Here is a 113322-nt window from a genome sequence, read left to right as displayed (position 1 = left end):
TGTTCTTCATCAGCATCGGGGTGAAACTGCCGTCGGCCTCGGTCAGCCCGACGGTGTTCACCACGGTTTGCCCCATCATCTCGTTGGGCTGGTGGGTGATCGTGAGGGTGGCGGGCTGGACGGGTGCCGGCGCCCCGGACGGATCGGTCAGCTCCACGCCGAACCGGTTGACGGTCCGTTCCGCGAGCAGCACGTCGACGGTGAACGTGCCGTCCGGGGACAGCGAAACCGGGACGGTCCGGTACGCGGGCCGCCGCTCCGGGTCGTTCAGCGCGATCCGGAACCGGCTCCAGTCCGCCTCGCCCTCGGTCGAACAACGGCCGGACACCGGCACCATCGGCAGGCTGGACGTCGCGGGGTAGGACAGTTTCAGCGAGTACTCACCGCGCTTGACCGGACGCTCGATCCGCGGCAGCGCGATCGTGCCGGCGTAGAGCGCCGCGCCGCGGGCGACCACCGTGCTCGGGTCCTGGCTGTGGTCGAGCGGAATCCCGAGCCCCTCGACCGGATCGGCCAGCAGCTCCCGCAGCCCTGGTGCCTGCGTCGGGCCACCGACGAGCAGCAGCCGGTCGATGTCCGGCGCGCGCAGGTTGGCCGAGTCCAGCGCGTCCCGGCACAGCTGGATCGCGCGCAGGTAGAACGGCTTGGCCAGCTGGTCCACCTCCTCCCGGCGCACGGTCACGTCGAGCATCTCGCTCTCGCCGTCACCGCGGTCGAGCATCACCATCACCTGGGTCTGCTCCTGCTGGGACAGCTCGATTTTCGCGGCCTCCGCGGCACTGCGCAGATGTGCGAAATGCCGTTGCCAGCGCGGGTTGTCCCGGGTGAAGTCGCGAAACCCGAGCTGGCGTTCGACCGCGGGCACGAGCAACCGATCGACCAGCATCCGGTCGATGTTCCGGCCGCCGAGGTGCGTGTCGCCGGCGTGGTGCAGCACGCTCAGCTCCTCCTCCACGGTGCTGACCACAGCCGAGTCGAACGTCCCGCCGCCGAGGTCGAACACCATCCAGTGGGCGCCCCGGCTCTCGTTCTGGAAGCCGAACGCGAAAGCCGCCGCGGTGGGTTCCTGCAGCAGCTGGCACGGTCCGGTGAAGCCGGCCAGCCGAGCCGCCTCCTGCGTGGCCTCGGTCTGGTTGAGCCGGAACGCGGCGGGCACCGTGATCACCGCTGCCTGCGGCGGCTCGTGGAGGGAGCGTCCGGTGTCTTCGCGCAACGCCTTCAGCACCTCGGCGGACAGCTCGACCGGGGTCATCGACACCCCCGCGGCGGGGAATTCACGGCGGGCGTCGGGCAGCCCCATCGCCTGCTTGAACTCGATCTGCACGTTGTCGGGATCGTTGTCGAGGCGGTCGAGCGCACCGCTGCCGACCACGAGCACGCCACGCTTGCGCATCCACACCGCCGACGGCGTGTAGTCGATCTGCTTGTGGTTCTTGACCACCGAGACCGCGCCGCCGTCGAGCACCGCGATCGCGCTGTTCGTGGTGCCGAGGTCGATGCCGAAGTCGATCGTGTCACGCATCCGTTTCCTCCCCTGCCTGCCCGGCCGGACGTCCCACGACGACCTGCCCCATCTGGATCCGCCGCTGCATCAGATAGACCGAGGGCCGGACCGTTTCCACCACCCGTTCCATGTCCAGCCCCGGTTGGTCCTGGAACAGCAGCACCTCCAGGGCCAGGCCGGTGTCGAACGGCGCACCGTCGTGGTCCTGTACTTCCACCCCGGCGTCGTGGAGCGCATCGTGGGACGCCCGCAGCAGCCGCCCCGCCTGGCGGGCCACCCGGTCCTGCGCGCCGTCGAGCCTGCGCCGTGCCTTCCACAGCGCGGTCGCCGCGGCCGCGAGGTCCGATTCGGACAGTTCCGGCCCGGTACGCTCCGGAACCGCTTGCCGTACGGCGGAAAGCTGCGCCAACAGGTCCCGCAGCCGGGCTCGGTCATCGGCGTGCAGGCCGGGTTCGGCGATCCGGAACTCCTTGTGGTACCGGCGTTGCCGGGCGTCGTTGCGCTGTTCGTTCACCGGTACTCCCGCTCGGTCGAGACGAAGGTGGCGGGCGCGACGATCAGCAGCACCACCGCGAGAACCACGACTACCCACGACGCCGGCGAACCGTGTGCCACGCCGAGGTACAAGACAGCGTCCACGCCGAGCAGCACCGGGAACCGCGGCCGCCCGGTGCGCGGATTTCCCGCCGCGCCAAGAGAAATCAACAAACCCGGCAGGCCGATCAGGAGAATCGGCAGCAGCGGCGAAATCAGCGTCACCGCGAGGAACGTGATCCCGGCGGCCACATGCACCAACGCGGCCAGCACCAGGGCGAGGGAGGCCTGCGGTTGCGCCGGGGCCGTCGAGCGATGCATGAGCGGCGCCGGGCGGCCCGGAGTCCCGTACCACGGTTTCTCAGCCAGGGCAGCACTTTCGTTGCGTTCCAGTGCTGCCAGGGTGTCCGGGTCCGTGGTCCAGCCGCGGCCCGCGGCGAACACCTCACGCAGCAGGTTCGCCGGTGCGTCCCCGTTCTCTCCGAGGGCGACGCCGATGTTGTTCGCCAGCACCGCCGCCGCCTCGCTGAACGCCGCGGTACGGCGGAACTCCTCGCGGGGAACGACTTCCTCGAGCCGGTCGAGCAGGGGCGGCAGCTCTTCCACGAGCCGGTCGGCCGCGGTCCTGGCCTGGTCGCCGTCCACCGCGGAACGCAGTCCTTTCAGCAGCTCCTCGACCTGCTGGTAGGTCCCGCCGGCCGCCTCCATACGGGCGTCCTCGACGACGTGTCGCGCGGCCCCGAACAGCGTCAGGTATTCGACGAACCGATCCGGTCTCGGCGAGGACGAGAGCAGCGAGACCAGTGGCGCCAGCAAGGCCTCGGGCAGCGCCGCACGTAATCCGTCCACGGAGGACTCATCAAGCCGGCGGTCACCGAGCTTGCCTGTCCGGTGCACCAGATGTGCCCGGAACGCACCGTTGCTCAGGGCGGCGTCCCAGCTGCGGGCAGCGTCGTGCCACAGCGGCGCGGGGTGGTCTTCGGTCCGTTCCGCTTCGGCGTCGAGTGCTCCGGCATACGCGGTCACCGCGTTGTCGTGCGCTCGATGCAGCTGCGCCGGGCAGCCGCAGTCCGAGGGTGGCCCCCAGGTCCAGAACAGCTCGTCCACGAACCGGTGCTCGGCGTTGCCGAGCGCGTCGAACGCCGCGCGCACCTCGTCGGCGGACGCGTCACCGGGCACGCCCGGCGGCCGGGCACCGCCGACTTCGAGTACCCCCAGCACCCGAAGCCGCCGCTCCCGCACCTCCCGCCGGGTCGCGGTCGCGGTGAGCCCGGTGATCCGGAACGGGTTGCGCCGGTACAGCTCGGGCGTGGAGATCGCCCGCAGGCGTGCCGCGGCGGCCCGGCCCCGGCCCTCGTTCTCACCCATGGCGGGGACCGTAGGCCGACCCACGCGGGAGGGGTCCCGATTTCGCGTCATACCCGCCCGGCTCGCACGTCTGACCAGCGTCGGGCCGCCCCGTACGGCCCCACGAGCGGAAACCGGAGCATCCGATGGCTGTGCGCACCAGAGCCGAAAACGAGGTCAGCGTGTGGCTGACCGGCGAGTTCGCGGGCAAGCTGCCCGCGCCCGTGGTCGAGGAGGTGGTCCGGGCGACCGGGCTCGCCCTCGACGGCCGGATCGTGCCGGACGAGGCCGGCGAACTGCTCTACCGGATGGCGCGCGCCCGGCTGCAGCGGCTTCTCGCCGGGTAACGTCGAGGGCGTGGACAGCAGCAGCCGGACGGTGGAGATCGTGGCGCTGCTCGTCTCGCCGGTACACGCCTTCGAGGGCCGCCCGGCGGACGGGCCGGCCCCGGAACCGGCCGGGACCGCGCGGGATCACGTGACCGTGCGCGCGGGCCTTGGCCTGGTCGGCGACCGGTACTTCAACCAGGCCGCGCACCGGCGGGCCGCGGTCACCGTGTTCGATGCCGCGGCGCTGGACCCGTTCGGCGCGCCCGATCCGCACCTGACCCGGCGCAACATCGTGCTGCGTGGCTTCCGGATCGACGAGCTGGCCGCGGGCCGCGACCGTCCGGGGGCGCTGTTCTCCCTGGACTCCGGCGACGGGCCGGTGCGGCTGCAGGCGTTCCGGCCGGCCAACCCGTGTGCCTGGATGGACGTGTCGGTGGGGCCCGGCGCGTTCCGCGGCCTGCGCGGGCGCGGCGGCGTGCGGTGCGGACCGCTGGACGACGGCGTGCTGCGGCTCGGCCCGGCCACGCTCACCGTGCACCGGTGACCAGGCCCGACCGCGGACTCACCCGTGGTCACCAGCTGCCGGTCAGGAGCCCGGCGGCACCCGGCTGCTCAGCGGTGCGGCATGCGTGCGCTCCGGGGGCCACCACACCTGTGCGGGCGGTGGCGGGACGTCGTCGTCGGGCAGCTCGAGCGCGTCGGCGCCGCTCTGCCAGCGGTTCCAGTGCGCGGAGCACAGCCCCCGCCACAGCGACGGTGCCACACACCCCTGCCGACGGCACCGCTGTGCCTGCTGCCCGCTGTCCATGACGCCCACGACTCCAAACAATCCTTGTGCAGCAAAGGAACGAGTTCGCTCAGCCTACTCCTGCCGGAGGCGCGCGCCACAGTGGCGAGGCATGCCACGCAGGGTCAGCGAACGACGCCGCACCGTGGTTCCGACCCTCCACTGAGGACTGTCAGTGGTGCGGGTGGTCCGGGTGACTCTCGTCGTACTCCCGCGCCGCGGTGCGCTGGGTACGGGTGCGGAGCAGGAGTTCGTCCGGTGATTCGTCCGTGTCGTTGAGCCCGAGCACCACGGCCCGGCGGATCTGCTCACGGTTGTCGCGCACGACGGCGGAGAAGAAGTCGTCGATGCGCGGGTCCGCCAGCACTTCCAGCAGCACCCGGAACGAGGTGTCCACGACCGTGCGCACGACCTCGTCGTGGAAGGGCAGCCGGCGCAGCTTGCCCAACTGCGGATCGGCGGCCAGCTTCTCGGTGATGATCGCACGCAGCTCGGCCTTGTTCTCGTCGAGTGATTTCGCGAGATTTTCCGGGTAGTTCCCGGTCTCCAGCACCTTCACCACCTCGTCGAGCACGGCGATGGTGACCGGTTTCTTGATGGCCTGCACGATCGGCTCGGACAGCTTGTCCACGAGCCGGTAGGTGAACTGCTCACCGACCGCGCGGTCGGCGGCCCGGCCGAGCCGCACCAGCAGCAGGATCACCGCGAGCACCTGGTGGTGCACGGTGAAACCGGGGTGTGCGACCGGGATCATCGCGAACACCTCGTACCACCTTCGGGCGAGGAAGGCCGCCCGCCAGCCCTGTTTGCGCCATCGCCACAGCAGTTCCAGGAGGAAAATCCCGCACACCACGCAGTCCGCGGTGTAAATCCACTGCGCGGCGTCCGGTGGCGGCGGTGCGATCAGGGTGTAGCCCAGCAGCCCGGCCGAAACCAGTGCGAGCGCGAGCAGTACCCAGTCGTCCGCCCGCACGTTGCCGGGCAGGATCCCGCTGTTGAGCTCCGCTCCGGTCCGGCGGCTGGTGGTCATCCCCGCTCCCTGGTCGCTACGCCCCCTGCCGGCCCCGATCATGACACGGACCGGCGCGCGCAACCGTGCGGAACCGCCGATGGCCGCTATCCGGCGGCGGCGTCCGACAGCTGCGGCGGACAGTCCCCACCGGGGGTGGTCAGCAGTTCGAAGTGCCACATTTCGTTGGCGTAGGCCTGGCAGAGGCCGTAATCCGCACCGTGCTGGATGAGCCAGTCGTCGGCCCGGGTCGGGCCCACGTCCACCGCCCGGCCGAACACGTGGGTGGATTTCTCCGGCGTGTTCACGTACTGCCTCGCCTCGGCGAGACTGCCGTACTTCGACACGCCCTCCTCCAGCAACCGCTGCTGGTAGGCCTTGCTGCGCCAGCCGGAGGTGATCCGGATGTCCACGTCGCGGTCGCGGGCGTCCTTCGCCGCCTGCTGCAAGGCGTTCCGCAACGCCGGATCGAGCTTCCCGACCGCCGGGTAGTCCGTGTCGGACGGCGTGAGCCGGACATCCGAGGGTATTCCGCCGTCCGCCGGGTTCTCGTCCGGATCGTCTCCGGACGAACATCCGGCCGGCAACACCGCGAGACAGGGCAGCACGACACCGGGCACCACGAGGAATTTCCGCACGAGAAGCACTTTCGCGCGGTGGTGTCGCCGGACGGTGTGCTGGACGTCCGCGGCAGGTAACAACTGTCCACGATCAGGTAACTGCCGGTCCGGCGAGCAGCGCCGCGCCCAGGTCGGTGGCGAAGTACAGCACCGACCGGCCGGTCCGCTCGCGCGCCACCAGCCCGGTTTCCCGCAGCACCCGCAGGTGCTGGGACACCGCGCTCGGGGTGACGTCGAGCGCGGCCGCGAGGTCACTGGTCGTCGCGGGGGAACGCAGTGCGGCCAGCAGCTCCGCCCTGGCCGGGCCCAGCAGCCGCGCCACCCAGTCGCCGGACGGCCGCGTGCTCGCCGTCCACAGTGCACCAATGCCGCGGGCCGGATAGCGGATCGTGGTCTGGGTGGCGGTGTGAGCCCGGACGAACACGTCCGGCGAGCCGAGTGCGACCGGCATCAGCACCAGCCCGCCCGGCCCCAGCCGGGCCCGCCGCGCCGGGCCACCCGCACGCACCAGCCGCCCGGGCTCCCAGCGCAGATCGGGGTGCAGATCGGCGAACAGCCGGGCGGCTCCACCCGCGGCCAGCCGCCGCGCCCGGTACCCGACGTCCGCGTCGAGCAACGCCCGGATCCGCTGCCACTGCGGCTCGACCACCCGCTCGTAGGCCACGCGCAGCTCGCCGGCCACGGTCTTCAACCCCGCAGCGGGTTTCTCGGCCAACGGCCGGGCCGCGGCGGGCAGCTCGTCACCGAACACCCGCCGAAGGCTCGCCCGCACCTGCCGCGCGCTGGTCCGGCGCAGTGCGGCCAGGTCGTCGTCCAGCGAAGCCGCCGGACCCACCGGCGCGGGCACCAGGAAGTTGGGCCAGCTCGGGCGCTCGGCGGCCAGCAGCGCCGAGGTCAGCGGCAGCTCACCCTGACTCAGCTGCCCGGCCGCCCAGCGCAGCCACCGCAGGTGCAGCACGTTCGGATTGCGCCCGTTGAGCTGCAGCAACGCGGCCACCGTCTCGGACAGTGGAGAGACCGCGAACCGGGTTTGCGCCAGCTCGCCGACCCCGAGTGCCACGGTGAGCGGCACCAGCGGTCACCCGAACAGTTCGGAGATCTCCGCCGCGGACTCGGCGTCGAGCTCGAACGACAGGGCTTCCCGGACCGCTTGCCATTGCGTTTCGCTGCTCGGCGAGACGATCGGAGCCGTGACTGCCGGATGCGCGCTCAGCCACGCCAGCGCCAGCCCCGCGACGCTGACCTCCCGCCGCCGGGCCAGCTCGCGCAGCCGCGTCACCCGCGCCAGGTTCTCCTCGGTGTGGGCGCCCGGGTAGAACTGGTCACCGGCGACGGCGATCCGGCTGCCCGGCTGCGGGGCGGCGCCGTCCAGGTAACGCTCGGACAGCACGCCGCCGGCCAGCGGCGAGAACGCCAGGTAGCCAAGGCCTTCGCTCCGGACCAGGGGCAGCAGCTCCGGCTCGTCGGCGCGGTTGAGCAGGCTGAAGCCGTTCTGCACGAACTCCGGACGCGGCAGCCCGGCGTCCGCCGCGGTCTTCAGCAGCGCCTCCAGCAGGCCGGCATCGACGTTGCACACGCCGAACGCGCGGATCAGGCCCGCCTCGCGTGCTTCGGCGAACGCGGTGAGCGTCTCTTCCGGCGGCGTGTCCGGGTCGGGAACGTGCGAGAGGTAGAGATCCACCCGGCCGAGCCGCTCGATGCTCTGGGCGAGCTGCCGCCGCAGATGCGCGCCGGACAGGTCCGAGGCCGGCTTGCCGTCCCGCGCGACGCCGCCGAACTTGGTCTGCACCAGCACATCGGAGGGCTCCCGCTGCGACAGCCACCGGCCGACGGCCACCTCGCTGTCGCCCTGTGCGTACACGTCGGCGGTGTCGACGACGCGAATCCCCAGCTCATAGGCTTCGTCGAGGCGCGCGAACCCCTGCTCTTCGGTGATGCCGAGCCCACGGGTCTGCGGCGCACCCCCGACCCCGCCGATGGAACCGGCGCCGAAGACGAACTGGCCGATTTCGATGCCCGTACCACCGAGCGGCATGCTCTTCATACCGCGACGCTACTCCCCGGCGAGCAGTTAGCGGCACGCTAAAACGTATCCGCTGCCCGCCCGGCCGTTCAGGATGCCCGGTATGCCCCGGCTTTCCCCGGCCTACCGGAAACTGTGGTGGGCAACCGGAATCTCCACCGTCGGCGACGGTGCCTTCACCGCGGCCGTACCGCTGCTCGCAGCCGCGCGCACGGACGATCCGCGGCTGGTTTCCGCGGTCGCTGCGGCGGCCTCCCTGCCCTGGCTGCTGCTCACCCTGCCTGCCGGGCAGTGGGCCGATCGACGCGACCGGGCGGGATTGATGGGGCGGGCGCAAGTGGTCCAGGCGGTGGTCGCCGCAGCCGTCGCGCTGGCCTGCGGGTACGCCGGAGTCGCCGTGCTCGCGCTCACCGCGTTCGCGCTGGGCGCCGGAGACGTCGTCTTCGGCACGGCAGCGCAGGCATTCCTGCCCGCGATCGTGCCGAAGCCGTTGCTGCACCGCGCGAACGGCGCATTGCAGACCGCAACGGTGGTCGGCGTCCAGTTCGCCGGGCCGCCACTGGGCAGTGCGTTGTTCGCGGCAGCGCCACCGCTGCCGTTCGGAGTGGACGCGGTCTCCTTCGCAGCATCCGCGGCACTGTTGTTTTCCCTTTCACGGCAACGCGAACCCCGTGCACCATCGCGTGCGCCGATCGGGGAAGGCGTTCGCTGGCTCGCCCGGCACCGGCTGTTGCGCACGCTGGCCCTGGTGGTCGGCGTCAACACTTTCTGCGGTCAGCTCGCCACCGCGACGCTGGTGCTGCTCGCGACCCGCGCCCTGCACGTCAGCCCGGCGGCCTACGGGCTGCTGCTCGCCGCCGCGGCAGTCGGGGCCCTGGCCGGCGGTCTGCTCAACGCCCGGGTGGTCCGGCTCCTCGGCGAGCGCCGCGCACTGGCCGGCACGCTCGCGGCGAACGCACTCGTGTTCACCGCACTCGGCTTCAGCCCGAACCCGTTCGTGCTCGGTGCCCTGCTCGCCGCCAACGGATTCGTGACGACCCTGTGGAACGTGATCACGGTGAGCCAGCGGCAGGAACTGGTGCCCGCCCCACTGCTGGGGCGAGTCACCAGCGTGTACCGGCTCCTCGGCCGCGGCCTGGTTCCGTTCGGCGCGCTGGCCGGCGGGTTGGTCGCCGAGACTTTCGGCCTGCGCGCGCCCTACCCGGTGGCCGGCGTGCTCCGTGTGATCGCGCTGCTGGCCGCGCTGCCGGTGCTCAGGCAATCAGGACGGCGGTGACCGATCACGGTTTCCGGCACGTACAGCTCCACAGTGGACTTGAGGTGGCTCAGACGAGCCGGGCCAGCAGCTCTTCGACGTCGGCGGCCAGCCCTTCCGCCGCCGCCTGCTGCCCGGACAGCTGGTGCAGCAGCGCGCGGTGGAACAGGCCGTCGAAGGTGGCGTAGGCGACCTCCGGCGACACCAGCGGCGGCTGTCCGGCGAACTCGGCGTAGCGCTCGACCACCCGCCACACCATGTCCTGGCGCTGCGCGTCGATGTCCAGCACATCGGCACGGAAAGAGTCCTCGAAAAGACTTTGGTTGCGCAGGTCGTACCACAGCCGGTGCATGGCCGCGTCCGAACGCAGCGTGCCTGCCATGGCCGCACCGAAGCCGCGCTTCAGCTCATCGGCCGAGCCCGCGTCCGCCACCACGTCGTCGTAACGGGTCACGCACACCTTCTCGAACTTGCGCACGGCGTAGGTGAGCAGCTCGACCTTGTCGGCGAAGTAGTAGTGCAGCACGCCGTGCGAGAAACCCGACTTCTGCGCGATCTCCCGCAGGCTCGTGCGGGCATAACCCAGGTCCGCCAGCGCTTGGAGAGCGGATTCGGCCAGCTGTTCCCGCCGCTGGGCGAACTTGTCCACAGCGCGGCGGGAGATGCGCTCCTTCGCCACGGTCATGTCCGTCATTCTATCGTGGCGTCGCTGTCCGGACTGCCGGTTGGGAAAGCGTTGACAGCGGCCCGGAAACCACTCGGCTCAGAACTGGCCGCCACCTGCGTGCAGGGTCTGCCCGGTGACCCAGCGTGCCGCGTCCGACACCAGGAATCCCACGATGCCGGCGATGTCGTCCGGTTCGCCGATGCGGCCGAGCGGAGTCTGGCGCGCGCTGTACTCGATTACGCCGGCCGGCCCATCCGCGACGAGTGCCTCCGTGCGAACAGCACCGGGCAGCACGCTGTTCACGGTGATGCCACGCGGGCCCAGCTCCTTCGCCAGTGCACGCACGAAATGGTCTCCGGCGGCCTTGCTCGCCCCGTAGATTCCCGTGCCGGCACGGGCCGTGACCACCACGCCGCTGGAGATCACCACGATCCGGCCACCGTCACGGACCCGTCGCGCGGCCTCCCGCAGGGTGGCGAACGCCGAACGCAGGTTGGTCGAGAAGACCAGGTCGAAATCCTCGTCGGTGGTGTCGGCCAGCGGGGCGAACCGAGCGACCCCGACGTTGGCCACGACCACGTCCAGACCATCGAATTCCCGCTCCGCGGCGTCGAAAAGCCCGCGCAGCTCGGCGTCGTCGGTGACGTCACCACGCAGCGCGACGGCCGCACCGCCGCCGGCGATGATCTCGCCGACGACCGCCCGCGCCGCGGCCTCGTCAGTGCGATAGTTGACCCCGACCGGCAGGCCGGCCGCCCCCAGCCGCTGCGCGATCGCGCGCCCGATCCCACGCGAACCTCCGGTGACCAGCGCACCCGCCATCGCAGTCTCCCTTCGCGGCGCGGACCGAGCCTAGTCGCCGAGACGCCGGGCACCCCTACGGACAAGGTGGTAACCCGGCCGGGTGAGCCAGCCGCTACCGTGGGCCCTTCGACCACCGGACGACGTACGCCGGCTTCGGCGTGGCAGAAAAAGGAGCCCCGATGCGTCGCAGCCCGATTGCCGGACCGATGCGTGCCGCGCAGGTGGTGCTCGTGGTGGTGTCCCTGCTGGTCCTCGGCGGCACCGGGTACGCGTGGTCGACCCTGCACGACCTGACCGACGGGCTGACCAGGGCCGACGTGATCGGCGCCGGCGAGAGCTCGCCGCTGGACGAACAGAACATCCTCCTCGTCGGGCTCGACACACGTACCGACGCACAGGGCAACCCACTGCCCGCCGACGTGCTCAAGCAGCTGCACGCGGGCGGAGCCGACGACGGCGGCGACACCACGGACACGATGATCGTGGTGCACCTTCCGGCCGGCGGCGGACAGGCCACCGCGATCTCCATCCCGCGTGATTCCTATGTGCGCGTCGCCGGGGACTACGGCAAGCACAAGATCAACTCCGCTTACACCTACGGCCAGACGGAGGCGAAGAACAGCCTGGGCGCGAAGGGCGAATCCGGTGCCCAGCTGGAAACCGACGCGGCGCAGGCGGGTGCGAAGACGGCCATCGAGACCGTGCAGGAGTTCACCGGGCTGACCATCACGCACTACGCGGCGGTGAACCTCGCCGGGTTCTACTCGGTGAGCCAGGCCGTGGGCGGCGTTCCGGTGTGTCTCACCGAGACGGTGCAGGACCCGTATTCGGGTGCGCACTTTCCCGCGGGCAACCAGACCGTTGCCGGGGCGAAGGCCCTGCAGTTCGTGCGTCAGCGGCACGGCCTGCCCAACGGCGACCTGGACCGGATCAAGCGGCAGCAGGCGTTCATGGCCAGTATGGCCAAGACGATCCTGTCCGCGGGCACGCTCGCCGATCCGGGCAAGCTGAACGACCTCATCGACGCGGTGAAGAAGGCCGTGGTGGTCGACGCGGACTGGGACATCCTCGGTTTCGCCCAGCAGCTGCACGGGATCAGCGCGGGCGCGATCCGGTTCGTCACCGTGCCGGTGGTCAACATCTCACTGAAGACCCCGTCCGACGGCGACGCGGTCGAGGTGGATCCCGACCAGGTACAGCAGTTCGTGCGCGAGCAGACCGGCGGAGCGCCGGAGTCCCAGCCGAATTCGCCGTCGTCGGGCTCGCGGGATCCGGCCCTGTCGTCCTATGTGGTCGACGTGCGCAACTCCTCGGGCGGCGACGGCCTCGCCGGCCGTGCAGCGGACAAGCTCTCGGCCGCCGGCTACGGCCGCGGCTCGGTGGACAACGGCACCACCCGCAAGTCCTCGATCGTCTACTACGGACACGCACAGCGCACCGCGGCCACGAAGATCGCCGACGCACTGGGCGGAATGCCGGTCGCCAGCGACAGTTCGCTGCCCGAGAACCACTTCCGCGTCTATCTCGGCAAGGACTACGAGGACGGCAGCGGAGGCAGCAACGGAGACGGCAGCGGAGAAAGCAGCGGCGACGACAGCGCGGTGCATCCGTCCGCGTTCACCGCCCCCGCACAGGCCCAGACCCCACCACCGATCACGGCCGGTGGAGTGACCTGCGTGAACTGAGCCTCTCGCGCATTCCCGCCGCCCCACCGCGGAAACGGAAACTGGACACGGCAACCGGCCCGAACAGCACGATCCGGCATGAGCACGGCACCGGCCAGGTCAACACGGGCCCCCGCGCGCCACAATCCCGTCCACGGACCACAGCCGACCCACGCACCACCCACCCGCCCGGCCCGCGCACGGGCCACAGCCGACCCCACGGCACGGACAACCCGGCCCGCGCACCCACAGCCCCTCCGCGCGTACGACCAGCCGGGCCGAGCACCCCCACCCCGCGCACCACACTTCAGCCCCGCGCACGACAACGGGGGCCGGTCCGAGTGGACCGGCCCCCGAGGGTGTGTCGTCAGTGGATCAGGCGTTGCCCCGGCGGCGGCGCACCACCAGCAGCATCGCCCCGCCCGCGATCACCAGTGCGGCGCCGATGCCGATCGGCAGTGCGGCGTTCACGCCGGTGTTCGCCAGCGGTGCCTGGCCCCCTGCCGGGGCCTGGCTGGACGGCGCCGGGGTGGTCGTGGCCGCGCCGGCCTCGGTCCAGGTGCCGGTCGCGTTCGCCTCGACCGCGGTCTTCTGCGACTCGGCGACGATCAGCGACTGGGTCGGGTGCTTGGCGTAGTCCTTGGACACGAACAGCCGTCCGGTCTGGACGTCACCGGCGGCCTTGATGGCGAGCTCGGCGGTGCCGGGCTTGGCGTCCTTGTCGACCTGCAGGTACAGCTTGGTGCCGTCCTTGACGTCCGCGGTCTTGACCTCGTTGCCGTCCTCGTCGACGAGCGTGACGCCCTCGGGCAGCTCGCTGCTGAGGTCGGTGACGGCACCGGTCGTGGAGACGGTGAACGGGCCGATCTTCTCGCCCGCGGTGCCGCTCGCCTTGGCCGGGGTGATGGTCAGCGCCGGCTTCGGCTGCTCGCCGATGCCGGTGTTGTCCTTGCCGGTCAGGTAGTCGTAGACGGCCAGGACGTCCGCGGCGTCGTCCGCCGAAGCCTTGCCCGCGAGCGGGTTGTCGCGGTCGAGGTCCTTGTCGTCACTGAAGTGCCACACCGCGGCCTGCGTCGCGGTGATCGCCTCGACGGTGGAAAGCCCGCCGTGCAGCTCGGTTCCCCCGCCGGTCACCGCCTTGGCGAGGCTGTCCGCGCCGGTCGTCGGGTAGCCGTGCTGCAGCACCCAGTTGACCTTGTCGTTGTTCTTGCGGAACGGCGACTTCGCGTCCGGGTAGTCGTCCCACGAGTGCTCGACGACCTCGTCCCCATTCTTCGTGCTGACCTCGATCTGCACGCAGTACATCTTGAGCAGGCTGCCGTCGGCGAGCTTGAGGTTGAACAACACCGTCCCGGTCGGCTCCGAGCCGCCGAGGTTGACCGTGTAGCCGGACTTGCCGCCCTGCACCACGGTGCCGGTGGCCGCTCCGTTCTGGGCCTGCGCGCCGGTGTCCGCACCGGCGGCGGGCGAGGTCACCATCAGCGCCGCGGACGCGGCCACCACCGCGAGCCCGCCACGCGCCACGATCGACCTGCTGTGCATGCTTTCTCCCATCCAGTCCCGAACCTCGAAACAACGGACCGCGTGAGATCACAGCTCCCCGATCACAACGGCCATGAATTCGGGTGAAGAATCCACCCAGTCAAGCGAGACCGGAGCATACACACAGCTCACATCGCCACCGTGAGTGGTCCCTCCAGTGCACTTTTGTACAACTTTCAGGTGACATTTAGGTAGGAGCACGAGTGGTGATTTGCCCGTTTTGCCCCGCTCTGCTGGTCCGTTCGCCGCAACCGGACGCGGGCGCGCGCCCATCCGCACAACAATTCGCAAACCACCCTGCGCCGCGCCCGTAGCCCGATAGTGTGACCCCCGGAAGTGGCCAACGACGGACACCCGGCACGGGGCGAAGGGAGCGCGGAAATGTCGCCGACCTTCGAGGACTCCGACCGGCAGCGCCTGCGGCGACTGGCGGACCTCCGGCCCGATCCGCGCGGCGACGAAGGCCGCTTCCCTCCACAGGAAGGCCCGCGGGACAGCTTCCCTCCACAGGAAGGCCCGCGGGACAGCTTCCCTCCACAGGAAGGTGCGCGGGGCAGCGCGCAGGGAAGAGTACACGCCAATCCGCGAGAGTGGCCCCATGCCATCCCGCCCATCACCACCCGGCTCGCGACCACCCAGCCCACAACCGCCCGGCCCACAACCACCCAGCCCACAACCACCCAGCCCACAACCGCCCAGCCCGCGACCAACCCGCCCGCGGCCGCGCCGGCAGGAGTGCCGCCACCGCGGGAGGACCAGTTCTCCGTCCTGCTCGTCGAGGACCGGCCGGCGGCGCGGGAAGCCGTTACGGCGCAGCTGATCCGGATGGGGGCGACCGTCGTCCGTACGGCCGCCACGGCGGTCGAGGCGCGGGCCGCCGAACCGTGCGACCTTGCCGTCGTCGATCTCGGGCTGGCCGACGGGGGCGCGAAGCTCATCGCCGACCTGCGCAGTCGCGGCTGGCCGCGCGTGGTCGTGCTGGCCGACGCCGGCGACGCTGCCGAGGTGCGCTCCGCGTTCCAGGCCGGCGCTCAGGCGTATCTGCTGAAATCCCCGGCGCCGCCCGGCCCGGCGCGCCGGAGCGGCACTCTCGTCGTCGGGGCCGACGGCGCACCGCACGAGCTGTCCGCACGGGAGATCGAGGTGCTCCAGCTCGCCGCGGACGGGCAGTCCAACAAGGAGATCGGCGAGGAGCTCTCACTGTCCGCGCTCACAGTCAAATCCCACTTGTCCCGCATCGGACGCCGCATCGGCACCGGCGACCGCGCCCAGATGGTCGCGCTGGCCATGCGGGCGCGGGTACTTCGCTGACCCGCGTTCAGCGGACCAGGTTCTCCAGTTCCTCGCCCGCGGCGAAGTGGCGGAGCTGCCGTTCGGCGAGCCGCTTGGCGCGTGGATAGAACGAGTCCGAGCCGCCGGCGACGTGCGGGGTGATGATCGCACCGCCCAGTGTCCACAAGGGATGATCTGCGGGCAACGGCTCCGGATCGGTGACGTCGAGCGCGGCACGCAACCGTCCGGCAGCCACCTCGGCGGTCAGGGCGGCGGTGTCGATCGCGGTGCCCCGTCCCACGTTCACCACCAGCGCGGAATCCGGCAGCGCGGCCAGCTCCGCGGCCCCCAGCAGACCCCGGGTCCGCGGGGCGTCGGGGAGCACGAGCACCACGATGTCCGCGGTCGGCAGAAGGCCGGGAAGCTCGGCGACGCCGTGCACCCCGGGGCGCGCGGTGCTCGCGACCGGCACCACTTCCGCCTCCCCCGCCAGCAGGTACCGCTCGATCGCCCGGCCGATGGAGCCGTAGCCGACGAGCAGCACCCTGGCATCGGCCAGCGACCGGGTGTGCGCCCGGTCCCAGTCGCCGGTCCGCTGCTGGGCGAACCAGCGCGGGAGGAACCGCTGCGCCGACAGCATCAGCGCGAGCGCGTGCTCGGCGACGCTGAGATCGTGCAGGCCACGCCCGCTGGCCAGCCGCACACCTTCCGGCAGCAGCGGGAGAATCTGCTCGTAACCGGCGGAAAGCGTCTGTACCGCGCGCAACGACGGGAGCTGCGGGAAGAGCCGCAACGGTGCCGCACCGCTGTCGTAGGGCAGCACGTAGAACTCGACCTGGTCCAGACCTTCCGGCGGGGTGCCGCGGCCGTCCCAGACCACCGGCGTCAGCTCGGCGGGCACGGACAGATCGGACCAGGGCACCAGAACACGGGTTGTCATACGCGCCTTTCCTACGGCTCGCCGGCGACCGCGGGCGGACGCGCGCGGCCCGTGCCATTGTGCGGCGGGTCAGGAACCGAGCTGCTGGTGGATCCAGGACCGGATCGAATCCACCCGCGCCGCGGTCTCCAGTCCGGGGTTCGGGCAGTCCGGACCGAAGTTCTCGACCGCGACGAGCACGTGACCGCCGTCGTCGCCGGGCACGAAGTAGGGCGAGCCCGAATCGTCCGGGCAGGGACTGTTCTCCACGGTGCGTTCGTGCACCGGTTCGAGGTCGAGTTCGTACTGGCGCACCGAATGCACCGAGAAGTCGCCGCGTTTGAGGTGGTCGGACTGCACGATCACCTTCGACGAGAGCGATCCCCAGCCGACGAACGTGGCCCGCTGCCCGGTCTTCGGCGGACCGTCGGGCAGCTGGAGCGGCTGGATGTCGGTGATCGGGCTGCTCAGCCGGGCCAGCGCGAGATCGCTGTAGGGCGACTGCCGGGTGTCCACGACCTCGACCACGTGCCCGTGCGGATCGGAGTCGGTCTGCTTCCCGATCGCCACCTTCATGTGGTAGTCCGGACGCCCGCTGCTGCGTTTGCCGTGCACGTCGTGGAAGCAGTGCCCGGCGGTGACGATCCAGTCGGTCGCGACGAGCGCGCCGCTGCACCCGCCGGTGCGCACACCGCCGCCTTCCTCCGGGATGTCGGTGGAGGAGAGCTTCGCACTGAACGGCGTGTCGGACACCGGCAGCGACTCCGACGATGCTTTCACCGACGGCGGCGGCGCGGACCCACCGGCCGCCGCTCCCCGGGTGACGACCGCGGCGGCCGCCTCCGGCGCAGCCCGCTGCACGCCGACGTAGGTGGCGGCACCCCCCGCCCCGGCGATCACGGCCACCACCATCGCGCCGAACCGAAAGCTCGCCCGCTGCGCGGAGAACGCCTTCACACCGACCACCCGCCCACGGTAGCGAAGTCGTTCACCCGAAAGGCCGAGTTAGGCAGATTAATCTCGCACCTTGGGTAATAAACCTGCCTGAATTGCCCCTTTACCGGGAAGAAGTCACCCGAAATTACACCAACGGTGCGGGCTTGGTTACTTCTCGTGCGCGTGTCCCAGCGCTTGCTCAGGCATGCGCCGGGACCCGCGGCCGGAGACTCTTGCCGGACAGGTACCGGCGCCGGTCGGTGACCAGGATCGAGACGAGCGTGCCGACGAGCAGCCACGCGACCAGTTCGGCGATCCCGGTACCGAGGCCGATGCCGTCGGTGGCCGCGGCCCGCAGTGCGAGCACGGCACCGTGCGTGGGCAGGTAGCCGGCGATCGTGTAGAGCGGGCCGGGCAGGGTGGACACGACGCCGGTCGCTCCGGCCAGCAGCAGCACGGCCAGTGAGGCGATCCGGCCGGCACGGCCGAAGATCGCCGTCGCGGCCTGGTTCAACGCGACGAACGCGGACGCGGCCAGCAGCGAGATCAGCAGGAAACCGACGCTTCCGGCGAACCCCGGTTTCACCACGGGCACGGCGATCGCGGTGATCGCGACCGCGGCCAGCCCGGCCGCGGTGGCACCCGGGATGGCCGCGCGGAGGATGATGCGCCAGGTCGGCTCGCGAGCCGTGAGCACCCCGTCCGGAACGGCCCTGGTGATGATGTAGGTGGCCAGCGCGAGCGCCCACAGGGCGAGCACCGCGAACAGGGTGAGCGCCAGGGTTCCGATCGGGGTGCTGTCGGTGGCGGCGGTGGTCGGGTCCGACGCGACCGTCTTCAGGTGCGCACGCTCGGCGTCGGTGTAGCTGGGCACCTGGCCCCGGCCCTTGTCGAGCTGGGTCGCGAGCTCCTGCGCGCCGTCGTCGACCTTCTTGGTCCCGGTGTCGAGCTGTCCGGCGCCGCTGGACAGCTCGCGCGCACCGGAATCGGCCTGTCGCACGCCTTGGTCCAGCTGACGTGCGCCGTCGGCGGCTTCGGCGATACCCGAAGCGAGCTCACCGGATTTGCCGGCGAGCTGCTCGTTGCCGTCGGCCACCTGGCGGGCTCCGTCGGCGAGAGCCTGGATCGAGTCGCGCGCCCGCACCGCGTTCGCCCGGACGCCGGCCTTGCCCTCATCGATCTTCCCGGCCTCCGCGGTGAACCGTTCCGCAGCCTCCCGGAGCTGACCGCAGAAAGACGACGAACCACCGTTGTCCACGCAGTCCTCGGCAAGCCGGCGGAACTGCCGCGCGGTATCCGCGGCGGAGGGCAACGCGTCGATCGCGGCGATGATCCGGTTCGCCAGCGGTACGACGGTGTCCGCCAGCTTTTCGTTGCCCTGCGCGACCTGGTCAGCGCCGTCGGCCAGCCGGCGGGTCAGCGCGGGAAGCTGCGCGGTGTCCCGTTCCGCCTGCGTCAACCCGGAGGACAGCTGACCGGAACCGCCGGCCAGCTGCCCAGTTCCCTCGGCGAGCTGCGCGGCGCCGGAGGCGAGCCGGCCGGTGGCGTCCTTCAGCTGCGCCGTACCGTCGGCGAGCTGCCCGGCACCGTCCGCGGCTTCGCCGACTTGCTTGTGGATCGTGGTGAACCCGACGTACACATTGTCCAGATAGGTCTCCACGACCTGCTGGCTCAACGTCCGCCGGGTGGCTTGCGCCACGCGTTCGGAAAGGTCGGGATCGCTGACCCCGGCCGCGTTCGAGGTCCGCACGTCCACCTGTGCTTTCCTTGCCGCGAGCGGTTTCCCGGTCGCGGCCGAGGTCGCCCGCGCGGAGAAGTCCGCCGGAATGGTCACGACCGCGGTGTAGCTGCCGTCGGCGAGCCCGGACGCCGCGTCTTCGGCGTCGGTGAGTGCCCAGGTGTAGGCGGAATCGTCGCTGTGGGTGAGGTATCCGGCGAGCTGGCGGCCCAGCGGCAGGGTCTGGCCGTTGACCTGCACCGGCTCGTCGTTGTTGACCACCGCGGCCTTCGCCGTGTCGTGGTTGGCCTCCGGCGTCCAGAACGCCCAGGTGAGCAGCCCCATCACGAGCAGCGGCACGGCGATCAGGCCGGCCCAGCTGCGCCAGGTCAGCGGTCCGGCGGCCAGTGCACGCGCGGAATTGGCGAATGGCTTGAGCATCAGGAGACCTCGGCGGGCTGAGTGGCGGTGAGGGGGTGCAGGCGCGTCGCCCCGGCGGGCAGCAGGTCCCGGACCCGCTCCGGGTCCTGGCAGGTCACCACGAAAGTCACAGGCTCGCCGGAGGCGCTGCGGCGCTCGGCGAGCAAGGCCCGTAGCCGGTCGCGGCTGTCGGGACGCAGTACGAGGTCGACGTCGTCGAGCACCACGAGCCGCGCCTCGCTCTCGAGTGCGGCAGCGACCTCCTCCGCGGCTGGACCGGTGTCCCGGCAGGCAACCACGGCCACGTCACGGCGCAACGCGTGCGCGTGCTGCGGCAGGACCCGGCCGAGCACCTTGAGGTCGCCGGAGAACTTCGTGACCCGCCCGGCGATCGTGTACAGCAGAGCGGTTTTTCCGGAAGCCCCGTGCAGCACGAGCACCCCGCCACGCGGCAGGCTCAGATCGACGCCGGTGAAGACCGCGCGGCCGCGGTCGTCGTCCAGCCGGAGGCCGCGGGCGCTCACCGCCTCGTCGGTCCCCGGCCAGTCGGCCAGGCGCAGCTCGTGCATGAGCGAATCGCCCTCGGCGTCGAACACCGGCAGCGTCCGGTCGAGCTTCGGCGGCAGCCCCCAGGCCCGGCGGCCCAGCAGCGCCAGCACCGCGGGCACCAGCGTCATCCGCACGATGAAGGCGTCCACGAACACCCCGACCGCGAGGCTGAACGCGATCGGCTGGATGGTGGCGCTGCCCTCCGGCACGAACGCGGCGAACACCGCGAACATGATCACCGCGGCCGCGACCACCACCCTGGACGCGGAGACGAACCCGGATTCGATGGCCTGGCGCGGATCACCGCGGTGCACGAAGTCCTCCCGGATCCGGGACACCAGGAACACCTCGTAGTCCATGGCAAGTCCGAAAAGGACACCCATGAGGATGATCGGCAGGAAGCTGATCACACTGCCGGTGTGGGTCACGTTCAGCGCGCCGGCGAGGTGTCCCTGCACGAACACGAACGACGTGGCGCCGAACGCGGCCGCCACCGACAGCAGGTAGCCCACGGTCGCCTTGATCGGCACCCAGATTGACCGGAACACCATGGCCAGCAGGATCAGCGAAAGCCCGACGACGAGGATTCCGAACGGCAGCAGCGCACTGCCCAGCTGCGCGGACACGTCGATGCCGACAGCGGTGATCCCGGTGACCGCGGTCTGCGTGCCGTACGCGTCGAGGAAGTGCTGCTCCTGCCCGCGCAGCAGGGCGACCAACTCGTCGGTCGCCTCGGAATCCGGTGGCGTCTCCGGGATGACCTGGATGATCCCGGTGTCGCCCTTGGGATTCGGCGTGGCCAGCGGCACCGAGGCGACACCGGGCAGCCCGCGGATCTCGTCCGCCATCCGGTTCACCAGCCCGATCGGATCGGTGCTGGTGATGATGTCCGCGGTGACGATGAGCGGGCCGTTGTAGCCGGGGCCGAAGTGCTCGCTCACGACGTCGTAGGTGTCCCGCGCCGTACTGCCGTGTTCCTCGGTTCCGTTGTCCGGCAACGCCAGCCGCAGTCCGGTGGCGGGGATCGCGCAGACCGCCAGCCCGACGACGACGAGCACCACGGTCACCAGCGGCGAGCGCGTCGCGGTGCGCACCCACCAGCGCGCGATCTGCGGCGGGGTGCGGCGGCGCTTCCCGCGCCGCGGCTTCCGCGGCCGCAACCGCTTGCCCGCGAACGACATCAGCGCGGGCACGAGGGTGATCGCGATGCCGACGGCGAGTGCGACGGCGACCGCGGCGGCGACCCCCATCGTGGTGAGGAACGGGATTCCGGCCACGGACAGGCCGAGCAACGCGATCACCACGGTGAGACCGGCGAAGATCACCGCGGATCCGGCGGTGGCCGTGGCGCGGGCGATCGACTCCTCGACCTCGAGCCCGTCCGCGAGCTGGTCGCGGTGCCGCGACAACAGGAACAGGGCGTAGTCGATGCCGACCGCGAGCCCGATCATCACCGCCAGCATCGGTGCGGTCGAGGAGATCGGGATGGCGATCGTGGCGAGATAGATCAGCCCGGCCGCCAGGCCGACACCGAGAATCGCGGTCCCCAGCGGCATCACCGCGGCGATCAGCGACCGGAACATCAGCAGCAGGACGACCAGGGCGATGAGCAGGCCGATTCCCTCGGTGGGGCTGAGTTTCGGCACCCGGTCGGAGAACGCGTCCCCGCCGGAGTGCACCTCCGCGCCGTCGCCGACGCGCGTGGCCAGATCGTGCGCGATCGCGCTGAGCTGTGTCCTGGTCTCCGGCTGGACGGCGGTGAGCTGGACCTTCAGCTGCACGGTGAGCAGCGCCGCGTGTCCGTCACCGGACACCGCGCCTTGCACGGTGCGGTCGAACGGGCTGACCACCGTGGCCACCTGGTCGAGCTTCCCGGCGCGGTCGGCCGCTTCCGCCACCGCCGCGCGCGCCCGGGGCGTGTCGACCTGACCCGGCACCACCAGCACCAGCTGCGCGGACGTGCCGCTCACCTCGGGGAAGACCCGGCCGAGGTGATCGAGCGCGTCCTGGGATTCCGAGCCGGGGATGGCGAACGTGTCGTCGGTGCCCTGGTTGACCAGCACCGCGGCCCCGCCGGCCGCGGCCAGCAGCACCACCCACAGCGCGAGCACCAGCACCCGGGCGCGAGCCGCGGCCCGGCCCAGCCGGTAGAGAAACGACGACACGAGCACTCCTGACCAGGTTGGATACGCGGTGTATCGTAATGCAGTACGTATCCTATGGGCAGTGCATCGCGTCACTCCTCCGGGTGGAAGGCGAAAGTAAGGTGAACGCCATGGCGATCAGCGAGGCGGAGCTGGCCGGTCCGCGGCGGCCGTCCCGGCGGCGGGCGGAGACCCGGCGCAGGGTGATCGAGGCGGCCTACGACGTGTTCGCCGAGCTGGGCATCCGGGACGCGCCGGTCGAGCTGATCTGCGAGCGCGCCGGGTTCACCCGTGGCGCGTTCTACTCGAATTTCGCCAGCAAGGAAGAGCTGTTCCTGGCCCTGTACGAAATCCGCATGCGGGAGCGGGCGCAGCGGCTGCGGGAAGCCGTCGAGCAGACCGTCCGCACAGCCGACCGGGATTCGCCGGGCGTGGTCGACCGGGTCCTGCGCGACGTCGGCATGCTGTTCATGGAGTCGCTGACCGCGGACGTGACGTGGTACCTGCTCAACCTCGAGTTCCGCGCCCAGGCACTGCGGCAGCCGGAACTGCGCGCCCCGACCGCCGCCGCCGAGCGCCGGTTCCACGACGCGCTCACCGACATCCTGCAGACCATGCTGGACCGGCTGGACCTCCGCCTGGGCCTCGACCCCCGCAACGCGATCGTCACCATCGTGGCTCTCTACGAAACCACGCTGGAGCGCGCGATCCTGGACGATCGCCCCGGCCACGTGGACACCAGCTACCTGACCGAGGTACTGCCCCGGCTCTTCACGTCCATGATCGCCACGGACCACCGGTGACGCGCTGCGCCAGGACTTACGGAAGCTCCGCGTGGCCGGCCGGGTCCGGACCGCGGGTTCCGGGCTCGGCCGTCCGGGATGGCGTGGCTGCCCAGCTGGCGAGGAGTTTGAGCCGGTCTTCGGATGCGGTGCCGGGTTCGGCGGTGTAGGTGATCAGGTCGTGCACGGCCCGGCCGGACAGCGGTAGGTCGAGGGACTGGAAGGTCAGTTCCAGGTGCCCGACCTCGGGGTGCCGGAGCCGTTTGATGCCGTCGTGGCGGAGCAGGACGTCGTGCGCGGCCCACTGCTCGCGGAACTCGGGGCTGAGCGTGCACAGCTCACCGATCAGTTCGCGCAGCGCCCGGTCGCGGGACTCGCGCGCGGCCTCGGCGCGCAGCAGCGCGGCTGTGGCGTTGCCGGCGGCGTCCCAATCGACGAAGAAGTCCCGCGCGCCGGGGTCGAGGAAGATGTAGCGGGCGACGTTGGGACGGCCGCGTCGGTCGACGGTGGCGCTGTCGAACATCGGCGCGTACAGGGCTCGGGCCAGGGAGTTGCCGGCGACGACGTCCGTGCGGCCGTTGCGCACGAACGCCGAGGACATCGTCATCGAGTCGAGCAGCCACTGGACCCGGGGCGGCACCTCGACGTCCCGGCGACGCGAGGGCCTGCGGCTCGCGGACCGCGACGATCGGGCCAGGTCGAACAAGTACGTGCGTTCGTCGTCGTCCAGCCGCAGGGCGCGGGCGACCGCATCGAGGACGTCTTCGGACACGCCGCCGATGTGCCCCTTCTCCAGCCGCGTGTACCACTCCGTGCTCACGCCGGCGAGGACAGCGACCTCCTCGCGCCGCAGTCCGGCGACCCGGCGACGGGCACTGGTCGGCAGCCCGACCTGCGCCGGGGTGATCCTGGCGCGCCGGCTGGCAAGGAAGTCCCGGATTTCACCTCGGTTTCCGGGCTGCTGGTCCATGTCGTTCACGGTAGCCGCTGGTCACGACACGAGGGGGGTTGCGTTCATACCCCCCATGAACGCGACCTTCTCCGGTGGCGGCCGGCGCGGTCTGCTGGGGATCGAAGGTCACGACGGAGAACGAAGGCAGGGAACATGACGAGCACGACGGGGACCACGCCGGCGGCGGCACTGGGCACGTGGGCCTGGGGAGACAGCGGCGAGGTGGGCGACGGCTATTTCGGCAGTCAGCTGACCGGCGCCGGCCTGCGAGAGATCGTCGAGAAGGCGCAGTCGAACGGATTCACGCTGTGGGACACCGCGGTGGTGTACGGCATGGGCCGCTCGGAGACGGTCCTCGCCCAAGCGCTGAAAGGCTACGCCCGCAGCGAGTACCAGCTGTCGACGAAGTTCACCCCGCAGATCGCGGGCGACGGCGATGATCCGGTCGCGGACATGCTGGAGCAGAGCCTCGACCGGCTGGGCACGGACTACGTGGATCTGTACTGGATCCACAATACCGCCGACGTGGCCCGGTGGACGCCGCGGCTCATTCCGCTGCTGCAGCGCGGCCGGATCAAACAGGTCGGCGTCTCGAACCACAACCTGGAGGAAATCGCGCTCGCCGATCAGATTCTCGGCGAGGCTGGCTTCCGGGTGGAGGCGGTCCAGAACCACTACAGCCTCCTGTACCGCAGCTCCGAGCGCGCAGGCATTCTCGAGCACTGCCGCGAGCACGACGTGCGGTTCTTCTCCTACATGGTCCTCGAACAGGGGGCGCTGACCGGCAGGTACCACCCGGACCGGCCGTTGCCGGAGGGCAGCAGCCGGGCGGCCGTGTACAACGACATCCTGCCCCAGCTGCAGGCACTGACGGACCGGATGGCGGCGATAGGCGAGGCCCGCGGCGCGTCCGCCGCCGGTGTCGCCACCGCCTGGGCCATCGCCAAGGGGACCACCCCGATCATCGGGGTCACGAAGGCGAGTCACCTCGACGGGCTGGTCCGGGCGCACGGCATCGAGCTCGCCGAAGAGGACATCGCGGAGCTGGAGGCGCTGGCGGACGCCGCGGGCGTCGACACGCGCGGCAGCTGGGAGCACGAGAGGTAGCAGCCGCCGGCGGGCCGGAGGAGACCGGCAGGAAGGAGTCCGCCGCGTCTGACGGCCGATCTCTCCCTCGGCCAGGTACGAAAATCGGTTGAACGACCTGCGCGGCGGTCCCCGGCCGCACGCATCGGCGGTCAGGGGTCGGCCAGCCGGCAGGATCGACGTCGAGCAGGGCGCCGCGACAGAGTTCGGCGGCTTCCCCGGCGGACAGGCCGAGCATCCGGAGCAGGTCTTCGGTCACCTGGTCGATGGCAGCCGCGGCATCGCGACCGGGCAGGCTGCCCAGGCACAGCATCGCGCCCGCCACGGTGACCATGGCCGGCCCCGGGTCGCGCACGGTGAACCGGCCTGCCTCGACCGCGGCCTCGATGTCGCGGCCGGCCCGCGGCCCGAGTTCGCCTGCGTCAGCCCGTTGTTCAGCAAGTACCCGGCTCAGCTCGGGCCGGAGCCGGTGCAGGCGCCCGCTCAGCCGGAAGCTCTGCGCGAACGCGTGCGCCGGATCGGCCAGTCCGCGGTCAGCTCGTCGAGCAGCGCGCCGTAGCGGTCCAGCGCGTCCTCCACCGCGGCCCGGTAGAGCTGTTCCTTGTTCTCGAACAGGTTGCCGAAGGATCCCAGCCCGACGTCGGGCCGCCTGGGTGATATCGAGGATCGCGACGTTCGTGGAGCCCTTGGCGATGCACGCTTGCGCCGCACCCAGCAGCGCCGCGCGGGGGCGCCCTCGCCGCTCCAGCCACCTGCTCAGCCATCCCCCATCCCTTGACTGACGTTCAGATCGTAACTGATGATATCGTCATGTTCAGAGGAAGTGCTGCCGCACCACGTCCGCCGATCGACTCCCACCGCCCTCGCGGCCTGCTGAAAGTTGCTGTGTCATGAGCATTTCCGTACTGCGCACCGCCGACGCCTGGTGGGTTGCCACCCCGTCCGGAGCGGCCGAGGTCGCCACCGGCGCCACGACCACCGCGCAGCTGCTGGCCGACCGGCCGGCGCTCGAAGCCGCGGCGGCGCGCGGCGGTGGCGTCCCGGTCGCGGACCTCGACCTGGTCTCGCCGGTCACCGCGCCGTGCCGGGTGGTCGCCCAGATGACCAACTACGCCTCCCACGTCGAGGACACCGGTGGCAATCCGGCGACCGTGCCGCTGACGTTCTTCCGCAAGACGTCCGGTTCGCTCAGCGGCCCGTACGAGGACGTCCTGCGGCCGGCACACGTACGGCTGCTGGACTACGAGGTGGAGATCGGGCTCGTCATCGGCCGGGAGATCCCGGCGGGCACGCAGCTGAGCGGGCTCGCCGGCCACGTCGCCGGCCTGGTGGTCACGAACGACATCTCCGCGCGTGACCTGCAGCTGCCGCAGACCCAGTTCTACGAAAGCAAGTCCTATCCGACGTTCACCCCGGCCGGGCCCGCGCTCGTGCTGCTGGACGGCGACGAGCTCGACCGGTTCCCCGACCTGCGCCTGCGGCTGAGCGTGAACGGCGAGATCCGCCAGGATCGGACCGCCGCCGACATGATCCACCCGCCCGCCAAGGCGTTGCGCGCGCTCACCCGCTTCCAGCGACTCGACCCCGGCGACCTCATACTGACCGGGACTCCGGCGGGCACGGCGCTGTCCGCCCCGCCGAAACCGGTGGAGCTGATCGGTTCGCTCCTGCCGCCCGCACTCAAGTGGAAGCTCTTTTTCCGGGGCCAGGCAAGGAATCCCCGTTACCTCAAGGACGGTGACGTCATCGAGACCACCGTGGCCACCGACGACGGCGCGATCGATCTGGGCACCCAGCGCACCGTGGTGCGGTGGGCACGATGACCGAGAACCTGCTCTGGCCGCGGTACGCCGGACCCACGGACCTCGCCGGGATCGAAGCCGTGCCACTGGCCGAACGCGGGCTCCCCGGGTCGACCTACGCCCTGCTGTCCAGGGCCGCGGCCACCTGGCCCGACCGGACGGCGATCACCACGCTGCCGGACGCCACACGCTGGCGCGAACCCGCGCACCGCAGGTTCGCCGGACTCCTCGGTGAAGTCCACCGGTACGCGAACCTGTTGCACGAACTCGGTATCCGCCGGGACGACGCGGTCGCGCTGATGTCACCCAACACCGCCGAGCTGGTGCCCGCGACCCTCGCCGCGCAGCTCGCCGGCATCGCGGCACCCCTGAACGGCGGGCTCTCCCGCCCGCACCTCACCGACCTGCTGCGACTCGCGGGCGCGCGCATCCTCATCACCGCCGGTCCCGAGTTGTCCCCCGAGATCTGGGAAACCGCGCACGACCTCGCCCGGGACGGACACCTCGACACCGTGCTGGTACTCCGGCCCACCGGAACCACCGGCGCACCGGCGGAGCTGCCGGCCGTAGCCGGCGTACGGATCGGCTATCTCGGTGAGCTGGCGGCCGGGCAGGACCCGTCCGTTTTCCACGGTGTGCCACCACAGTCCGGCGATCTGGCGGCGTTCTTCCACACCGGCGGCACCACCGGCGCCCCGAAGCTGGCCGCCAACTCCCTGCTCGACGAGGAGTCCGTGCTTTTCGCGGCGCTGCCGCTGTTCCACGTCAACGCACTGATCGTCACTGTTCTCGCGCCGCTGTTCAAAGGCCAGGGCGCGGTCTGGGCCGGCCCGCTGGGCTACCGCGACCTCGCGCTCTACGGACAGTTCTGGAAACTCGTCGAGCACTACCGGATTTCCGCGATGAGCGCGGTGCCGACCGTCTACTCCGTACTCGCCCAGTGCCCGGTCGACGCCGACCTCAGCAGCCTGCGCGTCGCCATGGTCGGAGCTTCTCCCCTACCCGCCGCCGTGCGGGAGAACTTCGAGAGCCACACCGGCATCACGCTCGTCGAGGGATACGGGCTGACCGAGGCGACCTGCGCCAGCGCCCGCGCCTTCCCCGATTCCCCGCGACCGGGCTCGGTCGGCCAGCGACTGCCCTACCAGCGGATGAAAGCCGTGCGGGTCCGGCCCGACGGCAGCTGGGAAGACCTTCCACCCGGCCAGGCGGGCATCCTCGTGATCAGCGGCCCCACCGTGTTCCCCGGCTACGTCACCGGTCACGGCGAGCACGGCCACGTCCTCGACGGGCTGGGCAAGCTTTCCGGCGGCTGGCTCGACACCGGCGACCTCGCGCACCTCGACCCGGACGGTTTCGTGTACCTGGCCGGCCGTGCGAAGGACCTCATCATCCGCGGTGGCCACAACATCGACCCCGCGCAGATCGAGGACGCCCTCCTCGCCCATCCCGAGGTCACGGGGGCCGGAGCGGTGGGGCGGCCGGACATCCACTCCGGAGAAGTGCCCGTCGCCTACGTCACGCTCGCGCCGGGCTCGTCGGTCACCGAACTGCAGCTGCGCGAGTGGGCGCGCGGCAAGGTGCCGGAATCCGCCGCCGCGCCGAAGACCGTGACCGTCCTCGACGCACTGCCGGTCACCGACGTCGGCAAACCGTACAAACCCGCGCTGCGGGCCGACGCGGCTCGCCGCGAACTCACCAAGGCACTGGCGGACGTGGCCGGCGTCGCCGCGATCGAGGTCGAGATCGACCGTGGCTCGGTTCTCGCGGTGGTGGAGACCGCGAGTGAGACCGGTGAATCGGCGGTGAAAACGATCCTGCGCCGCTACGCGATCGACTGGCGCGTGACGCGTACACCGTGACGCGATCGCGCGAGCTCCGAAATTGTCGTAGTGCCCGTTTACCCTGGTCACACAACCTGGCGAGGAGGTGGGCAATGCGGGAGGCGGTACTCGAGGCGGCGAGGTTCCTCGCCGCGGGAGCCACGACGGAGCTGCGGCTCGGCGACGTGGCCGACCATGTCGGCTACAGCCCGTTCCACCTGGCGCGCGCGTTCGAGCGGCAGGTTGGCATGCCGCCGGGGAAGTTCCTTGCCGCACAGCGGTTCCAGCTCGCCAAGCGGTTACTGCTGGAAAGCGACGAGAAGGTCGTGGACGTGTGCAACGCGGTGGGTTTCTGCGCGGCCGGCACGTTCACCACCCGGTTCACCGCGGCCGTCGGGATCGGTCCGCAGCAGTTCCGGATGCTGCCGAAGCTGCTCGGCGACCATCCGCCAAGGCCGGTCCACGTGCCGGGCCCGATCGCGGGCGGCGGCGTGGTCACCGGGCGGGCGTGGCTGAGCCCTGCCGCGGTCATGGCGCTCGACGGTGCGCCGGCGGTGTACGTCGGGCTGTTCCCCCGGCAGGCGGCACAGGGCGTCCCGGTCAGCGGCGCGCTGCTCGACGAGCGGCAGGAGTTCACGTTGGCCGGGGCCCCGCCCGGCAGTTACCGGCTGATGGCCTGCGCGCTGCCTGCCCGGGGCAGCCCGCGTGACCAGCTCGTCCCGCCGGTGCAGGTGGTCGGCGTGCACCCGGAGCCGGTGTGGATCCGGCCGCGCCCGGCCGCGCCACAGCGGCGGACGGTCCGGCTGGACCTCGCGCCACCGTGGACGCCGCCGGTGCTCGTGGCGCTGCCGCCCCTGGCGTCGGCGGAAGCGCAAGAACGGAGAAGAAGCCGGTGACCTGCGTGGCTAGGTTGACTCCCGGTGACACTGAACACGGGGAGTCATGATGTCCGGAGTACGGGTACTGGTCGGCACACGCAAGGGCGCGTTCGTCCTCACCTCCGACGGCGGCCGCGCCGAATGGCAGGTCGAGGGCCCGCACTTCGGTGGCTGGGAGGTCTACCACGTGGCCGGCTCGCCCGCCGATCCCGACCGGCTGTACGCCTCGCAGTCCACGTCGTGGTTCGGGCAGCTCATCCAGCGTTCCGACGACGGCGGCCGCACCTGGCACCAGGTCGACCACGACTTCGGCTACGAGGGCGGAGCGGGCGAGCACCTGTGGTACGACGGCACGCCGAAGCCGTGGGAGTTCACCCGGATCTGGCATCTGGAGCCCTCGCCCACCGACCCGGACACCGTGTACGCGGGCGCGCAGGACGCGGCGCTGTACCGCAGCACCGACGGCGGCAAGAGCTGGGGCGAGCTGACCGCGCTGCGCAAGCACACCTCCGGCCCGCGCTGGCAGCCCGGCGCGGGCGGGCTGTGCCTGCACACGATCATCCTCGACCCCCGTGATCCGGCGCGGATCTTCACCGCGATCTCCGCCGCCGGCGCGTTCCGCAGCGACGACAACGGGCAGTCGTGGCAGCCGATCAACCGCGGTCTGCGCTCCGAGGGCATCCCGGACCCGGCCGCCGAGGTCGGGCACTGCGTGCACCGGATCGCCCAGCACCCCGCGCGGCCGGACGTGCTGTTCATGCAGAAGCACTGGGACGTGATGCGTTCGGACGACGCCGGGGATTCGTGGCGGGAGATCAGCGGCAACCTGCCCAGCGATTTCGGCTTCCCGATCGCCGTGCACCCGCACGAACCGGAGACGATCTACGTGGTGCCGATCCACAGCGATTCGGAGCACTATCCGCCGGAGGGCAAGCTGCGGGTGTACCGCAGCCGCTCGGGCGGCGGGGAGTGGGAGGCGCTCACCACCGGGCTGCCGCAGCGCGACTGCTACGTGAACATCCTGCGTGACGCGATGGCCGTCGACTCCCTCGACGAGGCCGGGGTCTACTTCGGCACCACCGGCGGTCAGGTCTACGTGTCCCCCGATTCGGGCGAGCGCTGGACGCCGATCGTGCGAGACCTGCCCCCGGTCTACTCGGTCGAGGTGCAGACGCTGCGATGACCACCGTCCGCGTCAAGCTGCCCACCCACCTGCGCACGCTGGCCAAGGTCGGCGGGGAGGTCGAGCTGGCGGTCGGCGAGCCACCCACGCAACGCACGCTGCTCGACGCGCTGGAGCAGCGTTATCCGATGCTGCGCGGCACGGTGCGCGACACCGGCACCGGCAGGCGCCGCGCGTACGTCCGGTTCTTCGCCTGTGAGACCGACCTGTCGAACAGCTCCCCGGACGCCCCGTTGCCCACCGCCGTCACCACCGGCGCGGAGCCGTTCCTGATCGTCGGCGCGATGGCCGGCGGCTGAGAACCTTTGTGCCGAAGGGAATCCGCATGCCCGATCAGTCCACAGTGGAGCATGTCAACGCCACGCTGACCGTCGCCGCTTCCGCCACGTCGGTCTTCGCGATCCTGGCGGACCCGACGACCCACGCTGCGATCGACGGCACCGGCTGGGTGCAGCAGGCCCTCGACCCGGCACCGCTGACCGAGCCGGACCAGATCTTCCGGATGAACATGTACCACGCCAACCACCCGGACGGTGCCTACCGGACGATCAACCGGGTCGAGCTGTTCGACGCGCCGCAAATCATCAGCTGGCTACCAGGCTATGAAAAGGACGACGGCCAACTGGACTTCGGCGGCTGGAGCTGGCGCTACGACCTCGTACCCCACGACCCGGCCACAACCGAGGTCACGCTCACCTACGACTGGTCCGCAGTCCCGCAACCCATCCGGGAGTACCTCCGTTTCCCGCCGTTCTCCCCCGGCCACCTGACCGCCTCACTGCACCACTTGGCCGAACTCGCCACACGACCGCCCCAGCCCAGCACCTCCGGCCGGCCCGCGCTCCCGCGGTAACCCCCGGCGCGCACCTCAGTCACGTCTGCCTCGCCTACCGCCGCTGCTCCTCCGGCCTCTTCGGCGCGCGTGGTGCCCTGCTTGCCCCTCTTTCCCTCGGCACCGGGGAGCCAGCGGTAACACCCGCCACGCACCTCAACCAAGGCCGCTCACCCCCGCCGCTGCTGCGGCCTACCCGCGCTCCTGCCGCCGCTCTCGCCCCTCTTCTGCCGCTCGGCACCCGGAAGCCAGCGGTAACACCCGCTACGTACCTGACCCACGCCCGCCTGCCTCGCCTACCCCTCCTGCTCCCCGGGCCCTTGGCGCACCAGCTGCCCCGCTTGCCTCTCCGTCCCGGCAACCGACCTACGCAGCAAACTCCACTCCCCGGCAACACATTCACTCCCGCAACCCACCCGGCCGGACGCAGCTCCACCACGATGTCCCTCCACCACGACAACCCTCCGCCGCAGCAGACTTCCAGCCCAGTAATCCATCCACACAGCGGAACTTCCGGCCCGGCAACCACCCAGCCCACCACCCACCCGGCGCGCCGCCAACCCGCCAACCCGGCAACCCGGCAACCCGGCAACCCGGCAACCCGGCAACCCGGCAACCCGGCAACCCGGCCGAGGATCCGGCATCAGCGGCCGATCTGCCACCGTTGTTCCCCCGTCGGTCCCGTGTCGCGGTGGTGAAGCCGGGCGCTGGTTCAGCGGTGGCAGGTCGCGCCGCGGATGGCTTGCGGTTCGCTGTGGTAGACGGCCTGGCTGTCGGTCGCCTGTACCTCGAAGCAGTAGCGTCGGAGCGGGTCGACCGGGACCGTCAGGCTGTGTTGGCGCTGCGCGAGCACCGCGCGGTTCGGTTCGCCTTCGGGGGCGACGATCACCGCGTAGTCGACCGTGTCGGAACTGCTGGTCCAGGTGAGCGTGACCTGTTTGCCGTGATCGGCGGGCTGCTCCAGCCGGACGTCGACCGCCGGGGAAGCAGCCGCCGAGGACGGCGCGGGTGGGGGCGTCCGCGCCGTGGTGGTGAGGTCGTCGGAGCCTCCGCTGAGCACCATGGCCAGCCCCACCCCGACCACCGCCACCAGCACGATCCCCCCGACGACGAAGTCCGGCCGCACCCGCCGCCCGCCCCGCGTCTCCTGCGGGACGCGCTGGGTGCCCGGCTCCGCGGCCGCTCCGTCCGGCCCGGGCACCTCGGAACCCGCAGCTCCACTCCGCGGCGCACCAGGGAACTGTCCTTCCGGGGCCTGCGAGGCAGGAGTTCCGGGGTACTTCACCGCGTCCCACGCAGGCGAGTCCTCCGAAGCCCCGGCCCCCTCCGGCGCGCCATGCCCAGCGGAGTTCCCGGGATGCCCAGCCCCACCCCACGCACCCGAAGCGGGCTGTGGCCCCGCGTACCCCGGCCCCCGCGGCCCAGCGGGCAACTCCGCGACCGCCGACGCGGGCAGTGCGGCGGCCGGCGACACTTCCGCGAAGTCGCCCTCCGCGCCCAGCTCCGGGACTCCCTCCTCCGCCGCCAGCGCCGCGAAGTCGTCCGCCGCGCCCAACTCCGTGAAGTCGTCCGCCGCGCTCAGGTCCCCGAAGTCGTCGAAGGCCGCTTCTTCCGCTGCTGCCTGGGAATCCCCGGGAACAGGCCGAACGTCCGGCGACGCAGGCTCCGCCAGTGCCGGCGGCACAGCACCTACCGCCCCCGAAGCCGGTGGAACCGGATCCACGTGTCCCGGCGACTCGGAGGCCGCTGCCACAGACCCCGGTGGCAGCGAAACCGGCGCCCCGGACTCCTGCTGCGAACCCCCCGCCGATACAGATTCTGCGGACGCAGGCACTCGGGACACAGATTCCGCAGGCCCGGCTCCAGCGGACGCAGTCCCCACAGATCCGGACCCACCAGACGCGGCTTCTGCAGCCCCTGACCCCAGTCCGGTCTCCGGGGACGCCATCCCCGGAGCTTCGGAATCCGAGGAGGAAGCCCCTCCGAACACCGACCCCGGGCCCACTGACACCGAGTCCATCGGTCCCGGCGGCACCGCCCCCGGCCCCGCCAGCCCAGGCCCCGCCGGTCCCATCGCCCCGGGCCCCGCCAGCCCTATCGGCCCCGGCCCCACCGGAAGCCCCGCCCCCGCCGATCCCGGGGCGGACATGGCTGACGAAAGCCGGGCAATCATCTCGCCGAGGCGGGCGGCTACCCAGGCCGCGTCGGCGGGGCGGTGGGCCGGGTCCGGAGCCAGCAGGCGTCCGACCACTGTGGACAGTTCCACCGGTACGCCCGGTTCGTGGATGGCCGGTACCGGGGTGCGCAGCAGGCGCAGCACGCGTTCACCCACCGGTTCGCCCAGGTGGCTCGGCAGCGGGTGGCGGCCGGTCAGCACGACGTGCAGCAGGGCGCCCAGACCGTAGAGATCGCTGCGCTCGTCCAGGGTCTGGGTGCGCAGCGTCTCCGGCGCCAGATACTCCAGGGACTCCACCGGGTCGCGCGGGAACGCCTGGCGCAGCGCGATCCCGAAGTCCGCCAGCACCGGCTGGCCGGACGAGCGGAACAGCACGTTCGACGGCTTCACCCCGCCGTGTACCACGCCGGCGGCGTGGGCTCCGGCCAGCGCCGTGGCCACCGCGTGGCCCAGGACCACCGTGTCCATCGGTCCCAGGCGACCCACCCGGGACAGCAGGGCGGCCAGCGACTGCGGGCACAGCTCCATCCGCAGCGCGTGCCTGCCGTCGGGCAGCCGGTCGATGCCGTGCACCGGCAGCACCGAGCCCACTTCGCGAAGGCGACCGCGTTGCTTATCCACTGTGGACAGAGTGGAACGGTCGAACCGCGAGGGGAACACTTTGAGCGCCACCGGAAGACCGCGATGCAGTCCGGAGTAGACAGTGGCGACCGGACCGCTGCCGAGTGGGGTCCAGCCGCTGGAGGAGGCCACTGGGTTCTCCCGCCCCGCCGAATCGCCTCGCACGCCTGACCTCCGTGTCCGCTAGCTGCCGACCCCGTTCCACCAGCGTGGCCGGGCCCCCATCGTAGGAGAAGTCCGAGCCGTGCGCGGCCGTCCCGGCAGGTTGCTGCCGCCGCGGCACATCTGGCGAGAGGAAGACCCGCAATGCCCACCATCGGCCTCGTCCGGGTGACGGTGGCGGCACCGGCCCGCCGCGTCGATCTGACCCTGCCGGAACGGTCCCCGATCGCCGAGCTGCTGCCCGGCCTGCTCCAGCACGCCGGGGAACAGCTGGCCGACCAGGGGGTGGCCCACGGCGGCTGGGTGCTCCGCCGCGCGGACGGCACCACCCTCGACGGCGCCGGCACGCTGTCCTCGCACCACGTACTCGACGGCGAGGTGCTCAACCTCGTCCCGGCACGCACCGAATGGCCCGAACTCGAGTACGACGACCTGGTCGCCGCGATCGCGGCCGGAGCGGAACGAGCCGGCAGCGCGTGGGAACCGGCGCACACCCGCCGGGCCGGACTCGTCGCGGGAGGGGCGGCTGCGCTGCTGGCGCTCGTCGCGGTCCTCACCGCCGGGCCGCCGTGGCCCGGCCCGGCCGCCTGCGCGCTCGGTGGCGCCGCGCTGCTGCTCGTCGCGGGCGTCGCGCTGGCCCGGGCGGCGGGCGACGCCGGGGCGGGCGCGATCCTCGGCGCGATCGCGTTGCCGTTCGCCTTCGCCGGCGGAGGGTTGCTCTTCGCCGCCGACCGGTCGCTCACCGGGCTCGGTGCACCCCAGCTGATCGCGGCCGGGGCGGCTTTGCTGCTCGCGGCGGTGCTCGGCCTGCTCGGCGTCGTCGAACGTCCGGCTCTGTTCATCGCCGGCGCCACGACCGGGCTCCTGACCGTGCTCGGCGGCTGGCTGGCGACGATGGGCCAGATCGGCGGCACGGGAGCGGCCGCGATCGTCGCGGGCGCCGTGCTCGTCTTTTCCCCGCTGCTCGCCCCGCTGTCCATCCGCGCCGCACGGATGCCGATTCCGGTGCTGCCGCGAGGCACGGCCGACCTCCTGCGCGACGAGCCCCAGCCGCCGCGCGCCGCCGTGTACGCCACCGTCGTGCGCGCCGACGGTCTGCTCACCGGTCTCATCTGCGGGCTCGTCCTGACTGTCGTCCCGGCGAACTTCCTGCTGGTTCGCGACGGTGGAACCGCCGAGCTGGTGGTCACGGGGCTGCTCACCGCGGGGTTCACTCTGCGTGCCAGGTTGCACCCGGTGCTGGTGCAGCGAATCGCTCTGCTGGTCGCCGCCGGATCCGGTGCGGCCGCGTTGACGCTCGGGCCGCTTCTCGCTGCCGGACCGCTGCGAGCCGCTTACCCGGTCCTGTTGGGACTGTCCACAGTGATCGTTTTGGTCGGACTCCGTCACAGTACCCACGAGTCGAGTCCGCGGTGGGGCCGCTACGCCGAACTTCTGGAGGTCGCGGTCGTGCTGGCCGTGATCCCGGTGGTGTGTGCGGTACTCGGGCTGTACGGCTACCTGCGCGGGCTGGGAGGTTGACGTGGCCACCGCACGTGATCGGCTCCAAGCCCACCAATTCCTGCTGCAGCGCACGGTGTCCGCACTGGTGACCAGGGAAACCGACCCGGAACAGCCACCGTTCCGGCTTCCCTCAGGCGCGGCCGTCGGCGGGGTCGTGCTCGCAGTCATCGGTCTCGCCGCAGCCGGCGTGTACGGACTACTCTCCCCTGGTGGCGACCGCAGCTGGCAGGACGGCAAATCCGTGGTGGTGGAAAAGGAAACCGGGACCCGCTACGTCTACCTCAACGGCAAACTCGACCCAGTGGCGAACTACGCGTCCGCGCTGCTGGCTCTCGGCACACACGCGCCTACAGCGTCGGTGTCGGCCAATTCGCTCGCCGGCGTTCCGCGCGGCCCGCGGATCGGCATCCAGGACGCGCCGGACGCCCTTCCCGGCGCGGACCGCGTGCTCACCGGTGGCTGGACGCTGTGCTCCCAGCCCGGCACCGACCTCGCCGGCGCGAGCACCTACCGGTCGGCCTTGTTCACCGGCCACCAACCGCCCGGCGGAACTCCGCTCGGCGAGCGCGGACTGCTCGTGCGTACGCCGGAAAGTGGTGACGAATACCTGGTGTCCGGCGGGTACCGGCACCGGATCGCAGCCGAGGACGCGGTCACCGTCGGGCTGGCGCTGGGGTCGGCTCCAGTCAGCCGGGTCGGCGCCGCGGTCGTCGACGTGCTTCCCGAGGGCGCTCCGGTACTGCCGATCCCGGTGCCCGACGCGGGAAAGCCGTCGCAGGCGGTGCCCGGACGCCCGGACGTACTGGCCGGGCAGCTGCTCGCCCTGGAAAATCAGCACTACCTGGCGGAAAGTGGGCAGCTTCGACCGATTTCCCCACTGGAGTACGAGATCCAGCGCGCCTACCGCCCGACCACCGTGGCCTATGGCGGCGCGGAACCGTTCCCGGTACGGCTCAGCCCGATCGAGCTGAGCGGCGCGAAGGTCGCCGATCGCCCGGCGAAGTCCGGCCGGGACCTGCCCTCGGCGCGGCCGGAATTCGCCCCGGCCGTGGACGACCATGTCTGCCTGGCCTTCGACCCGGCGTCGTTCGTGCCCCGGGTGAGCGTGGACGCCGTCCTCCCCGAACCGGCGACGACCACCGCGGGCCGCACCACCGGCGGCGTCGCCCTGGCCGACCAGGTCGTGGTGCCGCCAGGGACGGCGGCGGTCGTCGAAGTCCTGGCGAGCGAACGCGCTCCGGCCGGCACCTACGCCGTGGTGACCGATCTGGGCCGGGCCTACCCGCTGGGCAGCGCGGACGTGCTGGGATATCTGGGATACACCGGGATCCGACCGGTCCGCATACCGGCCGCGCTGATGGCCCGGGTACCGCAGGGACCAGGACTGGACCACGACGCGGCGATGCGGCAGTGGTGACGGCGGACGCATGAACCACAACGGCGATGCGGCAGTGGTAACAGCAGGCGCGTGAACCACAACGGCGGCACGGCAATACTGACCGCAAACACGCGAACCACAACGACGACACCGCGAAGGTACCGCCGCTGTGGCATTCCGCAGGATTCCGCGCCCTGGCGGGAAAGAAGCGGCACCACCGGGCGGGCCGGTGGTGCCGCTGCGCATGTGCTCAGCGCGTGGGACGGCGTGGCCGGGTGGGCTGATCGAGTGCGCTCGCGCCCGATTCGTCTACCTGCCACAGGTCCTCTGCGAGAAATTCGACCTTGCCACCGTCGTCGGCACGGTCTCGGCGTGCCGTACGGGCCAGCGGGGCGAAGGCTGCCGGATCGGTCCGGCCAGATTTGCCGCGCAGTGCCGCGGGCAGGCCCGGCGGAGCGGTGCGGCGGGCACCTCGGCCGGCCGGTACGTGGTGCACTGCACCGGAACCCGGCGCTCCACCGCCACCGCCTGCCGCGCCGGCCAGCCCGGACATCGGCGTCATCGGCATGCCACCACCACTGCTGCCGCCGGGTGGGCGGGGCGGCGGGACCTCCTCGACCCTCGGGGCCTCGCCGCTGGTGGGCACGGTGGTCTGTTGTGTCACCGGGAACGCCGCCTGCGGGAGCTGTTTCGCACCGCCGCCCAGCTTCACCCCGGGCACGCCGCCGAACCCGCCGCCCAGCCCACCGATGCCGCCGAGCCCGGGCATCGGCATCGCGAGCCCGCCGGGCAGCGACGGCGCGGGACCGGCCGGCAGCGGCGGGAGGGTCGGTGGCGCGATCGGTGCCGGCGCGCTCCCCAGCCCGGACAACGACGGGTCGCCGCTGCCCGGATCCGGTACCAGTGACTCGTCCCCGGGCAGCTGGGTGTCCGAACCATCCGATGCGTCACCGCCCGATGCGTCATCACCCGACTCGCCACCGGACTGCTCGCCCTGGTCGCCACCCGCCTGATCACCGCCGGATGAGGAGCCACCGCCACTCGCGGAACCTCCCTGCTGACCACCGCCCGAAGAGCGACCACCAGACGAAGTGGTCGACGAACCGCCGCCGCCGAGCGGACCGCTCCAGTCGTTGCCCTTGGTGTTCCGGACGGCCTCGGTGGCGGTCCGGAACTGCTCGGCGAGCTGATCCAGCCGCTGCCCGCCCAGCTGCCCCAGCTGCTCCATGAACAGGGCCGCGACCAGCGGGTTCTGCTGCATCAACTGGGTCATCTGCTGGAACCACTGCCCGGTACTGGTGATCGCCCCGGAAAGCTGCCCGAGCGCCTGTACCGTCTGGTCGATCCCAGTCGTCCACGAGTCGATGTCCGCGCGGCTGCGTCCGCCGCGCTGCTGCAGCTGCCCGCCCGCCTCGTCGGTCCACTCCGGTTCGAGTGCCTTGAGGTGTTGTTGCAGCGACGACGAAGCGCCGGTGAGCTGGGTCTTCGCCTGCTTCCACATCTCGGCGGCCTGCTGCGCGACCCCGGCCAGCGGCGCGGTCGCTGCCATCATCTGTGCCTGCTGGGGGAACGCCGTCCCGCTGTAACTCATCGCGGAACCCCCGGTTTCACCGGCGAGAGGTCCCCCGCCTTCGCGATCGGGGACTTCCCGGACTGATCGGCCCGCAGATAGTCGTCAGCGGATGTGCGGGCGATCGAGGCGTACGCCCCGAAGCCCTTCTTGACGTTCTCGAGGAACTTCTGCACCTCCTGCGCGGACTGCTGCTCGGCCTGCGCGAACGCGGCACCCTCCGGCATACCGCCACTCGCGCCGGTCGCACCCGCACTGCCACCACCCAGTCCGCCCGTCGGGGGCTGGGGGTTGAACTTCATCATCGCATCGGTGATCCCGCTCAGTTCCTGTGCCATTTTCCGCCTCCTTACGAGAATCTCGGCACTACGGCTCACTCACGCGGCGGCAGCCAGGCCAGCTGGAGCAGCCGGGCCCCGTCGCGGCGAGTGATCAGCCTGCCGCGCCCGGGCGGCAGGGTCTCGGGTTTGAGCCCGCCGAACAGCGGGCCCTCCTCGCGATCGCCGGACAGCATCAGGCCCGGCGAACCGATGTCACGCACCCGCGCGAGGAACTGCTCGAACAACGCCCGCCCGGCGCCGCCGGTCCGGCGGGTCAGCACCACGTGCAGCCCGATGTCGCGTCCCTGGGCGAGGTAGTCCATGAGCGGCAGGAACGGGTTCTCCATCGCCGAGGCGACGAGGTCGTAGTCGTCGACGAGCACGAACAGTTCCGGCCCCTGCCACCAGCTGCGGGCCCGCAGTTGTTCCGGCGTCACGTCCGGGCCGGGCAGCCGATCGGCCATCGCGCGGGCCGCGTCGTTCATCAGCCGGGTGGTGGTGGCGAGATCGGTTCCGTAGCCGAGGAGATGGTCCTGGCCGACCTCCCCGAGCAGGCCACGACGGTGGTCCACGAGCAGGATCCGGGCCTGCCCGGGGAGGTAGGACTCGGTGATCCGCCGGGCCAGCGCGCGCAGGAACGCGGTCTTGCCGGAATCCGCGTCGCCGAGCAGCAGCAGATGCGCGTCCGCGGCGAAATCGAGCTGCACGGGTGCGAGGTCCTGTTCCGCGATGCCGATGGTGAGCTGGTGGGCGGCCGGATCGTCGCGCGGCGGCAACGCCTCGTAGACCAGTTTCGCCGGCAGCAGGCGGACATTCGGCGCGGGCTCGCCCTGCCACGCGGCACGCACCGCAGCGACCAAAGTGGACACTCCCGTCGGCAAGTCGTCGACGCTGTCGCGACCGTCCGCTCGCGGCAGCGCCATCAGCAACTGGTACCCACTGCTCGTGATACCCCGACCGGGCGAGTTCTCCGGCACGTTCAGCGCGCTCGTCCGGTCCACAGCGGTGTCGATGGGGTCGCCGAGCCGGAGTTCGATCCGGCTGCCGAACAGGTCACGCACATTGGGTCGCAAGTCGAAGGACCGTGAGCAGGTCGCGATGATGTGGACTCCGTAGGCGAGGCCGCGTGCGGCGATCGCGCCGACGACGTCCTCCAGGTCCTCGAAGTCCTTGCGCAGAGTGGACCAGCCGTCCACGACCAGGAACACGTCACCGTAGCGGTCGTCTTCGGGATGGAGTTGCCGGTAGGCCGCCATGCCGTCCACTTCGTCCTCGGCGAATCGACGCTCCCGGCCGGAGAGCACAGTGGACAGTTCGGCGACGGTCCGCCTCACCGCACCGACGTTCTGCCGGCCCGCGACCCCGCCGACATGCGGCAGCCCTCGCAGCGAGGACAGCGATCCGCCGCCGAAGTCCAGACAGTAGAACTGCACCTCGCGCGGAGTGTGCGTGAGGGACAGCGAAGTGATGATCGACCGGAGTGCGGTGCTCTTGCCCGACCGCGGCGCACCGGTGACGACCACATGCCCCGCCGCGGCGGAGAGGTCCAGCACCAGCGGGTCACGCCGTTGTTCCAGTGGCCGGTCGACGACACCTGCGACGACCTTCAACGAACCACGCAGATCTTGTTCTCCAGCTTGAAGTCCGCGTTCGACGTCCACTTCGGCCGTCCCTAGCAGACCGTCCAAAGTAGGTGGCTCAGCGAGTGGGGAAAGCCAGATCTGGTGAGCAGGAACGCCGCGGCCGGTGAACCGGTCGACCAGGATGTCCATTAGGCTTTCACCGATCGCCTCGTCCGGATCCTCCGCTGGAGGATCCTCGGGGACGTCGTCGGCCGGCGGCGCGACATAAGCGGTCGAATAGACCTGCATTCCGGGCAGCTCGACCGGCCCCTTCGCCGGCGGTGCAGCACCCGCGGTGTGCACTCCGGACACGTAGGCCGAGCGGAACCGGACCATCGGCTCGTCACCGAACTTCAGGAAGCCGTGTCCGGGCGCGCGTGGCAGCGTGAACGCGTCGGTCACGCCCAGCACGACCCTGCTGTCGATCTCGGAGAACGTGCGCAGCCCGATCCGATAGGACAGATGCGTGTCCAAGCCACGCAACCGGCCTTCCTCCAGCCGCTGCGACGCGAGCAGCAGGTGCACGCCGAGCGACCGGCCGACGCGTCCGATCTGGACGAACATGTCGATGAAGTCCGGCCGAGCGGACAGCAGCTCGCTGAACTCGTCACACACCACCAGCAGCGTCGGCACCTCGGGCAGCGGCGCTCCGGCGTTGCGAGCCTTTTCGTAGTCCCGCAACGAGGAGAAGTTCCCAGCCGCGCGCAGGAGTTCCTGCCGCCGGATCAGCTCGCCGTTGATCGCTTCCGTCATACGGTCGACCAGCGGCAGTTCCTCGGCGAGGTTCGTGATCACGGCACTGGTGTGCGGCAGCCTGTCGAGCCGGGTGAACGTCGCGCCGCCCTTGAAGTCGATCAGCGCGAAGTTCAGCGTGTTCGGCGGGTGCGTGATCGCCAGCGCGAGCACCAGTGTCCGCAGCAGCTCGCTCTTGCCGGATCCGGTCGCACCGATCAGCAACCCGTGCGGGCCCATGCCGTCCTGCGCGGACTCCTTGAGGTCCAGTTCGATCGGAGTGCCGTCCGGGCGGATGCCGAACCTCACCCGCAGCCGATCGCGGCTGGGCCGCGGCAGCCAGGTGTCGGCAGGATCGAAAGCAAACGGATCTCCCAACTCCAGCAGGCTCTCCAGGCCGAGCTCGGCGCTGAGCGGCTGTTCCCCGCGGCTGGCCGCGGTCAGCCGCAGTGGCGCCAGCTGCCGGGCCAGCGCCTCGGCGGCCGCGACTGGCAGCCGATCCGCTTGCCCCAGCACAGTTTCGGCCTCGCCGGTGTCGTTGGTCAGGGTGCCGTCCGGGCCGAGGTCGAGCACGAGGACGGTCGGCTCCGGCGTGCCCGGCGGCACCGTGGTGAGGTCGAGCAGCGTGACGCCCTCGACGCCGCCGAGGGTCATCAGGTGATCCGACCCGGCGAACGAACCGCCGTCCAGCACGACCACGAGATGCGGGCCGGACGCCCGGGCTGAGGACTGCGGATCGAACCGCGGACGGTTCGCGAGTACGTCCTCCAATAGCACTTCCAGCGTGGTGATCGAGTTCGCGACCAGGCGGAGCGGACCGAGTGCGTCGGTGCGCTCCGGATGCTGGGCGTGCGGCAGCCATTTGACCCAGTCCCATTCGGCCATCCGGTCCGGGCCGGCGCACACCGCGATGCGCACGTCGTCCGGGGGCTGCAGGACGGCCAGCTGGGCGAGCATCGCCCGCACCAGACCGGTCGCGCGCCGCTGGTCGCCGTCGAAGTGGATCCGGGCGAACCCGTCGACCGCGAGCGCGAGCGGCAGTCCGCCGATCGCCGAGTAGGTGGTGATGAACCGGCGCAAAGCCAGTGCCGACAACGGTTCCAGCTGCTCGAGCGGCTTCGTGTCCGGCGCCACGAGCGGTTTCGCCAGGCTCTGCCTGCCGAGGCCGATCCGGACCGCGCCGAAGTCCGCGTCACCGCGACGGCGCTCCCACAGCCGGTGACTCGCGGCGACCGACCACAGCGCGTCCGGCTCGGGATGCAGGTACCACAACGCTTCCCGTTGCCGGCGGGCCGTGCGCGCGACACGCATCCGGTGCTGGGCGAGCTCGCGCAGGTACCTCCGGCGCGCGTGGGCCATCTCGCGTTTGGACGCGCCGCCGCTGCCCAGGAACGACACCACGATCATCCCGGCGATGGCGACCCCGAAGAGCCCGAACACCACGTACCGGATCGTGCTGCTCGTTCCGTTCCCGCTGAACAGCAGCACCATCGCGGCCATCATGGCCACCATCGGCAGCACCATCAGCGCCTGCGTCCACCCTCGGCCGGGCGCGGCGGGCAGCTCGGGAGGCGCGTCCAGCACCAGCTCGCCCGAGGGCATTTCCGGTCCCGGGCGGCGCATCGGCCTGCGCACCACGACTGTCGCCACGACTGCCTCCTCCTGATGTCCTCCCGGCGATCATCACCGCCCGGCGGTTCACCGGGGCCGCGGTGGCAGGAAGAGGCCTCGCCGGACCGTGACCGGCGACGGTGGAGCTAGCTTCGGATCACGGGCCCGAGGCGCCCGTGTACCGACCCCGAAGGGAAACCGGGAAAGGAGCGAGCACCCATGCCGAATGGCGATCAGCTGCACGGTGTGACCGAGAGCCTGCAGCGCGGTGCGCAGATGGCCGGCACGGTGTCCACGAACATCCGGTCCCACCAGGCGACGCTGCGGCCGACCGTGGAAGCGCTCAAGGGCCAGTGGGAGGGCACCGCGCGGCCGGCGTTCGACGCCGCGCACGCCAACTGGGAGCAGGGCATCAACCGGCTCGTCGCGGCACTCGACCACCTGGGCGAGAACACCAAGTACTCGTCGAACACCTACGACATGGCCGACCAGGCCAGCGCGTCCGGCCTGCACGCGGCCGGCGGGATGTCCCCGTTCGGCGGCGCGCTCAACCCGGCAGGAGGATGACATGCTGATCAAGGGCGATTTCGGTCAGCTGGACCAGCTTTCGTCGCAGATCATGGCGACGGTCGGCAAGGTGCAGCAGGAGATGGACACCTGGCGCACCGCGTCCGGTGCCACCGCCAACGACTGGCTGGACCAGGCAGGCGGCCAGTTCACCGAGGTGAACCAGGCGTGGCAGCAGGTTTCCACCGCGCAGCAGGACATGCTGCAGGCGCTGCGTGGCGGCGTGGTCAAGGCCAACGGCGAGCTGCAGCAGGCACTCGCCTCCGCCAAGGCGCGGGTGGGCGGCGTCAGCATCTAGTCCACAGTGGATTCCCCGGGGCCCTTCGCCACCGCGCCACGGCGAAGGGCCCTTTCCGTGGCAGGAGAAGGTCATCAGCCCCGGACGGCCTTCGCCTGCGTGGACGATGGCCGTACTCCGTTCACGACGAGAAAGACAGGTAGCCACGATGAATCCGGTGACGGTCGACTGGCTGACGCTGATCCTGGTGCCCCTCGCCCTGGCGCTGTTCCTGCCCGCGTCGTTCAAGGCCCGAGCGGCACGGAAGAACGGCGAGCAGCCACCGACGTGGACCGCGGTCGCGCAGGCTTTCGGCATCGTGTTCCTGCTGATGATCGTGCTGCTGCAGGTAGTCGGGAACGGCTGAGCGCCCGTCCGGCCGGAGGATCACGTGACGACAGGCCGGATGACGCGCCCACCCGTCGCTACGGCCGCCGGCGCAGTCCCGCGAGGAGAACGGCCACCAGCCGGCGCGCGTCGTAACGCGCGTCTTCGGCACCGATGCAGAGGTTCCCGACGCCGCGCATGAGTTCGAGCGCGGCCAGGTCGGTCTCGATCTCGTTCGCCGCCACGGCCGCGTCGAGCAGTTCGGCGCACACCGGCACGAGCCGGTCGAGGAAGTAGGCGTGCAAGGCGTCGAAGCCGCCCTCGTCGGATTTCCACCGGCCGGCGAGCCCGTGCTTGGTGACGAGGAAGTCGACGAACCGGTCGATCCACGCGGTGAGCGCCACGTACGGGCTCGCGCTGTCCGCGAGCAGCACCGGCCCCGCCTCGGCGCAGGCTTCGACCTGGTGCCGGTAGACGGCGATGATCAGGTCCGCCCGCGTCGGGAAATGCCGGTAGACGGTGCCCATCCCCACCCCGGCCCGCGCGGCGATGTCCCGGACCGGCGCATCCACCCCACCCGCGACGAACACCGCGGCGGCCGCGTCGAGGAGGGTCTTCTCGTTCCGCCGGGCATCAGCACGCTTCGAACGGACAGGCGTGGTCCCGGACCTGGCCGCGGCCCCCTCGACCTGCCCGGAAGCGGCCGCGGCAGCACGATCGGAACGCTGCGCCGCGGCGCCCGGCTCCCCGGCAGCACCCGATTTCCGGACCGCGCCCGGCTTCCGCGCGGCGCCCGGCTCACCTGCGGCGCCCGATTTCCGGACTGCGCCCGGCTTCCGCGCGGCGCCCGGCTCACCTGCGGCGCCCGATTTCCGGACTGCGCCCGGCTTCCCACCCGCGTCTCCCGACTTCCGCGCGGCGCGCCGGGGGCGGGTGGTCCCCTTGCCGTCGTCGTGCATCACGTCGTTCCTTCCTGCCGGGGTTGCGAAGCGGAACATTGCTCCGTATCGTTGGCGGAGCAACGTTCCACTTCTCCATTCTGCCAGAGCCGGAGCCGCCGGACGAGGGCGTGGCCGAGACGACCGGCGAGGACCCCGCGGCAGCGGCCCGCGTGGGCGCATCGATCCACGCAAGAAAGGGAAAACCCATGCCCGACACCACTTTCGGCATCCTGACCGTCCCCTCCAACGTCAGCTACGACGATCTCCAGCGAGTCTGGCTGGAGGCCGACGCGATCCCGGAGATCGCGCACGCCTGGTTGTTCGACCACCTCATGCCGATCACCGGCGACCTCGAAGGACCGATCTTCGAGGGCTGGACCATGCTGTCCGCGCTCGCCGCGCGGACCAACCGGCTGCGCGTCGGGCTGCTCGTCACCAGCAACCGGATCCGCCCGCCCGCGCTGCTGGCCAAGATCGCCACCACCGTGGACATCGTGTCCGGCGGCAGGCTCGACTTCGGCATCGGCGTGGGCTCGCGGCCGGACGTTTCCTTCGCCCGTCGCGAGTACGAGGCGAACGGCCTGCCGTACCTGGAAACCCGCGACGCCGTGCAGCGGTTCGCCGAAGCCTGCACCGTGATCCGCAGGCTGTGGACCGAGGACGAGCCGTTCGACTTCGACGGCGAGCAGGTCCAGCTCACCGGTGCGTACAGCAATCCGAAGCCGGTGCAACGGCCGCATCCGCCGATCGTCGTCGGCGGACGGGCCTCCGCCACGCTGCGGGTGGCCGCGCAGCACGCGGACATCTGCAACATCGCCGGCGGCGACATGGACGACATCATGAGCCGCAACAAGCTGCTGGACCGCTACTGCACCGAAATCGGCCGCGACCCCGCGGAAATCACCCGCTCGATCCCGCTCCCGGTCTCCTACGACGACCCCGGCGCCACCCGGGCCTCGATCGGGGAAGCCATCGACGCCGGGATCCGCCACGTGATCCTGACGCTGCCCGATTCCTACCCGGCCGGGGTCGCGCAGTGGGTCGCCGACGAGCTGATCCGCCCGTCACGCTGACCGGAAACCCGCGCTGACCGGAAACCCGCACCGGTCAACCGCGGGTCAGCCGGAGCACCCCGCGGCCAGCGCGGGCGGCGGCCAGGACGAACTTCACGTCGTTGAGCTCGGCGAACTGACCCGCACTGGGCCCGGAGGTGAACTGCCCGCTGATGCCGGCGGACACGGTGAGCACGATCCCCTCCGGGCCCACGCTGTCCACCATCGCCGAACCCGACCCGTTGTACGTGGTGAACGGCACGCTGGTGCCCGCGGTCACCAGGATCTCGCAGGAACCGTCGCGGCAGGCGGACGTTTTCCGGCCGTCGGCGGCGGTCATCGGCTGCGAGGTCAGCGCCGGGCCGGCGGTCGTGGCCGGGCTGCTCGTGCTCGGCGTGGCCGGGGTGCTCGAGAACATCGAATGGAACGACGAGGACGGTGCGGGCAGCGTCACCGGCGGCGCGCTGGGCGGTTCCGGTGAGCAGCCCGCCAAGGCCGCCACCAGCAGTGCTCCGGCGAACCAGCGTTTCATGCTTCCTCCAGTGGGTCGATCAGGACTGCGGACGCTCCACCGCGGGCGGCGGGAACAGGAACATCTCCTCGGGTGGTTCCTCGCGTGCGACGGTGCGCGGGGTGGCCGCCGACCGCCCGGCCCGCCAGCGCCGGCGGCGTCCGCGAGTGGCGACCGCGGTGCCGAGAACGGCGAGCAGAATTGCCAGAACCAATGCAGCAGCAACGAGCTTCGCCGTCGAACCGGTCCGCGCCCACCACGCGTGCTCCCGTTCGGCGGCGACGTCGACGGCCTGCGGCGCCACCGCAGGAAGTACGGCGGGCGCGCCGGAAAGTCCTTCGGTCACCGCGCGGTACGGGTCGAGAATGCCTGCGCCGTAAGCAGGGCTGCCCGCGCCGCCGCGTGCGACGGCTGCGGTGGCAGTCAACCGCTGCGCCACCTGCTGCGCGTCCAGCGAGGGCCAAGCCGACCGTACGAGCGCGGCAGTGCCGGCGACGAACGGCGTGGCGAAACTGGTGCCCTCCCAGTAATCGTGCCCACCGGCGCGAGTCGCCGCGACCACGCTCTTGCCGGGCGCCATCACGTCGACATAGCCACCGATCTGCGAACTGTCGTCCCGTGCACCGGCGATGTCGATCGAGCCGACCCCCAGCACCCCGGGATAACCGGCCGGGAACGAGGCGGAACCGGCGAAGTCCTGCTGCCGGTTTCCCGCCGCCGCGACGATCAGTGCGTCCCGGGACTGTGCGTAACGGACCGCGTCCCGGATGGCGGGCAGATCGCGGTAACCCGACAGCGAAAGGTTGATCACCTTCGCACCCTGGTCGGCGGCGTAGCGGATGCCCTTGCCGACGGCCTCCGGGTCGATCGGCTGCGGTTCGCCACCGTCGTTCAGCGCACGGTCGGTGATCCGCACCGGCAGGATCCGCGCTCCCGGCGCGATTCCCGCGAACCCCACGCCTGCCACCGGATCGGCCGCGATGATTGAGGCGACCGCGGTGCCGTGGGACACGCAGTCGTAGTTGCCGGGCAGCGCACCGGCGTAGAAGAAATCCCTGCCTGGCAACACTTTGCCCGGCGCGCGCAGCTGCGGATGGTCCGAGTCGACGCCGGAGTCGACGACCGCGACGAGCACGCCGGAACCGGTGCTGCGCGGCCACACCCGTTTCGGATCGAACAGCTGCTGTGCCCACGGCTCCGGCACGATCACCGAATGCGCGGACTCCGCACTGGTACACGCGCCCGCGGGCGGCGCGGCATCAGCGAGCGGCGGCACCGACGCCAGCAAGGCCGGCACGAGCGCGAGCAGGGCGACGAATCGTTTCATGGTGCCGCCATGCTCCGCGTGCCACGGCCGCCGCGGGGGTCACTGGCCGGAAGCGGTCACCACCACCGGCACGGCACTAGCCGGGCAGAGTGTCGAGCATGACCAGGTCGGTCGGTACCAGCGTCGTGGACAGCACCAGCTCGCGCAGCAGGTTGTCGGTGAGGGCGTTGCCCACCGGCTCCCCGACCTCGTCGCGGACCAGCCCGTGCACCCCGCGTGCCGAAAGCCGCGCGCGGACCTCGGCCACCACGTGCTCGACCCGTTTGGCGCGCCAGTTGACCTCCGGCTGCAGGTCGGCGAGGATTTCCGCGGCATGCTGCCGGGAGATCGGCTGCGGGTTCGACTCGTGCAGCAGATAACGCTGCCCGAGCACCACGAGCACCAGCTGCTCCTCGGGACTCAGGTGCCAGCGTTTGCGCGGCTGGGTCTCCGCGTCGTGCTGTGCCGCGGGCTGACCGCCGTTCCAGCCCACCACGTACATCTCGAGCAGATGCTCACGGTCGCGTGACCCGCGCACGAACAGCGGGGTGTAGCCCTCCTGCAGCGGCACCGGATCCTCGTCCCGGAACAGCAGGCGCGTGCGTGGCAGGCGGATCGGCAGCCGTCCGGTGTTGCGGACCCACCACTGGCCGTCGAGATGGGTCAGGGTGCCGTGGGTGCGGCTGACCTGCAGGTCCGTCTCGCCCACGCAGACCTCGACGGCGGGGCGGTTGCGGCCGAACCGGATGGTGCGGCCTTCCGCGGGCCCGAGAACGAGCTTCCCGGACAACGACAACGCGACGACCGCGCCGGGAACGGCCCTGGGCACGCCACGGGCCAGGCTTTCGTGGTTCATGCCCACCTCCTCGGGGTCCTGCGCTGTGCTGCGGTCAGTCTTCCCGCGCCGCGCTGGGACCCCTCCCAGTACGCGCGGTCAGTGCGGCAGCCCGGCGGCGGCCGCGGCCGACAACCGGGTCGCGACGGGGCAGTACTCGTCGCCGGGCCGGTCACCCTTCACCGTGAGCACCATCAGGTCGACGACGGCACGCCACTGCCGGCTCTGCTGCGGCACGGTGACCGTGCAGCTGGTGCCCGAGTCGACGTCCCGCCGGACGTAGGCGGTGTGGCTGCCCAGCGGAGTCGGCTCCCCGCCGATCTTGTCCCCGGCGACGTGCTGGTCGTAACGGAGGTGGACCTGGGCCGCACCTTCCCCGCCGAACCACTTGCACGACCAGTTGCCGAAGTCGGGCTGCGCGGATCGCGGGTCGATCGCGGGCAGTTCGGCCAGCGCCCCGGCGTCCAGCAGGGCACAGGCGTCGAGCAGGGCCAGCGAATCCGCGGGGAAGGCGACCGACCGGCGCGGGAGCAGCCCCCCGCCGTCGGTGACGTGGTCGCGCACCACCTCCACCGCCGCGTCGGCGATGGTGCACAGGTTCGCCGGAGGATTGGGCATGCTCGCGGTGATCCGTACGGCGTACTCGCGATCGAGCACCATGCTGCGGTCGCATTCGTCACTGTCCGTGGGCTTCTCGACGATCACCTCGGCCGGTCCGCCCGGCACCTCGTTCGCCGAGCGGCTGACCAGCTGCACCTCGACGTCCACCGAGTCCTGGGCGCCGCTGTTGACCATGACGTCGCAGCGGTTGAAGTTCCCGCGGGTGCTCTGCAGCTCCGTCGGGCCGAACTGCTCCAGCACCTTCCGGTCGAGCAGCGCGCAGGGGTCGACCGTCCGCTCGTCGCCGACGAAGTCGGTGACCGACGCCGCTGCCTGGCTCGTTCCGGGCTGCGGCTGGTCCGTCCGGAGGAACACCGCGGCGCAGATGCCGGCGACCACCGCCGCGGCGGCGAGCGCCTGGTACCGCGGACGGCGCCAGAACGGGCGTCCGGTGACGACCGGCCGGACCACCGGGGAGGGCGCCGCCGCGGCACCGCCGAGTTCCCGGAGCTGCCCGTGCGCCTCCTCGGCGGTCGGCCGCTTCCGCGGCTCCAGCGCCAGCATCCGCGTCAGCAGCGGGGCGAGCGGGCCCGCGTGGGGTGACGGCAGCAGCTCGCCGCCGCCCACCCGCTTCAGCACCTCGCCCGGCGCGCCGGTGCCGAACGGCGAGGTGCCCTCGAGCGCGGCGAAGAGGGTCGCGCCGAGGGAGAACACGTCCGACGCCGTGGTCGCCGGCCGGCCGGCGACCACCTCGGGGGCGGCGTAGCCGGCGGTGCCGCTGAAGGACCCGTCGCCGGTCCACGTCACCTGCCGCCATACGGAGATGCCGAAATCGGTGAGCTGCGCGAAATCCTGGTCGTCGACGAGGATGTTGCCCGGCTTCACGTCCCGGTGCACGATGTTGCGGGCGTGCACGGCCGACAGCGCGGCCGCGATCTGCGCGCCGATCCGCGCCACCCGCCCGGCCGGCAGCGGCCCGCCCGCCGCCAGCACCTGGTCCAGACCGCGGGCAGGCGAGTACTCCATCACCAGCCAGCACTCGTCGTCGTCGACGGTGTCGAAGACCGAGATCACGTTCGGGTGGTGCACCCTCGCCGCGATCTCGGCCTCCTGCCGGAACTGCAGCCGGTCGGCCTGGCTGGCCAGCGCGTGCGGCCGTTTGAGGGCCACGGTCCGCTTCAGCTTCCGGTCGAACCCCGTCCAGACGATGCCACCGGTACCTGCCCCTCGAGCGTCCTCGAGCAGGTATCGGTCGCCGACGACGTCCCCCGTTCGCACACCGGGTAGTTTAGCGGTTTCGTCCCGCGCACACTATTGTCCGCGGCGACCGGGACACCTCGATCTCGTCCTACTCGTGGGAAACATCCAGATCGTAGATCTTCACCTCGCCGTAATTGCTGTCGCTGCAGGGCGAGGTCTTCTCACAGTTGGCCTGGGTGTAGGCCCCGGCCTTGAAGTAGGCGCCGCTGAACTTCTTCGAGAGCGTGGCCTTCAGGTCTCCGTTGTAGTAGGCCTTGATCTTTCCGTCGCTCACCACGAACTTCGCCTGGAACCGGGTACCCAGCTCGTAGTCGCTGGTCAGCAGCGTGTGCTTCTCGTCCTCGTCGGTGACGTAGAGCTTGCTGCCCTCCAGCCGGAACACCGAGAGGTCGTCGTCGCTGCCGTGGATCTGACCGGCGACGATGTTGGGCCGCCCCTCGGGAGCCGCGGTGATGGCCTCGTCGATCACCATGGTGTGCGTGCCCGAGGTCGAGGACCAGCTGGCCTCCTCCTTGCCCGAGTCGGTCATCTCCCGCAGTTCCGACCGCGGGTAGTCGGATCCGCTGGTGGTCACGCCGTTGACCGCGGCCCGGAACTGCACCGCCGTGCAGTCGTCGGTGGCGCGGAACCACGGGTCGACCGAATACGTCGCCAGCTCCGGCTGCTTGACGTTCTGCGGATGCTCCTTCTCGCCGATCGGCAGGCCGAGGTACCAGTTCTGGAGGTCCAGCACGTCGGCCGGATTGGCACAGTCGCTCCCGCCACCGCCTCCGTCGGCCCCGTTCACCCGCGCTTCGGTGATGCTTGTCCAGTCGTTCACCGTATTGCCGTAACCGACCACGCGAACGTAGCGCGCGGATTCGTCGGCGAAGTCGTAGTTCTCCAGCTGGGAAGTGCTGCCGCTGCTGTTCCGGCGGGGCACCGCGGTGGTCCACGAAGAACCGTCGCCGGAAAGCCGGACCTCGAAGCTCGTGGTCCGGGTGTCGCCCTGGTGCCAGGCGAGCGACACCGATCCGACGGTCTGCGCGGAGCCCAGGTCGAACTGGATCCACGCTCCGTCACCCTCGTCGGACCACCGGGTCTCCAGGTCGTCGTCCTGGGTGTTCGCCGGGACGTTGCCGTCGTCCCCGCCGGCCGTCACCGTCTCGATCTTCAACGGTGCCCCGGCGGCCAGCGCGGCGGTTCCGGAGAAGCCCACCAGTCCGGCCGTGAGCGCCACGGTCGCCACCGCGAGACAAGCTCTTTTCATCGTTCCTCACTTCTCGTTCCCACAACAGATTGCTCAGGAGTAGACGCGGACCCAGTCGACTTCGAAGACCGCGGGACGCAGGCCGCTCTCGCCGGTGAAGTTGTCGAGCTGGATGTTCAGGTGACCCGAGGGCATGTCCTGGATGTCGCCGCGGTCGGAACCGGCACCGCCGGACCGCCGGAACCACTCCTCGCCGTCGACGTAGCCGACCAGCCCGTCCTCGGTCCATTCGAACGCGAAGTTGTGCCAGTGGGTCATGTCGACCGGGCACTGCTCTTCGTGTTCCTTCTCGTCCGACGGGCTCTGCGGGTAGTGCAGGAACGCCTGCAGGCACTGCGCGCCGGGATCGGAGTACTCGACCCAGTCGTACTCGCCATCCTCGTGGCGGTTCTCCGAGGTCGGCCAGATCAGGTGCAGAACGTGGTACAGCTCGCCGGAACTTCCGGTGTTGCGCGAACGGGACCGGATCTCCCACCGGCCGTACCGGCGCTCCTCCTTCTGCCCCAGCCAGCCGGTGTCCCCGTCGGCCTCACCACGCATGGTCATGATGCCGTCGGCCACCGTGCTGTTCTTGGCGCACCGGCGGCCGTGGCCGCTGTGCCCCTCCCAGCACCCGGCAGTACCGCCCTCGTCGCCCTTGGGCACGTCCCACTTCTGCGGGTCCACCGGACCGGTGTAGCCGAACTCGTCCGAGATCGGCAGCGGGGTTCCCCAGCCGTAGCGCACCGCCGCCTGGGTCCGGTCGTCTCCCGGTTGCTCCGAGCCGGCGCCCTGCACGGCCGTTTCGGTGATGCTGGTCCAGTCGTTGCCGGTGTTGCCGTGCCCGACAACGCGCAGGTAGCGGCCGGTTCCGTCGGGGAAGTCGTAGGTCTGCGGCTCGAGGGTGCTGCCGCTGGAAACCTCTCCGCGCAGCACGGTGGTCCAGGACGAAGCGTCCGCGGACAGCTGCACGTCGAACGTGTTGCGCCTGGTGTCCCCCTGGTGCCAGGCGATGGCGACCGACCCGACGGTCTGCGCGGAGCCGAGGTCGTACTGGATCCATACCCCGTCACCTTCGGCCGACCAGCGGGTGCCGAGGTCGCCGTCGATGGTGTTGGCCGCGACGTTGCCATCGTCGTCGCTGGCTGTCACCGCGCTGACCGGCAGTGGTGGTTCCGCCGCCGCGGCGGTTCCGGAGACCCCCGTCAGGCCGGCCGAGAGAAGCACGGCCGCCAGGCCGCAAAACACTCGCCGCAGGTACATGTGTTCCCTCCTTGGTCTCCGGCACTGTGCCGTCGCGCAAGTGGGACCGGTCCCACCTGCGCGACGCACACAAGCGCCGGTCCGCTCGGGAACGCGGGGCGGCGGATCAGTGCCGCCGGTGATGGTGTTCTTCAGCGCGGCTGCGGTACCGGGCGCAGGCTGCCGATTTCGAACGCGGCCCGCAGCCGGACACGCAACGGCGCTCCGGACAGTCCTTTGTGGATCGCTTGTACCGCGGTCCAGGCCTGGTCGACCGCCGCGCCGTCGGTCGCCGCACCCGACCACAGTGCGACATCCACCTGCCGCGCCAGCCACTCCAGCCCTTCTCTGACCGAACTGTCCACTGTAGATGGGATGAGTGCAGCGAGATCACGCACGGTCGCGCCGGGTGGTACGGCCACACCGCGTGCGCGCAAGAGATCCCGCGCTTCCCGCCACGCCGCGACGACCCCGTCCGCGCCGGTTCGCCGGCGTCGGCGAGCCGTGCGAACCTTTCGCAGCAACGGGATCGCAAGCACCAGTAGCACCAGCACCCCGGCCAGCCCGACGAGCAGCCACAAAAGCGCGATCGGCAGCCACGAGCCGGTGGCCCCGTCCTCCGCCGCGGCCGTATCGTCCTTCGGTACGTCCGGATCGTGCAGCTGCGGCGGAGGCGGCAACGCGGCCCGCGCCTGCGCGGTCACCTGCGCCAGCCGGCCCGCGGCCTGGCCGGAACCGTTCGCGGCGGTCCGTGCCGGATCCAGCGGCACCCAGCCGGCGCCCGCGACGGCCACCTCCGGCCAGGCGAACACGTCACCATTGTGGACGGTCCCGGAAGTCGCGCCCGGAGCCCGGAAACCGACCGCGAGCCGGGCCGGGATGCCGGTGATCCTGGCCAGCGCGACGTACGCCGCGGCGAACTGCTCACTGGTACCGGCTTTCGTGCCGAACAGGAACGTGCGCAGCTGCGCCCAGCCGCTGCCGGTGGGCAGCGCGGGCCCGTTCGCGAGCCGGTAGTTCTCGCTGAGGTAACGCTCGAGCTGCAACGCGGAACGGAACGACGGACGCAGGCCGCCGGTCGCCTTGCCGGCCAGGTCCGCCACTCCGGCAGGGACCTGACCGAGGCCGCCGGTCACCGCGTCCGGATCGATCCCGGCGTCCACGAGGGCACCGGGAACGCGCGGCTCCCGCCAGCCGAGGTCGTAGCTGACCGGACCGCTGCGGCCGGGCAGCAGAAGCACCCCGGTGCCCGGGTCGACCAGCGGCGCGATGCCGGTCACCGACGCCGGTTCGGGCTGGCTCGGCAACCACGGGCCGTCGGTCGAGGCGGGCACGGTGATCCGCGCGTGCTGGGCCGCCTCGCCGAGCGAGGCACCGAGACGCCGGTAGCCGTCTTCGGCCCGCCAGGTGACGCCGTCGAAGTCGTCGAGCACGGCCATCCGCCAGCGATCGACCTGGGTGGCCCCGGAATAGCTGAACACCGGGGTGGCCGGATGCGTGAGCCGCTCCGCGATCTGGTCGAGCGGATCGTCAACGCGCAGCGGCGGCAGCGGCGCGGCTTCGTGGTGCAGCGCGGCCGGCGGCTGGGTGCCTTGGTCGAATGCCGTGAGCCCCACCGAAACGACCACCGCCAGCACCACCATCGGCACCAGCAGCACCGGACGGCTGCCCTGGCCACGGGTCACCAGCAGAAGCGCTCCGGCCACGAGGACGTAGGCGAGCCCGGCAGCCGTGGCCACCGCACCGGACAGCGCGACGTAGGCCTGGCTCAACCCCGCGACCGCGAGCCCCGGCACCAGCGCCACCGCCGGGCGGCGCAGCAGTTCCACACCCAGCACCGATGCGAACAGCACAGCCAGCGGCACGAACAGCAGTAGTTCCGGATCCGGCCGCGCGGGCCAGGTCGACTGCAGGGTCAGCTGCCAGGACTGCGTGACACCGTCGAGCAGGCCGCCCGCCAGCTGCGCTGTGAAGCCGAATTCCAGCACTCCCAGCGCGAGCAGCCCGACGACGAGGGCGAGCACCGGCCGCCACGGCGCGAGCGCACTCGCCCGGGTACACAGCTCGGCGACCGCGAAGCACACGACCAGCACCACGACGATCGGCAACGCGAGCGCACCGGCGCCGAAGACCGGCGTGAACAACAGCCCGGCAAGGCCGGTGGCGAGCAGCACGAGCGCGGTCGCGGACCGTCTCGTCCATTGTGGACTCATCGGGTGATCGCGTTCCACCGGCGGGCCGCCTCGGCGGCGTCAGCGGCAGGAAGCACCGTCGCGCCGGGGATCCCGGCGAGCGGGCCGGCTTCGCCGAGCACGAACACGGTGACCGGCGAGTACCGGCCGCGCAGCGCGGCCAGCGCGGCCCGGTCCGCGAGCCCGGCGCCAGCGGTGACCACGGCCAGTCCGCCGACCCCGGAGCGGAGCAGTTCGTCAGGCACTAACGCGGCGCCACCGGAGGGCGCCACCTCGCACAGCGCGTCGAGCAGCCGACGCGACGCGACGGTGCCGCCGCCGGTGTCCACGTCGAGCCCGCCCGGGGTGACCAGCCGCACCGGCTGATCGGCCCCCGCCGCGGCGGCGACCAATGAGGCGGCGAGGTCCACCGCCTCTTCCAGCAGCGGCCCGGTCAGCCGGGTGTCCAGCACGGTCGTGAACCGCGGCTGGTCCGGATCGACGTAGTCGCGAACCATCAGCTGCCCGGTCCGCGCGGTCGCTTTCCAGTGCAGGTGCCGGACTTCGTCACCGGGCACGTACTCGCGCACCTCACGCAGGTCGAACGAACCGCGCAACCGTTCGTCGACCGCCGCGCCCTCGTGGTGGTGCCGGGGCCTGCCGCCCTCGGGCACCCGCAGCACGTGGACGCGCGGATACACCCACAACGTCGCGGTTTCCCCGGTGGTGAGCCGGCGGTTTCCGAGCCCGAGCGGATCACCGCGGTCGAGCGTGAGCGGGCCGACCTGGTGCCTGCCCCGCCGGGTCGTCGGGAGTTCGTAGTGGTGCACGGCTTCCGCGTTCGGCGGCAACGCGCGCACCCGGACGGCCTGGCCGGCGGGGCCGATGGTGTCCACCGCGCTGAACGCGGCCTGCCTGCGTCCGGTCGGATTGTGCACGCGCAACCGCGCGAACGCCGGACGGCCGCGCTCGACCCGGTCCGGATACACCTCACGGGCGACCGCGACCCGCGGCCGCCGCCCGGTCACCGCGACCGCCGAGACGAGCACCCCGGCCCCCGCACCGGCAATGGCGAGGAAGAACGGAAACCCGGCGACCTGCCCGAGCACGAACAGCCCGACCGTGGCCACCAGGACGCCGACACCCCGCCCGGTCGGCCGGAGCACCGAGTCCCCGGCACCCAGCTTGGGCGGCCGCGGTGCTGAACTTCCGGCATCACGCCGAGTCAGCCGCGGAGCCGAGTCCCCGGCGCCACCCTTCGACGGCCCCGCCGGTCCGGCTACCGAACCTCCGGCACCGCGCCCGGACGGTCCCGCGACCGAACCCCCGGCGTCACGCTCCGCCGGCCCGGGCATCAGGCTCCCGCTCCGCTCGCGGCCGGGGCCGGGGTCGCGTTCAGGACCTCGTCGACGACGGTCGCCGGGTTGCGGTCGTGCAGTTCCGCGTCGGTGGTGAGGATCAGCCGGTGCGCCAGTACCGGGTGGGCGACCTCCTTGACGTCGTCCGGGGTCACGAACGCGCGGCCGTAGGTGGCCGCAAGCGCTTGCGCGGCGCGGATCAGCGCGATGCTGCCCCGTGGGCTGGCGCCGTAGCGCAAGGCGGCGTGCTCGCGGGTCGCGGCGGCGAGCCGGGCGGCGTACTCGCAGACCGCGCGGTCGACGTGCGCCGAACGGACCTGGGTGATCGTCTGCTGCACCGTCGGCAGATCGACCACCGGCGACAGCTCGTCCGGGCCGACGCCGGCACACTCGCCCATGATCACCATGACCTCGCTGGCCAGATCCGGGTACCCCACCTCCAGCCGCATCAGGAAGCGGTCCAGCTGGGCCTCGGGCAGCCGGTAGGTCCCGGCCATCTCGATCGGGTTCTGCGTGGCCACGACCAGGAACGGACGCGGCACCTCGTGCCGCACCGCGTCCACCGTCACCGTCCGCTCGGCCATCACCTCCAGCAGCGCGGACTGCGTTTTCGGGGTGCCGCGGTTGATCTCGTCGGCGACCACGATGTTCGCGAAGATCCCGCCGGGGTGGAACTCGAATCGTTCGGCGTGCTGGTGGTAGACCGGCACGCCGGTGATGTCACCGGGCAGCAGGTCCGGGGTGAACTGGATGCGGTTCCACGAACCGCCGATACTGCGTGCGAGGCAGCGGGCCAGCGTCGTCTTGCCGACGCCCGGCACGTCCTCGACGAGCAGGTGCCCCTCGGCGAACAGCGCGGCGATCGCGAGCCGCACCACCTGAGGCTTGCCACGCAGGACACTGTGGACATTCGCCGCGATGCGCTCGTAGACGGTGCCGGGCGGCAGTGCTGGGGTCATCGGCTCATTTCCAGGTGATGTGGTTGGACTCGACGCTGGTGCCGTCCGGGGCGGTCACGGTCACCCAGACCGTCTGGCCCGGCTGGTCGTAGTCGAGTTCGGTGTAGGTGACCGAGCCGTCGGCGCCGGTGGTGGCGTGCTCGGTCTCGACATTGGTGTTGCTGTCCGAGCTGAGCCGGATCGAAAGCCGGCTGTTCGGCGGGAAACCGGTGACCGTCACGTTCACCCGGTAACAGTTCTCGTCGCAGTTGCTGGTGGAAGTCGGCTCGCCTTGGGCGATCTTGACGTCCTGCGCCGGAATCCGGACGCTCTTCGAACTCGCCGCGCCGTCGAGGGTGTTCCCGTCCGGCGTCTTGGTCACCGCGCGCACGGTGAAGGTGTAGGACTTCCCCGCACTGAGCCCGGAGTAGGACGTGCTGGTCCCGGAAACGTTCTTGGTACCGAGGCCAGTGGCGGAAACCTCGTAGCGCACCAGTGTCCCGCCGCCGAGTTCCGGACGGCTCCAGGAAAGCGACACCCCGCTGCCACTGCGGGTCGCGGTCAGCGACGGCGCGGACGCCGCTGCGGCCGGAGTCGCCGACGCGGACGCTCCCGGCCCGGTGCCCGCCCGGTTCACCGCGACGACCGTGAACGTGTAGCGAGTTCCGTTGGTGAGCCCGGAAACCGTGGTCTTGCGGGTGCCGCCGCCCACGGTCTTCGAGCCGCCGGCCCAGCTGATCCGGTAGGACGTCACGGTGGCGCGGTTGCTCGCCGCGGCACCCCAGCCGACCGTCGCCGAACCGGAAGCTCCGGTGGCCGACACTCCCGGTGGCGCGCCCGGTGGACTCGCCGGCACCGCGGGTGGCGAAGACGGCGGGTTCTTCTCCGGCGGGGGTTTCTGGCTCCGTGCCCGGGGATCAGGGCCGGAGTCGTTGCTCGCGTCACGATCCGGCGCGGGCTGCCCCGTGCCGCGTTCCGCCGAGGGCGGCAGCGCGTCCGGCTGCGGTGGTGCGGCCTGGTCCGGCGCGGGCTGGTCCGGCTTCCCGCTCGGGGGCGGAACCACCGGGACGTCGGTGACCTTGCCGTCCTTGCCGACCACCAGCACGTGCGTGCCCTGGCCGCCGTCGACGTACACGCGCGAGTCCTCGCCGCGGGTCAGCCGGGCCGTGCCGGCGCCGGGCGGGATCGGCTTCGCGTCGGACTGTTTGCCACTCGCGTCGAAGGTGAGCAGTGTGTGCGAAATACGGTCGACGAGTGCGACGACCGAGCCGCCTGCCACCGGCCCGTCGTACTGCCCGGCGGGCAGCGCCACGGTGACCGGCTTGGCCGGTTTCGCCGCGGGATCGACCAGGTAGAGCCGGTTCGTCTGCGGATCGAGCAGCGGCACGCGCCCGGAAACGTCGTTGGCCGCCGCCCGCAGTTCCTTCGACTTCGGCAGGCCCATCGGCACCGCGGCACCGAGCGCGCCGTCTTCGACGCGGTGCACGGTGCCGTCGGTGGTGTCGACGAAATACGGCTGGTCGGCGACCAGGGTGAGCTCGCCGGTGTGCCCGGGCGGGAGCACGACCGGACAGGAGGAAACGCGGTCCGCGCCATGGTCGAGCCGGCAGAGCAGCCCGGAACCGGTGCGGAACAACCAGAGCGTGCCGTCCGCGGTGGCGACCGGGGTGCCGACCGGACCACCCGCGGACATCGTCGCGGGCGGTTCGCCGAGCCGCACGATCTGACCCGCCTGGCGGTACACCAGGTACGGTCCGCCCGCGGTCTCCACCCCGACCGGGATCTCGTCCGACGGCGGCCGGATCGCCGGACCGGCGCTCAGGTCCGACTTCCCGAACCGGGTGATCCGCTGGTCGCCCACCACGTAACCACTGGTGTCGCCCTGCACCACCTGGCTGTCCTGGTCGCCGGGCACCGCCGCCTGCGCGTCGATCGCCGAGGTGCCGCCGTCGAGGTGGAAGGCCGCCTGCAGCACGGAGTTGTAGACCCAGTGCCCACCGGGGACCACCCGCATCCCCGGCAGCGGCTTGGCCGCCCCGGTGACCGCCGCGGTCAACGCCGCGGCCGCGAGCACCACGATCGCCACCACCGGCAGCCGGCCTCGCCAGGCTCCGCCGCGCCGAGTGTTCTCGCTCACAGCGTCGGAGACTAGCCGACCCTCCCGGGACTGGTCCCGGGGTTGGCCACAAGGGGCCACTCCCGGTCCGTGGCGTGGTCAGGGACCTTGGAGACGGTCGCGCGCGGAGAGTCAGCTGCGGTTGGTGGCGACGGGGAGGGTCAGCTCGAAGATCGCCCCGCCCTCGTCGGCGTTGTACACCGCCAGCGTGCCGCCGTGGGCCTCGGCCACCCACCGCACGATCGACAGGCCCAGCCCGGTGGAACCGCTGCCGCTGGTGAAGCGGTCGAGGGTGCCGCCCGCGACTTCGTCGGCCACACCAGGACCGTGGTCGGCGACGGTGACCCGGCCGCCCGCGACGGTGATGTGCACGATCGCCGGCTGTCCGGGCTGGCGGCCGTAGCGCAGGGCGTTGTCGAGGAGGTTGCCGATCGCCCGCTGCACCAGCCCGGGATCGACGTGGACGAGTGACGGCGCCGCGGTCACCGTGACGCTGGCGCCTCCGGACGGGGTGTCCTCGGCGAGCCCGGTGACCAGCTGGTCCAGCCAGACCGGTTGGGTCGCCAGCTCGTCCACGCCCGCAGCGAGCCGGGCCCGCACCAGCAGGCTGTCGATGATCCCGCCCATCCGCGCGGCGAGACCGACGGTGCGGGGCAGCAGTTCGGTGCTCTGTTCGGGATTCCGCAGGGACGCCTCGGCCAGCGCACGCAGCGCGGCGACCGGCGTGCGCAGGTCGTGCGCGGTCTCGGCGAGCAGGATTTCCTGCTGTTCCAGTGCCGCGGCGGCGGGCCGGATCGCGCGGCCCGCGATGAAGTGCCCGGCCAGCCCGAGCGCACCGATCAGCACCAGGCAGCTGCCGAACACGATGAGCGTGTAGCGCAGGTGGTCTTCGTAGGCGGGTTCGGCGTCGGTGACCGCGACGACCGCGCCGATGAACTGGCCGGAGGTGCTGCGCACCGGTTCGGCCCGCATCCGCAGCCGCCGGTCGCCGGCCCCGCGGAACTGCCCGTACTCCACCTTTCCGCTGCGCGCGGCCTGCTCCGCGAAACCACCGAGCACCGGAACCTCGACCGGCACGCACCGCTGCGCGCTCGAATACGCCGGGAACTGCCCGGAAGCGCCGGGCAACACGAAGAACTGCGGGCATTGGTCGTTGAGCTCGTCGCGGGAGACGAAGCCGGTTACCAGCGTGCCGCTGGAGGCGTCGTACTGCAGCAGCCGGGCGACCACGGCGGTCACCCGCTGCAGGTCCGCGTCCAGCTGTCGTTCGCCCTGCTGGTCGTCGTCGCTGATCAGCAGCCAGGCGAACACGATCAGGCCGACCGCGTTGATCCCGGTGAACACGAGAGTGAGCAGCCGGCGCAGGCGACGCAGCCGCCCCGCCGCGGTCCGCTTCACGACGCCGGTTCCGCGAAGCCGAGACGGTAACCGTGTCCGCGCACGGCGTGGATCAGGTTCGGCTCCCGCAGCTTGCGCCGCAGCCGTTTCACCACCGCATCGACCACATTGGACATCGGATCGGCGCTTTCGTCCCAGCAGTGCTCGATCAGGTCGGTCCGCGAGACCGCTTGCCCGGGCCGGACGGCGAGGTGTTCCAGCACCGAGAACTCCCTTCCGGACAAGGTGAGCAGCACGCCCGCACGCCGGGTTTCGCGGCGGGCGCAGTCGATTTCGAGGTCCGCGAAGCGCAGCACCGCCGGACGGCTGCCGCCCGGCCGGCACAGCGACCGTACCCGCGCGGTCAGCTCCGCCATCGAGAACGGCTTGACCACGTAGTCGTCGCCACCGTGGGTGAACCCGTCGACCCGGTCCGCGGCGCGGTCGCGGGCGGTCAGGAACAGCACCCGCGCATCCCATCCGGCCAGCCGGCGCCGGCGCACGTAGTCGAGCGCGTCGCCGTCGGGCAGCATCCGGTCGAACACCACGCAGGCGAAGCCGCCGCGGCGCAGCTCGGCGTCGGCCCCTGCCAGGTCACCGGCCCCGGTGACCTCGAAACCGGCGGCCACCAGTTCCGCCCGCACCGCCGCCCGCAGGTTCCGGTCGTCCTCGACCAGGAGTACTCGCACCGGCTGCCTCATGTCATCGAAACCTCATGTTCGAAGTGATCGTATTCCGCTCACGGTGGATCCACCGGCGACGACGAGGAGGTGGCTGGATGACGTTCCCCGGATCGGACCGAGCGGAGTGCCCGTACCCTAGCGCGCCCGCTCCCGCGAATCACTCGTTCACGGCGACGTGGCCACAACCGGCCAGCTCCGGTGCGGAGGTGCACTGTGGACGGTCGTGACCAGGCAGGAGCGGTGCTACGGCAAGCCCCGGCGCCGCGGGCCGCGAGGACTCCGGTGCTCGTCGTCTCGGCGGCGGCCACCGCGGTTCCGGCAGGTGCCAGGACGCCCCCTTTCGCCGTGCCGGCCCCGCCTCACGTGCTGCCGGCGCCCCCGCAAGCGGCACCGGTGGCGCAGAGCAAACCGGTCCCCTCCGCCGTACGGATCGAGCTGCCTCAGGTCGTCTGCTGGCAGCTGTCCGTGGTGGCCGTGCTCGCGACGCTCGGCCGGCCGTGGCCGGTGCTCACCGCGGCCGCGGCCGGCGCCGCCGTCCTGCTGGCGCTGACCGCGGTCCGCGTCCACGGCAGCTGGCTGTACGAACTCGCCGGGCTCGGCTCTCGTTTCCTCGTGCGGCACCGGCGGCACGAGCTGCCGGACTCGGCGGCGAAGGCACGCACGCTGATCAGGCTGTTGCTGCCCGGTTCGGAGTTCCGGCCACTGGAGACCGCGCAGGGCAGCACGGCGGCGATCAGCCACGCGCACGGCCTGACCGCGTTGCTCGTCCCGGGAAAGCCGGTCGACCCGCGCACGTTCCCGATGCCGGCCGAGCTGCTGCCGCCGTCGAACGACGACGACCCCGAATTCGCCGTACAGGTGGCCTTTCACGCCGGGACACGGCCGGGCTCGCCGGTCCGGACCTGGCTGGCCGCAGGCGCGGTCCGCTCCGCCGACGTACCGGGTGACGCCGAACTGGAACTCGCGCTGCGCAACGCGTTGCGCAGAATCCGGCGAGCGCTGGCGCGGGCGGGCGTTCCCGCCGATCCGCCCCCACCGGACACGGTGTCCGCCGCGCTCACCGCGCTCGCGCACGTGACCGGTGGCCGCAACGAACTGCGGGAGGACTGGCGGTTCTGGCGCACCGGACCGGTTTCCCAGGCCTGTTTCACCCTGGACGGCTGGGGCACGCCGGCCGATCCGGTCGCCGCCGGCCTCACCGCCGGCCTGCTCGCACCGATCACCGGGATCACCGGGGTCGCCGTGTCGCTGACGCTGGCCGCCCGGACCGGTGGCGACCGTTCCGCGATCCTGCGTCTCGCCGCCACCACCGAGGCCGCCGTCGATGCGGCTGCGGATCGGCTCGCCCGTTTTCTCGTCCCCGCCGGAGTCCGGCTTTCCCGCCTCGACGGCGGTCACTTCCCCGCAGTGGCCGCGTCCCTGCCCATCGGAGGTTTTTCGCGATGACGCTCGCATTCGACCAGCCCCGCCCGCTTTCCGGCACGCCGGCGGTCGCCGTCGCCGACCTGCTTTCCCGTGCCAGCATCGAGGTGCTCGTGATGAGCACCCAGTCCGTCCACGGCCCGGATCCGATCGGCCTGGTCCGGCCCGGTGATCAGGACAACCTGCGCCGTGGCGTGCGGTACCGCGTGCTCGCCCCGGACGCCGCGCGGACCGCTCCGCGGCTGGCCACCCGGCTCGCCGCGCTGACCCTGGCCGGTGCCTCGACCCGGACCATCCCGCGGGTGCCGCTGGACGCGCTGGTCGTCGACGGCACCGCGGTGGTGCTGCCCGCCGGGATCACCGGTGTGGCGGCGTTCCACCTGCCCGGCGTCGTCACCTCGGTGGTGGAACTGTTCGAACGGGTCTGGCCGACCGCGGTGCCGTTGCAGACGGCCGCCGAAGGCGCCGACAGCGACCTGCGCGAACGAGAGCTGCTGAAGCTGCTTTCGGCGGGCTACACCGACGCGGCGGCCGCGGTGAAGCTGGGCATTTCGGTACGGACGGTCCGGCGGACGGTCGCCGACCTGATGAACCGTCTCGGCGCGCGCAGCCGCTTCCAGGCCGGCGCCAAGGCCGCCGACCGCGGCTGGCTGAACGAGCAGGCCAGCTGATCTCCGGTGCTGCCAGGCCACTTCTGCCACTGCGCACGACGGGGTCGTGACCCGCGCTACGCTCGGTGGCCGTGCGGGTACTACTCACCGAGGACAACGCCGATCTGCTGCTCGCGGTCAGCACGTCGCTGCGTGGAGCCGGCCTCGCCGTCGACACCGCTGCCGACCTGCCGGCCGCGGATCTGGCGCTGACGGTCAACTCCTACGACTGCGCGGTCTTCGACCGGATGCTGCCCGCCGGTGACGCACTGGAGTTCGTGGAGGACCGCCGCCGCGCGGGCTGGCCGGTGCCGGTGTTGTTCCTGACCGCCCGCGCCGCCCCTGCCGACGTGGTGACCGGCCTCGGGGTCGGCGACGACTACCTGGTCAAACCGTTCGAGATGGCCGAACTGGTCGGCCGCGTGCTCAGCCTGTGCCGGCGCGCCCCGTCGCCGTCCGCGCCGACCGTGCTGCGGTGCGGCGACCTGGAACTCGACCCTGGCCGCCACGAGGTACGGCGGGCGGGAGCGCTGCTCACCCTGACCCGCATCGAGTTCGCGGTGCTGGAGCTGCTGATGCGATACCAGCCGCGTCCGGTCGAGCGGCGCGTGCTGCTCCGGCAGGTGTGGGACGAGCAGGTCGATCCCTCGTCCAACGTCCTGGAGGTGCAGATCCGCCAGCTGCGCCGCAAGCTCCGGGTCCCGCCGATGATCCACACCGCACGCGGGACCGGGTACTGGATCGAACCGGCCTGACCCTCCGTTCGGTGTCTCCCGCCGCCCCTTCCACGGCCGCGATCTCCGGCCCGGCACGCCGTTGATCATGCTTTTCATCGGGATTTCATCGCCTCCTCCTACGGTCGGCGCCGAGCCGGTGACCGGCCGGCACGACGGCGCGAAGGTGGGGGTATGACCGACGGGGGAACGGTGATCGACGCGGCCTCGGCCGGGGTGGAAGGTCTGGCCGGGGCCGCGTTGAGCGGGCTCGGCCAGGCCGGGCCGGTGGGTGAGCTGGCGCGGCCGGTGGTGACCGCGCTGCGCAACGTGTGGGAGGGCTACTTCGGCGCCCCGGTGCCCGAAGGCGGGACCAACTGGAGTGCCTACACCCACGATCAGCTGTACCGGATGCTGTGGGACAGCGCCGATGTCGGCGACGTCAGCACGGTCGCCGCGGAATGGCAGCGCCACGGTTCGGGAATGCGGGAGCACTCCGATTCCCTGCGTGCCGAACAGGGTTCTCTGCGGGAGAGCTGGAGCGGGCCGGCCGCCGACCGGGCTTCCGGGCGGCTGGGCACGATGGGCGAGCACAGCTCCGGCGTCGGCGACCGCGCGAGCACCGTCGGGCACGCCACGCAGCAGGCCGGTGACGCGCTCGCGGTCGCCCGCAACACCATGCCGCCGCCGCCGGGTGATCCGACCGGGGGCGCGGTCGCCGCGGCGTCGGCCGGGGCCGGTGCGGGTGCGGTGATCGGCGGGGTACTCGGGGCCGGTGCCGGTGGCATCGGCGCCGCGCCGGGTGCGCTGATGGGCGCCGCGATCGGCGCGGTCGCCGGCGGCGGAGCCAGCCTGTTCCTCGCCAACGTCGCGGCCGCCGAACGCAAAGCCGAAGCGGTGCACGTGATGGAGCGCTACGAAACCAGCCTGCACGACAGTTCGCACGCGATCGACCCGGCCGCGGGTGGTTCGGCCGTGTCCGGGGCGGACGATGCGACGACAGCGGCCGGCTACGCCGGTCCCACCGGCGGCGGACTGTCCGGTGGCGGGGCCCCGTGGTCGGCGCTGACCACCGCCGCACCGGTCGGGTCGGGACTGTCCGCGGGACTGCGTTCCGCGCTGGGCATGGAAGGCGCGCTCCTGGCCCGTAACGCGGCGATGGCCGAGATGGCGGCGGCCCGCGCGGCGTCCGGCAACGGCATGATGCCCGGCTCCCGCGGTGGCGCGCGCGAGGAGGAGGAAGAGGTGCACCAGAACAAGATGCCGGTGCTCGACCAGCCGCTGCTCGCCCCGGACGAACTGACCAGCAGGCCGGTGATCGGGCTGTGAACGACAGGAGTTTCCGATGAGCGGGCACGAAGTCACCCCGGACGCGCTGTCGCGGCAGGCCGCCGCGCTGGCCCGGCTCGGCGAGCAGACCGGGGGTCTCGCCGATTCGGCCGGCCGGCTGGCCGACCGGCTCCCGCAGCTCGGCACCGCACCGCCCGCCCTGCATCTGGCGCAACGACTGCGCGCGGCGGCGGGCGAGGCCGGGCTGACCGGTGAGATCGGGGCAGCGAACACCCGGATCACCGGCTTCCACGAGGCCCTGCGCGCCGGTGCCCGGCAGTACCAGGAACGCGAATCCGACATTCAGGAGCAGTTCCGGGACCTGCGGCGGAGCGCGGAATGACGGCCACCCTGCCCTCGTTCGTCCACTTCGGACTTGTGGAAGCGGACCTGCTGGCCACCCACGCAGGCGGCAGCTGGCCGTTCCCACTGCGGGTACCGTCCTACGGCCGGATCGACGGCGAACGAGAGATCCTGTTCGGAGTCGCCGGGCAGGCCCTGCAGGCGCGCGACCTCGCCGACGACGCCGGTCCCGCCGGGCTGGCCGTCGAGGTGGCGATCGCACTGCGTGAATGCCGCGGCGTGGTCGATGTCGTGCACAGCGGGGAAAACGGCCGCACCGCGGTCGCGGCACTGATCTACCGGCAGTCCGCGTTGATCTGCCGGCAGCGGCTGGACGAAGGCGAACCCGGCACCCTGGAAGTGCGTCAGGTACCGGAAACCACGCTGGTCGAGGCGCTGGTCGCCGAAATCCCGCAGCTGGAGGCCGCGCGCACGTTGCCGATCACGGTGCCCGCGGCCGCGGTCGACGCCGCGATGCAGCTCACCGAGAACGACGAGGACGACGCGAGCCGCGTCCGCCGGCTGCGCGATCTCGTCCACGACCACGGCGGCGACTCGGCCGCCCTCGACCAGCTCGTCGGCCTGCTGCTCCCGGTGTCCGGCCACGGGCAGCTCGGCGCGACCCGCGACGGGCGCACTCGGACAGGGCCCGCGCTGTCCTGGCTGGACGGTCCGCGCGGCCGGGTGCGGGTCAACCGGCCCGGCGACGGCTGGCTCAGCGTGAATCCGCTGCGTCCGGCCGAACTTCGGTTCGCACTCGGCGAGCTGGCGACGATCACCCGGCGCCCGCGATGACCGCGACGCACCCACGATCCGGAAGGACTGCCATGCGCACCGACCCCGTCGACCCGGCCGAATGGCTGGCCGGCTACGACCGCACGCTCGCCCGTGCCGCGGCGAACGCGCGCGCGGCGAGCGAAAGCCTGCGGGAGGCCGGCGGACGCGCGGCGTCCCCGCGCGGCGAGGTGGAGGTCGAGGTCGGCCCCAGCGGCACGCTGACCGGCCTGCGGCTCAGCCCCGGCGCCCGCGCACTCGAGGCCGAGGCGCTCGCGCGGCTCATCCTCGCCACCGTGCAGGACGCACACCGCGAAGCCGCCGCACGGGTCGTGGACATCATGAGCGAGTACGTCGGCGACGGCCCGGCACTGCAGCTGGTGCGGGACAACCTCCCGGCCGAGCCGGACGCCGCCCCCTCGCGCCGCGACGACGACTACTTCGCCGACGTGGCGGGGGTCATCCGGTGACCGGCGAGTTCGGCGTCGACCCCGGGCAGCTGCGCCGGCACGCGGGCACCGTCGGCGCGTTGGCCGACCGGCTGTCGGTGGTCTCCCGCAGCGGTCCGGGCGAGCTCGGCGACCAGGCGCTCGGCACGTTCGTGCAGTTCCTCACCGCCGGCCTGCAGTCCGCCGCGGGCCGGGTCGGCGAAGCGATGACCCATGCTTCGTCCACTGTGGACAAGGTCAGTGCGAACCTGGCCAGTGCCGCGGACCACTACGAGGAACGCGACCGGCAGAACACGATTTCGCTGCCGCGGGAGGACCGGCGATGACCAGCCCCGGACAACTGCTCACCGACCTGCGCTCGACCACCCGGGCGGTGCAGAACCAGGACTGGGTGTCGGCCGGTCTCGGCGGCGCGAGCACCGCGCTGGACCTGCTCGGCGCAACCTCGGATCCGCTGTCGGCACTGACGTCCGCCGGATTCGGCATGATCACCGAACTGGTGCGGTTCCTCGACGAGCCCCTGCAGCAGGTGCAGGGCGACCCGGACGCGGTCTCCTCGCACGCACAGGCCCTCGGCGACAGCGGGGGCCAGGCCGCCACGGTCGCCGACGACTACCGTCAGTCCGCCGGCCCGGAAACGTCGGAATGGTCGGGTTCCGCCGCGTCGGGCTACCGCGACACCAGTTCGCAGCACGCCGACTGCGTCGAGGCAGTCGGCGAGGCGAGCACCGCCGTGGCGAGCGCGGTGTCCGAAGCGGGCAAGGTCGTGGGGAAGGCGCAGCAGGAGGTCGGCGGGCTCATCTCGGAGGCCGTTGGGCGGATCATCACGCTGATGACGCAGGCACTGGCCGCCGCGCAGGCCACGTTCGGCGCGAGCGTCGCCGCGGCCATCCCGCAGGCGGTCGAGATCGCGACCGAGTACGGGCAGAAGATCTCGCAGAAACTCGGCGTGCTGCTGGCGGATTCGCAGAACCTGATGCAGCTGATGAACTCGGTCCTGCACGGGGTGGAAGCGGTCACGAACCTGATGACCCAGCTGAGCGAAGGCAACTCGACCAGCGCGGCCGACCCGGGCACCTCCGGCACAGGCGATCCGGCGACTGGCACCACCGGTTACCCGGTCTCGGGCGCCTCGGGAGACAGCACTTCCGGCGACAGCAGCCCGGGCAGCGCGGCGCCGGGAGCTGCCACCTCGGGCACTGTCACGCCAGGCACCGTCGCGCCGGACAGCGCCACGTCCGGCGGCGCCACATCGGGCAGCGTCGCGCCGGGCACCGCAACATCGGGCAGCGTCACGCCGGGCACCGCCACGTCCGGCACCGCCACCCCAGGCACCGCCGCACCGGGCACCGCGACCTTTGGTGACAGCAACTCGGGTGCCACCACTTCGGCGACCGCCACGCCGGGCAACGCAACGTCCGGCAGCGCCACCTCCGCCACCGCCACTTCCGGCACCGCTATCTCGGGCGACGCCACCCCAGCCAGCGCCACCGCAGCCAACCCCATCCCGACCAGCGCCACCGCAGGCGACGGCACTCCCGGCGCCGTGCCTCCCGGGCAGGACACCCCGCCCGAGGCGCCCGAGACGGCCGGCGATTCCGGCGCGGCCGAGGGCTCCGGGCCGAGAATCACCGTGTCGCTCGAGGTCAGTGTGCCTGGCTCGAGCTGAGCGTCACCCGCAGTTCGCGGTCCAGGGCGGGGCCGGGTTCGACGTCGAGGTCGGAGCGCAGGCGGTCGCGGACACGGTGGTACACCGCCAGCGCGTCCGCCCGCCGTCCGGCCGCGCGCAGGGCGCGCATCAGCAGCGCCGCCAACGGTTCCCGGTGCGGGTGCACGGCCAGGAACGCGGACAGCTCGGCGACCACGTCGTCCACCCGGCCCAGCCGCACCTGTGCGCTGGCCTTGTCCTGCAGCAGGGCCAGCCGCCGCTCGGTCAGCCGCATCCGTTCCCCCTCGGCGAACGGGCCGGGCAGCCCGGCGAGCGGTTCGCCCTGGAACAGGGCCAGTGCGGCGTCGGCCGCGGCCACCGCGGCCGGCAGGTCACCCGCCCGCACGGCCTGCTCCGTCTCCGCGGCCCGGGTCTCGAAATCCGTGCTGTCCAAGCGAATCCGGGCGCCGTCGAACCGGTAGGCCCCGCGGTCACTGGCGATCACCGAATCCTCGGTACGCTCCCCGCCCGCCCGCAGGCACTTTCGCAGCCGGTGCACGTAGACCGGCACCACCCGGCCGCCGGTGCCGGGCGGTTCCAGCCCCCACACGTCGTCGAGCAGTTCACCGGCCCGCACCGGCACTCCCGGCCGCAGCAGCAAGGCGGCGAGCAACGCCTGCTGCCGCACCGGTCCGAGGTCCAGGATCCGGTCCCCGCGCCAGGCCCGCAGCGGACCGAGCACGCTGAACCGCAACCCGGGATCCGCCCACTCCACGTCGGCCGGTTCGGCGACCGAAGCACCGCGACCGGGGGTGACGAGCCCGTGGTCGAAGGCGTACACGATCGCTGCCGCACGGTCCCGCAGGCGCAGCTTCACGCCCACGCGCCGCAGCTCACCGTCCACAGTGGCCTCGGGAATCCCCAGCGCGTGCGCGGTCTCGGCGTCGGTCAACCCGCGCCCCACCAACGCGAGCAGCTCCGTTTCGCGTGCCGTGAGCAGTCCGGGCGGCGGGCGATCCCCCGCCGTCGCCCGGTAGGTGGTGAGCACCCGTCCGGTCACCGCCGGGTCGAGCCACGCTTCCCCCGCGGCCACCGCGCGTACCGCCCGGATCAGATCTTCGGCGGGAGAATCCTTGAGCACGTAACCGTTCGCGCCCGCCCGCAGTACCCCGGCGAGCAGTTCGTCGTCGTCGAAAGTGGTCAACGCCAGCACCGGTGGCCGCGGCCCGTCCGCACGCAGCCGCCGGGTCGCCTCGATCCCGTCCACCTGCTTCATCCGCAGGTCCATCACCACCACGTCGACCGTGCCGGCGGCGGCCAGCGCCTCCGGCACGCCGGACCCGTCACAGCACTCGCCTGCCACCTCGAACCCGTCGCGGGCGCGCAGGATCCGCCGCAGCCCGGACCGCACGAGTTCCTGATCGTCGACGAGCAGCACCCGCACCGCCGTCACGAAACGACCTCGGCCGGCAGCGGCACGGTGACGTCCACGAGCCAGTCCGGCCCCTCCGGCCCGACCCGCAGCACGGCACCCAGCTGCTCGGCCCGCGCGGCCATCCCGGCCAGACCCGACCCGCCGGACTGGCGGGTGCCACCGCAGCGTCTGTTGCGGACGGTCAGCCGGGCCGCTCCGGCCTCGATCCGCAACCGCACCGACGCGGTCTCCGCCGGCGCGTGCTTGACGACGTTGGCCAGCGATTCCTGGGCGATGCGGTAGAGCCCCAGCCCCGCCGCGGATGCGACCGCGTGCACGTCCCCCTCCAGTTCGTAGTACGCGTCCAGTCCGGCGGCACGCGTGTCCGCCACGAGATCCGCGATGTCGACGGTGCCCGGCAACGATCTCGTGCCCGCGGAATCCCGCGACAGCAACCCCACGGTGCGCCGGATCTCGGCCATCGCGCCGCGGCCGACCCGCTCCGCTTCGGCGAGCGCCTCGACTGCCTCGTCCACGTCCCGGTCGGTGCGCAGACCGTGCCGCGCGCCGGTGACGTGCAACAGGGTGATGCTCAGCGAATGCGCGACGATGTCGTGCACCTCGCGCGCGATCCGCTGCCGTTCGGCCAGCATCGCCTGCTCCCGCACCGCGTCCTGCTTGCCCCGTTCGGCATCCAGCGCCCGCACGTACCAGCGGAGCATGAACCCGGCGCACAGCCCCAGCAGCACCGCGAGCGTGTAGACCGGAAATCCGACCAGCCCGACCGTCGCCGCGGCCACCGCGAGCACCCCGACCCCGGCCGCGGTGACCACGAAGGCGAGCCCGGCGGAGGCGATCGCGGAGACCTCCGCGGACAGCACGGCGAGCGGCATCGGCGCGAAGTCCGGGACGACCGGGAAGGCGAGCAGGACCCCCACCCCGGCGAGCACGGCGAGCGACTTCAGCCAGGACGGCGCGATCCGGCCGGTCAGCAGGAACAGCAGCGAGCCGCCCTGCATGAGCACGAACGCCGCGATCAGCACCGGCACCGGCTGCGCGGTGCGCTGCCCGATCGCGACCGCGAGCCCGATCAGCGCGAAGGTGTTCGTGCCGAGCGGAACCCACCAGGGCACCGTGATCCCGGAGCGCGAGAGGGCGTCGTTCAGCCGGCCCGCCACCCGGTCGCGCACCTTCCCCCACACCGGTCCAGCCTAGGAAACCCTGGCCGCGACCGCCATCACTGTCCGATTCGCGGACCCGGTACGCCTACCATGCCGCCATGGCTTCCAGTGGCTCCTACAACCGGCGGGAACGCCCGGCCAAACCCGCGCTGAGCCGGGAGGGCATCGTCGCGGCGGCGCTCGAAGTGGTGCGCCACGAGGGCGTGGAACGGGTCACCATGCGGCGGCTGGCCAAGGAACTGGACACCGGGCCCGCCTCGCTCTACGTCTACGTCAGCGACGCCGAGGAGCTGCACGCCGCGGTGCTCGACGAGCTGCTCGGCGAAGTCTCCACGGTCTCGCTCCCCGGCGCCGACTGGCGGACGAGGTTGTGGACGCTGACCTCGGCCTACCGGGACGTGCTCTACGCGCACCCCGGCCTTGCCCGGGTCGCGCTGGTGACCAGGCTGAGCGGGCCGCACTACCTGCGGATCGCCGACGCCGTACTCGGCCTGCTCACCGAAGGCGGTGTGCCGCCCGGCCCGGCCGCGTGGACGGTCGACCTGCTGCTCCTGGTCAGCACGGCGACCGCGGTGGAACACGGCACCCGCCGGAACCGGCCCGGTTCGGAGGCCGAGCAGGACGCACTGGCGCAGGCGCTGCGCTCGCTCAGCCCGGAAAGCCATCCGCACATCGCCGCGACCGGTGCGCACCTGCTGTCCGGCAGCGGCACCGACCGCGCCCAGTGGGCACTGGACACCCTGCTCAACGGCGCCCGCGCCACCCCGCTGCCTCCCGGCGCCTGACCCCGGAAAGCGGGAAAGGCCTCCTCCGGGGATTCCCCGGAGGAGGCCTTTCCGTACTCGGGCACGCGGAGCGTGCCGGCGATCAGACCAGGTCGAACCGGTCGGCGTTCATCACCTTGTGCCACGCGGCCACGAAGTCACGCACGAACTTCTCCTTCGCGTCGTCACTCGCGTAGACCTCGGCGACGGCACGCAGCTCGGAGTTCGACCCGAAGAGCAGGTCGACCCGCGAACCGGTCCACTTGACCTCGCCGGTGGCGCGGTCGCGGCCCTCGAAGGTCTCGCCCTCCCCGTCGACCGGCTTCCACTCCGTGCCCTGGTCGAGCAGGTTGGCGAAGAAGTCGTTGGTCAGCTGACCCGGGGTGGCGGTGAACACGCCCTCGGCCGACTGCCGGTGGTTGGCACCCAGCACCCGCAGGCCACCGACCAGCACGGTCATCTCCGGCGCGGTCAGGTTCAGCAGGTTGGCCCGGTCCACCAGCAGGTACTCCGCGGGCAGCCGGCCCGCCTTGCCGCGGTAGTTGCGGAACCCGTCGACGGCCGGCTCCAGCGGCGCGAACGAGTCGGCGTCGGTCTGCTCCTGCGAGGCGTCGGTGCGCCCGGCCGAGAACGGCACCTGCACCGTGACCCCGGCGTCCTTGGCGGCCTTCTCGACCGCGGCCACGCCGCCGAGCACGATCAGGTCGGCCAGCGAAACCTTCTTGCCGCCGGTCTGCGCACCGTTGAAGGCCTCTTGGATACCCTCCAGCGTGCGCAGCACCTGCGCGAGGGTCTCCGGCTCGTTGGCCTCCCAGCCGCGCTGCGGCTCGAGCCGGATGCGCGCACCGTTCGCACCACCGCGCTTGTCACTGCCGCGGAAGCTCGAGGCGGACGACCATGCGGTGGAGACGAGCTGTGCCACCGAAAGACCGGAGTCGAGGATCTTCGCCTTGAGGTCCGCAACGTCCGCGTCACCGATCAGCTCGTGGTCGACGGCGGGCACGCGGTCCTGCCAGATCAGCTCCTCCTGCGGCACCTGCGGGCCCAGGTAACGCTGGATCGGGCCCATGTCGCGGTGGGTGAGCTTGAACCAGGCGCGGGCGAAGGCGTCCGCGAACTCGTCCGGGTTCTCGTAGAACCGCCGCGAGATCGGCCCGTAGACCGGGTCGAAACGCAGCGCCAGGTCACTGGTCAGCATGCTCGGCGAGCGGTTGAGCTTGCCGTCCTCCGGGTCCGGCACGGTGTTGCGTGCCTTGCCGTCCTTCGGGGTCCACTGGTTGGCGCCCGCCGGGCTCTTGGTCAGCTCCCATTCGTACTCGAACAGGTTGTGGAAGAACCAGTTGCTCCACTGCGCCGGGGTGGGCGTCCAGGTGACCTCCAGCCCGGAGCCGATGGTGTCCCGGCCCTTGCCGCTGCCGAAGTTGCTCTTCCAGCCCAGCCCCTGGTCCTCCAGCGGCGCGGCCTCGGGCTCGGGCCCCTTGTGCGATTCCGGTGCCGCACCGTGGGTCTTGCCGAAGGTGTGCCCGCCGGCGATCAGCGCGACGGTCTCCTCGTCGTTCATCGCCATCCGGCCGAAGGTCTCCCGGATGTCGCGGGCCGAGGCCAGCGGGTCCGGGTTTCCGTTGGGACCCTCGGGGTTGACGTAGATCAGGCCCATCTGGACGGCCGCGAGCGGCTTCTCCAGGTCCCGGTCACCGGTGTAGCGCTCGTCGCCCAGCCAGGTGCGCTCCGGGCCCCAGTACACGTCCTCGTCCGGCTCCCACACGTCCGCGCGGCCGCCGGCGAAACCGAAGGTCGTGAAGCCCATCGTCTCCAGCGCGCGGTTGCCGGTGAAGATCATCAGATCGGCCCACGAGATCTTGCGGCCGTACTTCTTCTTGACCGGCCACAGCAGACGGCGCGCCTTGTCCAGGTTCACGTTGTCCGGCCAGCTGTTCAGCGGCGCGAACCGCTGCATGCCCGCACCGGCCCCGCCGCGGCCGTCCTCGATCCGGTAGGTACCGGCGCTGTGCCAGGCCATCCGGATCATCAGCGGCCCGTAGTGGCCGAAGTCGGCGGGCCACCAGTCCTGCGAGGTCCTCAGCAGCGCGTCCACGTCGCGGGCCAGCTCGTCCAGGTCGAGGGAGAGGAATTCCTTGGCGTAGTCGTAGCCGGGATCCGTCGGGTCCGAGGCCGGGCCGTGCTTGCGCAGGATCTTCAGGTTCAGCTGATTCGGCCACCACTCCTGGTTGCTGCCGCCCTCGGTCGGGTGGCCGAACCGGCCGACCCGGACCGGGCAACCGCCCGCGCTGTCTTCGTTAACCTCGGCAAGTACCGAGTCAGGGGTGTCAGACACTGCAATCCTTCCGGGAATCAGAGATGGAGCTCAGAAGCAGAGGTGGTGGAACAGGCCGGGCACCGTCCCCAGTAGACGACCTCGGCCTCGTCGATGACGAATCCGCCGGCGTCGGACGGGGTCAGGCAGGGCGCCGGGCCGACCGCGCAGTCGACGTCGGCGATGGCACCGCACGAACGACACACGACGTGGTGGTGATTGTCCCCGACCCTGGCCTCGTACCGGGCGAGGGAGCCGGACGGCTGGATGCGCCGCAGCAGCCCCGCGCCGGTCAGTGCGCGCAGCACGTCGTAGACGGCCTGGTGCGAGACCTCACCGAGGTCCGCGCGCACGACGCCGATGATGGAGTCGGTGTCGGCATGCGAATGCCCGTGCACCGCGGCGAGCACGGCCACCCGGGGACGCGTCACCCGCAGCGCTGCCCCGCGCAGCATCCGCTCGAAGTCCGTCGTCGTCGGCACACCCCGAAGTGTGCCGGATTTTCTGGAATGAATCAAGATTGGCACCCGATCGGGAGTTCCCGCCGCCGGCTCCGGCTCCCGGCTCACCTCCTGGCGGTCGCGTACCCGGGTGGTGGCGCTACGGTGGGGGCCCGCACGAGACGCACGACACACCCGAGGTGACGCCAGATGTCCGAGGCCGTCGAATCACCCAGCTCGCACCCGGTCGGGGTCGACATCAACCGGGCGAGCATCGCCCGGGTCTACGACGCGGCTCTGAACGGGACGAACAACTACGAGATCGACCGCCGGGTGCTCGACCAGGTCGCCCAGGTCGCGCCCGAGGTGAACGACCTGGCCTGGTCGAACCGCAACTTCCTGATCCGCGCCTGCCGCTTCCTCGCCACCCAGGGCCGGGTCACCCAGTACCTCGACTGCGGTTCCGGGCTGCCCACCGCGGAGAACACCCACCAGGTCGTGCAGCGCATCATCCCGGAGGCCCGGGTGCTGTACGTGGACAACGATCCGGTGGTACTCGCGCACGGGCGCGCACTGCTGGAGGAGAACGAGCACACGAAGTTCATCGAGTCGGACATCTTCAAGCCCGAGCAGGTGCTGGGGCACGAGACCACGCGCGAGTTCCTCGACTGGACCCAGCCGATCGCGCTGCTGCACAACGGAACACTGCACCACTACCTCGGTGATGACTACGCCGCGCTGATGCAGACCTATGTGGACGCGCTGCCGTCCGGTTCCTTCGTGGTGGTGGCCCACTTCTCCGACCCGCAGACGCCCGAGCACAGCGAGATCGCGCGGCGGATGGAGGACAAGTTCACGCACAGCCCGATGGGCAGCGGCGTGTTCCGCACGCACGAGCAGATCAAGACCATGTTCGGCGGCACCGACCTGGTCGACCCCGGCCTGGTCCTGTGCGACGACTGGTGGCCGGACGGCCCGCGCTACCAGCCGCTGAACCAGGTCCAGGAATGCATTTCCGGCGGAGTCGGGCGAAAGGCCTGACTCCTGCGGCGACAGCGTCGCCGGGGCGCCGCTTCCGGGGGCGCTGCTGCCGGGACACTTCTTCCGGGGGTACAGCTTCCGGGGCGCTGTCGCCGGGCTTCGGAAGTCCACTTCGGACAGTGACTTCTCGTCCGGCGACGGCCCGCTCCTCGCCGACCGGCCCGTCACCGGTGGCGGCGGGACCGGCCTGGTTTCGGGGCGCCGCGGCGGCGGGACGGTTCACGGGTGGGCTTCGCCGGCGTGCGGGCGGGTGTGCCGCCCTTGGCCTTCGCCTCCTGCTGTCCGCGGGTGCTGTTCACCGTGCGGCCGCGGACGATTCCGATGAACTGCTCCACCAGCGCGCTCGTCTCCCCCTCCGGCCAGGACAGCGCGACGCATGACTGCGGCGCGTCGGTGAGAGTCCGGTACGTGAGGTCGCGGCGGTGGTGCAGCCGCGCGAGGGACTGCGGCACCACGAGCAGGCCGACCCCGGCCGCGACCAGTTCGATCGCGTCGCCGGTGGTGGCCGGGCGTTCGCGCGCCGGAAGGCCCGGTGGGCGCCCGGGTGGGGTGGGCCAGTCGAACGGGTCGTCGAGCGGATGCAGCACCACGTCGTCGGCGAGGTCCACACCGGACACCTCGTCCGCCGCGGCGATCAGGTGGTCCTTCGGGGCCACGACCACCGTGGTCTCGGTGTAGAGCGGGATCGCGTGCAGGCCGTCCCGGTCACCGGGCAACCTCAGCAACGCCGCGTCGGCACGGTCCTCGCGCACCGCGTCCGCGGCCTCGGCGGCCGACACCGCGACCAGCTCCAGCGACACCCGCGGCTCGCGTTCGCCCCAGATCCGGACCCATTTCGCGGGCGTCGCCCCGGGCACGTAGGCGAGCCGGAACGCCGGCGGCCGCTCCGCTGAAGTCACCAGGCCAGGCTACCCGCGCCGGCCCCGATTACCCTGGCGGGCATGACGTCGCAGAAGAGCTCCCAGACGATGAAACCGGCCACCGCGGCCAAGAAGCTGGGCGTCTACCTCGAAGCCACCCCCGCCGAGTTCCGCGCGGGCGTGGTCTCCCGCGACGAGCTGAACGCCCTGCAGACCGATCCACCGGAGTGGTTGCGCGAACTGCGCCGCACCGGACCGCATCCGCGTCCGGTCGTCGCGGCCAAACTGGGCGTCTCGATCGGCGGACTCGCCCGTGGCGGGATCACCGAGCCACTCACCACCGAGCAGATCGACGCGCTGAAGGCCGAGGAACCGGACTGGCTGCGCCACGAACGGGCCACGCAAGCCGAGGTCCGCCGGGAGGCCGCCCGGCTGAAGGCGCGCGAGACCGAGGGCTGAGCGACCGCTACGCTCGGTGCACCAGCCGCCACCAGAGCATCGCCGAACAGCCAGGGAGGCACCGCGCATGTCGTCGAACGCAGATCCGAACGCGCCCGTCGGAGTCGACCCGGACCGGGCGAGCGTCGCGCGGATCTACGACTACGCCCTCGGCGGTACCACGAACTACGAGGTGGACCGGCAGACCTTCGGTGAGCTCACCCAGGTGATGCCGGACCTGGCCGACGCCATCCGGGAGAACCGGGCGTTCCTGATCCGGCTCACCCGCTTCCTGGCCACGCACGCGCGGATGACCCAGTACCTCGACTGCGGTTCCGGCCTGCCCACCGCGGAGAACGTGCACCACGTGGTGCAGCGGCTGCAGCCGGAGTCGAAGGTCGTCTACGTCGACAACGACCCGGTGGTGAGCGCGCACGGGCGCGCGCTGCTGGAGGACAACGACCGGACCCGCTACATCGAGGGTGACATCTTCGCGCCGGCGAGCATCCTCGAGCACGACGTCGTCCGCACGCACCTGGACTGGGAGCAGCCGATCGCGCTGCTGTTCATCGCCACGCTGCACCACCACAAGGGCGACCGGCACCGGCCGGCCGAGATCATGCGCAGCTACCTCGACGCGCTGCCCTCGGGCTCGTACGTGGCCATCTCGCACTTCCTCGACCCGGGTCCGGACGGCGACGCCGACGCCGTGCACGCGCTGGAGGAGGCCATCGCCAGCGGCTCGCTCGGCGGCGCCACCGCGCGCACCCGGGAGGAAATCCTGGAAATGGTCGACGGGCTGGAGATCATCGAACCCGGACTGGTGGAACTGCGCGACTGGTGGTCCGACGGCCCGCAGCTCGCACCGCCGAACACCGCGCAGCGGATCATGGCCGGGGTCGTCGCGCGCAAACCCTGAGACGCGCCGATCGGGCACGTGTCATTCATCGGCGGAGCTGGAGGAGTGCTCGTGCGGAAGACCTGGGTGACGGCGTTCGCGGTGGCGGTGGTGACCGCGGCCGCGCTGCCGGCGGTGGCCGCTGCTTCCCCGGAAACTCCGGCATGGGGCGACTGTCCGGCCGACGTGGCCAAGCCCGGCCTCGAATGCGGCACCCTGCAGGTGCCGCTGGACTACCGGAACCCGGGCGGAACGCAGATCGACCTCACCATTTCCCGGGTGGCCAGCACGAAACCGGCCGCGCGGCGCGGGGTACTGCTGACCAATCCCGGCGGGCCGGGTGACGGCGGGCTGAACTTCCCGGCTCTCCTGCGGGACAACGGGTTGCCGCAGAGCGTGCTGGACAGCTACGACGTGATCGGGTTCGATCCCCGTGGCGTCGGCCACAGCACCCCGGTGACCTGCGACCTGCGGCCGGACCAGCCGCAGCCCATCACGCCGCCGTATGCGCACAACCGCGCGGAAGTGGTGGAGCAGGCCGACTACTCGAAGACCGTCGCAGAGCAGTGCGCCGCGGCGAAGACCGGGCCGATGCTGCCGTACGTGACGACTGCCAACACCGCGCGCGACATGGACCGCATCCGGATGGCGCTGGGCGAACCGAAGATCTCCTACTACGGCGCCTCGTACGGCACCTACCTCGGTTCCGTGTACACCACGATGTTCCCGGAGCGCAGCGACCGGATCGTGCTGGACAGCAACATGGGTCCCGGCGGCTACGACAGCACCGGCATCCGGCTGATCGCCCGCGGAATGCAGGACCGCTTCCCCGATTTCGCGAAGTTCGCCGCGGCGGACCCCGAGAAGTACCAGCTCGGCAGCACCGCGGCACAGGTGACGGCGAAGTTCTACGAGCTGGTCGACCGGCTGGACCGGACCCCGGTGCAGGGGTTCGACGGGGCGACGCTGCGGCTGTACACGCTTTTCGTGCTCTACACCAACGACCAGTTCCCGACTCTGGCCGAGACGTGGCACGCACTCGACACCGGCCGGCCGCCGCCGGCCGCGGGCGCGGCCGCCGCGGAAGCCGGCGACAACAACTTCGCTTCGCACTTCGCCGTGCTGTGCGCGGATTCCCGCTGGCCGAAATCGATCGAGACCTACCAGCGGCACGTCGTGCTCGACCGGGCCCGGTACCCGATGCTCGGCGGCGCCACGGCCAACGTCACGCCGTGCGCGTTCTGGCCGACGGCCCCGATCGAACCGCCGGTGCGCATCGGCGACCGGGGTCCGTCGAACGTGCTGATGGTGCAGAACCTGCGCGACCCGGGCACGCCGGTGTCCGGTGCCCGGCAGCTGCGCCGGGCCTTCGGCGACCGCGCCCGGATGGTGACTGTCGACCAGGGCGGCCACGGCGTCTACGTCTTCGCCCCGAACAAGTGCGGGAACGACGCCGTGACCGACTACCTGGCCACCGGGAAACGTCCGGCGCACGACCGGTTCTGCGCTGCCGAGCCGGCGCCCGCACCCGGTTCGAGCGCGTCGCGGCAGGCAGCGCTACCCCTGGGCTGAGCGGGCAGCCGGTGGCCTGCGCTCCCCGCGCAGCATGGACCGGACGGCGCCGGCCGGGTCGGCGGGCAGCCGTTGCGCACGCCAGGCGACGAAACCGTCCGGCCGCACGAGCACCGCGCCGTCGGCCCCGGTGCCGGACAGTTCGGTGAACCCGGCGATCTGCCGCACGTCGAGCTGGTCGGCGGCGGCCTGCCAGCCGGCGCCACCCGAACCGGTCAGCAATGTCCAGCCGGCACCGACGAGGTCCAAGGTGGACACTTCGCCATCGTCGAGCCACCGGTGCGGCAGGCGGGCACCGACGCACGTCTGGTTCCGCAGGATGTCCACCGCGTCGTCCCCCTCGGCCGGATAACGGTAGAAGAGCATGCCGCGCAGGTAGTCCTCGGCCAGGCGGGCGTACAGCTGCTGCACGTCCTCATGAGACTGGTACCCGCGGTGCACGCGGTGGGACAGTGCCAGCGACGCCTCCGCGGCAGCCCGTCGCTCCGGCTCGTAACTGTCCACAAGCGACTCACCGGCCGTCCCCCGCAGCACCTCGGCCAGCTTCCAGGCGAGGTTGTGCCCGTCCTGGATCCCGGTGTTCATGCCGAGCCCGCCGGCGGAACTCTGCACGTGTGCGGCGTCGCCGGCGAGGAAGGCCCGGCCGCGACGGAACGATCCGGCCATCCCGATCGCCGCTTCCCACGCGTTGCACTCGAGCAGCTCGATCGGCACCGGCTTGCCGATCGCCTGGTGCAGCAGGTGAATGGTCCGCTCCGGCGAAAGCACGGTCCGCTCGGCGGATTTTCCGGGGTAGTCCATCAGATGCGAGGACCAGCGGTCACCACCTTTCGCGAAGAGTGTGCAGTAGACGTGTTCGTTGCGGATGAAACAGGCGTGCGTCGAGGATTCCGGAAGCAGCTCGTGGAGATCGGCCCGGAAGAAGGCCGTGTTCAGCCGCGCCGCGACCTGCCGGTCCGCGACGGGGATACCGAGCAGGTCCCGGACCCGGCTGCGCGCGCCGTCGGCTCCGATCAGGTACCGGCAGACCAGAGTCCCGGCATCGGCCGTCTCGACCCGCACCTCGTCCGCGCCGAGGGCGACGTCGACCACTTCGGTGGCCAGCCGCACCCGGCCGCCGCGCTGGCGAACCTGCTCGAGTGCGAGCTGCTGCACCTCGCACTGGGTCGTCGTCCGCCGGATCCCGATCGGACTGCATTCGGCCAGCAGCCGCGCGTACCGCTCGGGCAGCGCCGCGGCCTGGCGCACCGCGCCGATCGCACTGTCCTTGACCACCGACCGGAACGGCGCCGGGCCGTCCCAGCACCGCCGGTCCAGTTCGGCGCCGAGACCGATCGAGCGGAACAGTTCCAGCGTGCGCACGCTCGTTCCGGCACGCGGTGCGGCGGCGAGCGAATCCCGCTTCTCCAGCACCGTCACCCGCACGCCCCGGTCGGCGAGGAACAGGGCGGTCGACAAGCCGACCGGGCCGGCTCCGACCACGATCACTTCACTGGTTTCTCCGATCATGGCGGCCACAGTGCACGCTCAAGCCGGCTTGAGTGCAATCTGCGACGCTGACGCCATGGACTACTCGATCAGCGAGGTGGCCCGGCGCTTCGGAATCGCCGTCTCCGCCCTGCGGTACTACGACCAGGTCGGCGTGCTGCGGCCAGCCGGACGCCGGGGCACCGTCCGGACCTACGGCCGCGACGAACTGCGCAGGCTGGCCCTCATCCGGCTCCTGCACCGCGACGGCATGATGAGCCTGGCCGACACCGCGGCCACGCTCACCGAGCACCCGGCGCAGGACCGTTCCGCGACCCGGCAGGTGATCGAAGGGTCACTGGCCGCGATGCAGGAGCAGATTCGCCGGCTGCGGGACGCCCAGCAGGTCCTCGACCACCTGCTCACCTGCCCGCAGGACAACCCCGTGCGCGACTGCCGCTATCTGCAGGCCCAGCTCGAGCAGACGGTCGAAACGGCGCTGACCGGCGAACCGCCGGATGCCGGGAGCACGCTCACTCCGTGACGTCGTCGCCTCGCGGCCGGACCCGCGAGGCGAGCGCACGGTTCAGCGGTACGTCCAGGTTCCCGTCGACCAGCTCGCCGCGCAGACGGTTCGTGGTCTTCCAGCCGTCGAGCGCTCGGTCCGGGTCGGTCGCGGCCACCGCGAGCAGCAGTGCGTCCAGGATCAGCAGGTGGCCGAGCAGGGTACTCGGCAGCATGTCCTCAGTGGACGGTGCGACCAGCACGGTGTCCACGCGGTCGGCGAAGTGACTTGCCAGCACCTCGGTGACCAGCACGATCGGACAGCCGGCCCGTTTCGCCTCACTGATGGCCACGTCGTGCTCGCGGACGTGGCGCAGCGGGGCGATGAGCACCAGCGCCGAACCGGGGCCGAGCCTGCCGAGTTCGTCGGCGAAGTTGTAGCCGGTCTGGCCGGTGGCGCTGGCTACCCAGCCGATCCGGCGTAGTCCCAGCGACAGCGAATCGGCCAGCGGCAGAGCGGATCCGTAGCCGACGATCAGCGTGTGCGCGGCGTCGGCGACGATGCGCGCCGCCGTCTCGAACGCCTCGGTCGGCACCGTCGCGGGCAGGGCACGGGCCAGCTGCACGGCGTCCAGGCACATCTTCGCCAGGAGCCGACTGCTGTCGTCGGACTGGGTCAGGTGCTCGGCCAGCGTCTGCTCCGGATCGCGGACCGGGTTCACCGTCGCCGCTGCCGCGCGACGCAACTCGCCCAAACCGCTGTAGCCGAGCTGTTTGACGGTCCGGATCACGGTCGCGTCACTGACTTCCGCACGCCGCGCGATTTCCTGCGCGGAGAACACCGAGGCCTCCGACGGGTGCAGCGCGAAGAAGTCGGCCACGCGAAGTCCACCGGCGCCCAGCTGGTCCCGGACCTGGGCGATCCGCTTCGTCAACGAGGTCTCCATCTAGTCACCACTAGACTTTCGCGAGTTCATGAAGTACACACTACATCACCCGACTGCGGAGGTGGTGTGATGCGGCGGAGGAGATGGCCGATCGCGTGGTTGCTTTGCCTGATACCGGCACTGGCCGGCTGCGGACTGAGTTCGACGGGCACCGCGGATCCCGCGTTGCTGGAACGTCCGCACGGACGGTGCGACCCCGCGCTGGCCAAGACCTTGCCCGCGCCGATCCGCCAGCGTGGCTCGTTCCTGGTCGCGATGTCGCCGCACACCCCGCCGATGGCCTACCACGCCGAGGACAACGTGACCATCGTCGGCCTCGACCGGGACATGAGCCAGGCCATCGCGGACGTGTTCTGCGTGCGTGCGGATCCGGTTCCGACCAGCCTGGATGCCATCGTGCCGGGACTGGCCGCCGGACGCTACGACATGGTGCTCGCCTCGCTCAGCCCCACCGAGGAGCGGCGGAAGAAGGCCGATTTCGTCACCTACTACAACGGCGGGCAGGGTTTTCTCACCCGCAGCACGATGAAGGACCCGCTCAAGTCCTATGTGGACCTGTGTGACCGGGACGTCGGCGTGGTGATCGGTTCGGTCCAGCAGGGTCAGCTGGACCAGGCCGCGGGCACCTGCGCGAAGGCCGGCCTGCCGGACTGGCGGCTGAGCCTCTTCCCGGACGGCACCGCGGCCGTGCTCGCTCTGCGCAGTGAACGGATCGGCGTGCTCTACTTCTCGATCTCGCTCACGCAGTACGTGGCCAGCCGCCAGCCGGACCTGTTCCGGCTGGCCGGCAAGTACAAGCGAGCCCTCGTCGCGGCCGGATTCGCCAAGCATTCGCCGCTGACCGGGCCGGTGCACCAGGCCGTCCAGCGGCTCATGGACGACGGCACCTACCAGCGGATCCTGCGGAAATGGGGCCTCGAGGAAAACGACCTCGCCACCACGGAAATCCTGAACGGAAGGTAGTGATGACGGTTTCCGATCACCTGGCCGAGCAGGGGCGCACCGACCTGCCGTCCCGGATCCTGACCAGAAAACGCTACGGCAACGCGGTGGCCGGCGTCATCGTCGCGCTGCTCGTCGCACTCCTGCTCACCTCGGCGTTCACCAACGACAACTTCTCCTGGCCCGCCTTCGGGCACTACCTGTTCAGCCCGGCGATCCTGGCCGGGCTCGGCCGGACGGTCGAACTGGCGGTGATCGCGATGGCGCTGTCGATCGTCGTGGGCGTCGTGCTGGCCATTCTGCGGCAGTCTTCGAGCAAGGTGCTCAACGCGGTTTCCGGCGCCTACATCTGGGTGTTCCGTGCGACGCCGCTGCTCGTGCTGCTGCTCCTGCTGTACAACTTCGCCGCGCTCTACCCCCGGCTGTCGCTCGGCGTTCCGCTCGGCCCGGACCTGTTCAGTGTGGAAACGAACTCGGTGATCACCGTGGCAGGCGCGGCGATCATCGGACTCACCCTGCACGAAGCGGCCTACTGCGCGGAAATCTTCCGGGCCGGGCTGATCTCGGTCGAACACGGGCAGCGGGAGGCCGCCGAGGCGCTGGGCATGTCGAGCCGGCTGTCGCTGCGCCGGATCGTGCTGCCGCAGGCGATGCGGGCCATCGTGCCGCCGCTGACCAACCAGTTCGTGAACGTGGTGAAGACGACCTCGATCGTCAGTGTGATCTCCATGCCGGAACTGCTCTACAGCGCGCAGATCATCTACGCGCGCACCTACGAGACCATTCCGCTGCTGCTGGTCGTCACGTTCTGGTATCTCGTGCTGACCGCGGTGCTGACGGTCGGCCAGCACTACGTGGAGCGGCATTTCAACCGTGGTCGCCAAGGGGTTCCGGCGTTGAAGGAGAGGCGATGAGTGATCCTGCCGTCGAGATCCGCGGGGTGCGGAAGAGTTACGGCTCCCTCGACGTCCTGCACGGAGTCGATCTGGTGGTCGAGCCGGGCGAGGTGGTCTGCCTGATCGGCCCGTCCGGTTCCGGCAAGAGCACCCTGCTGCGGTGCATCAACCACCTGGAGAAGATCCAGGGCGGGATGATCCTGGTGGACGGGGAACTGGTCGGCTACCGCCGTTCCGGGCCCGATCTCGTGGAGACCACGCACCGGGAGACCTGCCGTGCCCGCAGGCACATCGGCATGGTCTTCCAGAGTTTCAACCTGTTCCACCACCTCACCGTGCTGCAGAACCTCGTCGAAGCACCGATCCACGTCCAGGGCACGGCGAAGGGCGAGGCGCTCGCCCACGCGAGAGCGATGCTCGAACGGGTCGGGCTCGCCGACAAACACGCGAACTACCCGGCACAGCTGTCCGGCGGGCAGCAGCAGCGGGTCGCGATCGCGCGGGCACTGTGCATGCGGCCGAAGCTGATGCTGTTCGACGAGCCGACGAGCGCGCTGGATCCGGAACTCGTCGGCGAGGTGCTCGAAGTGCTGCGCGATCTGGCCGGCCAGGCGATGACCATGCTCGTGGTCACGCACGAGATCGGGTTCGCGCGCCAGGTCGCGGACCGGGTGGTGTTCATGGACCAGGGCCGGATCGTCGAACAGGGGCCGGCGGGGCAGGTGCTCGACGCTCCGGGCCACGAACGCACACGCCGTTTTCTGGACCGAGTCGGTTGACCGCGAACCGGCCGAAAAGAAAGGGAACACTGATGCAGTCCGTCGAGTACATCGTCGTCGGCGGCGGTGTGGTGGGCACCGCCACCGCCTGGCACCTCGCCTCACGGGGCGCGGAGGTCACCCTGCTGGAGGCCCGCGAACTCGCCTCCGGCGCCTCCGGCGGGCCGGGCCGCCGCGGCGTCCGCGCCGGCGGGCGGGACCTGCGGGAACTGCCGCTGGCCCGCCGGGCGCTCGAGCTGTGGCCCGAGCTGGACACGCTGCTCGGCGCGCCGACCGGCTACCACCGCAATGGCCTGCTCAGCCTCTACGACGTGGAGATCGCCGGGGTCAGCGGATGGCAGAGCCTGCCGGCCCGGCAACAGGCGCAGCGCGCAGCGGGTATCCCGTGCGAGATCGTCGACCGGGGCAGGCTGGAGGCGATGCAGCCCGGCATCGCCGAGGGTGTCCGGCACGCGCTGCACACCCCGGACGACGGCACCGCGGATCACCCCGCCACGACGAGGGCTTTCGGTGCGGCGGCACGGAAACTCGGCGCTGCCGTGCACGAGCACACCGGGGTGGCCGGGCTCGTCCCCGGAGAGGACGGTTCGGTCACGCTGGAGCTGACCACCGGCGAGCGGATGCGGGCCACCCGCGGCGTGGTCCTCGCCGCGAACCGGTCGACCCCACGGCTGCTGCGTGAATCGATCGGGGTTTCCCTGCCCTTGTGGGAAAAGGCGACGCAGGTGACGTTCGTCCGCCCGCCGTCCGGATTCGGGCTGAACCACCAGATCGGCCACACCCGGCGATCGCTGTCGGTGAAGATGACCGACGAGGGCTCGGTGATGCTCTCCGGCGGCCGGCCCGGGAGCTGGGACCCCGTCACCGGCGTCGGTACGGTCGATCCGGACGTGCTGCGCACTACGCTGGCCGACCTGGCCGCGACGCTGCCGGAGCTGGACGGCGCGGAGGTACTCGCCGTCGACAACAACCGGGCGGACACCAGCACCATCGACCTGATCCCGGTGATCGACAAGGCGCCCGGCCTGGATTCGGTGTTCGTCGGAACCGGCTGGAGCGGCCACGGGTTCGCCCTCGCCCCGGCAGTGGCCGAGGCCTTCGCCAGCTGGGCGCTGGATGGGAAACGCCCGGAGACGCTACGGCCGTTCACCTTCGACCGGCTGGGCGCGGTGGTACCGAGCTGAGCCTGCGGGGCCCGCGCCCGCGAGTCCCCGGCCGCGGCGCGGGTCCTCCCCCGGCTACTCAACCGATCTCGGTCAGCAGGGCCCGCATCTCGCCCTCTTCCCGTTCCTGCACTCCGAGGTATCCGGACTCCCGGATGGTCTCCAGCGCGTCGGTGAGCAGTCGTCGCGCGGGTTCGGTGCGGCCGGACCGGTACAGCGCACGGGCGAGCGCGTGGCTGCCGGAGATCTCGCCCCAGCGGTCACCGAGCTCGTGCCACCGGTCGACGGCGTCGCCGAGGTGCCGGACGGCCTCCTCGACCTGTCCGGCACGCAGGCACGACTGGCCGACCTCCCGCAGTCCGTGGGCCAGCATGTGTTCGGCACCGGTGTCCTGCAGCAGCTCGACGCACCGCAACCCGAGTTCGATCGCCTCGTCGTGCCGGCCGAGCCGGGACAGCACCGAGCCGAGGCCGTCCGCGACCGACGCCTCGACGAACCGGCTGTGCTGCTCCCTGGCGATCGCCAGCGCGTCTTCCAGCAACGGCAGCGCGTCCAGTTCCCAGCCGATCATCAGGTACGCCACCGCGAGATTCACCGCGACCGCCTCGTCACGGCGGTCCAGCTTTCCCAGGAGGTCGACCGCGCCACGGTGCCACGTCACGGATTCCTCAGCCCGGCCGAGAAAATGACACAGCACGCCGAAGTCGTTGCACAGCCGCCCTTCGGCGAGCCGGTCCCCGATCCGCCTGGCTACGGGCAGCCCGGTCGCGAGGACCCGCTCCCATTCCGCCCACCGGCTCATGCAGTGGCACAACGCGCCGAGCGCGGTGGCAAGGCGGGCGGCCTGCTCGTCGAGTCCGTACGCCGCGGCCAGTTCCAGTACGTCGGCCAGCGCAGGCAGCTCGCGCCCCGCCCAGGTGATCGCCTCGTGGTAATCGAGCAGCCGCGGGGCCGGCCGGTCCGGATCGGGCGGTCCGGGGTCGATCGGCCCCAGCCCCGGCGCCAGCAGCTCCCGCGCGACGACCGTGGCACGCAGATACCACGCCACCAGCCGCCGGACGGCCTCGCCGCGGGTTTCGGCCGACTCGTCCCGCTCAGCGCATTCCGCGGCGTAGATGCGAAGCAGGTCGTGGAACCGGTAACGGTCCCGCGCGAGCTGTTCCAGCAGATGCCGGCGCACCAGGCCTTCCAGCTGGCGGCGGGCCGCGGGCACCGGCAGGCCGAGCAGCGCGGCCGCGTCCGCGGCGCCCAGCTCCACCGCCGGGTGCAGGCCGAGCAGCCGGAACGCGTGCGCCTCCTCCGGCTTCAGTGTGTGATACGACCAGGAGAACACCGTGCGCACGACCGAGAACTCATCGTCTGCAGTGGACAGTGCGTCCAGCCGCTCCGGCACCACCCGCAGCTGCGCCACCAGATCGGCCAGCTCGCAGTGCTCGCCGCCGAGGATCCGCTCCGCCGCGATCCGCAACGCCAGCGGCAGGTGTCCACAGTGGATCGCCAGCTCCTCGGCCAGCTCCGGTTCGGCGTCCACCCGCGCCGCACCGAGCACTCCCCGCAGCAGCCGCAGGGATTCGGCCGGTCGCAGCACGTCGAGACTGAGCCGGCCGGCGCCGTTGCGGGCGACCAGCCCGGCCAGCCGGTTTCGGCTGGTGACCAGGGCGAGGCAGCCCGTCGAACCGGGCAGCAGCGGCCGGACCTGCTCCGCGCTCACCGCGTTGTCCAGCACCACGAGCATCCGGCGCCCGGCCAGCAGCGAGCGGTACAGCGCGGCCTGCGCCCCGACGTCGCCGCTGATCACCTCCGCGTCCGCGCCCAGGCTCCGCAGCAGCTGGGCGAGCGCGGCCTCCGGGGTGATCGGCGAGTGCCGCGGATCGAATCCCCGCAGATCCAGGAACAGCTGACCGTCCGGAAAGGACTCCGCGACCTCGTGCGCCACGTGCACGGCGAGCGCGGTCTTGCCGACCCCGGCGCAACCGTCGATCGCCGAGATGACCACCGATCCGCCGGAAGCGCCGGCGGACGTGCTCTCGCACAGCTCGCGCAGCCGTCGCGCCTCGTCCTCGCGCCCGACGAACTCCGCGATCCCGTGCGGCAGCTGGGCGGGCACCACGCGGATGGGCCCGGGAGTCGTGGCCGGCGCCGCGGACTCGCCGGTGAGCACGCGTTCGTGCATCCGCCGCAGCGCCGGACCCGGCTCGATGCCCAGCTCGTCGACGAGCTGGCCCCGGATGCCCTGGTACACCCGCAGCGCCTCGGCCTGGCGTCCGGTGCGGGAGAGGGCGAGCATCAGCAGTTCGTGCAGCCGCTCGTGCAGCGGGTTCTCCGCGGTCAGCGCGGACAGCGCGGTGGCGGCGTGACCGGCCCCGCCGGTTTCCAGCAACGCGGCGCACCGCAGCTCCTCCACGTCCAGCTTCAGCAGGGCGAGCCGGGAGCGTTCCGCCTCGGCGAACGGGCCGGTGGCCCCGGCCAGCGGTGGCCCACTCCATTCACGCAGCGCGGCATCGCACTGTGCCCGGGCCCCCACGAAGTCGCCGGCGGCCGACCGGCGCCGCGCTTGGCCTTCGGCCGCCTCGAAACGGCACGCGTCGATCGCGTCGGCGGGCAGCCGCAGTGCGTACCCGGCTCGTGTCCCGGTCAGCACCCGGGGTGCGGAACCGCGGGCGCGCCTGGGTTCGAGTGCCTTACGCAACGCGGAAACGTAGGTGTACACGATGCCTTCGGCGGTCTTGGGCGCCGTCTCACCCCACAGGCCGTCGATCAGCTCGTCGAGCCGGACCGTCGTACCGGTACGCAACGCGAGCAGGGCGAACAGCGAGCGCCGGCCCGCCGGCCCCAGGTCGATTTCGGTCTCGCCGTCGCGTACCCGAACGGGACCCAGCAGGCTGACAGCCATTCTCATGGTCACCACAATGGTTTTCCGGGTCTACGCGAAATCCGCGTTCGGCGAAGCGGAGCACATACTTCAATGAGGACCGGCACGGCGCGCGATCTTCCCCGAAACAACACTGATCGCGCAAGAGTGTCCACCTAAGTGCACATTTGAGCGCATGCCGAAACCCGTTTCCGGCGTGCGGGCCAATACGTGAACGCAATTCAGCTATGCCCCCTCCGCGGCACGCGCAAGTGACGCCACGTCACGTGTGCGACCCGAACAATGTCATGCGCAACCGATGACGTCCTCGCACTGGCCGGACGCGCCGGCACGCGGTGAGATCTGGACATGACCTCGAAACACTCGCGTACCGTCGCGTCGGCCTCCGCGGCACTCGTCGTCGCACTGACCGCCGCGCTCACCGGCTCCACCGCGGTGGCACAGGCCGCGACCGGTGATCCGGTGACCCACGAGGAAAACGACTACGTTCCCGAAGGCGGAGCCTGGACCGAGCACTACTTCCCCTCCTCGGACGGATCCTCGGTGGAGCTGCACGCCGACGTCCTGTTGCCGGCGAACCTGCCCGAGGGCCGGAAGGTGCCGGTCATCATGTCCGCCGGTCCCTACTTCGGGCACTCCGGGCAGGAGGGGCCGGAGGGCCGCGAACACACCGGCCCCTCGGACCGGTTCACCGACCTCGTCGAAGGCGGCCGCCTGTTCGACCGTGGCTACGCCTTCGTCATGGTCGACGTGCGCGGCTACGGCGGCTCGACCGGCTGTCCCGACTTCGCCGGCCCCGGCGAGCAGGCCGACATCGAGGCCGCGATCGACTGGGCCGCGAGCCAGCCGTGGTCGACCGGCTCGGTGGGCATGTACGGCAAGTCCTACGACGCGATCACCGGCCTGGCCGCCAACGACCTGAAGCAGGACGCGCTCAAGGCCGTCGTCGCCCAGGAACCCATGTGGGACCTGTACCGCAACATCCGCTCGAACGGGGTGCCGCGCTCGACGATGGTCAACGTGCCCAACACCTACAACAGCATCGCCGCGTTGCCGCAGCTGCCGGACGACGACGCCCATTACCGGGAGAACGCCGGATACGAGAAGACGCATCCGGAATGCGCCGTGCAGAATCTGCTCGGCTACCAGACCGCCGATCCGGATTCGCAGTACTGGAAAGACCGCGATCTGGCCGAACGCGCGAAGGGCACCGACACCCCGCTGCTGTTCACCCAGGGTCTGCTCGAATGGAACACCGAACCCGAGGCGGTCCAGGAGTACCTCGACAACCACCAGGGGCCGGAGCGCGGATGGCTGGGTCCCTGGGACCACGTGCGCGGTAACGACCGGGTCGAGGACGGCCGCCTTGCCATGGGCCGCGAAGGCTGGTTCGAGGAGACGATGTCGTTCTACGACCGGTACTTGAAGGGCATCGAGCCGTCCGTGCGATACCCGGCATACTCCATTCAGGACAGCACCGGCAAGTGGCGAGCCCAGGACACCTGGCCGGGCGCGGCCCGCACGTCCGACGTCCGGCTCGGTGGCGGGTCCTATGTGGACGACGGCGGCGAGAGCGGAACCAGGACCGGCACCAGTTTCTTCCAGTGGTCACAGCCGGCCGGTAAGCCGGTCAGGGTCACTGCCACTCCGCGGATCTCCTTCGACGCCAAGGGTTACGGGAACGTCATGACCAAGCTGTACGACGTCGCCCCGGACGGGACCGCGGTGCTGTTCAACGAGCAGGTGTCCACGCTGAAACCGGGCGAGGTCGCCTTCGACCTCAAGTCGAGCGACTGGACGCTGGCTGCGGGCCACTCACTGGCCGTGGAGATCGGCACCATCCCGCCCACCGCGGGCGACTGGCTCGACACCCCGTCCCGGGAGAAGATCACCGTGTCCGACGCACGGTTGCGGCTGGCGCTGGACGATCCCGCCGACGACACCCCCACCGCGGGCGAGCGGGCGCCGTACCTGGACACCTACCTGCAGGGCTACACCAGCAAGCTGACCGTCGGCACCCCGACGTTCACCCTGCCCGGCCAGTGACCACCGCACCACCGACGCACCACCGGGCGCCCGCGTGACCGGTCGCGGACAACGACCGATGGCCGGACGAGCTGCTCGCTCGTCCGGCCATCCGGCGCCGGTTTCACGCCGTGACCGACGCGACGACCCGCTGGATCTCTTCCACCGCCACCGCGGGCTCGTCGAGGTAGATGTAGTGCCCGCTCTTCGCCGCGGTGCTCAGCGTGCTGCGGCTGGACAGCCCGAGCCACTTCTTCGCGCCGTCCGACCACGCCTGCTCGAGCGCGGGACCGTACTGCGGGATCGCGGCGAGGTACTGCTGCCCGTGCTGGATCACCGCCACCGGGATGTCCCCGGCCGAGCGGACCTCCCCGTCCTTGGTCGCGAGCTGCTCCGGGTTCTGCCCGCCCAGCATGGCCAGGGTCTGGTCACGCAGCTGCGCGGCGTCCCCGGTGGCGTTCTGCGGGATCAGCCTGGTGAGGTCGGCGGCCTGGACCGGCGAGGTCGCGTCCATCAGCACGACCCCCTTGACCCGGTCCTGGTGCTCGGGGGCGTAGCGGCCGGCGAACAGCCCGCCGAGGGAGTGCCCGGCCAGCACGACCGGGGCGTCGCCGGCGACCTGGTCGATGACCGAGGTCAGGACCTCGCCGCTGGTCTCCATCGTCTGCGGCCCGCTCGGCTGGTCGCTGGTGCCTGCGCCGAGCCGGTCGTAGGAGCAGACGCGGTTCTTCTCGCTCAGGGTCCGCTGGAAGCCGGCCATCTTGTCCAGCCCGTCGCCACCACCGTGCAGCAGCATGATCACCGGTGCACCGGGCTTCGCCTCGCCCGAACAGGACACGTGCACCGACCGGTCCCCGACCTTGATCTTCGTGTCGCCGGTCAGCGGCGCGTGCTCCGTCCGCGGCGCCTCGCTGCCGACGCTCACCGGAGCGTCCGCCATCGCATCGTCCTCGTCGTCACACGCGGCGAGCCCGGCACCCGCCACAGCGCAGCACAGCACCGCCACCGTGGCCCTGACCATGCGGTTCATGATTCTCCTTCCGATTCCACGACCCGGCGCCGCGGCTGAGGAGAAACCTACGGATCCGGGAGCGGGGAATCGTCACCTTGCGGAGCGCACCTGTCCGTAGCTCCCACGGGGGACACGGATCGCGCCCGCGGCCCGAAGGCGGGACCGGTCCCACCCGAGGACGTACACACTGGAGCAATGACTGAGCCGACCCGGCGTCCGAAGCGTCCTCCGGTGCTGATCGCCGCGCTGGTGGCTCTGCCACTGGCCGCCCTGCTGTTCGGGATGACCGCGACGAACCTCGGCGGTCCCGGCGGGGCGAACGCGAGCCTCCCGTCAGCGACCGTGCTGATCTCCCTGCTGGCGATCCGCTTCAACTGGGCTCGCGTGGCGGCACTGGTCGCTCTGGCCATCCTGACCGTCGAATGGCTGCCGGGTGCGGTCCACCACCTCGACGACGAGAGAACGAGCCAAGCCGCGACCTACGTCCTGATCGGCACCGTGCTCTTCGTGGCGGGTGCCGTTCTGGCCTTCCTGACCCCGTCGAACCAGTACTACCGACAGGCCGCGCGCTGGCGAAACAGCCGGAAGCAACGACTCAGCTGACCAGCCGGGATCACGGGGTAGGCGCGAACGTCGGCAGGGCGAGGGCCGAATGCGCCGGCCGTCCCTCCGCGGGCGGTATGGCACGGAGATTGCGCAGCCGGTCGTTGCGCAACTCCAGTGCGCGTGCGGTGGTCGGGAAGAGCTTGGCACCGCCTTCGCCGACCAGGCCCTGATTGACGGCCACGAAGTCACGGGTCCCCTCTTCGTAGGCAGCGAATCCTGCGATATGACCACGATCGGCCAGCGAACCGGCCAGCATGTACGCGCCGACGAGCGCGAGGCTGGTGCCCTGTCCGGTGAGGAACGACGGCGCGTACGCGGCGTCGCCCACCAGCGCGACCCTGCCCTCGGACCAGCGGGGCATGCGGATCTGGCTGACCCCGTCGAAGAACAGGTCGTCCGCATCGCGCAGGGCGGCCAGCATTCCCGGCACCTCCCATCCCGCGTCGGCGAAGACCTCGGTGACCAGATCGCGTTGCGCCGCCGGGTCACGAAACGCCTCGACCGGCGGTTCCGGCCGCGCGAAGTTCAGGAAGGCGTGCACCTCGTCGTCGTCCCCCACGGCGTAGAGAGCCGCGGCCCGGCCCGGGGTGTTCCACATGACGGTCTCGTGGGAGAGCCCGAAGGTGTTGCGCATGGTGAAGACGGCGAAGCAGTAGCCGAGGTACCGATGGAACTGCTCTTCGGGACCGAACAGCATCTCTCTGGTACGGGAGTGCATTCCGTCCGCGCCGAACACCATGTCGAACGTGCGTCGGCCGCCGCCGCGGAAGGTGACGTCGACTCCGTGACCGGATTGGTCGAGGGTGTCGATGGAGTCGTCGAACAGGAACTCGACGTTGTCACGGACCGCCGTGTAGAGCGCGTTGGTCAGATCTCCACGCCGGACCTCCAGGTCCTGCCCCTCGACCCCGCCGGTGACGGAGTGCGGGTGGACCGAGGCCACCTCGCTGCCGTCCCCGTGCAGGAACGTCAGCCGGCGCAGGTCGATGTGCGCGTCCCGCAGTTCGGTCAGGATCCCCATCCGCCGGACGACCTCGAGCGCGGTGCCGCGCACGTCGATGGGGTAGCCACCGCTGCGGACCGCGCCGGACTTCTCCACCACTGTGACCGCGTATCCGTAGCGGTTGAGCCAGAACGCGAGGGCCGGGCCCGCGATACTGGCCCCGGAGATCAGGACCGTGCGCTTGCGCGTGGTGCTGGTTTCCGGCTGATCGATGCGAGTCATTGCGGTACTCCTTTGCCCATGGTGCGGGTGGCGAGCAGGGCCAGCGCCGTGACGACGCCGGCGATGATGAGACCGGTGACGTAGGCCGATTCGGCCGGAACGTCTGTCCCGGAAGGGGTTCCGGCGGCGAGGAGGGCACCGCCGAGCAGCCCGCCGACGGCCATTCCCAGCACGCGGGTCACCAGGATCGTGCTGGTGGCGATGCCGGTTTCGTTCGAGGGAACGGAGGTCGCGATGCTGGTCGTCATCGCCGTGATGCACAGGCCGTTGGCCAGTGCGACCAGTGCCTTGCCGACGACGAGGTGCCAGGCCTCGGAGTGCACGAACGCCATGGCGACCAGTGCCACCACCATGATGACGACCCCGGTGGTGGCCACGGCACGCGAGCCGGAACGGCGCTCCCACATCCCGCCGACCGGACCGGCCAGCGTCGCGGCCACCGTCCCCGGCAGCAGGAAGACGCCGATTTCGGTGGCACTGGCCCCGAAACCGTATCCGTCACCGGAAACACCCCACAGCTGCGGAACGAGGAAGACCGCCATCGAGGTGCCGATGCAGATCACGAACGTGAGCACACACGACTTCCACATCATCGGCCGTGCCAGCATGCGCAGGTCGATCATCGGTGCGGCGGCACGGCGCTCGACGGCGACCCATCCGGCGACGAGTGCGGCCAGGAGCACGACGAGACCGACGAGCAACAGCGGCTGCGAGGCGAGGTCGGGCGCCAGCGAGAGCAGGAGCATCAGCGTGATCAGCGCTGCACTCAGGAGAACCAGCCCGAGCCAGTCGACGCCGGAGGCCTCCGACCGGTCCGGCACATCGTGGGGCACCAGCCGGTGCACGAGAACGACGGCCACGATGACCACGATCGTCGGCAGCGCGAACATCCAGTGCCGGGACAGTCCTTCCGCCACCGGCCCGGCCAGCAGCATCCCCGCCATCCCGCCGCCGACGAACAGCCCGCTGACCACCCCGATGGCCACCTTCGACTGGTGCGCCGGAAGGTGTTTGCGCACCACGATGAACGACAGCGGCAGCGCGCCCACCATCGCGCCCTGCAGTATCTGGCCGGCCAGGAGAACCGGCAGGCTCGGCGCCAGCGCGGACACCAGTCCGCCGATCGCGACCACCGTCATCAGCCGGGTCAGGATTCGTTTCCCGCCGTAGCGGTCGCCGAACTTGCCCGCGATCGGGGTGACGAGCGCGCCGGTGATGGGGATGAGGATGGTGAGCAGCGCCCCTTCGGCCGGACTCATGTCCAGTTCCCGTTGCAGGAGCGGAAGAGTCGGTGACAGCACCGACTCGAGGGCACCGCTGGCGACGGCCAGCATGCCGAGTGCCCCGACAGCGGCCTTCCCGACACGGACCGGGCGAGCCGTGTTCGTGGTCATGAGCGTCCTTCCGGTGATCCAGAGTGCGTGACAGGACGCGCATTGCGTCGCCGCGGGAACGGGCGGACGCGCGCCGGAGGTGACTCAGTGCGGGTGTTGCGCAGCCTCATGTTCCGTCCCTTCGCGCTCTTCTCGTGCTGACGAGGTGAAGAGTGCAGGGACGGCCGGGCGTGCGGCGTCATACCGGGGAGCCAATGTGGACGTACTACCCCGGTAGGGGATGGGCGGTTCTATTCGCCCGGGGTCACCAGCCCCGATTCGTAGGCGAAGACGACTGCCTGGGCGCGGTCGCGCAGGTCGATCTTGGTCAGAACCCGGCTGACGTGCGTTTTCACCGTCTGCTCTGCCAGCACCAGGGCCTGTGCGATCTCCGCGTTGGACTGGCCGCGGGCGACCAGGCCGAGGACCTCGGTCTCGCGTTCGGTCAGGTTCTTCAGCCGCAGCGCGGGTTTGCCGCGGGAGACGGGACGTTGCCGGGCGAAGTCCGCGATCAGGCGGCGCGTCACCGAAGGTGCGAGCAGCGCGTCGCCCGATGCCACGACGCGGACCGCCGCGATGAGGTCGGCCGGCGGCGCGTCCTTGAGCAGGAAACCGCTGGCGCCCGCCCGCAGCGCTTCGTAGACGTAGTCGTCGACGTCGAACGTGGTGAGCATCAGGACCCGCGGCTGGTGCGACACACCCGGCGACGGTGCGAACAGCCGGCGCGTGGCCTCGAGGCCGTCCATTTCGGGCATGCGGACGTCCATCAGCACGACGTCGGGACGGGTGCGCCGGCTCAGCTCGACGCCCTGCGCACCGTCGGGAGCCTCGCCCACCACGTCGATGTCGCTCTGGGCGGACAGGAGTGCGGCGAAGCCGGCCCGCACCATGGCCTGGTCGTCAACGATGATGACGCGCGTCGTCACGTGCGGTCCCTTTCGGTCAGGGGTAGGTGCGCGGCCACCCGGAAGCCGCCGTCCGGCAGTGGTCCCGCGTCGAGGGTCCCGCCGACGAGACGCACCCGCTCGCGCATGCCGACGAGGCCGTGTCCGGTGCCGCTCACCTCGAGCGGCACGGCGGGCGGCACCGGCGGCGAGTCGTTGACGACCAGGACGACGAGCTGCTCGCCGTCGTCCGACACCGACAGCGACACCCGCGTCGGGGCACCCGGTGCGTGCCGCACGACGTTCGCGAGGGCCTCCTGGACGATGCGATACGCGGAGAGCCCGACCGCCTCGGGCACGTCGGCGTCGCAGGGGGTGAACTCCGCCGGCCCGCCGGCCCGCGCTGTCGCTTCCACCAGATGCGCGATCTGCGTCAGGCCCGGCTGGGGCACGAGCTCGCCGTGCGTCTCCTCGCTACGCAGGACGCCGAGGAGCCTGCGCATCTCGCCGAGCGACTCGCGGGCGGTCGTCGCGATGGACGAGAACTCCTCCTGCACGTCCGTCGGCAACTTGTCGAGGCGGTAGGCGGCAGTGTCCGCCTGTACCGTGATGACGGACATGTGGTGCGCCACCACGTCGTGCAACTCTCGCGCGACGCGCGCGCGTTCCTCCAGCAGCGTCCGCCGGTCGCGCTCGGCTTCGCTGATCGTCTCCTGTTCGGCCAGCCTGCGCTGCACCTCGTGCCGTTCACGGAGCGCACCGGCGACCACGAGGGCAGCGCCGCCCAGAATCATCAGCAGGATGCTGTCGCTGCTCGTCCCGTCGGGCACGAAGAACTCCAGCCCGACGCTCGCGGCCGCGGTCGCGAGCCACACCAGCAGCAGCGTCCGCCGCGATTCACGCAGGCCGAGAGCGAGGCAGAGGCCGACGTACCCGACGATCACCGTGGGCGGGAACGGCCACACGTGCCGCCCGTCGAAGCCGACCGCGAGCAGCACGATCGATCCGGCCAGGTCACCGGCGAAGATCACGCACCAGGCCGGCAGCGGGCGGACGACGGTGAGCAGCAGCGGTGCCGCCTGCACCACGGCCAGCGCACTCGCGACGCCTCCGTTGAGGCCGTAGTCGACGCTCAGCACGCGAATGGTGGTGGGCAACAGGGCGACGCTGAGCACAAACGCCACGCCCCACGGCAGCAACCGAACCCAACGACGCGGCGACCCGGCGAACAGCGCGCGTGGGCGCTCCGCCCTCACGGAGGTCATGCGCCCAGCTTATGTGCAGCGCGACCGCGGGCCACGCACGGCCAGTTCGATCACTCGCCTCGACGCCCCTGCGTCGGGCGGCTCGGTGAACGGCCGTCATCGCCGGAAATGCGCGCGGTCCGCGGTGGTTTCGCGATCACAGCCCCGATTTCCGAGGCCGCTCGACGCAGGGCGGTCAGGTATTCCGGCAGTCGGCCGGGCACGTACCGGAACTCCGGGACGCCGAGGGAAACCGCGGAATGCGCATGGTCCTCGGTCCCGCCCACCGCCACGCCCAAGGCCACGAATCCGGACCTGGTCTCGGTGACGTTGGTGCCGAACCCTTTCCTACGGACGTCGTCCAGCGTGTGGCGCAGGCTTCGGGGATCGGCGCCGAGACGTGAGCCGCTGTAGAGCGCGATCACGTCCTCGTCGCTCATCGTGGCGAGCATGGCGCGGCCGCCGGAAACCATGTGCGCGGGAAGCACGAGGCCGGTCCGATCGCCGACGCGAACAGCCTGCCGAGCCTCGACCGTGGCGACGAAGTGCACGTCCCGGCCGCGCAGCACCTGCAGGAACACTGTTTCGTTCAGCTGTTCCGCCAGCTCTTTCACGGCCGGCGCCGCCGAACGCCACAGCCGGCCCAGCGGTCCACGGCCCGCCGGGTTCGCCGGCAGGCGATGGCCCGCGCGGTATTCGCGGGTCACTCCTTGCTCGGCGTAGTCGCGGTGGACGAGTGCGCTCAGCACGCGGTGGGCACTCGACCGGCCGATTCCGAGCAACTGCGCCACGTCGCCGACCGTCACCGCTGCTCCGGTCTGCAACACGGCGAGTACCTGCAGGGCATGGTCCACCGATTTCAGTGGGTAAGTGGGCACGCGTCCCATCTCTTCACCTCCAGCCCTTCGAATCATAGCTGGTCAAACGCCCGAAATTCTGTAATGCGGAACGCCACGGCGTCCGGAGAGCCAGTCGGGCACCGTTCTCGGCCGTGACCACAGGCACGAGAGGAGGAGCGTTGCAGGTGCTGCACACGGCGGAGGGCGACTCGATCAGCTTGCCCGGCGAGACCATCGAAGCAGCCGGGCCGGTGGACGTCGCCGTCGCGGGAGGCGGCCCGGCCGGGTTCTGCGCGGCCGTCGCCGCGGCCCGCTCCGGAGCCCGGACGGTGCTCGTGGAGAAGGCGCCGTTCCTCGGTGGCACGGCGACCGGCGCGATGGTCGCCAGTTTCATGGGCTTCTACTGGCGCGACGTGCGCGTCAGTGGCGGCATCGGCCACGAGATCACCGACCGCCTCGTGAAAGCCGGAGGCGCGAAGGCGTTCACCCCCTACGTTCTCGCCGAGGCCAGCCGGAACCCGGTCAAGGTGCGGACGTTCCCCTTCGATCCGGAAGTGCTCAAGTTCGTTCTCGACGACATGCTCGCGGAGAGCGGCGCCGAGCTGCAGTTGCACACCCAGGCGGTCGACCCCCTCCAGCAGGACTCCACGGTCCGCGGGATCGTCACGCAGGACCAGTACGCACGTCGCGCGATCCGGGCGAAGGTGGTGGTCGACGCCACCGCGAACGCGGTCCTCTGCCGCCGGGCGGGGTGCCGGACGCAGAACCAGGTCGAGCACCGGCGCGACCGCCAGCCGATGACGCTCATGGCGAGGCTGTCGAACGTCGATGTCGCGCGCTTTCGCGCCCTGCCGCGTGAGGAGAAGCGGCGGCTGGCGGTGTCGGGCGTGCGGGCCGGTGCGCTGAAACAGGAATTGCTCTCGCTGGTCAGTTCCCCCGAGGGATCCGACGCGTTCGTCCTGATGACCCGGGTGACCGGGCTCGACGGCTCCGACAGCCGGGACCTCACCGTCGCGGAACTGGCCGGCCGCACGCAGATCCGGGCCGTCGTCGAGTTCCTCCGGACGTCCGTGCCGGGGTTCGAAAGGTCTTACCTCGCCGCGCTGGCTCCGTGGATCGGTGTGCGCGAGACGTGGCGAGTCGAGGGCGACTACACGCTGACCGAAGAAGACGTGCTCGGCGGACACCAGTTCACCGACGCGATCGCCCAGGCCGGTGGCCCGCTGGACGTGCACGACACCACGGGGACCGGACTCGTCCTGCTCGAACCACCCGCGCCCTTCTCCGTCCCGTACCGGTGTCTCGTCCCGCGGGGGACGGAGGGTCTGCTGGTGGCGGGCCGGTGCCTGTCGGCGACGGGGCGTGCGATGGGCGCCACCCGGCACATGGGTACGGCGATGGCGACGGGACAGGCGGCCGGCACCGCCGCCGCCATCGCGGCCGGCGAGGACATCAGCACCCACGACGTTCCGGGCGAGCAGCTGCGCCGCGCGCTGCGCGACGCGGGCGCCATCGTCGATTCCCCCGTTCTCCGCAGCGAACCCTGACGGACCCGCACTTTCCTTGCCCTGTCCCGTACATCGACGTCGAAGGCGGTCACCGTTGACCCACACCTCATCGGCTCTGCACCCGAGAACGACCTCGCGAGCCAGACATCGAGCCGTCGCCGCGAATCTCATCGGCACCGTGCTGGAGTGGTACGACTTCTACATCTACGGCACGGCCACCGCGCTCGCGTTCGCCCCGCTGTTCTTTCCCGCCGCGAGCCCGGTCGCCGGAACGCTGGCGGCCATGGCCACCTACGCGATCGGCTTCGTCTTCCGGCCCGTGGCGGGCATGGTGCTCGCGCGGTGGGGCGACACGATCGGGCGCAAACGGCTGCTCATCCTCTGCCTCGTGCTGATGGGTGCCTCGACCGGCGCCATCGGGCTGCTCCCGACCCATGCACAGGCCGGGCTGGCCGCGCCGGTTCTCCTGGTGGTGCTGCGGCTGGTGCAGAGCCTGGGAGCCGGCGCCGAATACGGCACGGCGGTGACGATGACCTCGGAGTACTCGACCGCCGGACGGCGCGGGCTGTACGCGACCGTGCCGGCACTCGGCGTCGGACTGGGAATCATGCTGGGCACCGGCGTCTTCGCGCTCATTTCGCTGCTCCCGCGCGAGTCCTTCCTGGCCTGGGGCTGGCGGCTGCCGTTCCTCTTCGGGTTCTGCCTCGTGTTCGTCGGGCTCTACCTGCGGCTGCGGGTGGCGGAGTCCCCGGAGTTCGAGCGGTTGAAGGACTCCGGGACTCTGGCGGCCAGTCCGTTGCGGGAACTGGTCCGCACCGGCCGCAAGCACCTGGTACTGGCGTCCCTCGCGCGGTCGACGGAAGCCGTCTGCGCGCAGCTGTTCAACGTCTTCGCGATTTCGTACTGCACCGCGCAACTCGGGATGAGTGCCGGGCCCGCCCTGACCGGGGTCCTGGTGGCGAACGCGGTCGGACTGGCGGTGATTCCACTGAGCGGGCACCTGGCCGATCGGGTGGGCCGCCGTCCGGTGTTCCTCTTCGGACTGTTCTTCATCGCCGTGTTCGCCTTTCCTTTCTTCTGGTTGCTGGAAACGCGGAATCCGCTGCTCGTCATCGTCGCGCTGGTGCTCGCCTACGGGCTCGGCGTCAAGGTCGTCCTCGCGGTGTCCGGCGCGTACCTCTCCGAGATGTTCGAGCCGCGGGTCCGGAACTCCGGGGTCACGATCGCTCGCTCGCTTTCCGATCCGCTGGGCGGGTTCACCCCGTTGATCGCTTCGGCGTTGTGCGCGGCGACCGGTTCGTACTGGGCGGTCGGAGCGGTGCTCGTCGCCCTCGCTCTCACGTCGGCGGCTGCCGTCTTGGCGAGCCCGGAAACCCGCGGCCGTCGTGATCCGTCTCCGGAAGGTGTGTCATCGTGAATTTCCCCAGTGGGCAAGGCGTCCATGACCGTCCCGCGGCCGGTGACGGGATCGACGGCCTGCGCGTCGTGGTCGTCGGTGCCGGAAACGGCATCGGCGCCGGAGTCGCCGAACTGCTGCTGGACTCGGGCGCGGTCGTCGTCGGCAGCGACCTGCCCGCGGTGCGGCCGTCCCTGCCCGGCCTGGCCGGATGGCTCCCCGTCGATCTCACCGATCCCCCGAGCGTGCGCGAGATGGTCGACAACGCAGTGCACACGCTCGGCCGGATCGACGGGGTCGTCAACTGCGCCGGCATCCTCGGGGACCCCGCACCCGCGGCCGAGGAGCCGATCCACCACTTCGAGCACGTCCTGCGCGTCAACCTCACCGGCGCGTTCGCGCTGTCCCAGGCGGTGCTCCCGGTGATGGCCGCCGCCGGGTACGGGCGTCTGCTGCACCTCGCCTCGATGGCGGGCAAGGACGGCAATGCCGCAATGACCGGGTATTCCGCGTCGAAGGCCGGTCTCATGGGGATGGTGAAAGCTCTCGGCAAGGAGTACGCGACCACGGGCGTCACCGTGAACGCGGTCGCTCCGACCATGGTCGAGACGACCCTGATCCGGGGGATGTCCGACGAGCAGGTCGCCCACCTCCGCACGCTCATCCCGATGGGCCGGCTCGGCAAGGTTTCCGAGGTCGCCGCGCTCGTGCGGTGGGCCATCTCGCCTGCTGCGTCGTTCACCACGGGATTCACCTACGACCTCTCGGGCGGGCGGGCGACGTACTGATCTGTGTTTCACCCCAAGGAAAGGAATGCAGATGACCGACTGGGATCAGGAGGTCGACCTGCTGGTCCTCGGATCGGGTGCAGCAGGGCTTACCGCCGCGCTCGTCGGAGCGAACGAAGGGCTGTCCACTCTCGTCGTCGAGAAATCGGAGTGGCTGGGCGGTACGACGGCCCGTTCGGCGGGCACCGTGTGGATTCCAGGGCACCGGCAGCTGGCCGACCCCGAGGCGGACGCCGCGGAGGCCGCTCGCTACCTCGACGCGCTCGTCGGTGACCGCGGTCCCCGTGACCTGCGCACGGCGTACCTCCGGCACGCCCCCGACGCCCTGGAGTACTTGCGGACCTTGGGTATCGGCTTCCGGCACACGGCCGGCGCCGTCGATTACCACCCCGAGCTGCCAGGGGCGGGCGTCGGACGCGCCCTGGAACCGGAGCCCTTCGACGGACGCCGGCTCGGACGGCGAGCCTTCGGCCGGGTCCGCCACCCGGTGCGGGAGTTCACGCTTTTCGGCGGAACGTTGATGGTCCGCCGGGCCGAAGCGGACCAGCTGGCGGCCGCGTTCGCCGGGGAAACCGTCCGGGCAGCGGTGATGGCGGGCCGGCTCGGACTGCGCTGGCTGCTCGACCGCGCCGGTGGCCACCCCCGCGGCACGCGGTTGACCATGGGTAACGCGCTCGTCGCCGCCCTCTACGGACGGTTGCTTGCGACGTCGGCGGACGTGTGGTTCACCGCGCACGCCGACGAGCTCGTCGTGGACGAGCGCGGCCGGGTCTCCGGAGCGGTGGTGCACCGGCGGGGCGCAGTCAGCCGGATCCGTGCCCGGCGCGGCGTCGTCCTCGCCTGTGGTGGCTTCGCCGCGAACCCCGCGCTGCGAGCCGAACATTTGCCCGAGCCCGTCGCCCAGTTCACGCCGGCTGTGCCGGAAGCCACCGGAGACGGCCTGCACCTGGCCCGGGCGGCCGGAGGAACGCTCGGTGCGTCGCAGGACGACAACGCGATGTGGTTTCCCGGCTCTCTCGGCCGGCGACGTGATGGCAGTACGGCGGTCTTCCCCCACATCTGGGACCGGGCCAAGCCCGGCATCGTGGCCGTCGACCGAAGCGGCCGCCGGTTCGTCGACGAGTCACTGTCGTACCACCGTTTTGTCCGAGCCATGTACGCCACCGACGCGGCGGTGCCGGCGTGGCTGGTCACCGACGCTGCGTCGCTGCGGAAGTACGGTTTGGGCATGGTCCGGCCGTACCTGCCGAGAGTTGCACTGCGGCGTCACCTGGCCGACGGGTACCTCCAGTCCGGCCCCACCGTGCGCGCGCTTGCCGGGAAGATCGGCGTCGACCCCGACGCGCTGGAGCAGACCGCGGCCGCGGCGTGCCGAGCGGCCGCGGTGGGCCGCGACGACGAGTTCGGCAAGGGACAGAGCCCGTTCGGCCACCAGTACGGCGACCGGGCCCACCGCCCGAACGTCAACCTGGGCCCGCTGGATCGTCCGCCTTTCTACGCCGTCGCCGTCTTCCCGGTCCCACTCGCGACCACGCTCGGCTTGCAGACCGACGCCGACGCGCGTGTCCTCACCGCAGCCGGCGAGCCCGTGCCGGGTCTGTACGCCTGCGGCGACGACGCGAACTCGGTCACCGCGTCGGAGTATCCGGGGGCTGGCTGCCGGATCGGCAGCGCTCTGACGTTCGGATACCTCGCGGCCCGGCACGCGGCGCGGGGCCTGCGTGAAGGAGACGGAGTTTGACCCGCCTGCGGCCGAGTCGCCGCACGATCCTGGGGAGCGCACTCATGACCGGATTCGGCGCACTCGCGGCCTGCGGACGTCCCGAAGAGACATCCGGGACGGACTTCGTCCTGGTGCACGGCGCGTGGCACAGCGGTGCCGCCTGGGCGGAGGTGAGCTTCGAGCTCGCGGCCGCGAACTCGCGTCCCTGTGCGCTGGACCTGCCGGGAGCGGGACCGAACGCCCGCTTCCCGGCGTCGTACCTGACCGGCGGCCAGGAGGGTTTCACCACCGAACCCTCCCCGCTGCGGGACCTCACCCTGGAGGACGTCGCGGACGCCGTCGTGGAAGCGCTGCGACGGCTGGCCGCCGGCCGCCGGGTGGTCCTCGTCGCGCACAGCCTCGGTGGGCTCGCGGTCACGCGGGCTGCGGAGAAGGCTCCCGAACTGGTCGACCACCTCGTCTACGTCGCGGCCCTCGTGCCGACGCTGCTGAGGTCGGCGGCCGGCTACCTCGGCCTGCCCGAGGCCGGCGCCCGGTACCCGGGCCTCTACGTCGGCGACCCGGCGAAGATCGGGGCGACGCGGCTCAACTTCCGCAGCACCGACGCCGGCTACCGCGACCTGCTGCACCGCACCTTCTACGGAGACGTGGACGAGGAGCGCTACCTGGCCTTCACACACGGTCTCGTCCCGGACAACCCCACCGCGATCGCCCGAGCCGAGGTCGAAGTGACCGAAGACCGCTGGGGTTCGATACCCCGGTCGTACATCCTGACGACCCAGGACCGGGTCGTCACCCCCGCACTGCAGCAACGAATGATCACCGACGCGGACCACTTCGCCCCGGCCCACCCCTTCCAGGTCCGCACGATCGACAGCAGCCACTCCCCGTTCGCTTCGAAACCACAGGAACTGGCCCACCTGATCCGGACGCTCTCGAACTAGCGTGGGTATCGAAGCGCGGTGAAGCATGGATCCCGTCACATAACTTCTCGGTTATGAGGATGACCGTGGAGTGGGCAGTTGAGCTGGACGACGACGTGGAAGCTTGACTGCTTGGATTATGTGCGACCGACCCGGAAAGTGGCGACCTGATGGAAGCCGCGATCGATCAACGCTGCGCGATCCTGCTGGTCGCAGGTGACAGACAGGGGCAGTGGAGCGGCTGGTACAAGACGGCGATTCCGCTGGCAGACAGACGCTTCGAGAAACACCTGACCGCACTGGAAGTCGGCTCAGATGACTAAGACGTGGCGAGAAGTTAAGGCACGCAAGGAAGAGCTCGATCACGCCGCCGGGCGCGATGGTGAAGCTGTGCGGGCTGCCGCGATGAATCGAACAGCTCTTCACGTGCTGGGTCATCGGCTTGGAGAGCTCCGAGAGCGCACGGATCTGACCCAGCAAGACGTCGCTGACCGGATGGACGTAACTCAGCCTCGCGTGAGCAAGATCGAACAGGGCGACCCTGAACTCATGTCGGTCGAGACGATCCGCCGATACGTGGCAGCTCTTGGCGGCCACCTCCGGGTCGTCGCCGACTTCGACGTTCCTGCCCAAGGTAATCCGAACACCGAGGCTGAGATCGAAACCGACACCCTCTTCAACATCTGAGCTGCCGGCGGGGGCCCTTCAGCCCGATCCGAACACAGCCATCCGGCGCGGCTCGACCATCCCGCAGGTCGAACCCTCTGCCCGGAGGCCATCTCGACGACATCATGTGAGATCAGGCGGCGAAATGGGGCGCAAGTGGGGCACTTGATCTTACTTGCGCCTCATTGCCATCCCTCTGACCTGCGAAAACGGTGCCCCCGGCGGGGTTCGAACCCGCACTTGATCGATTTCCGGACGGCAGTGGGCAACGATGGTTACCCACTGCCGTGCTTACCTTTGACCTGCACTATTCACATAGGCAAACAGTCGTCGCTAGGTGTTGACACTGGGTCGAATGGTATCCAAATCCGGGGGTAAACCGTGGGTTGATCTCGTCCTACTGCCTGTTGTACGGGGACTGGTTCGTCGGCTTCAACGAGACTCCGTCCTTCTGCGCCTGCGCGCGAATGGCATCCTCGGTCCGGCCCAGTTTTAGGCCGATGATTCTGGTAGGCGTGTTCTCCTTCGCGAGCTTGGCGAGCTTCTGCCTGTCGGCATCCGTCCACGGCTGCCCACTGTTCCGGTTGTACTCGGGCATTGGCGATCCTCCTGGTTTGCTTGCACCTGGCACGCAAGTCGCGAACGGAGACACTCGCGTTACTGGTGTTGATCACCTGCAAGTGGGTGACCTCTCCGCCATCTCGTCGACCTGGCGTAGCCCGATCACGTCGGGTCAAGGGGGCGCCTTCCTGCGGTCCGCAACGTGCCGGCCGAACTGCCCCCTTGACGCGGCGTGATAGCCCTCCGGGAGGTCGGCGAGATGGCGGCAGGCCGCTCACGGACGCGACGTGCACGCTCGTCCTGGCCATCTCGGAGACCTGCCCGTCCGGCGAGGACATGTTCTTTCCTCTTTGGACGCGGCCTCAGGTGCAGCCGCCCGGGCCGGGCGCGTGGGTGCCGGAGGCGGGCCCCGTGTGCCCGGATCCGGAGCGGCGCGGCCCCGGAGGGGCCGCCTTGAACAAGAAAAGAAACTCTGAACACAGGGTCTACGCCGTAGCCGGGTCTAGGACGTCGCGATGAGTCGGGCCGTGTAGCCAGCGTCGACAAGTCGTTCGTACGCGGAGGACACACTGGCGGGCATGTCCTGCTCGATGGCATCCCCGGTTTCGGCATAGACAGTGATGCGCTGGGTGTCGCCGACGAGCATGTTGATGACCCGGTCGGCGTCGCCGATGCTCGCGACATAGTCGTCCACCGTCTGCTGAGTGGCGGAGCACAGGAAGTCGACGCCGGGCCACTGCTTCTTCGCCGTGGCGTATGCGCGTCGCTGCTGGTAGGGACGGCTCAGAATGAGTGCTGTCGTAACCGGGAGATGGTGGTGTTCGGCCAGTCTCCGAGCGAACTCGAAGTTCTCTGCAGTGTTGGTTGCGTCCGGCTCGACGAGGATGGCGCCGTCCGGCATGCCTGACTCGATAGCGAGTTCGCGGTAGTGGACTGCCTCGCCCTGAGGGAATCGCTCAACGGTGGTAGGCGCGTTGGCTCCAGTGAAGATCGCACACGGAAAGAGCCCACAGGAATACAGCTCGGCTGCGTAGGTTGCGACGCTCGGATCGTGGCTGCCGAGTCCAATTGCGAGGTCGACAGGAAGGAGGTCATCGTCGATGCGGTGGTAGTCCCACAGGGTCTGGACGTCGGCGCGCACTTCGTCCGGGATGCTGGCGTCGGGCATTGGGCGCCTCCGCTCAGTCGGGGATCTGGAAGGTGTAGGTCCACGAGAACCGTGATGCGGCGTGGACGCCTCGGGCGAACTCGACTGGCTGCCCGTCTGCGGTCCTGGTGGTCCGATGCAGGATCATGACCGGCTCACCGGCGGGAAGCTCAAGCTCTTCGGCTTCCTCTGGTGTCGGCATCCGCGCTGAGACAGTCTCGGTCATATTCCGCAAGACTGCCGCTACCGTGCTGGACGACGCGAAGCTCAGCTCGCGGCAGATCGCAGATCAGCTCGGCCACGCGCGCCCGTCGATCACGCAGGACGTGTACATGGGCCGCACCACGGTCTCGCGGGACAACGCGGTCGCGCTGGAAAGCATGTGGCTCGACCTCGCCCAGGAGAATTCCGGGGGTAAACCGGGGGTTGATCTTGACCGGGACGATCAGTCATCCCTCTGACCTGCGAAAACGGTGCCCCCGGCGGGGTTCGAACCCGCACTTGATCGAGTTTAAGTCGACTGCCTCTGCCAGTTGGGCTACGGGGGCCGCGGGCAACTTTAGCGGCCGGTGGGAAACGCCGAGGCCGGGCCGTCCTCGTGGACGGCCCGGCCTCGGGAAAAACAAGCTCAGCTCTTGGTGACCCGGTCGAACTCTTCCTTCGGGTTGTTGATCTGGCCCAGCGAGATGACCTCGCGGCGGAACAGGCCACCCAGCATCCAGTCGAACAGGATGCGGATCTTGCGGTTCCAGGTCGGCATCGCCTTGAGGTGGTAGGCGCGGTGGAACAGCCAGGCCGGGAAGCCCTTGATCTTCAGGTTCAGCGCGTCGGCCACGCCCTTGTGCAGGCCGAGGCTGGCCACGGCGCCGAGGTTCTTGTGGTAGTAGTCCTTCGCCTTGCCGCCGCGGATCACCTTGATGATGTTCTTCGACAGCAGGGTCGCCTGGCGGACCGCGTGCTGGGCGTTCGGCGGGCAGGTCGCCGTGGGGTCGGCCTCGGTGCGCGACAGGTCCGGGATGGCCGCGTTGTCGCCCGCGGTCCACACGTCCGGGTGGCCGACGACCTGCATGGCCGCGGTGGCCTCGAGCCGGCCGCGCTTGTCCAGCGGCAGGTCCGACCCGGCGAGCACCGGGTTGGCCTTCACGCCCGCGGTCCAGATGATCGTGTCGGTGTCGAACTCGGTGCCGTCCGAGAGCACCACGTGACCGTCCTCGAACGACTTCGCGGCGGTCGAGAGGTACACCTCGATCCCGCGCTTCTCCAGCTGCCCGACGGTGTACACGCCGAGCGTCTCGCGCACCTCGGGCAGGATCCGGCCCGCCGCCTCCACCAGCACCCAGCGGATGTCGGAGACCTCGATGTTCGGGTAGTAGTTCTCCACCGCGAACCGGGTCATGTCCTCGAGCTCGGCCAGCGCCTCGATCCCGGCGAAGCCGCCGCCGACCACGGTGAAGGTCAGCAGCCGCTTGCGCAGCTCGGGGTCGAGCGTGCTGGACGCCTCGTCGAGCTTGGTCATGATGTGGTTGCGCAGGTAGATGGCCTCGCCGATCGTCTTGAACGAGATGCCCTGCTCGACCAGGCCGGGAATCGGCAGGATCCGCGCGACGGCGCCGAGCGCGACCACGAGCACGTCGTAGTTCAGCGTCTCGATGTGGCCGTCGGCCGCTTCGACCGTGACGGCCTTGCGCTCGTTCTCGATCTTGGTGACGCGCGCGGTCAGCACGTGGCAGCGCTTCAGCACGCGCCGCAGCGGCACAACCACGTGCCGCGGCTCGATCGCGCCGGCCGCCGCCTCGGGCAGGAACGGGGCATAGGTCATGTGCGGCTGCGGGTCAACGACGGTCACGGAGGCCTCGTTGGCGCGCAGCATCTTCTGAAGCCCGTACGCCGTGTACAGGCCGACGTATCCACCACCGAGGATGAGAATCCGAGTCGGTTCCGACTTCGCAGCAGCCATGACCTCATGGTCGCACTTCCGAAGCGGTGTCGCTCGGGTACCCCGTCCCGCTGTGACCAGCGTCGCCACGCAGGCGGTAACGATTCAGACGAGCCCGGCAGCCGAGGCCGCGGCGGTGACCACATCCACCACCATGGAGTGGGTCAGCCGGCCGGTCTGGACATTGCGTGGGGACACGTGGTAGCAGCCGAAAAGCCGCAGGCCGGCCAACTGCACCTCGGCCCCGTGCCCGAACACCGGCCGCGGCGAGGGCACCGGCACCCCGGCCGCGGCGAGCACCGGCAGCAACGCCTGCCAGCCGAATCCGCCGAGCACGACCACTGCCCGCAGCGTCGGGCGCAGCAGGGCCAGCTCGTCGGCGAGCCAGTGCCGGCACGTGTCACGCTCGGCGGGGGTGGGCCGGTTGGCCGGCGGCGCGCAGCGGACCGGCGACACGAGCCGGGTGCCCCGCAGCACGAGCCCGTCACCAGGGCCGAGGGATTCCGGCCGCGAGGCCAGCCCCACCTCGTGCAGCACGCGGAAGAGGAAGTCACCCGACGGATCGCCGGTGAACATTCGCCCGGTCCGGTTGGCGCCGTGCGCCGACGGTGCAAGACCGACCACCGCGAGTGCGGCGTCCTCCGCGCCGAACCCTGGCACCGGCTTCGCCCAGTACTCGTCGTCGGTGAACGCGGCGCGCTTGGCCACCGCGACCTGCTCACGCCAGGCGACCAGACGGGGGCACGCGCGGCAGCCGGCGACCGCGGCGTCCAGCTCGGCTAGCGTGCCCATCGGCCTCCTTCGGCAGGTGTCCGGCAAACCGTAACCCCGGCTAGGTTGGGGCCATGTCCGACACCACCGCCGCGGCCGAGACCGCCGAGAAGACCCACGACGAGGAGACCAAGGCGCCGGAGCCGGTCGACGACCTCGTGACGACGCAGCACACCCTCACCGTCAAGCGGCGCAAGCTCGCCTACACCGCGCAGACCGGCCGGATCGTGCTCCGCCAGGAGGCCAAGAAGGACGGAAAGTCCGAGGGCCACAAGGTCAAGGCCGAGGTCTTCCTGACCGCCTACACCCTCGACGACGCCGATCCCGGCACGCGTCCGGTGACCTTCGCCTTCAACGGCGGTCCCGGTTCGTCGAGCATCTGGCTGCACATGGGCCTGCTGGGTCCGCGGCGGGTGCTCTCCGGGGACGTCGACAGCCTGGTGCCGCCGCCCTACGGGCTGGCCGACAACCCCGACAGCCTGCTCCAGCACAGCGATCTGGTGTTCATCGACCCGGTCAGCACCGGGTACTCGCGGGTCACCGAGGGCGGCGAATCCCAGGAGTACACCGGATTCCAGGGCGACGTGGAATCGGTCGCGGAGATCATCCGGCTGTGGGTGTCGCGAAACGAGCGCTGGCTGTCGCCGAAGTTCCTGGCCGGGGAGTCGTACGGCACGCTGCGCGCGGCCGCGCTCGCCGGGCACCTGCAGGACCGCTACGGGCTCTACCTCAACGGGCTGATGCTCATCTCGTCGGTGCTGGACATGGGCACGCTGCGATTCCACGAGGGCAACGACCTGCCCTACTCGCTGTACGTGCCCACGTACGCGGCGATCGCGCACTACCACGGCCGGCACGGCGAGCGACCCCTCGACGACGTGCTCGCCGACGCCGAGGACTTCGCGGCGAAGGAGCTGCCCTGGGCGCTGTCCCGTGGCGCGCGGCTGTCCACTGAGGAGCGTGCCGAGGCGGTGGCCACGCTCGCGTCACTGACCGGGCTCACCGAGTCCTATGTGGACCAGGTGAATCTCCGGATCGAGCACGTGCGGTTCTTCACCGAGCTGCTGCGCGAGGAGGGCCACACGGTCGGCCGGATGGACGGCCGCTTCACCACGTGGGAGGTCGACGGCGGACGTGAGCACATGAGCGACGACCCGTCGGTCTCACGGATCATCGGCGCCTACTCGGCCGGCTTCAACCACTACGTGCGGTCCGAACTCGGCTACCGCAACGACCTGCCGTACGAAATCCTGTCCGGCGACGTCTTCCAGGCCTGGTCGTACAAGGAGTTCGAAGGCCGTTCGGTGTCGGTGGTGGGTACGCTGAGCGCGGCGATGCGGGCGAACCCGTACCTGAAGGTGCACGTGGCCTTCGGGCACTACGACGGCGCCACGGCGTACTACGCGTCCGAGCACGTCCTGGCGCAGCTGGAGATCCCCGAGGAGCTGCGGGAAAACATCGACACCGCCTACTACCCGGCGGGGCACATGATGTACGTCCACGAACCCTCGCGCCTGCAGCAGTCCAAGGATCTCGGCGACTTCGTCAAGTCCGCCTCGAACCGCTGACCCCTCGTGAGGGGTGAGTCCGGTTCTGACCGGACTCAGCACTCACCGGCGTCACGGCACGACGGAGCGGACCTCGGCGAAGTGGCAGGCCGACAGGTGCCCGTCGGTGCGCGGCTCCAGTGCCGGCACCTCGGTGGCGCAGACGTCGGCCGCCTTCCAGCAGCGGGTGCGGAACCGGCAGCCCGACGGCGGGTCCAGCGGGCTCGGCGGGTCGCCGTCGAGCCGGATGATCTGCCGCTGCCCGCGCACCGCCGGATCGGCGACCGGAACCGCGGAAAGCAGCGCCTGGGTGTAGGGGTGCGACGGACGTTCGTAGATCTCGTCCTCGGTGCCGACCTCGACGATCTTTCCCAGATACATCACCGCGACCCGGTTCGACAGGTGCCGCACCACCGAAAGGTCGTGCGCGATGAACACATAGGACAGTCCGAACTCGCCCTGCAGCTCACCGAGCAGGTTCATCACCTGCGCCTGGATCGACACGTCCAAAGCGGATACCGGCTCGTCGCAGATGATCACCTTCGGCCGCAACGCCAGCGCCCGCGCGATGCCGATGCGCTGACGCTGCCCGCCGGAGAACTGGTGCGGATAACGGTTGGCGTGCTCGGGGTTCAGCCCGACGACTTCCAGCAGCTCCTGCACCTTCGCCGCCCGCGAGCCCTTGGGCGCCACGTCGGGGTGGATCTCGAACGGCTCGCCGACGATGTCGCCGACGGTCATCCGCGGGTTCAGCGACGTGTACGGGTCCTGCAGGACGATCTGGATCTCCCGCCGCAGCCTGCGCAGCTCCGCGCCCCGCAACCGGAACAGGTCCCGGCCGTCGAAGCTGGCGGTGCCGCTGGTCGGCTCCTCCAGTCGCATCAGCACCTGCGCGAGCGTCGACTTTCCGCAGCCGGATTCGCCCACCACGCCGAGGGTTTCGCCGGGCATCAGGTCGAACGAAACGCCGTCGACGGCCTTCACCTGACCGATCGTGCGCTTGAACAGCACGCCCTGGCGCACCGGGAAGTGCTTGACCAGGTCGCGCACGCTGAGAATCGGCTCAACCACGGCTTTCCACCACCTCTTCGGCGAAGTGACACGCACTGACCCGGCCGAGACCGAGATCGTGCAGGGGCGGCCGCTCGTCGCGGCAGTGCTGCTCGGCCCGCTTGCACCGCGGATGGAACGGACAGCCGGGCGGGATGTCCAGCAGGCTCGGCGGCAGTCCCTTGATCGTCTCGAGGGTCTGTCCCTTGACGTCCAGCCGCGGCAGCGAATCCATCAACGCCGCGGTGTAGGGGTGTCCCGGCGAGCTGTAGAGCTCACGCGCGTCGGCCTGTTCCACGATCCGCCCGGCGTACATCACCGCGATCCGGTCCGCGACCTCGGCGACCACCCCGAGGTCGTGGGTGATCAGGATCAGCCCCATCCGGCGTTCCCGCTGGATCTCCGCGAGCAGGTC

The 113322-nt window shown here is 71.0% G+C and carries 102 protein-coding genes, 1 tRNA gene and 2 pseudogenes (2 of these 105 only partly in view); 49 read left to right on the top strand and 56 right to left on the bottom strand.

Features of this window, described 5'->3' with window-relative positions; genetic code table 11:
- The 3 genes in view from BJY18_RS29225 to BJY18_RS29215 are tightly spaced (each overlapping or abutting the next) and all read right to left on the bottom strand, a layout consistent with a single transcriptional unit that may run on beyond the window.
- On the bottom strand, positions 1–1522 hold the 5' portion of the coding sequence (locus BJY18_RS29225) for an Hsp70 family protein (RefSeq protein WP_184783116.1). 971 nt of this gene lie to the left of the window's left edge; the window shows 1522 of its 2493 coding nt (coding positions 1–1522); it begins with the start codon at positions 1520–1522; its stop codon lies off the left edge, out of view.
- A complete protein-coding gene (locus tag BJY18_RS29220) occupies positions 1515–2018 on the bottom strand; it encodes a hypothetical protein (protein WP_184783115.1) in 504 nt (167 codons plus the stop codon). Before BJY18_RS29220 ends, BJY18_RS29225 begins: the two co-directional genes overlap by 8 nt.
- Positions 2015–3406, bottom strand: a complete 1392-nt coding sequence (locus tag BJY18_RS29215; protein ID WP_184783114.1) for a hypothetical protein — start codon at positions 3404–3406, stop codon at positions 2015–2017. The genes BJY18_RS29220 and BJY18_RS29215 overlap by 4 nt, the downstream gene beginning before the upstream one ends.
- 125 nt (positions 3407–3531) lie before the next feature.
- On the opposite strand from BJY18_RS29215, the gene BJY18_RS29210 reads away from it, so the two are divergent.
- Entirely contained in the window at positions 3532–3732 is a 201-nt protein-coding gene (locus tag BJY18_RS29210) for a hypothetical protein (RefSeq protein ID WP_184783113.1), read from the top strand.
- 10 nt (positions 3733–3742) lie between these two features.
- Positions 3743–4258 (top strand): molybdenum cofactor biosysynthesis protein, encoded by a 516-nt coding sequence (locus BJY18_RS29205; RefSeq protein WP_184783112.1) that lies wholly within the window; start codon positions 3743–3745, stop codon positions 4256–4258.
- A gap of 42 nt (positions 4259–4300) precedes the next feature.
- Here BJY18_RS29205 and BJY18_RS29200 read toward each other — a convergent pair whose 3' ends face one another.
- From BJY18_RS29200 to BJY18_RS29180, 5 genes are all read right to left on the bottom strand, one after another.
- Entirely contained in the window at positions 4301–4531 is a 231-nt protein-coding gene (locus BJY18_RS29200) for a hypothetical protein (protein WP_376774737.1), read from the bottom strand.
- A gap of 142 nt (positions 4532–4673) precedes the next feature.
- Entirely contained in the window at positions 4674–5531 is an 858-nt protein-coding gene (locus tag BJY18_RS29195) for an ion transporter (protein WP_184783111.1), read from the bottom strand.
- Positions 5532–5617: 86 nt separating this feature from the next.
- Positions 5618–6148, bottom strand: coding sequence for a M15 family metallopeptidase (locus BJY18_RS29190; protein ID WP_312873997.1), 531 nt, complete (start codon positions 6146–6148; stop codon positions 5618–5620).
- 73 nt (positions 6149–6221) lie between these two features.
- Positions 6222–7202: an ArsR/SmtB family transcription factor gene (locus BJY18_RS29185; RefSeq protein WP_184783109.1), complete on the bottom strand. Its 981-nt coding sequence runs from the start codon at positions 7200–7202 to the stop codon at positions 6222–6224.
- A gap of 6 nt (positions 7203–7208) precedes the next feature.
- Positions 7209–8174 carry an aldo/keto reductase gene (locus BJY18_RS29180; RefSeq protein ID WP_184783108.1) on the bottom strand — a complete coding sequence of 322 codons (966 nt, stop codon included), beginning with the start codon at positions 8172–8174 and terminating at the stop codon, positions 7209–7211.
- Positions 8175–8256: 82 nt separating this feature from the next.
- Between BJY18_RS29180 and BJY18_RS29175 the strand changes: the two genes are divergently transcribed.
- A complete protein-coding gene (locus tag BJY18_RS29175; protein WP_246459009.1) occupies positions 8257–9429 on the top strand; it encodes an MFS transporter in 1173 nt (390 codons plus the stop codon).
- Between the two features lie 49 nt (positions 9430–9478).
- Here the strand turns inward: BJY18_RS29175 and BJY18_RS29170 are convergent, their stop codons facing one another.
- Together BJY18_RS29170 and BJY18_RS29165 are read right to left on the bottom strand one after the other, a co-directional pair.
- On the bottom strand, positions 9479–10093 hold the full coding sequence (locus tag BJY18_RS29170; RefSeq protein WP_184783106.1) for a TetR/AcrR family transcriptional regulator: 615 nt from the start codon (positions 10091–10093) through the stop codon (positions 9479–9481).
- A gap of 78 nt (positions 10094–10171) precedes the next feature.
- A complete protein-coding gene (locus tag BJY18_RS29165) occupies positions 10172–10897 on the bottom strand; it encodes an SDR family oxidoreductase (RefSeq protein ID WP_184783105.1) in 726 nt (241 codons plus the stop codon).
- A gap of 161 nt (positions 10898–11058) precedes the next feature.
- Between BJY18_RS29165 and BJY18_RS29160 the strand changes: the two genes are divergently transcribed.
- Positions 11059–12564, top strand: a complete 1506-nt coding sequence (locus BJY18_RS29160) for an LCP family protein (RefSeq protein ID WP_184783104.1) — start codon at positions 11059–11061, stop codon at positions 12562–12564.
- 354 nt (positions 12565–12918) lie between these two features.
- Here the strand turns inward: BJY18_RS29160 and BJY18_RS29155 are convergent, their stop codons facing one another.
- The gene (locus BJY18_RS29155) at positions 12919–14085 is read right to left on the bottom strand and encodes a thioester domain-containing protein (protein WP_184783103.1); all 1167 of its coding nucleotides are present in this window, start codon (positions 14083–14085) and stop codon (positions 12919–12921) included.
- 735 nt (positions 14086–14820) lie between these two features.
- On the opposite strand from BJY18_RS29155, the gene BJY18_RS37080 reads away from it, so the two are divergent.
- Complete coding sequence (locus BJY18_RS37080) at positions 14821–15396, top strand: LuxR family transcriptional regulator (protein WP_312873996.1); 576 nt, start codon at positions 14821–14823, stop codon at positions 15394–15396.
- Positions 15397–15403: 7 nt separating this feature from the next.
- Here BJY18_RS37080 and BJY18_RS29145 read toward each other — a convergent pair whose 3' ends face one another.
- The 4 genes from BJY18_RS29145 to BJY18_RS29130 form a co-directional block, all read right to left on the bottom strand.
- Positions 15404–16297, bottom strand: a complete 894-nt coding sequence (locus tag BJY18_RS29145) for a 2-hydroxyacid dehydrogenase (protein WP_184783101.1) — start codon at positions 16295–16297, stop codon at positions 15404–15406.
- 69 nt (positions 16298–16366) lie between these two features.
- Positions 16367–17242: a S1 family peptidase gene (locus BJY18_RS29140; protein ID WP_312873995.1), complete on the bottom strand. Its 876-nt coding sequence runs from the start codon at positions 17240–17242 to the stop codon at positions 16367–16369.
- Positions 17243–17411: 169 nt separating this feature from the next.
- Positions 17412–19370: a YhgE/Pip domain-containing protein gene (locus tag BJY18_RS29135; protein ID WP_184783100.1), complete on the bottom strand. Its 1959-nt coding sequence runs from the start codon at positions 19368–19370 to the stop codon at positions 17412–17414.
- Entirely contained in the window at positions 19370–22063 is a 2694-nt protein-coding gene (locus tag BJY18_RS29130; protein ID WP_184783099.1) for an MMPL family transporter, read from the bottom strand. Before BJY18_RS29130 ends, BJY18_RS29135 begins: the two co-directional genes overlap by 1 nt.
- Before the next feature lie 110 nt (positions 22064–22173).
- On the opposite strand from BJY18_RS29130, the gene BJY18_RS29125 reads away from it, so the two are divergent.
- Entirely contained in the window at positions 22174–22845 is a 672-nt protein-coding gene (locus BJY18_RS29125; protein ID WP_184783098.1) for a TetR/AcrR family transcriptional regulator, read from the top strand.
- Positions 22846–22861: 16 nt separating this feature from the next.
- Here the strand turns inward: BJY18_RS29125 and BJY18_RS29120 are convergent, their stop codons facing one another.
- Positions 22862–23794: a helix-turn-helix transcriptional regulator gene (locus tag BJY18_RS29120; protein ID WP_184783097.1), complete on the bottom strand. Its 933-nt coding sequence runs from the start codon at positions 23792–23794 to the stop codon at positions 22862–22864.
- Between the two features lie 135 nt (positions 23795–23929).
- Here BJY18_RS29120 and BJY18_RS29115 point away from each other — a divergent pair, with 135 nt between their 5' ends.
- The gene (locus tag BJY18_RS29115) at positions 23930–24883 is read left to right on the top strand and encodes an aldo/keto reductase (RefSeq protein ID WP_184783096.1); all 954 of its coding nucleotides are present in this window, start codon (positions 23930–23932) and stop codon (positions 24881–24883) included.
- Between the two features lie 238 nt (positions 24884–25121).
- Here BJY18_RS29115 and BJY18_RS38125 read toward each other — a convergent pair.
- Positions 25122–25337, bottom strand: a pseudogene (locus tag BJY18_RS38125) (TetR/AcrR family transcriptional regulator); the annotation flags it as partial.
- A 415-nt stretch (positions 25338–25752) separates the two neighbouring features.
- Here BJY18_RS38125 and BJY18_RS29105 point away from each other — a divergent pair.
- From BJY18_RS29105 to BJY18_RS29080, 6 genes are all read left to right on the top strand, one after another.
- Positions 25753–26685, top strand: a complete 933-nt coding sequence (locus BJY18_RS29105) for a fumarylacetoacetate hydrolase family protein (RefSeq protein ID WP_184783094.1) — start codon at positions 25753–25755, stop codon at positions 26683–26685.
- Positions 26682–28526: an acyl-CoA synthetase gene (locus BJY18_RS29100; protein ID WP_184783093.1), complete on the top strand. Its 1845-nt coding sequence runs from the start codon at positions 26682–26684 to the stop codon at positions 28524–28526. Before BJY18_RS29105 ends, BJY18_RS29100 begins: the two co-directional genes overlap by 4 nt.
- Before the next feature lie 74 nt (positions 28527–28600).
- Complete coding sequence (locus tag BJY18_RS29095) at positions 28601–29383, top strand: helix-turn-helix transcriptional regulator (RefSeq protein ID WP_184783092.1); 783 nt, start codon at positions 28601–28603, stop codon at positions 29381–29383.
- 49 nt (positions 29384–29432) lie between these two features.
- Positions 29433–30548 (top strand): WD40/YVTN/BNR-like repeat-containing protein, encoded by a 1116-nt coding sequence (locus BJY18_RS29090; protein ID WP_184783091.1) that lies wholly within the window; start codon positions 29433–29435, stop codon positions 30546–30548.
- A complete protein-coding gene (locus BJY18_RS29085) occupies positions 30545–30847 on the top strand; it encodes a MoaD/ThiS family protein (RefSeq protein WP_184783090.1) in 303 nt (100 codons plus the stop codon). Before BJY18_RS29090 ends, BJY18_RS29085 begins: the two co-directional genes overlap by 4 nt.
- A 26-nt stretch (positions 30848–30873) precedes the next feature.
- A complete protein-coding gene (locus BJY18_RS29080; RefSeq protein ID WP_184783089.1) occupies positions 30874–31401 on the top strand; it encodes an SRPBCC family protein in 528 nt (175 codons plus the stop codon).
- Positions 31402–32092: 691 nt separating this feature from the next.
- Here BJY18_RS29080 and BJY18_RS29075 read toward each other — a convergent pair.
- Positions 32093–34309, bottom strand: a complete 2217-nt coding sequence (locus tag BJY18_RS29075; protein ID WP_184783088.1) for a protein kinase domain-containing protein — start codon at positions 34307–34309, stop codon at positions 32093–32095.
- Between the two features lie 174 nt (positions 34310–34483).
- Here BJY18_RS29075 and eccD point away from each other — a divergent pair, with 174 nt between their 5' ends.
- Together eccD and eccB are read left to right on the top strand one after the other, a co-directional pair.
- Positions 34484–35860, top strand: coding sequence for a type VII secretion integral membrane protein EccD (gene eccD, locus BJY18_RS29070; RefSeq protein ID WP_184783087.1), 1377 nt, complete (start codon positions 34484–34486; stop codon positions 35858–35860).
- 1 nt (position 35861) lies between these two features.
- Positions 35862–37259 carry a type VII secretion protein EccB gene (gene eccB / locus BJY18_RS29065; RefSeq protein WP_184783086.1) on the top strand — a complete coding sequence of 466 codons (1398 nt, stop codon included), beginning with the start codon at positions 35862–35864 and terminating at the stop codon, positions 37257–37259.
- Between the two features lie 211 nt (positions 37260–37470).
- Here the strand turns inward: eccB and BJY18_RS29060 are convergent, their stop codons facing one another.
- From BJY18_RS29060 to eccCa, 3 genes are read right to left on the bottom strand one after another with little or no spacing between them, the layout of a single operon-like run.
- Complete coding sequence (locus tag BJY18_RS29060) at positions 37471–38811, bottom strand: WXG100 family type VII secretion target (RefSeq protein WP_184783085.1); 1341 nt, start codon at positions 38809–38811, stop codon at positions 37471–37473.
- Complete coding sequence (locus tag BJY18_RS29055; RefSeq protein WP_184783084.1) at positions 38808–39128, bottom strand: hypothetical protein; 321 nt, start codon at positions 39126–39128, stop codon at positions 38808–38810. The genes BJY18_RS29060 and BJY18_RS29055 overlap by 4 nt, the downstream gene beginning before the upstream one ends.
- A gap of 35 nt (positions 39129–39163) precedes the next feature.
- The gene (gene eccCa / locus BJY18_RS29050; protein WP_184783083.1) at positions 39164–43114 is read right to left on the bottom strand and encodes a type VII secretion protein EccCa; all 3951 of its coding nucleotides are present in this window, start codon (positions 43112–43114) and stop codon (positions 39164–39166) included.
- 180 nt (positions 43115–43294) lie between these two features.
- Here eccCa and BJY18_RS29045 point away from each other — a divergent pair, with 180 nt between their 5' ends.
- The 3 genes from BJY18_RS29045 to BJY18_RS29035 all read left to right on the top strand — a co-directional run bounded on the left by BJY18_RS29045 (position 43295) and on the right by BJY18_RS29035 (position 44286).
- Positions 43295–43642 (top strand): WXG100 family type VII secretion target, encoded by a 348-nt coding sequence (locus BJY18_RS29045; RefSeq protein ID WP_184783082.1) that lies wholly within the window; start codon positions 43295–43297, stop codon positions 43640–43642.
- Position 43643: 1 nt separating this feature from the next.
- Positions 43644–43940, top strand: coding sequence for a WXG100 family type VII secretion target (locus tag BJY18_RS29040; protein ID WP_184783081.1), 297 nt, complete (start codon positions 43644–43646; stop codon positions 43938–43940).
- A 157-nt stretch (positions 43941–44097) separates the two neighbouring features.
- Positions 44098–44286, top strand: a complete 189-nt coding sequence (locus BJY18_RS29035; protein WP_184783080.1) for a hypothetical protein — start codon at positions 44098–44100, stop codon at positions 44284–44286.
- A 58-nt stretch (positions 44287–44344) separates the two neighbouring features.
- Here BJY18_RS29035 and BJY18_RS29030 read toward each other — a convergent pair.
- Positions 44345–44896, bottom strand: a pseudogene (locus BJY18_RS29030) (TetR/AcrR family transcriptional regulator); the annotation flags it as partial.
- Positions 44897–45393: 497 nt separating this feature from the next.
- On the opposite strand from BJY18_RS29030, the gene BJY18_RS29025 reads away from it, so the two are divergent.
- Complete coding sequence (locus BJY18_RS29025) at positions 45394–46260, top strand: LLM class flavin-dependent oxidoreductase (protein ID WP_184783079.1); 867 nt, start codon at positions 45394–45396, stop codon at positions 46258–46260.
- A gap of 34 nt (positions 46261–46294) precedes the next feature.
- Here the strand turns inward: BJY18_RS29025 and BJY18_RS29020 are convergent, their stop codons facing one another.
- From BJY18_RS29020 to BJY18_RS28965, 12 genes are all read right to left on the bottom strand, one after another.
- Positions 46295–46771, bottom strand: a complete 477-nt coding sequence (locus BJY18_RS29020) for a lipoprotein (protein ID WP_184783078.1) — start codon at positions 46769–46771, stop codon at positions 46295–46297.
- Positions 46772–46790: 19 nt separating this feature from the next.
- Positions 46791–48077: a type VII secretion-associated serine protease mycosin gene (gene mycP, locus BJY18_RS29015; protein WP_184783077.1), complete on the bottom strand. Its 1287-nt coding sequence runs from the start codon at positions 48075–48077 to the stop codon at positions 46791–46793.
- Positions 48078–48153: 76 nt separating this feature from the next.
- A complete protein-coding gene (locus BJY18_RS29010) occupies positions 48154–48912 on the bottom strand; it encodes an FHA domain-containing protein (protein ID WP_184783076.1) in 759 nt (252 codons plus the stop codon).
- Positions 48913–48990: 78 nt separating this feature from the next.
- The gene (locus BJY18_RS29005; RefSeq protein WP_184783075.1) at positions 48991–50769 is read right to left on the bottom strand and encodes a serine/threonine-protein kinase; all 1779 of its coding nucleotides are present in this window, start codon (positions 50767–50769) and stop codon (positions 48991–48993) included.
- A gap of 70 nt (positions 50770–50839) precedes the next feature.
- Positions 50840–52000, bottom strand: coding sequence for a polysaccharide lyase family 7 protein (locus tag BJY18_RS29000; protein ID WP_184783074.1), 1161 nt, complete (start codon positions 51998–52000; stop codon positions 50840–50842).
- A gap of 33 nt (positions 52001–52033) precedes the next feature.
- Positions 52034–53242 (bottom strand): discoidin domain-containing protein, encoded by a 1209-nt coding sequence (locus tag BJY18_RS28995; RefSeq protein WP_221458000.1) that lies wholly within the window; start codon positions 53240–53242, stop codon positions 52034–52036.
- Positions 53243–53373: 131 nt separating this feature from the next.
- Positions 53374–55434 carry a transglutaminase TgpA family protein gene (locus BJY18_RS28990; protein WP_184783073.1) on the bottom strand — a complete coding sequence of 687 codons (2061 nt, stop codon included), beginning with the start codon at positions 55432–55434 and terminating at the stop codon, positions 53374–53376.
- Positions 55431–56558: a DUF58 domain-containing protein gene (locus BJY18_RS28985; protein ID WP_312873994.1), complete on the bottom strand. Its 1128-nt coding sequence runs from the start codon at positions 56556–56558 to the stop codon at positions 55431–55433. The genes BJY18_RS28990 and BJY18_RS28985 overlap by 4 nt, the downstream gene beginning before the upstream one ends.
- 188 nt (positions 56559–56746) lie before the next feature.
- Positions 56747–57709, bottom strand: a complete 963-nt coding sequence (locus BJY18_RS28980; protein ID WP_184783071.1) for an AAA family ATPase — start codon at positions 57707–57709, stop codon at positions 56747–56749.
- Between the two features lie 4 nt (positions 57710–57713).
- Positions 57714–59825: a fibronectin type III domain-containing protein gene (locus BJY18_RS28975; RefSeq protein ID WP_184783070.1), complete on the bottom strand. Its 2112-nt coding sequence runs from the start codon at positions 59823–59825 to the stop codon at positions 57714–57716.
- Between the two features lie 111 nt (positions 59826–59936).
- On the bottom strand, positions 59937–61202 hold the full coding sequence (locus BJY18_RS28970) for a sensor histidine kinase (RefSeq protein WP_184783069.1): 1266 nt from the start codon (positions 61200–61202) through the stop codon (positions 59937–59939).
- Positions 61199–61882 carry a response regulator transcription factor gene (locus BJY18_RS28965; RefSeq protein WP_184783068.1) on the bottom strand — a complete coding sequence of 228 codons (684 nt, stop codon included), beginning with the start codon at positions 61880–61882 and terminating at the stop codon, positions 61199–61201. The genes BJY18_RS28970 and BJY18_RS28965 overlap by 4 nt, the downstream gene beginning before the upstream one ends.
- A 375-nt stretch (positions 61883–62257) precedes the next feature.
- On the opposite strand from BJY18_RS28965, the gene BJY18_RS37835 reads away from it, so the two are divergent.
- From BJY18_RS37835 to BJY18_RS37070, 9 genes are all read left to right on the top strand, one after another.
- A complete protein-coding gene (locus tag BJY18_RS37835; RefSeq protein ID WP_184783067.1) occupies positions 62258–63310 on the top strand; it encodes a type VII secretion protein EccE in 1053 nt (350 codons plus the stop codon).
- Entirely contained in the window at positions 63307–63957 is a 651-nt protein-coding gene (locus BJY18_RS28955; RefSeq protein ID WP_184783066.1) for a helix-turn-helix transcriptional regulator, read from the top strand. The genes BJY18_RS37835 and BJY18_RS28955 overlap by 4 nt, the downstream gene beginning before the upstream one ends.
- Positions 63958–64028: 71 nt before the next feature.
- Positions 64029–64691 (top strand): response regulator transcription factor, encoded by a 663-nt coding sequence (locus BJY18_RS28950; protein ID WP_184783065.1) that lies wholly within the window; start codon positions 64029–64031, stop codon positions 64689–64691.
- 153 nt (positions 64692–64844) lie between these two features.
- Positions 64845–65978: a WXG100 family type VII secretion target gene (locus tag BJY18_RS28945; protein ID WP_184783064.1), complete on the top strand. Its 1134-nt coding sequence runs from the start codon at positions 64845–64847 to the stop codon at positions 65976–65978.
- Positions 65979–65994: 16 nt separating this feature from the next.
- Complete coding sequence (locus BJY18_RS28940) at positions 65995–66321, top strand: hypothetical protein (RefSeq protein WP_184783063.1); 327 nt, start codon at positions 65995–65997, stop codon at positions 66319–66321.
- Positions 66318–67115 carry an ESX secretion-associated protein EspG gene (locus BJY18_RS28935; protein WP_184783062.1) on the top strand — a complete coding sequence of 266 codons (798 nt, stop codon included), beginning with the start codon at positions 66318–66320 and terminating at the stop codon, positions 67113–67115. Before BJY18_RS28940 ends, BJY18_RS28935 begins: the two co-directional genes overlap by 4 nt.
- Before the next feature lie 32 nt (positions 67116–67147).
- Positions 67148–67564, top strand: coding sequence for a YbaB/EbfC family nucleoid-associated protein (locus BJY18_RS28930; protein WP_184783061.1), 417 nt, complete (start codon positions 67148–67150; stop codon positions 67562–67564).
- On the top strand, positions 67561–67869 hold the full coding sequence (locus BJY18_RS28925; RefSeq protein ID WP_184783060.1) for a type VII secretion target: 309 nt from the start codon (positions 67561–67563) through the stop codon (positions 67867–67869). Before BJY18_RS28930 ends, BJY18_RS28925 begins: the two co-directional genes overlap by 4 nt.
- A complete protein-coding gene (locus BJY18_RS37070; protein ID WP_246459007.1) occupies positions 67866–69212 on the top strand; it encodes a hypothetical protein in 1347 nt (448 codons plus the stop codon). The genes BJY18_RS28925 and BJY18_RS37070 overlap by 4 nt, the downstream gene beginning before the upstream one ends.
- Here the strand turns inward: BJY18_RS37070 and BJY18_RS28915 are convergent.
- Positions 69190–70644, bottom strand: coding sequence for a BTAD domain-containing putative transcriptional regulator (locus tag BJY18_RS28915; RefSeq protein WP_184783059.1), 1455 nt, complete (start codon positions 70642–70644; stop codon positions 69190–69192). The genes BJY18_RS37070 and BJY18_RS28915 overlap by 23 nt on opposite strands.
- Positions 70641–71807, bottom strand: a complete 1167-nt coding sequence (locus BJY18_RS28910) for a sensor histidine kinase (protein ID WP_184783058.1) — start codon at positions 71805–71807, stop codon at positions 70641–70643. Before BJY18_RS28910 ends, BJY18_RS28915 begins: the two co-directional genes overlap by 4 nt.
- A gap of 77 nt (positions 71808–71884) precedes the next feature.
- Here BJY18_RS28910 and BJY18_RS28905 point away from each other — a divergent pair, with 77 nt between their 5' ends.
- Positions 71885–72571, top strand: coding sequence for a TetR/AcrR family transcriptional regulator (locus tag BJY18_RS28905; protein ID WP_184783057.1), 687 nt, complete (start codon positions 71885–71887; stop codon positions 72569–72571).
- 82 nt (positions 72572–72653) lie between these two features.
- Here BJY18_RS28905 and katG read toward each other — a convergent pair whose 3' ends face one another.
- Entirely contained in the window at positions 72654–74885 is a 2232-nt protein-coding gene (gene katG / locus BJY18_RS28900; protein ID WP_184783056.1) for a catalase/peroxidase HPI, read from the bottom strand.
- Between the two features lie 17 nt (positions 74886–74902).
- Complete coding sequence (locus BJY18_RS28895; protein WP_184783055.1) at positions 74903–75346, bottom strand: Fur family transcriptional regulator; 444 nt, start codon at positions 75344–75346, stop codon at positions 74903–74905.
- Positions 75347–75514: 168 nt separating this feature from the next.
- On the opposite strand from BJY18_RS28895, the gene BJY18_RS28890 reads away from it, so the two are divergent.
- Positions 75515–76345, top strand: coding sequence for an SAM-dependent methyltransferase (locus tag BJY18_RS28890; protein ID WP_184783054.1), 831 nt, complete (start codon positions 75515–75517; stop codon positions 76343–76345).
- Between the two features lie 164 nt (positions 76346–76509).
- Here the strand turns inward: BJY18_RS28890 and BJY18_RS28885 are convergent, their stop codons facing one another.
- Positions 76510–77244 (bottom strand): LysR substrate-binding domain-containing protein, encoded by a 735-nt coding sequence (locus BJY18_RS28885; RefSeq protein WP_184783053.1) that lies wholly within the window; start codon positions 77242–77244, stop codon positions 76510–76512.
- Positions 77245–77286: 42 nt separating this feature from the next.
- On the opposite strand from BJY18_RS28885, the gene BJY18_RS28880 reads away from it, so the two are divergent.
- The 3 genes from BJY18_RS28880 (at position 77287) to BJY18_RS28870 (ending at position 80113) form a co-directional block, all read left to right on the top strand.
- Entirely contained in the window at positions 77287–77664 is a 378-nt protein-coding gene (locus BJY18_RS28880; RefSeq protein ID WP_184783052.1) for a DUF5997 family protein, read from the top strand.
- A 67-nt stretch (positions 77665–77731) separates the two neighbouring features.
- Positions 77732–78562, top strand: a complete 831-nt coding sequence (locus BJY18_RS28875) for an SAM-dependent methyltransferase (RefSeq protein ID WP_184783051.1) — start codon at positions 77732–77734, stop codon at positions 78560–78562.
- A 51-nt stretch (positions 78563–78613) separates the two neighbouring features.
- Positions 78614–80113, top strand: a complete 1500-nt coding sequence (locus tag BJY18_RS28870) for an alpha/beta hydrolase (RefSeq protein WP_184783050.1) — start codon at positions 78614–78616, stop codon at positions 80111–80113.
- On the opposite strand, the gene BJY18_RS28865 is transcribed toward BJY18_RS28870, so the two are convergent.
- A complete protein-coding gene (locus BJY18_RS28865; protein ID WP_184783049.1) occupies positions 80099–81622 on the bottom strand; it encodes an FAD-dependent oxidoreductase in 1524 nt (507 codons plus the stop codon). The genes BJY18_RS28870 and BJY18_RS28865 overlap by 15 nt on opposite strands.
- Positions 81623–81677: 55 nt before the next feature.
- On the opposite strand from BJY18_RS28865, the gene BJY18_RS28860 reads away from it, so the two are divergent.
- Positions 81678–82124 carry a MerR family transcriptional regulator gene (locus BJY18_RS28860; RefSeq protein ID WP_184783048.1) on the top strand — a complete coding sequence of 149 codons (447 nt, stop codon included), beginning with the start codon at positions 81678–81680 and terminating at the stop codon, positions 82122–82124.
- Here the strand turns inward: BJY18_RS28860 and BJY18_RS28855 are convergent.
- A complete protein-coding gene (locus BJY18_RS28855) occupies positions 82114–83031 on the bottom strand; it encodes a MurR/RpiR family transcriptional regulator (protein ID WP_184783047.1) in 918 nt (305 codons plus the stop codon). The genes BJY18_RS28860 and BJY18_RS28855 overlap by 11 nt on opposite strands.
- A gap of 69 nt (positions 83032–83100) precedes the next feature.
- On the opposite strand from BJY18_RS28855, the gene BJY18_RS28850 reads away from it, so the two are divergent.
- From BJY18_RS28850 to BJY18_RS28835, 4 genes are read left to right on the top strand one after another with little or no spacing between them, the layout of a single operon-like run.
- Complete coding sequence (locus BJY18_RS28850; RefSeq protein WP_184783046.1) at positions 83101–83994, top strand: ABC transporter substrate-binding protein; 894 nt, start codon at positions 83101–83103, stop codon at positions 83992–83994.
- A 2-nt stretch (positions 83995–83996) separates the two neighbouring features.
- Positions 83997–84887, top strand: coding sequence for an amino acid ABC transporter permease (locus BJY18_RS28845; protein WP_184783045.1), 891 nt, complete (start codon positions 83997–83999; stop codon positions 84885–84887).
- Positions 84884–85648, top strand: coding sequence for an amino acid ABC transporter ATP-binding protein (locus BJY18_RS28840; RefSeq protein WP_184783044.1), 765 nt, complete (start codon positions 84884–84886; stop codon positions 85646–85648). Before BJY18_RS28845 ends, BJY18_RS28840 begins: the two co-directional genes overlap by 4 nt.
- A gap of 32 nt (positions 85649–85680) precedes the next feature.
- On the top strand, positions 85681–86832 hold the full coding sequence (locus tag BJY18_RS28835; protein ID WP_184783043.1) for an NAD(P)/FAD-dependent oxidoreductase: 1152 nt from the start codon (positions 85681–85683) through the stop codon (positions 86830–86832).
- Positions 86833–86890: 58 nt separating this feature from the next.
- Here BJY18_RS28835 and BJY18_RS28830 read toward each other — a convergent pair whose 3' ends face one another.
- Positions 86891–89710, bottom strand: coding sequence for an AfsR/SARP family transcriptional regulator (locus BJY18_RS28830; RefSeq protein ID WP_184783042.1), 2820 nt, complete (start codon positions 89708–89710; stop codon positions 86891–86893).
- A 321-nt stretch (positions 89711–90031) separates the two neighbouring features.
- Between BJY18_RS28830 and BJY18_RS28825 the strand changes: the two genes are divergently transcribed.
- On the top strand, positions 90032–91729 hold the full coding sequence (locus BJY18_RS28825) for a CocE/NonD family hydrolase (protein ID WP_184783041.1): 1698 nt from the start codon (positions 90032–90034) through the stop codon (positions 91727–91729).
- 103 nt (positions 91730–91832) lie between these two features.
- On the opposite strand, the gene BJY18_RS28820 is transcribed toward BJY18_RS28825, so the two are convergent.
- Positions 91833–92738 carry an alpha/beta fold hydrolase gene (locus BJY18_RS28820; RefSeq protein ID WP_184783040.1) on the bottom strand — a complete coding sequence of 302 codons (906 nt, stop codon included), beginning with the start codon at positions 92736–92738 and terminating at the stop codon, positions 91833–91835.
- A gap of 177 nt (positions 92739–92915) precedes the next feature.
- Here BJY18_RS28820 and BJY18_RS28815 point away from each other — a divergent pair, with 177 nt between their 5' ends.
- Positions 92916–93323, top strand: a complete 408-nt coding sequence (locus BJY18_RS28815; RefSeq protein WP_184783039.1) for a hypothetical protein — start codon at positions 92916–92918, stop codon at positions 93321–93323.
- 10 nt (positions 93324–93333) lie between these two features.
- On the opposite strand, the gene BJY18_RS28810 is transcribed toward BJY18_RS28815, so the two are convergent.
- The 5 genes from BJY18_RS28810 to BJY18_RS28790 form a co-directional block, all read right to left on the bottom strand.
- Entirely contained in the window at positions 93334–94551 is a 1218-nt protein-coding gene (locus BJY18_RS28810) for an FAD-dependent monooxygenase (protein ID WP_184783038.1), read from the bottom strand.
- Complete coding sequence (locus BJY18_RS28805) at positions 94548–95945, bottom strand: MFS transporter (protein WP_184783037.1); 1398 nt, start codon at positions 95943–95945, stop codon at positions 94548–94550. The genes BJY18_RS28810 and BJY18_RS28805 overlap by 4 nt, the downstream gene beginning before the upstream one ends.
- A 230-nt stretch (positions 95946–96175) precedes the next feature.
- A complete protein-coding gene (locus BJY18_RS28800; protein WP_184783036.1) occupies positions 96176–96850 on the bottom strand; it encodes a response regulator in 675 nt (224 codons plus the stop codon).
- On the bottom strand, positions 96847–98073 hold the full coding sequence (locus BJY18_RS28795) for a sensor histidine kinase (protein WP_184783035.1): 1227 nt from the start codon (positions 98071–98073) through the stop codon (positions 96847–96849). Before BJY18_RS28795 ends, BJY18_RS28800 begins: the two co-directional genes overlap by 4 nt.
- A gap of 50 nt (positions 98074–98123) precedes the next feature.
- The gene (locus BJY18_RS28790) at positions 98124–98930 is read right to left on the bottom strand and encodes an IclR family transcriptional regulator (protein ID WP_184783034.1); all 807 of its coding nucleotides are present in this window, start codon (positions 98928–98930) and stop codon (positions 98124–98126) included.
- 113 nt (positions 98931–99043) lie between these two features.
- Between BJY18_RS28790 and BJY18_RS28785 the strand changes: the two genes are divergently transcribed.
- The 7 genes from BJY18_RS28785 to BJY18_RS28755 all read left to right on the top strand — a co-directional run bounded on the left by BJY18_RS28785 (position 99044) and on the right by BJY18_RS28755 (position 105916).
- Positions 99044–100438 (top strand): FAD-dependent oxidoreductase, encoded by a 1395-nt coding sequence (locus tag BJY18_RS28785; protein WP_312873993.1) that lies wholly within the window; start codon positions 99044–99046, stop codon positions 100436–100438.
- Positions 100439–100577: 139 nt separating this feature from the next.
- Positions 100578–101816, top strand: coding sequence for an MFS transporter (locus BJY18_RS28780; RefSeq protein ID WP_312873992.1), 1239 nt, complete (start codon positions 100578–100580; stop codon positions 101814–101816).
- On the top strand, positions 101813–102583 hold the full coding sequence (locus tag BJY18_RS28775) for an SDR family NAD(P)-dependent oxidoreductase (protein WP_221457995.1): 771 nt from the start codon (positions 101813–101815) through the stop codon (positions 102581–102583). The genes BJY18_RS28780 and BJY18_RS28775 overlap by 4 nt, the downstream gene beginning before the upstream one ends.
- Positions 102584–102614: 31 nt before the next feature.
- On the top strand, positions 102615–104324 hold the full coding sequence (locus BJY18_RS28770) for an FAD-dependent oxidoreductase (protein WP_221457994.1): 1710 nt from the start codon (positions 102615–102617) through the stop codon (positions 104322–104324).
- A gap of 44 nt (positions 104325–104368) precedes the next feature.
- Positions 104369–105250, top strand: coding sequence for an alpha/beta fold hydrolase (locus tag BJY18_RS28765; RefSeq protein ID WP_184783032.1), 882 nt, complete (start codon positions 104369–104371; stop codon positions 105248–105250).
- 149 nt (positions 105251–105399) lie between these two features.
- Positions 105400–105552, top strand: a complete 153-nt coding sequence (locus tag BJY18_RS28760) for a hypothetical protein (protein ID WP_246459003.1) — start codon at positions 105400–105402, stop codon at positions 105550–105552.
- The gene (locus BJY18_RS28755) at positions 105545–105916 is read left to right on the top strand and encodes a helix-turn-helix domain-containing protein (protein WP_184783031.1); all 372 of its coding nucleotides are present in this window, start codon (positions 105545–105547) and stop codon (positions 105914–105916) included. The genes BJY18_RS28760 and BJY18_RS28755 overlap by 8 nt, the downstream gene beginning before the upstream one ends.
- Positions 105917–106292: 376 nt before the next feature.
- Here BJY18_RS28755 and BJY18_RS28750 read toward each other — a convergent pair whose 3' ends face one another.
- The 3 genes from BJY18_RS28750 to BJY18_RS28740 form a co-directional block, all read right to left on the bottom strand.
- Complete coding sequence (locus tag BJY18_RS28750) at positions 106293–106493, bottom strand: hypothetical protein (RefSeq protein WP_184783030.1); 201 nt, start codon at positions 106491–106493, stop codon at positions 106293–106295.
- A 465-nt stretch (positions 106494–106958) separates the two neighbouring features.
- On the bottom strand, positions 106959–107624 hold the full coding sequence (locus tag BJY18_RS28745; protein ID WP_184783029.1) for a YdcF family protein: 666 nt from the start codon (positions 107622–107624) through the stop codon (positions 106959–106961).
- Between the two features lie 13 nt (positions 107625–107637).
- Positions 107638–107805, bottom strand: coding sequence for a UTRA domain-containing protein (locus BJY18_RS28740; protein ID WP_246459002.1), 168 nt, complete (start codon positions 107803–107805; stop codon positions 107638–107640).
- Between BJY18_RS28740 and BJY18_RS28735 the strand changes: the two genes are divergently transcribed.
- A complete protein-coding gene (locus tag BJY18_RS28735) occupies positions 107750–108064 on the top strand; it encodes a site-specific integrase (protein WP_312874136.1) in 315 nt (104 codons plus the stop codon). The two genes, BJY18_RS28740 and BJY18_RS28735, sit on opposite strands and share 56 nt — an antisense overlap.
- Before the next feature lie 13 nt (positions 108065–108077).
- On the opposite strand, the gene BJY18_RS28730 is transcribed toward BJY18_RS28735, so the two are convergent.
- The 3 genes from BJY18_RS28730 to BJY18_RS28720 all read right to left on the bottom strand — a co-directional run bounded on the left by BJY18_RS28730 (position 108078) and on the right by BJY18_RS28720 (position 110331).
- Positions 108078–108151: transfer RNA gene (locus BJY18_RS28730), tRNA-Leu, on the bottom strand.
- 80 nt (positions 108152–108231) lie between these two features.
- Positions 108232–109560: an NAD(P)/FAD-dependent oxidoreductase gene (locus tag BJY18_RS28725; RefSeq protein WP_184783027.1), complete on the bottom strand. Its 1329-nt coding sequence runs from the start codon at positions 109558–109560 to the stop codon at positions 108232–108234.
- Positions 109561–109644: 84 nt separating this feature from the next.
- On the bottom strand, positions 109645–110331 hold the full coding sequence (locus tag BJY18_RS28720) for a uracil-DNA glycosylase (RefSeq protein ID WP_184783026.1): 687 nt from the start codon (positions 110329–110331) through the stop codon (positions 109645–109647).
- A gap of 53 nt (positions 110332–110384) precedes the next feature.
- Here BJY18_RS28720 and BJY18_RS28715 point away from each other — a divergent pair, with 53 nt between their 5' ends.
- Positions 110385–111878, top strand: a complete 1494-nt coding sequence (locus BJY18_RS28715) for a S10 family peptidase (protein WP_184783025.1) — start codon at positions 110385–110387, stop codon at positions 111876–111878.
- Between the two features lie 51 nt (positions 111879–111929).
- Here BJY18_RS28715 and BJY18_RS28710 read toward each other — a convergent pair whose 3' ends face one another.
- Both BJY18_RS28710 and BJY18_RS28705 read right to left on the bottom strand, forming a co-directional pair.
- Positions 111930–112928 carry an ABC transporter ATP-binding protein gene (locus BJY18_RS28710; RefSeq protein ID WP_184783024.1) on the bottom strand — a complete coding sequence of 333 codons (999 nt, stop codon included), beginning with the start codon at positions 112926–112928 and terminating at the stop codon, positions 111930–111932.
- A protein-coding gene (locus tag BJY18_RS28705) for an ABC transporter ATP-binding protein (protein ID WP_184783023.1) crosses the window boundary here: on the bottom strand, positions 112921–113322 show its end. It continues 600 nt past the right edge of the window; 402 of the gene's 1002 nt are visible here — the last part of the coding sequence; its start codon lies beyond the right edge, outside the window — the gene reads right to left on this strand; the stop codon is at positions 112921–112923. Before BJY18_RS28705 ends, BJY18_RS28710 begins: the two co-directional genes overlap by 8 nt.

Source organism: Amycolatopsis jiangsuensis (assembly GCF_014204865.1).
Classification (GTDB): Bacteria; Actinomycetota; Actinomycetes; order Mycobacteriales; family Pseudonocardiaceae; genus Amycolatopsis; species Amycolatopsis jiangsuensis.
Note: the sequence above shows the minus strand (reverse complement) of the source record. Positions and strands in the feature narration are given on the sequence as shown.

What these genes read in the sequence shown, in the direction of transcription:
- BJY18_RS29215 (WP_184783114.1), bottom strand. Translation starts at nt 3,406, where the DNA reads ATGGGTGAGAACGAGGGCCGGGGCCGGGCCGCCGCGGCACGCCTGCGG.
- BJY18_RS29210 (WP_184783113.1), top strand. Translation starts at nt 3,532, where the DNA reads ATGGCTGTGCGCACCAGAGCCGAAAACGAGGTCAGCGTGTGGCTGACC.
- BJY18_RS29195 (WP_184783111.1), bottom strand. Translation starts at nt 5,531, where the DNA reads ATGACCACCAGCCGCCGGACCGGAGCGGAGCTCAACAGCGGGATCCTG.
- BJY18_RS29180 (WP_184783108.1), bottom strand. Translation starts at nt 8,174, where the DNA reads ATGAAGAGCATGCCGCTCGGTGGTACGGGCATCGAAATCGGCCAGTTC.
- BJY18_RS29175 (WP_246459009.1), top strand. Translation starts at nt 8,257, where the DNA reads ATGCCCCGGCTTTCCCCGGCCTACCGGAAACTGTGGTGGGCAACCGGA.
- BJY18_RS29170 (WP_184783106.1), bottom strand. Translation starts at nt 10,093, where the DNA reads ATGACCGTGGCGAAGGAGCGCATCTCCCGCCGCGCTGTGGACAAGTTC.
- BJY18_RS29165 (WP_184783105.1), bottom strand. Translation starts at nt 10,897, where the DNA reads ATGGCGGGTGCGCTGGTCACCGGAGGTTCGCGTGGGATCGGGCGCGCG.
- BJY18_RS29160 (WP_184783104.1), top strand. Translation starts at nt 11,059, where the DNA reads ATGCGTCGCAGCCCGATTGCCGGACCGATGCGTGCCGCGCAGGTGGTG.
- BJY18_RS29155 (WP_184783103.1), bottom strand. Translation starts at nt 14,085, where the DNA reads ATGCACAGCAGGTCGATCGTGGCGCGTGGCGGGCTCGCGGTGGTGGCC.
- BJY18_RS29145 (WP_184783101.1), bottom strand. Translation starts at nt 16,297, where the DNA reads ATGACAACCCGTGTTCTGGTGCCCTGGTCCGATCTGTCCGTGCCCGCC.
- BJY18_RS29135 (WP_184783100.1), bottom strand. Translation starts at nt 19,370, where the DNA reads ATGCTCAAGCCATTCGCCAATTCCGCGCGTGCACTGGCCGCCGGACCG.
- BJY18_RS29125 (WP_184783098.1), top strand. Translation starts at nt 22,174, where the DNA reads ATGGCGATCAGCGAGGCGGAGCTGGCCGGTCCGCGGCGGCCGTCCCGG.
- BJY18_RS29120 (WP_184783097.1), bottom strand. Translation starts at nt 23,794, where the DNA reads ATGGACCAGCAGCCCGGAAACCGAGGTGAAATCCGGGACTTCCTTGCC.
- BJY18_RS29115 (WP_184783096.1), top strand. Translation starts at nt 23,930, where the DNA reads ATGACGAGCACGACGGGGACCACGCCGGCGGCGGCACTGGGCACGTGG.
- BJY18_RS29105 (WP_184783094.1), top strand. Translation starts at nt 25,753, where the DNA reads ATGAGCATTTCCGTACTGCGCACCGCCGACGCCTGGTGGGTTGCCACC.
- BJY18_RS29100 (WP_184783093.1), top strand. Translation starts at nt 26,682, where the DNA reads ATGACCGAGAACCTGCTCTGGCCGCGGTACGCCGGACCCACGGACCTC.
- BJY18_RS29095 (WP_184783092.1), top strand. Translation starts at nt 28,601, where the DNA reads ATGCGGGAGGCGGTACTCGAGGCGGCGAGGTTCCTCGCCGCGGGAGCC.
- BJY18_RS29090 (WP_184783091.1), top strand. Translation starts at nt 29,433, where the DNA reads ATGTCCGGAGTACGGGTACTGGTCGGCACACGCAAGGGCGCGTTCGTC.
- BJY18_RS29085 (WP_184783090.1), top strand. Translation starts at nt 30,545, where the DNA reads ATGACCACCGTCCGCGTCAAGCTGCCCACCCACCTGCGCACGCTGGCC.
- BJY18_RS29080 (WP_184783089.1), top strand. Translation starts at nt 30,874, where the DNA reads ATGCCCGATCAGTCCACAGTGGAGCATGTCAACGCCACGCTGACCGTC.
- eccD (WP_184783087.1), top strand. Translation starts at nt 34,484, where the DNA reads ATGCCCACCATCGGCCTCGTCCGGGTGACGGTGGCGGCACCGGCCCGC.
- BJY18_RS29060 (WP_184783085.1), bottom strand. Translation starts at nt 38,811, where the DNA reads ATGAGTTACAGCGGGACGGCGTTCCCCCAGCAGGCACAGATGATGGCA.
- BJY18_RS29055 (WP_184783084.1), bottom strand. Translation starts at nt 39,128, where the DNA reads ATGGCACAGGAACTGAGCGGGATCACCGATGCGATGATGAAGTTCAAC.
- BJY18_RS29045 (WP_184783082.1), top strand. Translation starts at nt 43,295, where the DNA reads ATGCCGAATGGCGATCAGCTGCACGGTGTGACCGAGAGCCTGCAGCGC.
- BJY18_RS29040 (WP_184783081.1), top strand. Translation starts at nt 43,644, where the DNA reads ATGCTGATCAAGGGCGATTTCGGTCAGCTGGACCAGCTTTCGTCGCAG.
- BJY18_RS29025 (WP_184783079.1), top strand. Translation starts at nt 45,394, where the DNA reads ATGCCCGACACCACTTTCGGCATCCTGACCGTCCCCTCCAACGTCAGC.
- BJY18_RS29020 (WP_184783078.1), bottom strand. Translation starts at nt 46,771, where the DNA reads ATGAAACGCTGGTTCGCCGGAGCACTGCTGGTGGCGGCCTTGGCGGGC.
- mycP (WP_184783077.1), bottom strand. Translation starts at nt 48,077, where the DNA reads ATGAAACGATTCGTCGCCCTGCTCGCGCTCGTGCCGGCCTTGCTGGCG.
- BJY18_RS29010 (WP_184783076.1), bottom strand. Translation starts at nt 48,912, where the DNA reads ATGAACCACGAAAGCCTGGCCCGTGGCGTGCCCAGGGCCGTTCCCGGC.
- BJY18_RS29000 (WP_184783074.1), bottom strand. Translation starts at nt 52,000, where the DNA reads ATGAAAAGAGCTTGTCTCGCGGTGGCGACCGTGGCGCTCACGGCCGGA.
- BJY18_RS28995 (WP_221458000.1), bottom strand. Translation starts at nt 53,242, where the DNA reads ATGTACCTGCGGCGAGTGTTTTGCGGCCTGGCGGCCGTGCTTCTCTCG.
- BJY18_RS28990 (WP_184783073.1), bottom strand. Translation starts at nt 55,434, where the DNA reads ATGAGTCCACAATGGACGAGACGGTCCGCGACCGCGCTCGTGCTGCTC.
- BJY18_RS28980 (WP_184783071.1), bottom strand. Translation starts at nt 57,709, where the DNA reads ATGACCCCAGCACTGCCGCCCGGCACCGTCTACGAGCGCATCGCGGCG.
- BJY18_RS28965 (WP_184783068.1), bottom strand. Translation starts at nt 61,882, where the DNA reads ATGAGGCAGCCGGTGCGAGTACTCCTGGTCGAGGACGACCGGAACCTG.
- BJY18_RS28955 (WP_184783066.1), top strand. Translation starts at nt 63,307, where the DNA reads ATGACGCTCGCATTCGACCAGCCCCGCCCGCTTTCCGGCACGCCGGCG.
- BJY18_RS28945 (WP_184783064.1), top strand. Translation starts at nt 64,845, where the DNA reads ATGACCGACGGGGGAACGGTGATCGACGCGGCCTCGGCCGGGGTGGAA.
- BJY18_RS28940 (WP_184783063.1), top strand. Translation starts at nt 65,995, where the DNA reads ATGAGCGGGCACGAAGTCACCCCGGACGCGCTGTCGCGGCAGGCCGCC.
- BJY18_RS28935 (WP_184783062.1), top strand. Translation starts at nt 66,318, where the DNA reads ATGACGGCCACCCTGCCCTCGTTCGTCCACTTCGGACTTGTGGAAGCG.
- BJY18_RS28930 (WP_184783061.1), top strand. Translation starts at nt 67,148, where the DNA reads ATGCGCACCGACCCCGTCGACCCGGCCGAATGGCTGGCCGGCTACGAC.
- BJY18_RS37070 (WP_246459007.1), top strand. Translation starts at nt 67,866, where the DNA reads ATGACCAGCCCCGGACAACTGCTCACCGACCTGCGCTCGACCACCCGG.
- BJY18_RS28905 (WP_184783057.1), top strand. Translation starts at nt 71,885, where the DNA reads ATGGCTTCCAGTGGCTCCTACAACCGGCGGGAACGCCCGGCCAAACCC.
- BJY18_RS28890 (WP_184783054.1), top strand. Translation starts at nt 75,515, where the DNA reads ATGTCCGAGGCCGTCGAATCACCCAGCTCGCACCCGGTCGGGGTCGAC.
- BJY18_RS28880 (WP_184783052.1), top strand. Translation starts at nt 77,287, where the DNA reads ATGACGTCGCAGAAGAGCTCCCAGACGATGAAACCGGCCACCGCGGCC.
- BJY18_RS28875 (WP_184783051.1), top strand. Translation starts at nt 77,732, where the DNA reads ATGTCGTCGAACGCAGATCCGAACGCGCCCGTCGGAGTCGACCCGGAC.
- BJY18_RS28865 (WP_184783049.1), bottom strand. Translation starts at nt 81,622, where the DNA reads ATGATCGGAGAAACCAGTGAAGTGATCGTGGTCGGAGCCGGCCCGGTC.
- BJY18_RS28860 (WP_184783048.1), top strand. Translation starts at nt 81,678, where the DNA reads ATGGACTACTCGATCAGCGAGGTGGCCCGGCGCTTCGGAATCGCCGTC.
- BJY18_RS28855 (WP_184783047.1), bottom strand. Translation starts at nt 83,031, where the DNA reads ATGGAGACCTCGTTGACGAAGCGGATCGCCCAGGTCCGGGACCAGCTG.
- BJY18_RS28850 (WP_184783046.1), top strand. Translation starts at nt 83,101, where the DNA reads ATGCGGCGGAGGAGATGGCCGATCGCGTGGTTGCTTTGCCTGATACCG.
- BJY18_RS28845 (WP_184783045.1), top strand. Translation starts at nt 83,997, where the DNA reads ATGACGGTTTCCGATCACCTGGCCGAGCAGGGGCGCACCGACCTGCCG.
- BJY18_RS28840 (WP_184783044.1), top strand. Translation starts at nt 84,884, where the DNA reads ATGAGTGATCCTGCCGTCGAGATCCGCGGGGTGCGGAAGAGTTACGGC.
- BJY18_RS28835 (WP_184783043.1), top strand. Translation starts at nt 85,681, where the DNA reads ATGCAGTCCGTCGAGTACATCGTCGTCGGCGGCGGTGTGGTGGGCACC.
- BJY18_RS28830 (WP_184783042.1), bottom strand. Translation starts at nt 89,710, where the DNA reads ATGAGAATGGCTGTCAGCCTGCTGGGTCCCGTTCGGGTACGCGACGGC.
- BJY18_RS28825 (WP_184783041.1), top strand. Translation starts at nt 90,032, where the DNA reads ATGACCTCGAAACACTCGCGTACCGTCGCGTCGGCCTCCGCGGCACTC.
- BJY18_RS28820 (WP_184783040.1), bottom strand. Translation starts at nt 92,738, where the DNA reads ATGAACCGCATGGTCAGGGCCACGGTGGCGGTGCTGTGCTGCGCTGTG.
- BJY18_RS28815 (WP_184783039.1), top strand. Translation starts at nt 92,916, where the DNA reads ATGACTGAGCCGACCCGGCGTCCGAAGCGTCCTCCGGTGCTGATCGCC.
- BJY18_RS28810 (WP_184783038.1), bottom strand. Translation starts at nt 94,551, where the DNA reads ATGACTCGCATCGATCAGCCGGAAACCAGCACCACGCGCAAGCGCACG.
- BJY18_RS28805 (WP_184783037.1), bottom strand. Translation starts at nt 95,945, where the DNA reads ATGACCACGAACACGGCTCGCCCGGTCCGTGTCGGGAAGGCCGCTGTC.
- BJY18_RS28795 (WP_184783035.1), bottom strand. Translation starts at nt 98,073, where the DNA reads ATGACCTCCGTGAGGGCGGAGCGCCCACGCGCGCTGTTCGCCGGGTCG.
- BJY18_RS28770 (WP_221457994.1), top strand. Translation starts at nt 102,615, where the DNA reads ATGACCGACTGGGATCAGGAGGTCGACCTGCTGGTCCTCGGATCGGGT.
- BJY18_RS28765 (WP_184783032.1), top strand. Translation starts at nt 104,369, where the DNA reads ATGACCGGATTCGGCGCACTCGCGGCCTGCGGACGTCCCGAAGAGACA.
- BJY18_RS28760 (WP_246459003.1), top strand. Translation starts at nt 105,400, where the DNA reads ATGGAAGCCGCGATCGATCAACGCTGCGCGATCCTGCTGGTCGCAGGT.
- BJY18_RS28755 (WP_184783031.1), top strand. Translation starts at nt 105,545, where the DNA reads ATGACTAAGACGTGGCGAGAAGTTAAGGCACGCAAGGAAGAGCTCGAT.
- BJY18_RS28750 (WP_184783030.1), bottom strand. Translation starts at nt 106,493, where the DNA reads ATGCCCGAGTACAACCGGAACAGTGGGCAGCCGTGGACGGATGCCGAC.
- BJY18_RS28745 (WP_184783029.1), bottom strand. Translation starts at nt 107,624, where the DNA reads ATGCCCGACGCCAGCATCCCGGACGAAGTGCGCGCCGACGTCCAGACC.
- BJY18_RS28735 (WP_312874136.1), top strand. Translation starts at nt 107,750, where the DNA reads ATGACCGGCTCACCGGCGGGAAGCTCAAGCTCTTCGGCTTCCTCTGGT.
- BJY18_RS28740 (WP_246459002.1), bottom strand. Translation starts at nt 107,805, where the DNA reads ATGCCGACACCAGAGGAAGCCGAAGAGCTTGAGCTTCCCGCCGGTGAG.
- BJY18_RS28725 (WP_184783027.1), bottom strand. Translation starts at nt 109,560, where the DNA reads ATGGCTGCTGCGAAGTCGGAACCGACTCGGATTCTCATCCTCGGTGGT.
- BJY18_RS28720 (WP_184783026.1), bottom strand. Translation starts at nt 110,331, where the DNA reads ATGGGCACGCTAGCCGAGCTGGACGCCGCGGTCGCCGGCTGCCGCGCG.
- BJY18_RS28715 (WP_184783025.1), top strand. Translation starts at nt 110,385, where the DNA reads ATGTCCGACACCACCGCCGCGGCCGAGACCGCCGAGAAGACCCACGAC.